Annotated in this window: 111 protein-coding genes and 2 pseudogenes (2 of these 113 only partly in view); 65 read left to right on the forward strand and 48 right to left on the reverse strand. The window is 68.2% G+C overall.

What is annotated here, in order from left to right; all coding sequences use genetic code 11:
* The 3 genes from AB0F51_RS17620 to AB0F51_RS17630 all read left to right on the forward strand — a co-directional run.
* Positions 1–256: the end of an ANTAR domain-containing protein gene (locus AB0F51_RS17620; protein WP_360280977.1), read on the forward strand. The gene continues 440 nt to the left of window position 1, outside the view; only the last 256 of its 696 coding nucleotides appear in the window; its start codon lies beyond the left edge, outside the window; it ends in the stop codon at positions 254–256.
* A complete protein-coding gene (locus AB0F51_RS17625; protein ID WP_360280979.1) occupies positions 256–984 on the forward strand; it encodes a GAF and ANTAR domain-containing protein in 729 nt (242 codons plus the stop codon). Before AB0F51_RS17620 ends, AB0F51_RS17625 begins: the two co-directional genes overlap by 1 nt.
* Before the next feature lie 105 nt (positions 985–1,089).
* The gene (locus tag AB0F51_RS17630; protein WP_360280981.1) at positions 1,090–1,917 is read left to right on the forward strand and encodes an EamA family transporter; all 828 of its coding nucleotides are present in this window, start codon (positions 1,090–1,092) and stop codon (positions 1,915–1,917) included.
* On the opposite strand, the gene AB0F51_RS17635 is transcribed toward AB0F51_RS17630, so the two are convergent.
* Positions 1,914–2,474, reverse strand: coding sequence for an ABATE domain-containing protein (locus tag AB0F51_RS17635; RefSeq protein WP_360280983.1), 561 nt, complete (start codon positions 2,472–2,474; stop codon positions 1,914–1,916). The genes AB0F51_RS17630 and AB0F51_RS17635 overlap by 4 nt on opposite strands.
* A 66-nt stretch (positions 2,475–2,540) precedes the next feature.
* Between AB0F51_RS17635 and AB0F51_RS17640 the strand changes: the two genes are divergently transcribed.
* The 7 genes from AB0F51_RS17640 to AB0F51_RS17670 all read left to right on the forward strand — a co-directional run bounded on the left by AB0F51_RS17640 (position 2,541) and on the right by AB0F51_RS17670 (position 6,924).
* Positions 2,541–3,899 carry an MFS transporter gene (locus AB0F51_RS17640; protein WP_360280985.1) on the forward strand — a complete coding sequence of 453 codons (1,359 nt, stop codon included), beginning with the start codon at positions 2,541–2,543 and terminating at the stop codon, positions 3,897–3,899.
* 83 nt (positions 3,900–3,982) lie between these two features.
* Positions 3,983–4,195: a hypothetical protein gene (locus AB0F51_RS17645; RefSeq protein WP_360280987.1), complete on the forward strand. Its 213-nt coding sequence runs from the start codon at positions 3,983–3,985 to the stop codon at positions 4,193–4,195.
* Positions 4,192–4,599, forward strand: coding sequence for an ester cyclase (locus tag AB0F51_RS17650; RefSeq protein WP_360280989.1), 408 nt, complete (start codon positions 4,192–4,194; stop codon positions 4,597–4,599). The genes AB0F51_RS17645 and AB0F51_RS17650 overlap by 4 nt, the downstream gene beginning before the upstream one ends.
* A gap of 19 nt (positions 4,600–4,618) precedes the next feature.
* A complete protein-coding gene (locus AB0F51_RS17655) occupies positions 4,619–4,999 on the forward strand; it encodes a VOC family protein (RefSeq protein WP_360280991.1) in 381 nt (126 codons plus the stop codon).
* A gap of 103 nt (positions 5,000–5,102) precedes the next feature.
* Complete coding sequence (locus AB0F51_RS17660; RefSeq protein ID WP_360280993.1) at positions 5,103–5,570, forward strand: SRPBCC family protein; 468 nt, start codon at positions 5,103–5,105, stop codon at positions 5,568–5,570.
* Positions 5,567–6,409, forward strand: coding sequence for an SDR family oxidoreductase (locus tag AB0F51_RS17665; RefSeq protein WP_360280995.1), 843 nt, complete (start codon positions 5,567–5,569; stop codon positions 6,407–6,409). The genes AB0F51_RS17660 and AB0F51_RS17665 overlap by 4 nt, the downstream gene beginning before the upstream one ends.
* A gap of 113 nt (positions 6,410–6,522) precedes the next feature.
* Positions 6,523–6,924, forward strand: a complete 402-nt coding sequence (locus AB0F51_RS17670; RefSeq protein WP_360280997.1) for a hypothetical protein — start codon at positions 6,523–6,525, stop codon at positions 6,922–6,924.
* A gap of 45 nt (positions 6,925–6,969) precedes the next feature.
* On the opposite strand, the gene AB0F51_RS17675 is transcribed toward AB0F51_RS17670, so the two are convergent.
* The 4 genes from AB0F51_RS17675 to AB0F51_RS17690 are packed head-to-tail and all read right to left on the reverse strand — an operon-like array spanning position 6,970 to position 9,051.
* Entirely contained in the window at positions 6,970–7,836 is an 867-nt protein-coding gene (locus tag AB0F51_RS17675; protein WP_360280999.1) for an alpha/beta hydrolase, read from the reverse strand.
* Between the two features lie 18 nt (positions 7,837–7,854).
* Complete coding sequence (locus AB0F51_RS17680) at positions 7,855–8,208, reverse strand: hypothetical protein (RefSeq protein WP_360281001.1); 354 nt, start codon at positions 8,206–8,208, stop codon at positions 7,855–7,857.
* Between the two features lie 28 nt (positions 8,209–8,236).
* Complete coding sequence (locus AB0F51_RS17685; RefSeq protein ID WP_360281003.1) at positions 8,237–8,488, reverse strand: hypothetical protein; 252 nt, start codon at positions 8,486–8,488, stop codon at positions 8,237–8,239.
* A 5-nt stretch (positions 8,489–8,493) separates the two neighbouring features.
* On the reverse strand, positions 8,494–9,051 hold the full coding sequence (locus AB0F51_RS17690; RefSeq protein WP_360281005.1) for a hemerythrin domain-containing protein: 558 nt from the start codon (positions 9,049–9,051) through the stop codon (positions 8,494–8,496).
* Between the two features lie 364 nt (positions 9,052–9,415).
* Here AB0F51_RS17690 and AB0F51_RS17695 point away from each other — a divergent pair, with 364 nt between their 5' ends.
* The 3 genes from AB0F51_RS17695 to AB0F51_RS17705 all read left to right on the forward strand — a co-directional run bounded on the left by AB0F51_RS17695 (position 9,416) and on the right by AB0F51_RS17705 (position 11,420).
* Entirely contained in the window at positions 9,416–10,306 is an 891-nt protein-coding gene (locus AB0F51_RS17695; RefSeq protein WP_360281007.1) for a serine/threonine-protein kinase, read from the forward strand.
* Positions 10,307–10,329: 23 nt separating this feature from the next.
* Positions 10,330–10,740 (forward strand): YkvA family protein, encoded by a 411-nt coding sequence (locus AB0F51_RS17700; RefSeq protein ID WP_360281009.1) that lies wholly within the window; start codon positions 10,330–10,332, stop codon positions 10,738–10,740.
* Between the two features lie 197 nt (positions 10,741–10,937).
* Positions 10,938–11,420, forward strand: a complete 483-nt coding sequence (locus AB0F51_RS17705; RefSeq protein WP_360281011.1) for an SRPBCC family protein — start codon at positions 10,938–10,940, stop codon at positions 11,418–11,420.
* Positions 11,421–11,433: 13 nt separating this feature from the next.
* Here AB0F51_RS17705 and AB0F51_RS17710 read toward each other — a convergent pair whose 3' ends face one another.
* From AB0F51_RS17710 to AB0F51_RS17725, 4 genes are all read right to left on the reverse strand, one after another.
* The gene (locus tag AB0F51_RS17710; protein WP_360281013.1) at positions 11,434–13,440 is read right to left on the reverse strand and encodes a beta-galactosidase; all 2,007 of its coding nucleotides are present in this window, start codon (positions 13,438–13,440) and stop codon (positions 11,434–11,436) included.
* 108 nt (positions 13,441–13,548) lie between these two features.
* Positions 13,549–14,700: a xylose isomerase gene (xylA, locus tag AB0F51_RS17715; protein WP_360281015.1), complete on the reverse strand. Its 1,152-nt coding sequence runs from the start codon at positions 14,698–14,700 to the stop codon at positions 13,549–13,551.
* Positions 14,697–17,561: a glycoside hydrolase family 3 C-terminal domain-containing protein gene (locus tag AB0F51_RS17720; protein WP_360281017.1), complete on the reverse strand. Its 2,865-nt coding sequence runs from the start codon at positions 17,559–17,561 to the stop codon at positions 14,697–14,699. Before AB0F51_RS17720 ends, xylA begins: the two co-directional genes overlap by 4 nt.
* 199 nt (positions 17,562–17,760) lie before the next feature.
* Positions 17,761–18,960 (reverse strand): ROK family transcriptional regulator, encoded by a 1,200-nt coding sequence (locus AB0F51_RS17725; protein ID WP_360281019.1) that lies wholly within the window; start codon positions 18,958–18,960, stop codon positions 17,761–17,763.
* A 154-nt stretch (positions 18,961–19,114) separates the two neighbouring features.
* Between AB0F51_RS17725 and AB0F51_RS17730 the strand changes: the two genes are divergently transcribed.
* From AB0F51_RS17730 to AB0F51_RS17745, 4 genes are read left to right on the forward strand one after another with little or no spacing between them, the layout of a single operon-like run.
* The gene (locus AB0F51_RS17730) at positions 19,115–20,782 is read left to right on the forward strand and encodes an extracellular solute-binding protein (protein WP_360281021.1); all 1,668 of its coding nucleotides are present in this window, start codon (positions 19,115–19,117) and stop codon (positions 20,780–20,782) included.
* Positions 20,766–21,764, forward strand: coding sequence for an ABC transporter permease subunit (locus AB0F51_RS17735; protein ID WP_360281023.1), 999 nt, complete (start codon positions 20,766–20,768; stop codon positions 21,762–21,764). The genes AB0F51_RS17730 and AB0F51_RS17735 overlap by 17 nt, the downstream gene beginning before the upstream one ends.
* Entirely contained in the window at positions 21,761–22,723 is a 963-nt protein-coding gene (locus AB0F51_RS17740) for a carbohydrate ABC transporter permease (protein WP_360281025.1), read from the forward strand. Before AB0F51_RS17735 ends, AB0F51_RS17740 begins: the two co-directional genes overlap by 4 nt.
* A 24-nt stretch (positions 22,724–22,747) precedes the next feature.
* Complete coding sequence (locus AB0F51_RS17745) at positions 22,748–24,955, forward strand: carbohydrate-binding protein (RefSeq protein WP_360281027.1); 2,208 nt, start codon at positions 22,748–22,750, stop codon at positions 24,953–24,955.
* Here AB0F51_RS17745 and AB0F51_RS17750 read toward each other — a convergent pair.
* Positions 24,937–25,971 (reverse strand): LacI family DNA-binding transcriptional regulator, encoded by a 1,035-nt coding sequence (locus AB0F51_RS17750; RefSeq protein ID WP_360281029.1) that lies wholly within the window; start codon positions 25,969–25,971, stop codon positions 24,937–24,939. The genes AB0F51_RS17745 and AB0F51_RS17750 overlap by 19 nt on opposite strands.
* A 224-nt stretch (positions 25,972–26,195) precedes the next feature.
* Here AB0F51_RS17750 and AB0F51_RS17755 point away from each other — a divergent pair, with 224 nt between their 5' ends.
* The 5 genes from AB0F51_RS17755 to AB0F51_RS17775 are packed head-to-tail and all read left to right on the forward strand — an operon-like array spanning position 26,196 to position 31,615.
* Positions 26,196–27,890: an ABC transporter substrate-binding protein gene (locus AB0F51_RS17755; protein WP_360281031.1), complete on the forward strand. Its 1,695-nt coding sequence runs from the start codon at positions 26,196–26,198 to the stop codon at positions 27,888–27,890.
* Between the two features lie 13 nt (positions 27,891–27,903).
* On the forward strand, positions 27,904–28,893 hold the full coding sequence (locus tag AB0F51_RS17760) for an ABC transporter permease (protein WP_360281033.1): 990 nt from the start codon (positions 27,904–27,906) through the stop codon (positions 28,891–28,893).
* A gap of 15 nt (positions 28,894–28,908) precedes the next feature.
* On the forward strand, positions 28,909–29,853 hold the full coding sequence (locus AB0F51_RS17765) for an ABC transporter permease (protein WP_360281035.1): 945 nt from the start codon (positions 28,909–28,911) through the stop codon (positions 29,851–29,853).
* Positions 29,850–30,809 (forward strand): ABC transporter ATP-binding protein, encoded by a 960-nt coding sequence (locus AB0F51_RS17770; RefSeq protein WP_360281037.1) that lies wholly within the window; start codon positions 29,850–29,852, stop codon positions 30,807–30,809. The genes AB0F51_RS17765 and AB0F51_RS17770 overlap by 4 nt, the downstream gene beginning before the upstream one ends.
* A complete protein-coding gene (locus AB0F51_RS17775; protein WP_360281039.1) occupies positions 30,806–31,615 on the forward strand; it encodes an ATP-binding cassette domain-containing protein in 810 nt (269 codons plus the stop codon). Before AB0F51_RS17770 ends, AB0F51_RS17775 begins: the two co-directional genes overlap by 4 nt.
* Here the strand turns inward: AB0F51_RS17775 and AB0F51_RS17780 are convergent.
* From AB0F51_RS17780 to AB0F51_RS17850, 15 genes are all read right to left on the reverse strand, one after another.
* Positions 31,602–32,615 (reverse strand): LacI family DNA-binding transcriptional regulator, encoded by a 1,014-nt coding sequence (locus AB0F51_RS17780; RefSeq protein WP_360281041.1) that lies wholly within the window; start codon positions 32,613–32,615, stop codon positions 31,602–31,604. The two genes, AB0F51_RS17775 and AB0F51_RS17780, sit on opposite strands and share 14 nt — an antisense overlap.
* Positions 32,616–32,872: 257 nt before the next feature.
* Positions 32,873–33,565 carry a hypothetical protein gene (locus AB0F51_RS17785; RefSeq protein WP_360281043.1) on the reverse strand — a complete coding sequence of 231 codons (693 nt, stop codon included), beginning with the start codon at positions 33,563–33,565 and terminating at the stop codon, positions 32,873–32,875.
* Positions 33,566–33,721: 156 nt separating this feature from the next.
* Positions 33,722–35,665, reverse strand: a complete 1,944-nt coding sequence (locus tag AB0F51_RS17790) for a beta-galactosidase (protein WP_360281045.1) — start codon at positions 35,663–35,665, stop codon at positions 33,722–33,724.
* Positions 35,658–37,889, reverse strand: coding sequence for an alpha-xylosidase (yicI, locus tag AB0F51_RS17795; RefSeq protein WP_360281047.1), 2,232 nt, complete (start codon positions 37,887–37,889; stop codon positions 35,658–35,660). Before yicI ends, AB0F51_RS17790 begins: the two co-directional genes overlap by 8 nt.
* 11 nt (positions 37,890–37,900) lie before the next feature.
* Positions 37,901–38,779, reverse strand: coding sequence for a carbohydrate ABC transporter permease (locus AB0F51_RS17800; RefSeq protein WP_360281049.1), 879 nt, complete (start codon positions 38,777–38,779; stop codon positions 37,901–37,903).
* Entirely contained in the window at positions 38,776–39,651 is an 876-nt protein-coding gene (locus AB0F51_RS17805; RefSeq protein ID WP_360281051.1) for a sugar ABC transporter permease, read from the reverse strand. The genes AB0F51_RS17800 and AB0F51_RS17805 overlap by 4 nt, the downstream gene beginning before the upstream one ends.
* Positions 39,648–40,970 (reverse strand): extracellular solute-binding protein, encoded by a 1,323-nt coding sequence (locus AB0F51_RS17810; protein WP_360281053.1) that lies wholly within the window; start codon positions 40,968–40,970, stop codon positions 39,648–39,650. Before AB0F51_RS17810 ends, AB0F51_RS17805 begins: the two co-directional genes overlap by 4 nt.
* A 79-nt stretch (positions 40,971–41,049) precedes the next feature.
* On the reverse strand, positions 41,050–42,060 hold the full coding sequence (locus AB0F51_RS17815; protein ID WP_360281564.1) for a LacI family DNA-binding transcriptional regulator: 1,011 nt from the start codon (positions 42,058–42,060) through the stop codon (positions 41,050–41,052).
* Between the two features lie 136 nt (positions 42,061–42,196).
* A complete protein-coding gene (locus AB0F51_RS17820; protein ID WP_360281055.1) occupies positions 42,197–42,730 on the reverse strand; it encodes a PH domain-containing protein in 534 nt (177 codons plus the stop codon).
* Positions 42,731–42,756: 26 nt separating this feature from the next.
* On the reverse strand, positions 42,757–43,563 hold the full coding sequence (locus AB0F51_RS17825) for an HAD-IIB family hydrolase (RefSeq protein ID WP_360281057.1): 807 nt from the start codon (positions 43,561–43,563) through the stop codon (positions 42,757–42,759).
* Complete coding sequence (locus tag AB0F51_RS17830; RefSeq protein WP_360281059.1) at positions 43,560–44,408, reverse strand: inositol monophosphatase family protein; 849 nt, start codon at positions 44,406–44,408, stop codon at positions 43,560–43,562. Before AB0F51_RS17830 ends, AB0F51_RS17825 begins: the two co-directional genes overlap by 4 nt.
* A 22-nt stretch (positions 44,409–44,430) precedes the next feature.
* Positions 44,431–45,192, reverse strand: coding sequence for an HAD-IA family hydrolase (locus tag AB0F51_RS17835; protein ID WP_360281061.1), 762 nt, complete (start codon positions 45,190–45,192; stop codon positions 44,431–44,433).
* Complete coding sequence (locus AB0F51_RS17840) at positions 45,180–46,325, reverse strand: ABC transporter ATP-binding protein (protein ID WP_360281063.1); 1,146 nt, start codon at positions 46,323–46,325, stop codon at positions 45,180–45,182. Before AB0F51_RS17840 ends, AB0F51_RS17835 begins: the two co-directional genes overlap by 13 nt.
* A gap of 3 nt (positions 46,326–46,328) precedes the next feature.
* On the reverse strand, positions 46,329–48,176 hold the full coding sequence (locus AB0F51_RS17845; protein ID WP_360281065.1) for an iron ABC transporter permease: 1,848 nt from the start codon (positions 48,174–48,176) through the stop codon (positions 46,329–46,331).
* Positions 48,177–48,218: 42 nt separating this feature from the next.
* A complete protein-coding gene (locus AB0F51_RS17850) occupies positions 48,219–49,400 on the reverse strand; it encodes an ABC transporter substrate-binding protein (protein WP_360281067.1) in 1,182 nt (393 codons plus the stop codon).
* Between the two features lie 164 nt (positions 49,401–49,564).
* Here AB0F51_RS17850 and AB0F51_RS17855 point away from each other — a divergent pair, with 164 nt between their 5' ends.
* Genes AB0F51_RS17855 through AB0F51_RS17865 form a run of 3 tightly spaced genes read left to right on the forward strand, consistent with a single transcriptional unit; the run spans position 49,565 to position 52,551 of the window.
* Positions 49,565–50,881, forward strand: coding sequence for a phytase (locus tag AB0F51_RS17855; RefSeq protein ID WP_360281069.1), 1,317 nt, complete (start codon positions 49,565–49,567; stop codon positions 50,879–50,881).
* Between the two features lie 21 nt (positions 50,882–50,902).
* Entirely contained in the window at positions 50,903–51,919 is a 1,017-nt protein-coding gene (locus tag AB0F51_RS17860; protein WP_360281071.1) for an inorganic phosphate transporter, read from the forward strand.
* On the forward strand, positions 51,916–52,551 hold the full coding sequence (locus tag AB0F51_RS17865; protein ID WP_360281073.1) for a DUF47 family protein: 636 nt from the start codon (positions 51,916–51,918) through the stop codon (positions 52,549–52,551). The genes AB0F51_RS17860 and AB0F51_RS17865 overlap by 4 nt, the downstream gene beginning before the upstream one ends.
* 4 nt (positions 52,552–52,555) lie before the next feature.
* Here AB0F51_RS17865 and AB0F51_RS17870 read toward each other — a convergent pair whose 3' ends face one another.
* Entirely contained in the window at positions 52,556–53,296 is a 741-nt protein-coding gene (locus AB0F51_RS17870) for a GntR family transcriptional regulator (RefSeq protein WP_360281075.1), read from the reverse strand.
* A gap of 179 nt (positions 53,297–53,475) precedes the next feature.
* Here AB0F51_RS17870 and AB0F51_RS17875 point away from each other — a divergent pair, with 179 nt between their 5' ends.
* The gene (locus AB0F51_RS17875; RefSeq protein WP_360281077.1) at positions 53,476–53,958 is read left to right on the forward strand and encodes a CinA family protein; all 483 of its coding nucleotides are present in this window, start codon (positions 53,476–53,478) and stop codon (positions 53,956–53,958) included.
* Between the two features lie 28 nt (positions 53,959–53,986).
* Complete coding sequence (locus AB0F51_RS17880; protein WP_360281079.1) at positions 53,987–55,216, forward strand: cytochrome P450; 1,230 nt, start codon at positions 53,987–53,989, stop codon at positions 55,214–55,216.
* Here AB0F51_RS17880 and AB0F51_RS17885 read toward each other — a convergent pair.
* Entirely contained in the window at positions 55,211–55,405 is a 195-nt protein-coding gene (locus AB0F51_RS17885; protein ID WP_360281081.1) for a hypothetical protein, read from the reverse strand. The two genes, AB0F51_RS17880 and AB0F51_RS17885, sit on opposite strands and share 6 nt — an antisense overlap.
* A gap of 136 nt (positions 55,406–55,541) precedes the next feature.
* Here AB0F51_RS17885 and AB0F51_RS17890 point away from each other — a divergent pair, with 136 nt between their 5' ends.
* Positions 55,542–55,928: a DUF6766 family protein gene (locus AB0F51_RS17890; protein ID WP_360281083.1), complete on the forward strand. Its 387-nt coding sequence runs from the start codon at positions 55,542–55,544 to the stop codon at positions 55,926–55,928.
* A gap of 27 nt (positions 55,929–55,955) precedes the next feature.
* A complete protein-coding gene (locus AB0F51_RS17895; protein ID WP_360281085.1) occupies positions 55,956–56,690 on the forward strand; it encodes an endonuclease/exonuclease/phosphatase family protein in 735 nt (244 codons plus the stop codon).
* Between the two features lie 44 nt (positions 56,691–56,734).
* Here the strand turns inward: AB0F51_RS17895 and AB0F51_RS17900 are convergent, their stop codons facing one another.
* Entirely contained in the window at positions 56,735–56,965 is a 231-nt protein-coding gene (locus AB0F51_RS17900; RefSeq protein WP_360281087.1) for a hypothetical protein, read from the reverse strand.
* Positions 56,966–57,044: 79 nt separating this feature from the next.
* Here AB0F51_RS17900 and pta point away from each other — a divergent pair, with 79 nt between their 5' ends.
* Entirely contained in the window at positions 57,045–59,150 is a 2,106-nt protein-coding gene (gene pta, locus AB0F51_RS17905; RefSeq protein WP_360281089.1) for a phosphate acetyltransferase, read from the forward strand.
* Positions 59,147–60,340, forward strand: a complete 1,194-nt coding sequence (locus tag AB0F51_RS17910; RefSeq protein ID WP_360281091.1) for an acetate kinase — start codon at positions 59,147–59,149, stop codon at positions 60,338–60,340. Before pta ends, AB0F51_RS17910 begins: the two co-directional genes overlap by 4 nt.
* On the opposite strand, the gene AB0F51_RS17915 is transcribed toward AB0F51_RS17910, so the two are convergent.
* Positions 60,337–61,569: an RNA polymerase sigma factor gene (locus AB0F51_RS17915; RefSeq protein ID WP_360281093.1), complete on the reverse strand. Its 1,233-nt coding sequence runs from the start codon at positions 61,567–61,569 to the stop codon at positions 60,337–60,339. The genes AB0F51_RS17910 and AB0F51_RS17915 overlap by 4 nt on opposite strands.
* Positions 61,570–61,752: 183 nt before the next feature.
* Between AB0F51_RS17915 and AB0F51_RS17920 the strand changes: the two genes are divergently transcribed.
* Positions 61,753–61,998, forward strand: coding sequence for a hypothetical protein (locus AB0F51_RS17920; RefSeq protein ID WP_360281095.1), 246 nt, complete (start codon positions 61,753–61,755; stop codon positions 61,996–61,998).
* Between the two features lie 53 nt (positions 61,999–62,051).
* Here AB0F51_RS17920 and AB0F51_RS17925 read toward each other — a convergent pair whose 3' ends face one another.
* A complete protein-coding gene (locus tag AB0F51_RS17925; RefSeq protein ID WP_360281097.1) occupies positions 62,052–63,287 on the reverse strand; it encodes an MFS transporter in 1,236 nt (411 codons plus the stop codon).
* 83 nt (positions 63,288–63,370) lie between these two features.
* On the opposite strand from AB0F51_RS17925, the gene AB0F51_RS17930 reads away from it, so the two are divergent.
* Complete coding sequence (locus tag AB0F51_RS17930; RefSeq protein ID WP_360281099.1) at positions 63,371–64,273, forward strand: LysR family transcriptional regulator; 903 nt, start codon at positions 63,371–63,373, stop codon at positions 64,271–64,273.
* Between the two features lie 9 nt (positions 64,274–64,282).
* Here AB0F51_RS17930 and AB0F51_RS17935 read toward each other — a convergent pair whose 3' ends face one another.
* Entirely contained in the window at positions 64,283–65,236 is a 954-nt protein-coding gene (locus AB0F51_RS17935) for a pyridoxal-phosphate dependent enzyme (protein ID WP_360281101.1), read from the reverse strand.
* 88 nt (positions 65,237–65,324) lie between these two features.
* On the opposite strand from AB0F51_RS17935, the gene AB0F51_RS17940 reads away from it, so the two are divergent.
* Positions 65,325–65,798: a GNAT family N-acetyltransferase gene (locus AB0F51_RS17940; RefSeq protein ID WP_360281103.1), complete on the forward strand. Its 474-nt coding sequence runs from the start codon at positions 65,325–65,327 to the stop codon at positions 65,796–65,798.
* A 75-nt stretch (positions 65,799–65,873) separates the two neighbouring features.
* Here the strand turns inward: AB0F51_RS17940 and AB0F51_RS17945 are convergent, their stop codons facing one another.
* Together AB0F51_RS17945 and AB0F51_RS17950 are read right to left on the reverse strand one after the other, a co-directional pair.
* Positions 65,874–66,614, reverse strand: coding sequence for a lipoate--protein ligase (locus tag AB0F51_RS17945; RefSeq protein WP_360281105.1), 741 nt, complete (start codon positions 66,612–66,614; stop codon positions 65,874–65,876).
* An 83-nt stretch (positions 66,615–66,697) separates the two neighbouring features.
* Positions 66,698–67,735, reverse strand: coding sequence for a hypothetical protein (locus AB0F51_RS17950; RefSeq protein ID WP_360281107.1), 1,038 nt, complete (start codon positions 67,733–67,735; stop codon positions 66,698–66,700).
* Positions 67,736–67,873: 138 nt separating this feature from the next.
* Between AB0F51_RS17950 and AB0F51_RS17955 the strand changes: the two genes are divergently transcribed.
* A complete protein-coding gene (locus AB0F51_RS17955; protein ID WP_360281109.1) occupies positions 67,874–68,410 on the forward strand; it encodes a hypothetical protein in 537 nt (178 codons plus the stop codon).
* Positions 68,411–68,430: 20 nt separating this feature from the next.
* Positions 68,431–68,796: a hypothetical protein gene (locus AB0F51_RS17960; protein WP_360281111.1), complete on the forward strand. Its 366-nt coding sequence runs from the start codon at positions 68,431–68,433 to the stop codon at positions 68,794–68,796.
* Here AB0F51_RS17960 and AB0F51_RS17965 read toward each other — a convergent pair.
* From AB0F51_RS17965 to AB0F51_RS17975, 3 genes are all read right to left on the reverse strand, one after another.
* Positions 68,768–69,415, reverse strand: a complete 648-nt coding sequence (locus AB0F51_RS17965; RefSeq protein ID WP_360281113.1) for a HemK2/MTQ2 family protein methyltransferase — start codon at positions 69,413–69,415, stop codon at positions 68,768–68,770. The genes AB0F51_RS17960 and AB0F51_RS17965 overlap by 29 nt on opposite strands.
* A complete protein-coding gene (locus AB0F51_RS17970) occupies positions 69,412–70,575 on the reverse strand; it encodes a YbdK family carboxylate-amine ligase (protein WP_360281115.1) in 1,164 nt (387 codons plus the stop codon). The genes AB0F51_RS17965 and AB0F51_RS17970 overlap by 4 nt, the downstream gene beginning before the upstream one ends.
* Before the next feature lie 76 nt (positions 70,576–70,651).
* The gene (locus tag AB0F51_RS17975; RefSeq protein WP_360281117.1) at positions 70,652–71,851 is read right to left on the reverse strand and encodes an MFS transporter; all 1,200 of its coding nucleotides are present in this window, start codon (positions 71,849–71,851) and stop codon (positions 70,652–70,654) included.
* Positions 71,852–71,910: 59 nt separating this feature from the next.
* Here AB0F51_RS17975 and AB0F51_RS17980 point away from each other — a divergent pair, with 59 nt between their 5' ends.
* From AB0F51_RS17980 to AB0F51_RS17995, 4 genes are all read left to right on the forward strand, one after another.
* Positions 71,911–72,858: an ArsR family transcriptional regulator gene (locus AB0F51_RS17980; protein ID WP_360281119.1), complete on the forward strand. Its 948-nt coding sequence runs from the start codon at positions 71,911–71,913 to the stop codon at positions 72,856–72,858.
* Positions 72,859–72,963: 105 nt separating this feature from the next.
* A complete protein-coding gene (locus AB0F51_RS17985) occupies positions 72,964–73,269 on the forward strand; it encodes a hypothetical protein (protein WP_360281121.1) in 306 nt (101 codons plus the stop codon).
* Positions 73,270–73,344: 75 nt separating this feature from the next.
* A complete protein-coding gene (locus tag AB0F51_RS17990; RefSeq protein WP_360281123.1) occupies positions 73,345–75,009 on the forward strand; it encodes an ABC transporter ATP-binding protein in 1,665 nt (554 codons plus the stop codon).
* Entirely contained in the window at positions 75,009–76,754 is a 1,746-nt protein-coding gene (locus AB0F51_RS17995; protein ID WP_360281125.1) for an ABC transporter ATP-binding protein, read from the forward strand. Before AB0F51_RS17990 ends, AB0F51_RS17995 begins: the two co-directional genes overlap by 1 nt.
* Positions 76,755–76,773: 19 nt before the next feature.
* Here the strand turns inward: AB0F51_RS17995 and AB0F51_RS18000 are convergent, their stop codons facing one another.
* Positions 76,774–77,445 (reverse strand): response regulator transcription factor, encoded by a 672-nt coding sequence (locus AB0F51_RS18000; protein WP_360281127.1) that lies wholly within the window; start codon positions 77,443–77,445, stop codon positions 76,774–76,776.
* Positions 77,442–78,614: a histidine kinase gene (locus tag AB0F51_RS18005; RefSeq protein WP_360281129.1), complete on the reverse strand. Its 1,173-nt coding sequence runs from the start codon at positions 78,612–78,614 to the stop codon at positions 77,442–77,444. The genes AB0F51_RS18000 and AB0F51_RS18005 overlap by 4 nt, the downstream gene beginning before the upstream one ends.
* 128 nt (positions 78,615–78,742) lie before the next feature.
* On the opposite strand from AB0F51_RS18005, the gene AB0F51_RS18010 reads away from it, so the two are divergent.
* The 3 genes from AB0F51_RS18010 to AB0F51_RS18020 are packed head-to-tail and all read left to right on the forward strand — an operon-like array spanning position 78,743 to position 80,965.
* On the forward strand, positions 78,743–79,642 hold the full coding sequence (locus AB0F51_RS18010) for an ABC transporter ATP-binding protein (RefSeq protein ID WP_360281131.1): 900 nt from the start codon (positions 78,743–78,745) through the stop codon (positions 79,640–79,642).
* Positions 79,639–80,442, forward strand: coding sequence for an ABC transporter permease (locus AB0F51_RS18015; protein WP_360281133.1), 804 nt, complete (start codon positions 79,639–79,641; stop codon positions 80,440–80,442). Before AB0F51_RS18010 ends, AB0F51_RS18015 begins: the two co-directional genes overlap by 4 nt.
* Before the next feature lie 37 nt (positions 80,443–80,479).
* On the forward strand, positions 80,480–80,965 hold the full coding sequence (locus AB0F51_RS18020) for a DinB family protein (RefSeq protein WP_360281135.1): 486 nt from the start codon (positions 80,480–80,482) through the stop codon (positions 80,963–80,965).
* On the opposite strand, the gene AB0F51_RS18025 is transcribed toward AB0F51_RS18020, so the two are convergent.
* Entirely contained in the window at positions 80,966–82,177 is a 1,212-nt protein-coding gene (locus AB0F51_RS18025; protein WP_360281137.1) for a DUF6596 domain-containing protein, read from the reverse strand. It abuts the gene before it with no gap.
* Positions 82,174–82,515 carry a YciI family protein gene (locus tag AB0F51_RS18030; protein WP_360281139.1) on the reverse strand — a complete coding sequence of 114 codons (342 nt, stop codon included), beginning with the start codon at positions 82,513–82,515 and terminating at the stop codon, positions 82,174–82,176. Before AB0F51_RS18030 ends, AB0F51_RS18025 begins: the two co-directional genes overlap by 4 nt.
* Before the next feature lie 190 nt (positions 82,516–82,705).
* Here AB0F51_RS18030 and AB0F51_RS18035 point away from each other — a divergent pair.
* Positions 82,706–82,978 (forward strand): annotated as a pseudogene (locus tag AB0F51_RS18035) (pyridoxamine 5'-phosphate oxidase family protein); the annotation flags it as partial.
* Between the two features lie 183 nt (positions 82,979–83,161).
* Here the strand turns inward: AB0F51_RS18035 and AB0F51_RS18040 are convergent.
* Both AB0F51_RS18040 and AB0F51_RS18045 read right to left on the reverse strand, forming a co-directional pair.
* Complete coding sequence (locus tag AB0F51_RS18040) at positions 83,162–84,142, reverse strand: serine hydrolase domain-containing protein (protein ID WP_360281141.1); 981 nt, start codon at positions 84,140–84,142, stop codon at positions 83,162–83,164.
* A gap of 54 nt (positions 84,143–84,196) precedes the next feature.
* Positions 84,197–85,531 carry a hypothetical protein gene (locus AB0F51_RS18045; RefSeq protein WP_360281143.1) on the reverse strand — a complete coding sequence of 445 codons (1,335 nt, stop codon included), beginning with the start codon at positions 85,529–85,531 and terminating at the stop codon, positions 84,197–84,199.
* Between the two features lie 257 nt (positions 85,532–85,788).
* Between AB0F51_RS18045 and AB0F51_RS18050 the strand changes: the two genes are divergently transcribed.
* Entirely contained in the window at positions 85,789–86,016 is a 228-nt protein-coding gene (locus tag AB0F51_RS18050) for a hypothetical protein (RefSeq protein WP_360281145.1), read from the forward strand.
* A 113-nt stretch (positions 86,017–86,129) separates the two neighbouring features.
* Here AB0F51_RS18050 and AB0F51_RS18055 read toward each other — a convergent pair whose 3' ends face one another.
* The 3 genes from AB0F51_RS18055 to AB0F51_RS18065 form a co-directional block, all read right to left on the reverse strand.
* The gene (locus AB0F51_RS18055) at positions 86,130–86,510 is read right to left on the reverse strand and encodes a hypothetical protein (RefSeq protein ID WP_360281147.1); all 381 of its coding nucleotides are present in this window, start codon (positions 86,508–86,510) and stop codon (positions 86,130–86,132) included.
* Between the two features lie 134 nt (positions 86,511–86,644).
* Positions 86,645–87,778 (reverse strand): FAD-dependent monooxygenase, encoded by a 1,134-nt coding sequence (locus AB0F51_RS18060; RefSeq protein WP_360281149.1) that lies wholly within the window; start codon positions 87,776–87,778, stop codon positions 86,645–86,647.
* On the reverse strand, positions 87,775–90,504 hold the full coding sequence (locus AB0F51_RS18065; RefSeq protein WP_360281151.1) for a LuxR C-terminal-related transcriptional regulator: 2,730 nt from the start codon (positions 90,502–90,504) through the stop codon (positions 87,775–87,777). Before AB0F51_RS18065 ends, AB0F51_RS18060 begins: the two co-directional genes overlap by 4 nt.
* 245 nt (positions 90,505–90,749) lie before the next feature.
* Between AB0F51_RS18065 and AB0F51_RS18070 the strand changes: the two genes are divergently transcribed.
* The 18 genes from AB0F51_RS18070 to AB0F51_RS18155 all read left to right on the forward strand — a co-directional run bounded on the left by AB0F51_RS18070 (position 90,750) and on the right by AB0F51_RS18155 (position 104,756).
* On the forward strand, positions 90,750–92,285 hold the full coding sequence (locus AB0F51_RS18070; RefSeq protein WP_360281153.1) for a hypothetical protein: 1,536 nt from the start codon (positions 90,750–90,752) through the stop codon (positions 92,283–92,285).
* Between the two features lie 72 nt (positions 92,286–92,357).
* Positions 92,358–93,599: an MFS transporter gene (locus tag AB0F51_RS18075; RefSeq protein WP_360281155.1), complete on the forward strand. Its 1,242-nt coding sequence runs from the start codon at positions 92,358–92,360 to the stop codon at positions 93,597–93,599.
* Positions 93,600–93,746: 147 nt separating this feature from the next.
* Positions 93,747–95,060 carry a GGDEF domain-containing protein gene (locus AB0F51_RS18080; protein WP_360281157.1) on the forward strand — a complete coding sequence of 438 codons (1,314 nt, stop codon included), beginning with the start codon at positions 93,747–93,749 and terminating at the stop codon, positions 95,058–95,060.
* A gap of 64 nt (positions 95,061–95,124) precedes the next feature.
* The gene (locus tag AB0F51_RS18085) at positions 95,125–96,636 is read left to right on the forward strand and encodes a serine/threonine-protein kinase (RefSeq protein ID WP_360281159.1); all 1,512 of its coding nucleotides are present in this window, start codon (positions 95,125–95,127) and stop codon (positions 96,634–96,636) included.
* Positions 96,637–96,964: 328 nt separating this feature from the next.
* Positions 96,965–97,192: a hypothetical protein gene (locus tag AB0F51_RS18090; protein ID WP_360281161.1), complete on the forward strand. Its 228-nt coding sequence runs from the start codon at positions 96,965–96,967 to the stop codon at positions 97,190–97,192.
* Between the two features lie 90 nt (positions 97,193–97,282).
* Positions 97,283–98,335: a hypothetical protein gene (locus AB0F51_RS18095; protein WP_360281163.1), complete on the forward strand. Its 1,053-nt coding sequence runs from the start codon at positions 97,283–97,285 to the stop codon at positions 98,333–98,335.
* A gap of 5 nt (positions 98,336–98,340) precedes the next feature.
* A complete protein-coding gene (locus AB0F51_RS18100; protein ID WP_360281165.1) occupies positions 98,341–99,996 on the forward strand; it encodes an SRPBCC family protein in 1,656 nt (551 codons plus the stop codon).
* A 29-nt stretch (positions 99,997–100,025) separates the two neighbouring features.
* Complete coding sequence (gene gvpJ, locus AB0F51_RS18105) at positions 100,026–100,496, forward strand: gas vesicle protein GvpJ (protein ID WP_360281167.1); 471 nt, start codon at positions 100,026–100,028, stop codon at positions 100,494–100,496.
* Between the two features lie 2 nt (positions 100,497–100,498).
* Positions 100,499–101,254: a GvpL/GvpF family gas vesicle protein gene (locus tag AB0F51_RS18110; protein WP_360281169.1), complete on the forward strand. Its 756-nt coding sequence runs from the start codon at positions 100,499–100,501 to the stop codon at positions 101,252–101,254.
* 1 nt (position 101,255) lies between these two features.
* A complete protein-coding gene (locus AB0F51_RS18115; protein ID WP_360281171.1) occupies positions 101,256–101,504 on the forward strand; it encodes a gas vesicle protein GvpG in 249 nt (82 codons plus the stop codon).
* 6 nt (positions 101,505–101,510) lie between these two features.
* Positions 101,511–101,900: a gas vesicle protein gene (locus AB0F51_RS18120; protein WP_360281173.1), complete on the forward strand. Its 390-nt coding sequence runs from the start codon at positions 101,511–101,513 to the stop codon at positions 101,898–101,900.
* A 10-nt stretch (positions 101,901–101,910) separates the two neighbouring features.
* Positions 101,911–102,243, forward strand: coding sequence for a gas vesicle protein GvpJ (gene gvpJ, locus AB0F51_RS18125; protein WP_360281175.1), 333 nt, complete (start codon positions 101,911–101,913; stop codon positions 102,241–102,243).
* Positions 102,236–103,003 (forward strand): GvpL/GvpF family gas vesicle protein, encoded by a 768-nt coding sequence (locus AB0F51_RS18130; protein WP_360281177.1) that lies wholly within the window; start codon positions 102,236–102,238, stop codon positions 103,001–103,003. Before gvpJ (AB0F51_RS18125) ends, AB0F51_RS18130 begins: the two co-directional genes overlap by 8 nt.
* Positions 103,000–103,194 (forward strand): gas vesicle protein, encoded by a 195-nt coding sequence (locus AB0F51_RS18135; protein WP_360281179.1) that lies wholly within the window; start codon positions 103,000–103,002, stop codon positions 103,192–103,194. The genes AB0F51_RS18130 and AB0F51_RS18135 overlap by 4 nt, the downstream gene beginning before the upstream one ends.
* Positions 103,191–103,502 carry a gas vesicle protein K gene (locus AB0F51_RS18140; RefSeq protein WP_360281181.1) on the forward strand — a complete coding sequence of 104 codons (312 nt, stop codon included), beginning with the start codon at positions 103,191–103,193 and terminating at the stop codon, positions 103,500–103,502. Before AB0F51_RS18135 ends, AB0F51_RS18140 begins: the two co-directional genes overlap by 4 nt.
* 102 nt (positions 103,503–103,604) lie before the next feature.
* Positions 103,605–104,054: a hypothetical protein gene (locus tag AB0F51_RS18145; protein ID WP_360281183.1), complete on the forward strand. Its 450-nt coding sequence runs from the start codon at positions 103,605–103,607 to the stop codon at positions 104,052–104,054.
* 14 nt (positions 104,055–104,068) lie between these two features.
* Positions 104,069–104,452: a phage holin family protein gene (locus AB0F51_RS18150; protein ID WP_360281185.1), complete on the forward strand. Its 384-nt coding sequence runs from the start codon at positions 104,069–104,071 to the stop codon at positions 104,450–104,452.
* 10 nt (positions 104,453–104,462) lie between these two features.
* A complete protein-coding gene (locus AB0F51_RS18155) occupies positions 104,463–104,756 on the forward strand; it encodes a plasmid stabilization protein (protein WP_360281187.1) in 294 nt (97 codons plus the stop codon).
* A gap of 68 nt (positions 104,757–104,824) precedes the next feature.
* On the opposite strand, the gene AB0F51_RS18160 is transcribed toward AB0F51_RS18155, so the two are convergent.
* Positions 104,825–105,760: an alpha/beta hydrolase gene (locus AB0F51_RS18160; protein ID WP_360281189.1), complete on the reverse strand. Its 936-nt coding sequence runs from the start codon at positions 105,758–105,760 to the stop codon at positions 104,825–104,827.
* A 519-nt stretch (positions 105,761–106,279) separates the two neighbouring features.
* Between AB0F51_RS18160 and AB0F51_RS18165 the strand changes: the two are divergent.
* Positions 106,280–106,809 (forward strand): annotated as a pseudogene (locus AB0F51_RS18165) (hypothetical protein).
* 80 nt (positions 106,810–106,889) lie between these two features.
* Complete coding sequence (locus tag AB0F51_RS18170; protein ID WP_360281191.1) at positions 106,890–107,249, forward strand: cupin domain-containing protein; 360 nt, start codon at positions 106,890–106,892, stop codon at positions 107,247–107,249.
* A gap of 247 nt (positions 107,250–107,496) precedes the next feature.
* On the opposite strand, the gene ligA is transcribed toward AB0F51_RS18170, so the two are convergent.
* The gene (ligA, locus tag AB0F51_RS18175; RefSeq protein ID WP_360281193.1) at positions 107,497–109,494 is read right to left on the reverse strand and encodes an NAD-dependent DNA ligase LigA; all 1,998 of its coding nucleotides are present in this window, start codon (positions 109,492–109,494) and stop codon (positions 107,497–107,499) included.
* Positions 109,495–109,503: 9 nt separating this feature from the next.
* Positions 109,504–110,912, reverse strand: partial view of a LuxR C-terminal-related transcriptional regulator gene (locus tag AB0F51_RS18180; protein ID WP_360281195.1) — the 3' portion only. It continues 1,369 nt past the right edge of the window; the window shows 1,409 of its 2,778 coding nt (coding positions 1,370–2,778); its start codon lies beyond the right edge, outside the window; it ends in the stop codon at positions 109,504–109,506.

Consider the following 110,912-nt stretch of genomic DNA (forward strand, 5'->3'; position numbering starts at 1 on the left):
CCAGTTCCTGGCCGACGCGATCGGTGCCGCGCTGCTGCGCGACCCGTCGGTCGACGCCGGCCTCACCGAGAGCGGGGCCTGGTCCTCGCGGGCGGCGATCCACCAGGCGACCGGGATGGTCATCGCGCAGCTACGGCTCAGCCCGGACGACGCGCTGGCGATCCTGCGGGCGCACGCCTACGCGCACGACACCACGCTGGCCGAGATCGCCGACCTGGTTATCACCCGTCGGCTCGACTTCTCGCAGGGAGACTGATGTCCACACACGATGACTCCGCCGCGCGCCGTACGGCCGGTGCGCTGCACGAACTGGCGCTCGCCAGCGCCGGCCTGCTCGGTGCGGGGGACGTCATCGGCATGACCACCTCGCTGCTGGCCGGTTGCACCCGCGCGACCGGAGCCTCGGCAGCCGGCATGGTGGTGGTCAGACCGGACGACGGACGGCTCGAGCTGCTCGCCTCGACCAGCCACCGCGCCCACGAGCTGGAGCTTTACCTGCTGCAGGTCGACGAAGGCCCGTGGGTCGACGCAGTACGGGCCCGTACTGCGGTGGCCGTGTCCGGTAGCCAGCAGATCGCGTCCCGCTGGCCGTCGGTGACTCATGCACTGCAGCGAGCCGGATATCAGGCGGTGTACGCGGCGCCGATGATGTGGCGAGGTGAAGCGCTCGGCGCCCTGAACCTGTTCTTCCGCGACGAAGGCTCCGCCGACGAGATCGGGGAGGTCGCCCAGATGTTCGCCGACCTGGTGACGCTCGCCATCGTCCACTCCGGTGGGGTGACCGGAGCAGACCTCGCGGACCGGTTCAGGGCGGCGCTGGACGAGCGGATCGTGATCGAACGCGCCAAGGGCGTGCTCGCGTACGTCGAGAACGTGCCGTTCGACGAAGCCTTCGAACTCCTGCTCGCGCTGGCCGGCGACACCGGCGAACCACTCGGCGAGGTGGCCGCCCGCATCATCGACAACGCTGTCGCCGCCGACTGACAGCCGGTCGCCGAGGCGTAGCCCTGAGTGGCCGAGCCTGGTTTGCCTGATCCCCGATCGGGCACTACACCTGCGTCGATCGGTTGATCAGGGTTGGGGTGACCGATGGGAACCGGGCTGGCGCTGGCGTCCGCGCTCTGCTTCGGCCTGTCGGACTTCGCGGCCGGACTGGCCGCGCGCCGGCTGCACAGCAGTGTGGTCGTGTTCGTCGGCCAGATCTGCGGGGTGCTGCTGACCGTGTGCTTCGCGCTGGTCGCGGGCGCGTCGGCGGTCTCCGGTGGTTCACTCGCGTGGGGAGCTCTGTCGGGTATCGGCACCGGGCTGGGCGCGGCCTTCCTGTTCCAGGCGATGAGCGTCGGGCGCCTCAGCGTCGTAGTACCGCTGAGTGATGTTGCCGGTGTCGCCATCCCGGTCGTGATCGGGGTTGCGCTGTTGAACGACCAGATCGGCCTCGCCGCGTGGTGCGGGTTCGCGATCTCCATCCCGGCGCTGTGGCTGATGACCAGTCGCGCCGGGCCACGCGGTGGTTCGGCGGCAGGCGCTCGCTGGGCACTGCTATCCGGAGCCGCTTTCGCCTTGCAGTACGTCGCACTGGCGCGGGCGGACGAGTCGGCAGGGTTCTGGCCGTTGGTGCTCAACCGCGTCGTCGCCGTACTGTCCGTCGCGCCTCTGGCTCTGCGGCGCGACAGGCTACGGATGAAACCCGGTACGGCGGGCCTGGCGGTGCTGTCCGGAGTACTGGGAACCCTGGCTATGGGCGCCTTTCTGGTGGCGACCCGTCACGAGGCACTGTCGATCGCAGTCGTCCTCACGTCGCTCTACCCGGCTGTGCCTGTCCTGCTTGGACTCACTGTGTTGCGTGAGCGCCTGACCCGCGGCCAGGTGGTTGGCCTGGTCTGCGCCACTGGGTCAGTCGTCTTGATCTCTCTCTAGTGGTCATTGGCGCTGTGGTGCCGGGCCACGCGGGCTCGGTTGCCGCAGGGTGGGCCGCACCATGCCTGGTTTGTCCGGCGCCGGAAGAAGAGCCCACCACAGCCAGGTGCGTCGCAGAGGGCGAGGTCCGGCCGTGGTCCAGCCAGTACGTCGCGTACTTCGCCGGCCAGCTTTGCCAGCAGGAGCGTGAAGGGCGCTGGTGAACCGACCGGCCGGGCGACGGGCGAGCCGGTGGACTCGTCCAGCACCACCACCTCCGGACAACTCAGCAGGGCCTCGTTGAGGGTCCGGACATCGCCAGCTTGCCGCTTGCCGTGACCCGCGGCGGCCCGCAGCAGGCGGAGGGACGCGTCGCGGAGGTGTAGGAACGCCTCGACGTCGTCGTCGGTGACAGTCGCCGGACGAGGAGCCGGAAGCGCCGCCGCGTCCAGCCAGGAACTCAGAGCATCGGGCGACGTCACCAGTTCGTGCTCGGTCCAGCCGCGCCGCAGGACGGTGTTCGCGAAGTCGAGCGCGGGGCTGCCGTCCAGCCACTCCCAGGTCAGCTCGATGCCCATACTGGTCAGCCTAGAGCAACACGCTAACGGTTTGAAGGTACAAAAGCATTACTTTAGCGTCGAGGGATGGACAACTCTCGCGGCCGGCTGGTGGCTCTGTGCACAGTTCAGTTCGTCGACGTGATGGGCGTGACGGTGGTCGTGTCCGCCCTGCCGCGGATGCTGGCCGAGCTGGACGGGTCCGCGGCCCAGGCGGGCCTGCTGGTGCCCGTCTACGCGGTCGGCTTCAGCAGTCTGCTGCTCCTGGCCGCCCGGCTCGGTGATCGCTACGGGCATCGCCGCCTGCTGATTGCGGGGCTCGTGGTCTTCGCTGCCGGGTCTGTAGTCGCTGCTGTCGCTCCGACGATGGCGGTGCTGGTAGCTGGGCGCGCGATCCAGGGCGCGGCCGCAGCGGTGTCGATACCGAACGCGCTGGTCTTGCTGACCCGAGCTGCCGAGACGCAGACCGCGCGCGATCGTGCACTCGGCGCCTGGAACGCATGCGGCGGGCTGGCCGGTGCGGCCGGGTTGCTGGTCGGTGGTCTGACGACCTCGGCGGTGAGCTGGCGGGCGATCTTCTGGGGGAATCTGGTGGTCACCGCGGTCCTCATCGCAGTACTGGTGCGGGTGATCGAGCGGGATCGGTCGGAGCGGCAGGCGTCTCCGGGGTTCGATCCGCGCTCGGTGCTGTTGCAGGTGGTCGCCGTTGCGGCGGTCGTTGCCGCTGCCAACGCCACCGCGAAGCCCTGGCCTGTCCCGTTCGCGCTCGGCCTAGTCGGCGTACTGGCAGTGGTCCTGCTGGTGATTCGCGAGCGCAGTACGACGTCACCGCTGGTGCCGCCGAGTCTGTGGCGGCGGACCTTCGTAGGTGGGCTGGCCGGGTCGTACGGCATCACTGCCACGACCAGCGCGCTCGTGGTCGTCGGCACTCTCTATCTGCAGGAAACGCAGGGCTTCAGTCCCGCAGCGGCCGGTCTGATGATCCTGCCGTTCAGCGTGGCCGTGGTTTTGGCAGCAGCGCTGGCGGGACGGTTGATGCCTCGCGTGGGTGCCCGGATCTTACTGACTCTCGGGCTGCTGCTGATCCTCGCAGGCGCCGCCGCAATGGTGTTCTGGTCCGCGACGACCACACTGCTCATCGGGCTCGCACTGGCCGGGTTGGGCAACGGGATAGGAGCCGTGGCGGCGTACGGACTCGGTACTGCGGTACCGGCCGACCAGCAAGGTAGCGCGGCCGGCCTGCTCAACACAGCGGCCCAGGTCGGTACGGCGACGATGGTCGCGATCACCATCGCGGTGGCCGGCCGGGAGTACGGGCTGGACTACACGGCCGGGTGGCTGACTGTCGCCGGTACGGCGTTGGTGGTGATGGCCGGCGTGGCCGCTGCGACCCGGCCCCGCGTTCGCCGTCGCACGTTTCGCCGGCCCCGACCTAGCCAGCACTGACTTAGCCGGTCCTGACTTCCGAAGGTGGCTTTTCGAATTCGCGCGGGCGGGAACCGGGGGAGACGAGAAGACAACGAGGAGATGTGAGATCGATGGTGATGGCCCAGTCCATCCGCAACGCGAGCGAACCGTGGACGGAGGATGACCTTGCCGAACTGGCGGAGCTGGCGGTCGGCAACATCCCGCCGTGCGTGATCGGCCTGCGACTCGGACGACCTGAGGCAGCTGTCCGCGCGAAGGCAGCCGAGGTCGGCATCACGCTGCAGCCCGATTACCGGCCGCCGTACGGGACGTGACCGGGGTGCCCGAGCGCGCCGAGCGGATCGACTTCTACCGCCGGTACATCGACTGCTGCAACCAGCATCGGTTCGAAGAGCTAGGTGAGTTCGTTGCCGAGGATGTCCGGGGTGGCGACGGCAACGACGGTCTGGAGAGCTACATCGCGGGGTGCCAAGCAGTGGTCGACGCCTTTCCGGACTATCACTGGGATCTGCAGCACCTGCTGGTCGACGGCGACTGGCTGGCCGCTCGCCTGGTCGACACGGGCACCCACTCCGGGACCTTCCGTGGTGTGCCCGCGACCGGGCGGAGGATCAGGGTCCAGGAGCTGGCCGTCTACCGGCTGGAGAACGGACGCATCGCCGAAGTCTGGGGCGACCTCGGCTCCGCAGTACGGGACCTCCTCACCAACGGCGACTAGACAGTGAGAGATTTGGGGAATGCACAGGAGCCGGGTCAGTACGTTCTTGATCGATGTGCCGAAGGATCGCGCCGGGGAGTCCGAGGCGTTCTGGGCGGAAGCGCTAGGGGTGAGTACCGAGCCGGAGCCGGGGCAGCCGCAGTACGTCGTACTGAAGGACGCCTTGCCCGGGTTCGTGACGGCGATCCAGGCGGTCGATGACGAGCCGCGGTACCACTTCGACATCGAGACCGACGACGTCCCGGCCGAGGTCGCGCGGCTGGTCGGTCTCGGTGCGGTGGAAGTGTCCAGTTGGGAGGGTTGTCACACGCTGCGGGCTCCCGGTGGGCACCTGCTCTGTGTCATCCCGCTCCACAGCAGCCCCGAGGAGTTCGCGGTCGCTGCCAGAACCTGGCCGTGACGCGCGCAACTTCGGGGTTTCGCGGGCGCGTGGGGGGTACAGGGGTGCGGACAGTCCAGAAGCGACTCGCCTCCCCGGTCGGGAGGCGCGAGAGGAGCAAGCGATGAGCGACACCATCGAGTCGGTCGACGTCGAGGCGCCGATCACCGCCGTCTACAACCAGTGGACCCAGTTCGAGACCTTCCCGCAGTTCATGGAAGGCGTCGAAGAGGTCAGGCAGCTCGACCCGACTCACACGCACTGGAAGACCAACATCGCCGGTGTGACCCGGGAGTTCGACGCCACCATCACCGAGCAGCACCCCGAAGAGCGGGTGGCCTGGAAGTCGGACACGGAGCCGCGACACGCCGGTGTGGTTACCTTCCACCGCCTGGACGACACCAAGACGCGGGTCACCGCGCAGATGGACTTCGAGCCGGAGGGTCTGGCCGAAAAGGTCGGGGACAAGGCCGGGCTGGTCAGTCGCCGGGTCAAGGGCGACCTCGAGCGCTTCAAGGAGTTCATCGAGGAACGCGGTACGTCGACCGGCGCCTGGCGTGGCGACGTCGAGCGTCCGGACGCAAGCCGATGACTTCTGTCCTGCTCACCGGCGCCGGCAGTGGCATCGGCGCCGCTACGGCCCTGCGCCTGGACCGGGCCGGGATCCGCGTGTTCGCCGCAGTCCACGACGCGGCGGACGGCGAGATCCTGGCCCGCGGGGCCTCGGCCAGTCTGTCGGTGCACACCGTCGACGTGACGAATCGCGCTTCGGTCGAAGCGCTGGCGGAAGAGGTGTCGTCGCAGCTCGGCTCGGAGCCGTTGACCGCCGTGGTCAATGTGGCGGGGGAGGGGATCGCCGGTCCGCTGGAGCTACTGCCGGTGGAGAGCCTCCGGCATCAGCTGGACGTCAACGTGGTCGGGCCGGTCTCGGTCACCCAGTGTGTGCTGCCGCTGCTCCGGCGTGGCCGGGGCGGCCGGGTCATCTTCGTCGGATCGATGGGCGGCTTGGTCGCGGTGCAGTTGGCCGGCGCGTACCACGCGTCGAAGTACGCGATCGAGGCGATCGGTGACGCGTGGCGCCAGGAGCTGGCACCGGACGGGATCGCGGTGTCGATCGTCGAACCGGGTCCGGTCGCGACGCCGCTGTGGGCGAAGGCCGTCGAGACCCTGGACAAGCTGCCGGACAGCAAGCGGTACGCCGAACGGATCGATGCTGTGCGTGAGACGCTGCGCAAGGCCTCGAAGAACAGCCCGAACGCGGACAAGGTCGCTGCTGTGATCCAGCAGGCGATCCTCGCCGAGAAGCCCCGGACCCGGTATCCGGTCGGGGTGGCGGCGATGGTTGTCCCGAAGATTCGCCGGCTGGTGCCCGACCGGCTTTTCGACAAGGCTGCGCAACAGGCGACGACGAAGGGTGCCAAGGACGAGTGACCGCGGAGCGTGAGCCCCGGCCGCCATCCGGGTCTCAGGATCGGCGCAGCGTGGTGCGGGGTTGCTGGCACCTGGCATGGTGGAGCTCTTGGGACCGACGTCGGAGGGGGCGGGTGGACGAAATCGACAACGAGACCTCCGAACCACAGAAAACGAGTGAGGCGACCAGCGTGGAGCGGCTTGGCGGTGACGTGCCTGCGTTGCCGCCCGGGGAGATCGTGTTGTCTACCGCCGGGGAGACCGTCACGGTGACCGTTGCGGGGACCATCGATGTGCGGCTGGTGGTCGCGCTGCGCAAGGTGCTGCTGGAGGCCGGCAATCTGGCGCCGGCCACGTTGCGCCTGCATCTGCTCATCTCGGTGGACGGCGCCGAGCTGGTCGCGCGGATCGTCCGCGAGACCCAGGCCCGCTTCCGCTCCCGTCCGCGCTTCCTGGTCGCCACCCACGACCCGGCCGTGCTCAGACTGCTCCGCGGCGCCCGGATCAGCGCCGAACTCCAGCCCGCCCCAGGCTGACCTGACTCAGAGGATCAGCGCCCCAGGCTGACCTGACTCAGAGGATCAGAGGAAGGCGCGGAGGCTGCGGACCAGGTCGGCCGGGTTGCGCTCAGCCACGTGGTGGGTCGAGTCGATCCCGTGCCCGACCACCGAAGGGGCCCACGGACGCCAGACCTCGCACGGATCGCCGTACAGCTGCTCGATATCGTCTTTGGTCGACCACAGCACCAGCGTCGGACAGGTGATCTGCCGCCCGGCCGCGCGATCCTCCTCGTCGGCCCGCCGGTCCGGCCCGAGCCCGGCGCGATAGTCCTCGAGCATCGCGTGCACCGTGGCCGGGTCGCGGATCGCCGCCAGGAAGTCGGCGTGGTTCTCGGGTCCGAGCTGGCTGGGGGAGTTCTCGGTCCAGGCGCGGTACCAGGTCTCCGGATCCGCGCAGATGATCCGCTCGGCCGGGTTCTCGGCCTGGGCGAAGAAGAACCAGTGCCACCACTCGGTCGCGAACCGGGTGTCGCACCGTTCGAGATGCTCGACGATCGGGATGCCGTCCAGCACGACCAGCTTGCTGACCCGGTCGGGGTGATCGAACGCGGTCCGGTAGGCGACGAGCGAGCCGCGGTCGTGGCCGGCGACCGCGAACTCGTCGTGACCGAGCGTCGTCATCAGCTGAGCGACATCGGCTGCCATCGCGCGCTTCGAGTACGGCGTGTGCTCCTCGTCCGTCACCGGTTTGCTCGACTGGCCGTAGCCGCGGAGATCCGGGCAGACGACCGTGAACGTGTCCGCCAACGCGGGGGCCACCTGGTACCAGGTGGTATGGGTCCGCGGATGGCCGTGCAAGAGAACCAATGGCGGACCCGAACCGCCGTGCCGCACGCGCAGTACTGCGTCGCCGACATCGATCCGGTCGAGCTGGAAACCTTCGAACATCAGTGCCCCGGGCGGCCGTCAGGCGTGATCGCCGTCGAGGAGCTCGTGGAGCTCCGCGACTGCCTTGGCGATGTCGTCATAGTCGTTCTGGGCGGCCCGGGACTCGGCGCTGATCACACCGCAGCGGTGCACCTTGCGGAAGTCGCCGTACGGGAACTTGTAGTGGCCCTTGGTCTCCTCGCCCATCTCGGTGTCGATGCCGAGGTACCACTGGCCGTACTCCTTCCAGCCGTGCTTGTCGAGGTAGGAGTTCTCGTCGTCCGCGCTCGGTGCGTGCTCGCTCCAGTCGTCCCGGTCGTCCATCACCACCTTCTTCTTGCGCGCGAGGCTCTTCGCGTGGTCGAAAGCGGTCCGGTTCAACTTCACGGTCATCGTGCTCGAACTCCTCGTCGTACGGGTGTCAGTGCGGCTCGTCCGGCCGGTCCTCCTGGCCGGAGCGAGCTTCGGCACCGGTCGTTCCGGTGTCGGCCTCGTCGCCGGCGACCCGGCCGACGAACTCGTCGTTCGCGCCGGTACCGGTGGTGGCCGGCGTGTCGCCGGCCGGGTCGCCGCCTTCGGCTCTGGTCATCGCGGTGGACGTGTCCGCCGGCGCGTCCGACTCGTTCAGCTGGTGCGACAGCCGCCAGCGCCGAAGGCGTTCCAGGATGGACATGACGACTACTTCTCGGCCTTCTCCTGCAGCTTCTCCTTCAGCTCGTCCTTGCTGAGCGAGGAGGTGCCGGACAGGCCGGCGTTGCGGGCCTGCTGCAACAGGTCCTGGCGGGTCTCGTCCCCCGGCTGGTCGCCCAAGTGCTGCTTGCGGCTGGCGGCGAACGCCTCGCCGAGCTGCTGGCGGCGCTCGTCGCTCAGGTTGGCGCGCATCCCCGGCAGGACCTTGGTCTCCTCCTCCTCGACGTGGTGGCTGACCGCGTCGATGAGGTTCTGCAGCACCTTGTCGAACTGTGCCGACGTGGGGTCGGTGGCAGCGAGCTTCTCGAGCAACTGGTCCGCCTCGGCGTGCTCTTCCTGGCTGTGCGCCACCTCGTCCGCCTCGTCGGCCTCGGATGCGGCCACCGGGTACACCTCGGACTCCTCGGCGCGGCTGTGCGCGAACAAGAGCGTGGTCAGCACCGGTACGAGGCCCTCGCGCTTCTCCGGGTTGTCCTTCAGCTCGTCGAACAGCCGCTCGACCTCCCGGTGGTCCTGCATGATCAGATCGACGACATCGGCAGCCATGCCACTATCCCTTTCTCTGCGGTCCGCCCGGTCCAGGGCGGTTCTGCGCGGCCTGTACCCGCTCCGAAACCGTGCGAAGCGGCCGGCGGCGGGCTCCGTGTTTGTGCTGAGATGCTTCGGGAACCAGGCCCGGGAGGGATGAGATCGGCTCGCAGGTGGCGCGGTGGGAAGACCCGGCCCGTGGTCCTCGCCGCACTTCGCCGACGCGCGCCACCAGGAGCAAGCCGAACGACCTGTTCCCAGGTCTAAACCTGCTGAAACCATTGCGATTCGCCTTCGTCCGCATGACAGCTTCGTCCGCCTTGTTGCGGGACCGCGAACACGGGTACCAGAAGAACATTGAGCCGTCAGGAGGTGGTGGGCCATGCGGGTCGCGGACCGGTACCAACTCGAAGCTGTCATCGGGCAGGGCGGGATGGGCGAGGTCTGGCGCGCCACCGACGAGGTGCTCACCCGGCCGGTCGCGGTCAAACTGCTCAAGCAGGGCAGTACGGACCCCGAGTCCGCTGAACGGTTCCACCGCGAGGCCCAGGCGGCCGCGGTGGTCAACAATCCGCATGTCGTCGACGTGCACGACTTCGGACCGCATGATCAGAGCTTCTACCTGGTGATGGAACTGGTTGTCGGCCAGACCCTGGCGGCGACACTCCGGCAGCACGGTCCGATGACCCCGCGGACCGCCGCCGAGGTCATCGCGCAAGCGGCGGAAGGACTGTCGGCGGCGCACCGCGAAGGCGTGATTCACCGCGACATCAAGCCCAGCAACCTGCTGGTGGCCGCCGACGGCACCATCAAGATCGCCGACTTCGGCATCGCGTGCTTCGTGAGTGACCGATCCAGCCACGACACCGAGATCGACACCGAGGACGGCCGGGTCCTCGGCACCAGTTACTACGTCGCCCCCGAGCGCGCCCGAGCCGAACCGGTGGGCCCCGCGTCCGACATCTACTCACTCGGCTGCGTCCTGTACCAGTTGCTGACCGGCGACCCACCCTTCGTCGCCGACACCCCCACCGGCGTACTACGCCAGCACCTCGCCGCGGTACCGGTCCGGCCGACCTGCGTCGACAGCGGCTTCCGCCACTACCTGATGCGCATGCTCGCCAAAAGCCCGGAGGACCGGCCCGACGCGGAAGAGGTCGCCGCTTGGTGCCAGGACGTCTACCTGACCACGCCTGAGACTCACCTCGACGTCCCTCACCCGCTTGATTCCGCGGAGCTCGCAGTGACCGAAGCCCTGGCTGGGCTGGCGTAACACCGACGGTCCACAATGGCCCGATGAGTGAGGCGTGGCAGGTGCTGGTCGGCGTTGCCGCCGGTGTGCTGTTGCTGTGGGTGGGCCTGATGGTCGCGCTGTGGTTGGTGCGGCCCGACCAACTGCGGATCCAGGATGCCTTGCGGCTACTGCCCGACCTGCTGCGGTTGATCCGCCGGCTCGCCGCGGATCGGACCTTGCCTCGTGGGGTGCGGATCAGGTTGTGGCTGCTGGTGGCCTACCTCGCATTGCCGTTCGACCTGGTACCCGACTTCATCCCGGTGATCGGGTACGCCGATGACGCGGTGATCGTCGCGTTCGCGCTCAGGTCGGTCACCCGCCGGGCCGGCCCGGCAGCGCTGGACCGGCACTGGCCCGGTTCGCCGGACGGACTCGCCGCCGTACGCCGTCTGGCCGGCCTACCGGATTCCTGAGCCGCCGTGCGGCTCCGAGCCAGAACGCTGGGGTTAGCGGCGGCCAGGGGGCTTGGGCCCTTCCGGAGGCGACCTGCCCGACCCTGACCGCCACGCGTGGGGGTACCCGGTCGGAAAGCTGGTCAAACGCGTGGTTTCTGCGCCCCGGACCGGGGGCACCGAGAGCAGAAGGCATCCGCAGAAACCAGGGAGTTCGCATGGCTGATCACGAAGCGTCGACGACGGTGGATGTTGCCCCGAACATCCTCTTCGACTACCTTGCGGACATCGAGAACATGCCCGCGTACCTGCCCCGGATGACCGGGGTCCACCGGACCGGCCCGCGACCCGACGAAGCGCAGGGGATGGAAGCACGGCAGCCCGGGGAGCCCGTGCACGAGGACGTCGAGGTGACGGCCGTCGTACCGAGTGACTCGGGAGAGCAGGAGCGGCACACCGAGGCGACGATCGACGTCATCGAGGAGAACCGCAAACTCCGCTGGGCGGGGCCGGGCGACTCCGACTACCACGGCGAGCTGGACGTCGACTTCGTCTCCGACGGCACCTCGAAGCTCACCGTCCGGATCCACACCGGCCACGACGCCGACCCGGCCGTCGACGAACAAGTGCGCCGCTCCCTCGAAGGCATCAAGACCGCCCTCGAGCAACGCACCACCACCGGCGACGCCCCCGACGCCTGATCCCGCCGCGTGACTAGACCTCGGGGTCGGCCAGCCGCACGATGCGTACGCTGCCTGAGTCGACCTTGAGCGATTCGCCCTGGTCGCCGGTGAGCAGGTCCGTGCCGGCGACCGCGAGCTCGGCCGGCTTCGTGCCGTGGTTGATCGCGATCAGGTAGTCGGCGGTCGCGCCGTGCCGGCGTACCAGCTCCAGTTCCTCCGGGCCTTCGCCGCGCTTCAACCCGGCATCGGCATAGGCACCGTCCAGTACTACGGACAGCTGGTCGGCATCCAGTCGCGTCGAGACGTACCAGGCCGACCCGTCGCCCAGCTCGTTGCGGGTGATCGCGGGTTTCCCGGCGGCGGGCCCGTCCTCGAACGCGGCGACCACCTCCGCGCCCGCCAGCGCGATGTCATCTGTCCACACATCCCCGCTGATGCCGTCGAGCGTCAGCGACACCGTCTCGCCCGCGCGCAGCGGCAGGAACTCCTCGACAGTCAGCCCGAGCACGTCGCGCAGCGGAGCGACGAACCCACCGGCATGGACGGCGTCGTGCTCGTTCACGATCGCCGAGAAGTAGGAGACGACCAGCGTGCCACCGCCCTCCACGAACCGGCGCAGGTTCTCGGCGGCCTTGAGCGTGAGGAGATAGGAGGCCGGGGCAACGACCAGCTTGTACGCCGACAGGTCGGCCTCGGGATGGGCGAAGTCGACCGTCAGCTGGTCACGCCAGAGCCGGTCGTAGTACGCGTTGACCCGCTCGCGGTGCGACAGGTCCTCACTCGGCCGCCACTCGAGATCCTGAGCCCAGAACGACTCCCAGTCCCACAGGATCGCCACCTCGGCCCGTACTACGGAACCCAGCAGCTCGTCGAGTCCGCGCAGCCGTTGCCCGAGCGAGCAGACCTCCGACCAGACCCGGCTGGCGGTCCCGGCGTGCGGCACCATCGCGGAGTGGAACTTCTCCGCGCCCGACCGGGACGCCCGCCACTGGAAGAACATCACCGCCTCCGCGCCCCGGCCGAGGTGGCTGAGCGCGTTGCGAGCCAGTTCACCGGAACGCTTGGCCAGGTTGCGCGGCTGCCAGTTGACGCCCGAGGTCGAGTGCTCCATCAGCATCCAGGGCTTGCCCTGGGCAATCGATCGGGTCAGGTCCGCCGACAGCGCCAGACCGACCTGGTTGCGCGGGTCCTCGGCGACCAGATAGTGGTCGTTGGCAACGATGTCGACCGCGTCGACCCACTTCCACAGGTCGACCGACGGGCAGGTCCCGGCCATGAAGTTCGTGGTGATCGGGACGTTCGGGCACTCGGCCCGGATCGCGTCCCGCTCGGCGATGAAGCACTGCAGCAACGCGTCCGAGGTGTAGCGGGCGAAGTCCAGCCGCTGCGCCGGGTTGACCACACTGGCCGAGACCGCCGGTGCCGAGATGTGCTGCCACTCGTGGTAGCGCTGTCCCCAGAACGCCGTGCCCCAAGCGCTGTTGAGTTCGTCGAGCGATCCGTACCGCTCTTGCAGCCAACCGCGAAACGCCTCACTGCTGGCAGGGGAGTAGCACTCCGACACGGGAGCGCCGTACTCGTTGTGGACATGCCAGACGGCCAACGCCGGGTGACTGCCGTAGCGCTTCGCCAGCACCCGAGCGATCGACGTACTGGCTTCCCGGTACGCCGCTGAGCTCGGGCTGGCCATTCCGCGTGAGCCGAACCCCAGCGTGGTGCCGTCCCGCGAGACGACGCGGGCCTCGGGGTGCTCGTGGAAGAACCACGCCGGCGGGGACGCGGTCGGCGTACCGAGGCTGATCCGGATCCCCGCGGAGTGCAGCAGCTCGAACAGGCGGTCCATCCAGCCGAAGTCGTACTCGCCGCGGCGCGGCTCGATCAGCGCCCAGGAGAAGATCCCGATGCTGACCAGGTTCACCCCGGCCTGACGCATCAGCTCGACGTCCTCGGCCCAGGTCTCCTCCGGCCACTGCTCGGGGTTGTAGTCACCGCCGTAGCTGATCGCGGACACCCCGGGAAGCCACCCTGTCGAACCCACACTTGCTCCCTTGCTCTGTGCACGATCCCAGCGTCTGCTGCGCCGCACGGCAAGTGTAGGCGAGCCGCAGGACTGTGAACGTGCACAGTCCTGCGGTTCAGCTGACCGCTATCGGACACCCAGCAGGTGCTCCATCGCCAGTTGGTCGAGCCGCTCGAACCCGAGACCACGCTGGGCCAGCGCATCCGCGTCATAGGTCGCCTTGCGCAGGTCCTCCAGCGACTCGCCTTCAGCCAGCGTCGGCTGAGCAAGCTCGGCAACCCGAGCCGCGGCCACCGCTTCGGCGACCTCGGGGTCGGCCCGGAAGGCCTGGACCTTCTCCCGCAGGATCAGGTAGTTGCGCATACAAGCGCGCGCGGTCTCCCAGGCCCCTTCGACGTCTTCGGTGCGCGGCGGCTTGTAGTCGAAGTGCACAAACCCGTCATAACCCGGAGTGCCCTGCAGGACATCGACAGTCCAGAACGCCTCGCGCAAGTTGCCCGCGCCGAAGCGCAGGTCCTGGTCGAAGCGAGGCCCGTGCTGACCGTTCAGGTCGATGTGGAACAGCTTGCCGTGCCAGATCGCTTGCGCGATCCCGTGGGCGTAGTTGAGCCCGGCCATCTGCTCGTGCCCGATCTCCGGGTTGATGCCGACCAGGTCAGGGTGCTCGAGATCGTTGATGAACGCGATTGCATGCCCGATCGTCGGCAACAAGATGTCACCGCGCGGCTCATTGGGCTTCGGCTCCAGCGCGAACCGGATGTCATAGCCCTGCTCGCGCACATAGCTGCAGAGCAGGTCCATCGACTCCTTATAGCGGTCCAGCGCCGCATGCACGTCCTTGGAGCCACCCGACTCAGCACCTTCGCGGCCGCCCCACAACACGTAGGTCTTCGCGCCCAGCTCGGCGGCGAGATCGACGTTGCGCAGGATCTTGGCCAGCGCGTACCGGCGTACCTCACGGTCGTTGGCCGTCAGGCCACCGTCCTTGAAGACCGGGTGGCTGAACAGGTTCGTGGTCGCCATTTCCACGACCATGTCGTTGTCGGCCAAGGCCTTGGAGAAGCGGGTCAGCGTCTGCTGACGGGTCGCGTCGTCAGGGACGAGGTCGTCGTCGTGGAACGACACCGCCGCGGCTCCGAGTTCGGCCAGCTTCTCGACGGTGTGCACCGGGTCGAGCGGTGCGCGGACCGCAGTACCGAAAACGTCCACACCCTCCCACCCCACGGTCCACAGCCCGAAGGAGAACTTGTCGCTCTTGGCCGGCGTATAGGAGGTCATTCAGGCAACTCCAGGTTTGAGGAGATCGGATCGAAAGTGAGGGTCTCCAGGCCGAGACCGCCGGCCGAGAAGACCACGTACAAGGTGCCCGAGACACGCGACGCCGCGAGCTCGGACCGAACCTCGAGCCAGCTGTACCGCGCTCCGGTCGGTGCGACGTCGAAGCGGGCGAGCAACTCGCCGTGCAGCGGATCGTCGAGCCGCAGTTCGACGGAGCCGGTCGCGGAGCCGTCGTTCGAAGCCCTGGCCGTGCAGGCGAACTGCCCGGCTTCGAGCTCGATGTCGTCGAAGGCGAGCCAAGCACCGGGATCGAGGGAGCGAGCGGCTTCGCCCTGGTCGGCGGTGACCGGCATCAGGGTGATCGCGCAGTACTGGTCGAAGTTGATGGCCCGCAGGGGAGTGGCGGCGAGTTGGCGGGCGGGGATCCGCTCACCGGTCACGTCGACGGTTGCCGTCAGGCGCGCATCGGTGCAGGAACGGCCGATCAGGATGCTGTGCCGCGCGGTCTCGACGCACGGGCGATCCCGGGTGACGTCCCAGAAGGCCAGGTCGGCCGCGGCCAGGGTCAGCTCGACCTGCTTGCTCTCGCCCGGTTCCAGTGAGAGTCGCTGGAACCCGCGCAGCTGCCGGAGCGGCTGCTTTACCCGCGACCGCTGCTGATGCGTGTAGAGCTGCACGATCTCCTGTCCCGCGCGGCTGCCCGTGTTGGTGACGGTGCAGCTGATCCGCAGCTCACCGTCGGCCGGCATCGACGTGGCGCTCAGGCTGAGGTCGGAGTAGCTGAAGTTCGTGTAGCTGAGGCCGTGGCCGAACGGATACAGCGGAGTGCCGCGGTAGTAGAGGTAGGTCGCGTCGGTGGCGACGATGTCGTAGTCGAGGAGGTCGGGTAGGTCCGCGGCCGAGCGGTACCAGGTCTGGGGCAATCGCCCAGCAGGGTCGCAGTCGCCGAACAGGACGTCTGCCAGCGCGTGCCCGTACTCCTGGCCGCCGTGAGCGGACCACAGCAAGGCCGGGAGGTTCTGGTGCGCCCAGCAGACCGAGAACGGATAGCTGCTGCTCATCACGAGCACGGTGCGGGAGTTGGCGCCGTGAACCGCGCGCACCAACCGTTCCTGCGCCGGGGGCAGGTCGAGCTCGGCCCGGTCCTCGGTCTCCCGGCCGTTCACGAGCGGGTGGTTGCCGACTACAACGATCACCGCATCGGCCCGGGCTGCTGCCGCGGCACCGCTGGCGGCACCGTCGACGACGACCTCCACGTCAAAGGCGGTGGCCTGCGCGCGATCGGCCAGCGTCACGGCACCATCCACCTGGAGGAAGAGGCCGGTACTGAGCTGCCGGATCAGGGTGGTTCCCTCGGGGGTCCTGATCAGCTGGAAGGTCTGCTTGACCTCCCAGCCGTTCGGGCCAGGCTGGTTGGCGACGAGCGTTCCATCGTCCATGGCAGTCAGGTGCTGGCCGTTGCCCACCGAGCGCAGGGCGCAAGCATCGCCGCCCCAGTCGAAGACGTCGAACCAGGCATCCTCGTCGGCACCGCCCGCCGAGGCATGCAGCTGACCGTCAACGCCGACGGTCAGCCGCACACCGGTCCCGGCTACTCGGACAGCAATCCGGTCAACGCCTTCGCAGTACTCCACCCGCTCCGCGCCGAGCCGCTCGACGATGCCGTCGAGCGCGGTCACGCGGTAGGGCAGCGTCCCGGAGTACCAGTCCTCGAACAAGGTGTTCGCGAGCGGGCCGATCACGGCGACCAGGCCGGTCGACTCGGCATCCAGCGGCAGTACCTGGCACTCGTTCTTCAGCAGTACTACGGACTGCCGGGCGGCCTCGAGCGCGAGCTCCTGATGCGCGGGGCAGTTCACCAGATCCGGGGCGAGGGATCGGTACGGATCGATTTCCGGCGGGTCGAGTTCGCCCAGCCGGCAGCGGATCGCGATCGCCCGCCGGGCGGCCGTGTCGATGTCGGCCTCGGTGAGCAGGCCCAGCTCGAGGGCGGCTTCGAGGTGACGGGTCGACGGACCGGCGTCAGCATCGTCCTGGGTGAAACTGTCGACCCCGGCCCGCACTGCCGCGGCGTACGAGGACGGCCCGTCCGGGTAGTAGTGCTGCGGCTTCACCAGGTTCGCCGGGGCGCCCGCGTCGCTGACCACCAGGATCTCGTCCGTCGTCCAGCCGCGGACCACGTCGTTGATGAGCGGGCTGAGGTGCGCCGGGCGGCCGTTCACCAGGTTGTACGACGGCATCATCGCGACCGCCGCACCGGCCTGGAACGGGGCCCGGAACGCTGGCAGCTCGTACTCGTGCAGGACCCGTGGCGGCATGTTGCTCGACGTCTCGCACCGGTCGGTCTCGTTGTTGTAGGCGAGGAAGTGCTTGAGCGTCGGCGCGGTCTTCAGGTAGCCAGGCTGGTCACCGATCAGGCCGCGGCCGTAGGCGATGGCGATCACGCCGGTCAGCCACGGGTCCTCGGAGTAGCCCTCCTCGTTCCGGCCCCAGCGCGGGTCGCGGAGCGGGTTCACCACCGGTGCCCAGACGTTCAGGCCGGCGCCCGCCGGATCCTTCTGGTGGAACACCCGGACCTCGTCGCTGACCGCTTCGGCGACGGCCTGGACCAGCTCGGGATTCCAGGTGGTGGCCAGGCCGACCGCCTGCGGGAAGACCGTGGCGGGCCCGAGCCAGGCGAGGCCGTGCAGGGCTTCGGTGCCGGTCCGGAAGGAGGCCAGCCCGAGCCGCGGTACCGCTGCCTGGTGCTGGTGCAGCAGGCCCAGCTTCTCCGGCAGGGTCAGCCGGCCGAGCAGGTCGTCGATCCGCTCGTCGAGGACGCGGGCCGGGTCGCGGAACGGGGGAGTGGCGGGGGTGTTCATCGAATCGGACTCCGCTACTGGCTCGACGGGGAGGGCTCGAAGCGCTTCGATCAAGTACCGGGAAGAGCCGGACGATAGTCAATCGAAGCGCTTCGACAACAGGGGCAGAAAAATCCGTCTCGGCTCATGACGACCGTGTTACGACGGAGTGACTCAGAGGTTCGCATCCTCTGTGCGACTGGTCAAGACCTGAGCGCGATCACCGGGCGGAGGGCAGCCGCCCGGCGTCGAGGCGATCGAGGGAGCGCGCGACGGCGCCGATCGGGGTGCCGTCGTGACCGAAGGTAGAGGCAAGGATGGCGCAACCGCCCGCGTCCGGGGCCAGCGCGCGCTCGCGCAGCTCGTTCTGGGCCGAAGGGATCAGCCACTCGGCGAGCAACGCGTAGGAGCCGCCCAGCAGGACCGCGCTCGGGTTCAGCACGTTCGCCAGCACGGAGATGCCCTGCCCGAGGTGGCGACCGACATCGGTGAGGATCTTGATCACCTCGGCGTCGTTGGCCTCGGCACGGCGGATCACCTGCTCCAACCGGACCTGGGGATCGGGGTCGCCCGGGCCGTCCGGGTCGATCCTGGCCAGGATCGCCGGAATGCCGGCCAGCGCCTCGAGACAGCCGCGCCGGCCACACCCGCAGCGGGGTCCGTCCGGTACGACCTGGAGATGCCCGACCTCGCCGACGTACCCGAGATTGCCGCGCAGAGGGCGTCCGTCGCAGATGATCCCGGCTCCGATGCCGGTGTCGCCGCTGAGGTGGATGAGGTTGGGACTGCCGGCGTGCGGTCCGTACCGGTGCTCGGCCAGCACGCCGAGGTTGGCATCGTTGTCGACCATCACCGGCAGGTCCGGCCGGCCGAGTGCCTGGACCAGGTCGGCGCGCAAGGGGACGTCGCGCCAACCGAGACCAGCGGCCAGCACGACAGCGCCCTCCCGGTTCACCAGACCGGGCACACCCACGGTCAGCCCGAGAGCCTGCCGGCCTGAGGAATCGACGGTCGCGAGTGCGCGCCGGGCCAAGGCGGCCAAGGCGGCGACCGTCTTGGCCGGCCCGGCGTCGACGCCCGGTCCCGCCCGGTGCCAGCGCAGCAGCTGACCACCGGCCGAGTCGTAGGCAAAGGCGCTCAAACCGCGGGCGCTGACCTCCAGGCCGATCGCGGCGTACGCCGAGCCGTCGAGGACCAGCAAGGTGGCGGGCCGGCCGACATGGTTCTGCGTCTGCTGCGTCTCCCGGACCAGGTGCCGGTCGATCAGATCGGCGACGATGCTGGTGACAGTGGCCTTGTTCAAGCCGGTCCCGGCCGCGATCGCGGCGCGCGAACAGGGTGCCTCGCGCCGGAGGTAGCCCAGCACGGCAGCCAAGTTGGTGGCGCGGACGTCGGTGTGGTCCGCGGTCTGTGTGATCAAGGTCCGTCCTGTCGACTCGTTCGCCGGTCGCCATCTGGCTGCTTCAGTTCTACACCTTGTGGAGCAATCCGGCGTGAGCTAATTTGTTTGGCTACTAGCCCAACTAATACTACCCGGAACGGGCGTCCGTTCCCAGTGCGAGAGGGATCTCATCGTGACCGGACCAGTAGGCGGCTCCACCAGCCGCCGGACTTTCATCTCCTTACTCGGTGCCGGCGCGGCGGTGACGGCCGGCGGCGCCACGCTTGCCGGGTGCTCCGACGGGAAGGGGAAGCCGTCCACCGGCGGCACGGCCGAGACCGAGGACAAGCTGGCCGGCCTGCTGCCGAAGTACATCGCTTACGAGGGCGTCAAGCCGGATTTGCCCGGCGAGAACGGTGCGTCGCCGGGCTTCACCAAGTACCCGGCCGAGCTGAAGCGCGCGGTGCCGGAGAAGGCCGTCCGCAGCGGCAAGGAGGTCACCGCGATGACCCCGCTGTGGGCCCCGCTGCCGCCCGGCCTGGGCAACAACTCGTACTTCGACGCCAACAACGAGCGGATCGGCGCACCGGTCCGGTTCAACATCCTGAGCGGGATCGACTACGGCGACAAGCTCGGCCCGTTGCTTGCCTCCGGCAACGTCCCGGAGCTGCTCTGCGTGCCGGGCTGGAACATCTCCGGCCTGACCCGGTTCGGCCAGGCGGTCGAGAAGCTCTTCGAGGACCTGACCCCGCACCTGGCCGGCGACAAGTCCACGGCGTACCCGATGCTGGCGAACGTGCCGACCCGGGCGTGGGCGTACGGCGTGTGGAACTCGCAGCTCAAGGCGGTGCCGTTCCCCTCCGACGGTTTCCCCTGGGCGCTGTTCTACCGCAAGGACATCTTCGACCAGGTCGGCGCCGCACCGCCGAAGACCACCGAGGAGCTTTTCGCCCTGGGCAAGCAGCTGACCGACGCGAAGCGGAACCGCTGGGCCTTCGGCGGGATCACCGACGAGGTGCAGCGCGCCTTCGGGGCGCCGTCGGCGTGGCGCAAGGAGTCCGACGGCAAGCTGGTCAACAAGATCGAGACGCCCGAGTTCGAGGAGGCGGTCGCCTTCGTCCGCCGGGTCTTCCAGTCCGGCTACGTGCACCCGACCATCGTCGGCAACAAGAGCACCGACGAGAAGCCGCTGTTCGAAGGCGGCCAGATCGTGGTCCGGCAGGACGGCCTCGGCGCCTGGGCCGAGACGCTGCAGCGCCAGCTGTCGATCAACCCCAAGTTCAACATGCAGGCGATCACGCCGTTCGCCCATGACGGCGGGAAGGCGGTCACCTGGGGCGGCGACCCGGCGGGCCTGTTCACGTTCATCAAGAAGGGCCTGGGCAACGACCGGATCGCCGAGCTGCTGGGCGTGCTCAACTACACGTCCGCACCGTTCGGCACCGAGGAGAACCAGCTCTACAACTACGGTGTCGAGGGCAAGCACTACACCAAGGAGAGCTCGGGTGCGCCCAAGCTGACCGCACTGGGTCAGAAGGAGGTGGCCGCCACGTACATCTTCCTCGGTGGCCGTCCCGGCGCGATCTCGCAGAGCGAGTACCCGGGCTACGTCGAGGCGATGTCGAAGTGGCAGAACGACGCCGCCAAGCTGCGGGAGAAGAACCTGTTCGAGGGCATCCGGGTGGAGCAGCCGAGCAAGATGGCGGCCCTGGCCCAGCCGTTCGACGACAAGCTCCAGGACATCTACCGGGGCCGTCGCCCGATGAGCGACCTGAAGGTCGCTATCAAGGAGTGGCAGACCAACGGGGGGAACGAGGGCCGCGACTTCTACGCCAAGGTGCTCAGTGACAACGGTCGTTAGCGGACGCCGGAGCAAGGCGCCGCAGGCCCCGAAGGGCGGCGGCGCCAAGCGCGGCAGCGCCAAGGCCGGAGGTGCCAACTGGCGCCACCGGCTGCGGCGGGACTGGCCGCTGCTGGTGATGACCCTGCCGGTGATCGTCCTGCTCCTGGCGTTCCACTACATTCCGACCCTCGGCAACGTGATCGCGTTCCAGGACTACTCCCCGTACACCGGGATCCGGGACAGCGAGTTCATCGGCTTCGCCAACTTCAGCCGGATGTTCTCCGAGCCGGCGTTCTGGAAGGCGTTGTTCAACACCCTGTCGATCACGCTCTTCCAGCTGGTCTTCTACTTCCCGATCCCGATCGGGCTGGCGCTGCTGATGAACAGCGTGCTGTCCACCCGGCTGCGCACCCTCTTCCAGGGGGTCGTCTACCTGCCGCACTTCTTCTCCTGGGTGCTGGTCGTCTCGCTGTTCCAGCAGATGATCGGTGGCGCCGGGCTGCTCGCGCAGACCCTGCGGAACCACGGGTACGAGGCGGTGGACCTGATGACCAAACCCGACTCGTTCATCGTGCTGGTGACGGCGCAGTCGATCTGGAAGGACGCCGGCTGGGGAATGATCGTGTTCCTCGCCGCGCTCAGCACCATCAACCCCGCCTTGTACGAGGCGGCCGCGGCCGACGGCGCGAACCGCTGGCGGCGGCTGTGGCACATCACCCTGCCCGGCCTGCGCCCGGTCATCGTGCTGCTGCTGATCCTGCGCCTGGGCGATGCGCTGACCGTCGGCTTCGAGCAGTTCATCCTGCAGCGCAGCGCCGTCGGCGGTGGCGCGGCCGAGGTGCTCGACACCTACGTCTACTACCAGGGCCTGCTGGTCGGTGACTTCGGCTACGGCGCGGCGGCCGGACTCTTCAAGGGTGTGGTCGGACTCGTTCTCGTCCTGGTGGCCAACCGATTCGCCCATATGGTGGGCGAGCAAGGGGTGTACTCCCGATCATGAGCTCACAAACGTTGACCAGCGCGCGGCAGCTCGCGCGGCGCCGGTCGGGCATCGAGGCCGGTCGCCCGGTCTGGGAAGAGCCGCCGTCGTTCTTCGGCCGGCTCAGCAAGCCCATCGTACTGGCACTCGTCGCGCTGCTGGTGACCTTCCCCCTGTACGTCGTCGTGGTCACCAGCTTGTCCAGCACGGAAGCCGTCACCCGGGCCGGCGGGCTGGTCGTCGTACCGCGCGAGCTGACCATCGCCGCCTACGTGCAGCTGCTGTCCGGTGGCGTGGTCACCCGGGCGCTGCTGATCAGTACCGTGATCACCTTCGTCGGTACCGCGTTCAGCTTGGGGCTCACCGTGCTCGCGGCGTACGGGTTGTCGCGGCCCGGGTCGTTGTTCCACCGGCCGCTGTTGTTCGTGGTGCTGCTGACCTTCCTGTTCGGGCCGGGCATCATCCCGAGCTATCTGGTGGTGAACGCACTGGGCCTGATCGACAGCTACGCCTCGCTGATCCTGCCGACCGCGATCTCGGCGTTCAACCTGATCGTGATGCGGTCCTTCTTCATGGGGATCCCGGGTGAGCTGATCGACAGTGCCCGGATCGACGGCGCCGGGGAGTTCGCGGTGCTGAGCCGGATCGTGCTGCCGCTGTCCAAGGCGGTGGTCGCGGTGGTCGGGCTGTTCTACGCCGTCGGCTACTGGAACGCCTTCTTCAACGCGATGCTCTACCTGAACGACAACAACAAGTGGCCGCTGCAGATGGTGCTGCGGACCTACATCGTGCAGGCGCAGGTCCTGCCGACCGGTGCCGGCGGAGTCACCAGCGGCAGCGGGATGGGTCTGTCACCCGCGCCGAGTCTGGCGATCAAGATGGCGATCGTCGTGATCGCCGTCGTACCGGTCCTGCTGGTCTACCCGTTCATCCAGCGGCACTTCACCAAGGGCGTCATCATCGGCGCGGTCAAGGGCTGAACTGTCCCGTTCTGAGGAGAAGCTGTGTCCGTTCCACGTAGGCACTTCCTTGCCCTGAGCACCGGAGCGGTGGTTGCCGCAGGCACCATGACCGCTCCGGCCGCCGCCACCGGGCAGGCCGTCGACCAGCTGGCTGCCGGCCGTTATCGCTGGCGCAACGTCGAGATCGTCGGCGGCGGCTTTGTCACCGGCATCATCCATCACCCGAAGCAGCGCGGCCTGGTCTATGTCCGCACGGACATCGGCGGCGCCGCGCGGCTGGACCTGCGGACCCAGCGGTGGGTCCAGCTGCTGGAGTGGGTCGGCTGGGACGAGTGGAGTTTGACGGGGGTGGAGAGCCTCGCGCTCGACCCCTGCGATCCCGCCCGGCTCTACCTCGCGGTCGGCACCTACACCAACGAGTGGTCGCCGATCAACGGCGCGATCCTGCGTTCGACCGACCAGGGCCGGACGTTCCGCCGGACCGACCTGCCCTTCAAGCTCGGCGGCAACGAGCCGGGCCGGTCGATGGGGGAGCGCCTGGTGGTCGACCCGCTCGACGGCCGGGTGCTCTACTTCGGCACCCGCAACCAAGGGTTGTGGCGTAGTAACGATCGGGGCGAGAGCTGGAGCCGGGTGGGCAGCTTCCCGTCGGTCGGGATGGCGGGGATCGGGATCGGGTTCGTCTTCTTCGATCCGCGCGGTGGGCGCAAGGGGCGTCCGACGCAGACCATCTACGCGGGTGTAACTGATTCGGCCAGCCCGCTGTTCCGCAGTACCGACGGTGGCCGGACCTGGGCTGCCGTGCCCGGCCAGCCGACCGGGTTGTTGCCGCACCACGGCGAATTGGGTGCCGACGGCAACATCTACCTGACCTACGGCGACCGGCCCGGGCCGTACGAGATGTACGACGGCGCGGTCCACAAGGTCGACACGGCCACCGGCGTGTGGACCGACATCACCCCCCTGCGCCCGAACACCGGCGGCGAGGCCGGTTTCGGGTACGCCGGTCTGGCCACCGATCCGCGCAAGCCAGGCACGGTGATGGTCTCCACGATGAGCCGGTGGGGACCGGTCGACGACGTGTTCCGTTCCGTCGACGGTGGCCGGACCTGGCACTCGATCGCGCAGAAGGCGGAGATCGACGTCTCCGGTGCGCCGTACCTCAACTTCCACACCGAGGGGCCCAAGCTGGGCTGGATGATCGGCGACATCTCGATCGATCCGTTCAACTCCGACAAGGTCATGTACGTGACCGGGGCGACGATCTTCGGCACGGACGACGTGACGCTGGCCGAGGCGGGTCGTAGTACCCACTGGTCGGTCCGGGCCCAAGGGCTGGAAGAGACGGCCGTGATGGACTTGATCAGTCCGCCGTGGGGTCCGCCGCTGATCAGCGCACTGGGTGACATCGGCGTCTACCGGCACGACCGGCTGGACGTCGTACCGCCGGACGGGCAGGCGGCCAACCCGGTGTCGGGTACTTCGCCGAGCCTGGACTACGCGGCCAAGGCGGAGGGATTCGTCGTACGGGTTGCTTACGGCGGCTCCAAGGAGCGCGGGGCCTACTCGACGGATGCTGGAGTGAGTTGGCAGCCGTTCGCGGGCGAGCCGGCTGGATCGACGCAGCCCGGCAAGATCGTGGCCAGCACAGATGCGCGGACCATCGTGTGGGTCCCGGGCGATGTCGTGCCCCACTACTCACGCGATCGCGGTACTACGTGGACGCCGGTGACCGGGCTGCCCCAGCAGGTCGCTGTGGTCGGCGACAGGGTTGATCCGAAGGCCTTCTACGCGTTCGACCCGGCTACCGGGATGGCGTACACCAGCACGAACGGCGGGGCGGACTTCTTGCCATCGGCAACGGGGTTGCCGACGGGGTACGGCAAGCTGGAGACCGTGCTCGATCGAGCCGGGCACTGCTGGCTCGCGGCCGGGGCGGGCGGTCTCTTCCGGTCGACCGATGGTGGCGTGACCTACCAGAAGGTGACCACGATCGAGGAGGCCTTCACGGTCGGCTTCGGCAAGGCTGCTCGCGGCCGGACCGAGATGGCCGTCTACAGCTCGGGCAAGGTCGCCGGAGTCCGGGGCATCTACCGGTCCGTCGACAGTGGCCGGCGCTGGGTCAGGATCAACGACGACAAGCACCAGTTCGCGTCCACCGGCGACGCGATCGCCGGTGATCCGCGGGTGTTCGGCCGGGTCTACATCTCCACCAACGGCCTCGGCATCCCTTACGGCGAACCCGTCTGAGCAGTCGAGTGAGGTGGGCCGGAGCTCTCGCGGATCTGGAGCTCCGGCGTGGAGTAGAGGTGGGGGGTCGGCTCGGCGCCTTCCAGGAGTTCGAAGAGCCGCTCAGCCACTCGTTCGCCGTACCCGACGATGTCGTGGCTCATCGCCGTCAGGCGGGGCTGCGTGATCCGGCACAACGCCGAGTCGTCCCACGCGAGCAGCGTGACGTCGTCGGGTGAGCGCAGCCCGAGGCCGTTGACGGCCGAGAGACCGGCCACCGCCATCAGGTCGTTGTCGTACAGGATGGCGGTCGGCCGGGCGCCGGCGGTGAGCACGCGCCGGGTAGCGGCGGCCCCTTCGTCGCCGGAGAAGTCGGTGTGCACGATCTCGGCGGCCAGGCCGAGCCGTTCGGTGTCCCGCGCGAACGCCTGGTCGCGGATCCAGACGTGGCCGTGCTCGGGTGGGCCGGCGACCCGCGCGATCCTGGTGTGCCCGAGCGAAGCCAGATGCTCGACGGCGACGCCCATCGCCGCCGTGCTGTTGGTCCAGACACAGGCCAGCCCGTCGGCCAGACTCGGGTCGCCGACCACGATGGCGGGCATTTCGAGTGCCCGGAGCAACGGGATGCGCGGGTCGTCCACCCGCAGGTCGACCAGGATGACTCCGTCGACGCGCTTTTCCGCGGCCCATTTGCGATAGGTCGCCAATTCCTCGTCGATGGTCGGGACGACCTTCAGCGCCAGCGCGTACGACCGCCGGCTCAGCACCGTCTCGAGCCCGCCGACGAATCCCATGTAGAAGGGTTCCTCGCTGAGCGTCCGGGCCGAGCGTGCCAGGACCAGGCCGAACGTCTCCGACCGGGCGACCGACAGCATCCGGGCGGCGCGGTTGGGCACCCAGTGGAGTTCTTCCGCGACCTTCAGGACCCTGGCCCGGGTGGCTTCCGAGACACCGGGCTGCCCGTTCAGCGCGTACGAGACCGCGCCTTTGGAGACGCCGGCCCGCTGGGCGATCTCCTTGATGGTGACTCGGCCCACGAGGGACTCCTTCCCAACAGGTTGAATTCTGCACGGAATTCTCCGGGCGTCATGGTCTTTACAGTACTGAACCGGTCCAGTACCGTCCACTCACACGTACTGAACCGGTCCAGTTAGTCGGTCGGAATACCGACGTGGCAGGCGCAGCGGACGTCTTGTTCCGCGCTGCTCGGATTTCCGCCTTCGGCCCCCCGCCAGATGTTTGCCGATCGAAGGATTGCGAAATGTACCTGCACGATGTGCTGCGGAGATCCCGGACCCTCGCACTGCTGACCGCTGTGCTGGCCGGTGCCGGCACGCTGGCCGCCTGTGGTGACACCGGCGGCGCGGCGAAGCCGAAGGGAGGCGCCGGCGAGAGCCGGATCACCGTCTTCAACGGCGCGACCGGTGACGCCGCCGAGAACTTCAACCCCTTCTCGCCGACTGCGCTGCAGCCTGCCCGCGGGATCATCTACGAGACGCTCTTCTACTACAACCTGATGTCCTCGGGTGAGCCCAAGCCGATGCTCGCGACCGCCTACAAGTGGAACGCGGCCGGTACCGAGCTGACCGTCACCACCCGGGAGGGGGTGAAGTGGTCGGACGGCACGCCGTTCAGCGCGGCGGACGTCGCGTTCACCTTCAACCTGATCGCGAAGACGCCGAGTATCAACACCAACGGCCTGGCCGCGACCGCCAAGGCCACCGGCCCGAACACCGCGGTGCTGACCTTCAAGCAGACGAGTTTCGTGTCCGGCCCCAATGTCCTGGGCAACACCGCGATCGTTCCCGAGCACCTGTGGAAGTCCAAGGACCCGGCTACCGACATCAACCGCAACCCGGTCGGCACCGGTCCGTACACCGTCGCGAGCTTCACCCCGCAGAGCTTCGAGATGAAGCGGAACGCCACCTACTGGCAGCAGGGCAAGCCGCAGATCGAGAAGGTCCGGTTCATCACCCTGGCCTCGGCCGACGCCGCGAGCGGCGCGCTGCTGAAGGGCGAGGTGGACTGGATGAGCTCCTTCTTCCCCGGCTTCGAGCAACTGCTGAAGGGTAAGAAGGACCTGTCCTGGGTGAACACGCCCGCGCTGACCACCAGCCTGTTCGCCTGCTCGAACGCCGCGCTCGGCTGCAAGGGCCCGCAGACCGACGTCGCCGTCCGGCAGGCGATCTACCACGCCCTGGACCGCGAACAGCTCAACAAGCTTGCCTTCAGCAACGTTGCGGGCGTTGCGTCGCCGACGCTGCTGGTGCCGAACCGCGACGAGAAGTGGATGTCGCCGAAGGTCGAGAAGCTGGTCCCGCAGCAGCCCGACACGGCGAAGTCCGAGTCGATCCTGACCGCGGCCGGCTGGGCGAAGGGTGCCGACGGCATCTACGCCAAGAACGGCCAGCGGCTGAGCATGACGATCCAGGTGGTGTCCGGCTGGAGCGACTACATCTCCGCGATCGACGCGATGACCCAGCAGCTGCGCAAGGCCGGGATGGAGATCAAGTCCACCCAGATCTCCTCCAACGAGTGGAACAACCGGGAGTCCAAGGGCACCTACCAGCTGTCGCTGAACTCGCTCGGCCTCGGCCCGTCCACCGACCCGTACTTCACCTACGAGGGCAAGTACTGGTCGAAGAACACCGCCGAGGTCGGCAAGTCCGCCAGCGCCAACCAGGCCCGGTACGCGAACCCCGCCGTCGACGCGGCCATCGCAGCCGCCTCGAAGACCAACGACGACGCGGAGAAGAAGAAGCAGTACGAGATCATCCAGGAGCACATCGCCCGGGACCTGCCCTACATCCCGGTCGTGCTCAACTCGACCCTGACCCAGTTCAACAGCTCGCGCGTCACCGGCTGGCCGACCAAGGACAACCTGTACTCGTTCCCGGCCACCTGGAAGGCGTGGGACAACGGGATCGTGCTGCAGAACCTGACCCCGGTCAAGTAGATCGGGCGAGTGGATGCAGTACTACCTCCGCAAGACCGGTTTCTACCTGGTCGCCTTGTGGGCGGCGCTCACGCTGAACTTCGCGCTGCCCAGGATGATGCCCGGCAATCCGGTCGACCTGATGATCGCCAAGCTCGCGGCCAAAGGGCCGGTCTCCGCCGAGACCCGGCGCAGCCTCGAACTGCTGCTGGGCACGAAGTCGGACCAGCCCCTCATTTCGCAGTACCTCGACTATCTGCGCAACCTCACCCACGGTGACTTCGGAATCTCCGTGACGTACTTCCCGCAGACCGTCTCGACCACGATCGGGCAGACCCTGCCGTGGACGATCGCGCTGATGGGGATCGCGACCATCATCTCGTTCGCGGTCGGCATCCTGCTCGGTCAGCTGGCCGGCTGGAAGCGCGGTTCCTGGCTGGACAACCTGATCCCGGTGACCACGATGTTCCAGGCGGTGCCGTACTTCTGGCTCGCGCTGGTCCTGCTGTACCTGTTGTCCAGCGTCACCGAGGTCTTCCCGGCCAGCGGCGGCTACGACGTCTACAACGTGACCCCGGGATTCAACCTGCCGTTCCTGCGCAGTGCCGCGTACTACGGAACGTTGCCGGCCCTCACCATCGTCATCTCGTCCATCGCCGGCTGGATGCTCGGCATGCGCAACATGATGGTCTCGACCCTGTCCGAGGACTACATCGTCACGGCCGAGGCCAAGGGGCTCAAACCCCGCCGGATCATGACCACGTACGCCGCCCGGAACGCGGTGCTCCCGTCGCTGGCCGGGTTCGCCACCACACTCGGCTTCGTGGTCTCCGGCTCGATCATCACCGAGCAGGTGTTCTCCTACCCCGGCATCGGCATGACGCTGATGGCGGCGGTCCAGAACAACGACTACGCGCTGATGCAAGGCGTCTTCCTGGTGATCACGCTGTCGGTGCTCGGCGCCAACCTGCTCGTCGACCTGCTGTACGCCCTCATCGACCCGCGCACCCGTGCGCGGGCCTGACCGGAAGGAGTCCGGATGACCACGCTGACGGATCCCGTGGTGGCGGTCAGGCCCGCGGCCGCCCGCCGCCGCCGACGCCGGCCGGGCCCGAAACTGCTGGTGGGCCTGATCCTGTGCGGAAGCATCACGTTGTTCGGGATCATCGGCCCGTTCCTGGTCGGTGACCCGCACCTGGTCGACAACGTCGGGCTGCAACCGCCAGGCAACGGACACCTGCTCGGCACCACCCAGACCGGCCAGGATGTCTTCGCCCAACTGGCCTACGCGACCCGCGGTTCGTTGGTGATCGGGCTGGTGGTCGGTCTGCTGGCAGTGGCCCTCGCGGCCGGCTTCGGCATCCTGGGCGCCTACATCGGCGGCTGGGTCGACGAAGGGTTCTCGCTGTTCAGCAACGTGATGCTCGTCCTGCCAGGCCTGCCGCTGATGATCGTCATCTCCAGCTACGTGGAGAGCAAGGGGATCTGGCTGGTGGCAGGGGTGCTGGCGCTGACCAGCTGGGCCGGTGGCGCGCGCGTACTGCGGGCGGTGACGCTCAGTCTGCGCAGCCGGGACTACATCTCGGCCGCGCGGGTGGCGGGGGAGAAGACCTGGCGGATCCTGCTCGTCGAGCTGCTGCCGAACCTGATCCCGTTGCTGGCGGCAATGTTCATCTTCGCGGTCATCGGCGCGATTCTCGGTGAAGCCGGGCTGGCCTTCATCGGGCTGGGCGCCGGTGGCTCCTGGACCTGGGGAACGATGCTGTTCTGGGCCGGCAACGGCCTGGCGCTCAGGCTCGGTGCCCTGTGGTGGTTCGTTCCGCCCGGGCTGATGATCACCTTGTTCGGTGCGGGGCTGGCGATGATCAACTTCGCGATCGACGAGCTGGTCAACCCGAAGCTGCGCGACCAGACCCGGGCGGTCCGGCGGCGCTGGGCGGCGTCGAAGGACCAGATCGCAACGACCGAGGAGGCGGCCCGGTGAGCGCCGGTCCCCTCGCCGCCGGCCCGGTTGCCAAAAGCCCCGTTGCCAGGGGCTCGGTTGCCGTGGGCACGGTACTGACGCTGGAGGACTTCAGCGTCGACTATCTCGGAGAGACGGTCGTGCACGCCGTCCGGCACGTCGACCTCACCCTCGGCCGGGGCGAGATCCTCGGCCTGGCGGGGGAGAGCGGCTGCGGCAAGAGCACGCTCGCCTACGGCATCACCCGGCTGCTCAAACCGCCGGCCGTCATCACCTCGGGCCGCGCCTTGTTCCACTGCCGGGAGGGGTACGACGTCGACCTGCGCGCCCTGCACGGTGAGGACCTGCGCGCCTTCCGCTGGGACAAGATCTCGATGGTGTTCCAGGGCGCGATGAACTCGCTGAACCCGGTCATCTCGATCCGGGCGCAACTGGAGGACATCTTCACCACCCATCGGCCGGAGTTGAGCAAGGCCGAGCGGCGGCAGCGCTGCGGGGACCTGCTGGAGCGGGTCGGCGTCGACCGGGACCGGCTGCGCTCGTATCCGCACGAACTGTCCGGCGGCATGCGGCAGCGGGTGATGATCGCGATGGCGATGGCGCTCGAACCGCAGGTGATGATCATGGACGAGCCGACCACCGCGCTCGACGTGGTGGTCCAGCGCGAGATCCTGCTCGAACTCACCCGGCTGCGCGACGAGCTCGGCTTCGCGGTCGTCTTCATCACCCACGACCTGCCGCTGCTGCTGGAGATCAGCGACCGGATCGCGGTGATGCGGGCCGGCGAGATCGTTGAGCTCGGACCGGCGGCGCAGGTCTACAGCAATCCCCAGCACTCCTACACCGAACAACTGCTCGCCTCCTTCCCGAGCCTGACCGGGCAGCGCGGCGACTTCATCCGCGCCGGGCTGGACGAGCGGTTGCTGGACCTGGACGCCGTCCAGGTCACCGATGTCGACGGGGGAGCGAGCCGATGAGCACACTCGAGGTCAAGGGACTGGTCAAGAACTACCGTTTGCGCGACGGCTGGCGCGGCCGGCAACTCACGGCCGTGAAAGAGGTCAGCTTTTCGCTGGAGCCCGGCCGGACGGTCGCCCTGGTCGGTCAGAGCGGCAGCGGCAAGTCCACGGTGGCGAAGCTGCTGCTGCAACTGGAGCAACCCAGCGCCGGACAGATCCTGCTCGACGGTGAGCCGATCGAGCGTCGCGGCCGGGGCCTGGCGCAGTACCGGCGGACTGTGCAGATGGTCTTCCAGGATCCGTTCGCGTCACTCAACCCGCATCACACGATCGCCCACCACCTGGCCCGTCCGTTGCGGTTGCACGGGCACGGCAAGACCGCGGCGGAGCTCGAGCAGGGCGTCCACCGGCTGCTCGAGCGGGTCCGGCTCACCCCGGCCGATGTCGTCGCACAGCGGCGGCCACACGAGCTGTCTGGTGGCCAACGGCAACGAGTCGCGATCGCCCGGGCGCTGGCCCCCGGTCCGGGTATCCTGATCGCCGACGAGCCGGTGTCGATGCTGGACGTCTCGATCCGGCTCGGCGTGCTCAACCTGCTGGCCGAGTTGCAGCGCGAGGAGAACCTCGGCGTTCTGTACATCACCCACGACCTGGCCACCGCCCGGCACTTCTCCGACGAGATCCTGGTGATGTACCGCGGCGAGATCGTCGAGCGTGGCCCGTCGGACCAGGTCATCCTCGACCCCCAGCACGACTACACGAAGTTGCTGCTGCAGGCCGCACCCAATCCGGAACTCCGACTGGCGAAACTCAGTTCTGGTTAGGCGCCTGGCAGGTGCTCGCGCGAGGCGTCAGCTGCGGTGGCAGCAGCGTGATCGCGGGCACCTGCCCGCCCTCGAGCTTGGTGATCAGCGACTCCACCGCCTGGTGGCCGATCTCCTCGGCCGGGATCGCGACCGACGAGAGCTGGGGTACGTGGCGTTCGGCGACGTCGTCGGCGCAGATGGCCATCAGCGACATGTCCTCCGGCACCCGGCGGCCGAGCCGGCGCAGTACGTCGAGGAGCGGGCCGATGATCGGCTCGTTCTGGACCACCAGACCGGTGATGTCGGGGTGCTCCCGCAGCAGTTCCTCGACGGTGCCGAGGACGGCGTCGAAGCTGTGCTCGCAAGGGGTCTCGACGCCGATGATTCCGCGACGTTCGGCGGCGGCGGAGAAGCCGGCCAGGGTGCGCTGGGCGAACGAGGTCTGCCGTTCGTAGACGGCGGACGGCGTACCGAGCAGGGCGATACAGCGGTGGCCGAGGTCGGCGAGGTGGTCCACGCAGCGCTCGCCGGCACCGACGAAGTCCAGGTCGATACAGGTCAGGTCGTCGGTGTCGGCCGGTACGCCGATCAGGATCGACGGCATCGAGAGTTCGCGCAGTACCGGGACGCGTTCGTCGTGCAGCTCGATGTCCATCACCACCAGCGCGTCGACCAGCGAACTCTGCGCGACCCGTTCGAGTCCGTCGCGGCCCTCGTCGGCGGTGAGCAGCAGGACGTCATGGTCGAACCGCCGGGCGGTGGTGACGACGGCGGTCGCGAACTGCATGATCACCGGGACGTGCATCCCGGTGCGCAACGGGATCACCAGCGCGAGCACGTTCGATCGCTGGCTGGCCAGGGCCCGCGCGCTGGCATTGGGCCGGTAGCCGAGAACGCGTACGCTTTCCTGGACCCGGTCCCGCGTGTCCGGGGAGATCGACCGCTTGCCGCTGAGGACGTACGACACCGTGCTGGCCGCCACGCCCGCATGACGGGCTACATCGGCGATGGTCACCATCGGTGTCTCCTCACTGGGTCGAAGCGCTTCGACCGGTTGTTCAGAGAACAGCGTCGAGTGAGTGGCCCCGCCTGTCAAGAGCCCACCGCCACCGAGTGTGGCCGCGGCGGGGCGGACCGGCCGCCCAGCCGCGGTTCGCAGGGGTCGAATTCTCCGATCCGTGGTGAATTGACGGGTAATTCATTCAGTACAGAAGAATGCTTTCCCCGGTGCGGCTGTGGGATTCACCAGGGTCCACAGCCGCACGGGGGGAGGGGTCAGGAAGAGGTGACCGAGTAGCTGTTGCTGGTGAAGTTCATCCCACCGTTCGACGAGGTGATCTCGAAGCCGAACTGCACCTCGTTCATGGTGGCGTCACCGATCCAGCCGCGGGACCGGATCCAGTTCATCACGGCCTTGATGTCGACCGTGCCGGAGTTGGTGCCCGAGGTCCGCAGGAACGAGAACACCTGGTTGGAGCCGTTGCTGCCCTTGTAGACGTTCCAGGTGTGCCCGCCGACGGAGGCGCTGGCCTGCCAGGAGCCGATCGGCCCGACGGCGCCCTGCTGGTTCATCCAGAGCATGATCTCGTAGGCGTGGCCGTCGGCCCAGATGTCGTAGGCGGTGGCGTAGGCGCCACCACCGGGCCGGCTGACGTTGAAGCTGCTCCTCAGCGTCCCGAGGGCGCTGATCCGCTTGCCGATGTACTTGGCGGAGTGCGGGTAGGACTTCACGCCGCCGGTGTTCGGGTGGTTGGCCCAGACACCCCAGTTGCTGTAGGAGTTGGCCCAGATGCTCTGCGGGCCGGCGCCGCTGCCCCAGACATCGTTGCGGACGGTGTACCCACCGTTGGACCACGACCCCCACTTGTCGGACGACGACCAGGTCGCGGCGTTCGCCGGCAGCACCAGCGCGACGCTGCTGACCAAGGCCGTCATCACGGCGGTGACCAGTTTCCAGGATCTCGACATGCTTCTTTCTCCCTTTGAGGCGGTACCACGGGGCGGCGGCGGGGCGGTTGCCCGCCGGTGGCAGGGGAAATCTGCAGAGCTTTTGTCGAAGCGCTTCGAAAACTCTAGGAGAACTATTGCAGGCGCTTTAATATTGAGTCAACGGTTGACCGTCCGTTACCGGAGACTTTCCCGCAGGACGGCCCAGCCACCCGGCGCGACGGTGACCTTGTCGCCGGTCTGCTCGCCGCTGACCAGGTCCAGCCCACCGTAAGGAAGGCCCACCTCCTCACCGGTGTGGTTCAGAACGAACCGGTACTGCGTATCGCCCGCCGCCCGGGTGACCACCTCGACGCCGCGAGGCAGCCCGGATGGCTCGATCCCGGCAGCCCGGACGACCTGCTCGACCAGCGACTCGTACGCCGGGTCCTGAAGCCAGGTCGACGAGTACCAGGCGTTCTGGTGCCGGGTGATCGCCGGCAGCCCGTCGAGAGTCCCACCCTGGTACCGCGCGACCGCCTCGGCTCCTTCGAGCCGGACCCGCTCGCTCCATCCCTCGCCGACCGCGCCGTTGTCCAGCTCGATCGTGCCGCCCACCGGGAGAAACTCCTCCACCCGGATCCCGAGCAGCGCGCGGAACGCGCCCGGATAGCCGCCCAGCCGGATCTGCGCGTTCGCGTCGGCGATCCCGCTCAGCGAGGTGATGAGCAACTGGCCGCCACCCTCGGCGTACCGGTTGATGGCCTCGGCCGCCTCGTCGCTGACCAGGTACAGCGACGGCACGATCACCACCTTGTACGCCGTCAGGCCGGCGGACGGACGGGCGAAGTCGGTGCCGATGCCAAGGTTCCACAGCTGCCGATGGGCGGCCCGAACCGCTGCCAGGTAGTCGATCTCGGACGACGGGAGGCCAGGCCCGTCGGTGGCCCACCAGGATTCGGCGTCCCACAGGATCGCCACCTCGGCCTCGACCTTGGCCGCATCGGCCTCGGCCAGCTTCGGCAGCAGTTCGCCGAACTCGACGATCTCCTCGAACGCCCTGCTGTCCGCACCGGCGTGCGGGACCATCCCACTGTGGAAGCGCTCGGCGCCGCCACGAGAGGCCCGCCACTGGAAGAACAGCGCGCCACTGGATCCCCGGGCGACGTGGGACAGGCTGTGGCGAGTCATCCGCCCGGGTTCCTTGGCGTGCAACCGACCGCCGTCGTGCAGCGCACTGGCCGCCTGTTCCATCAGCAGCCAGCGACCGTCACCCCAGGACCGCGCCAGGTCCGCACCGAAGGCGGTCTGCTGCTCCGCCTCGATCCCGCCGCCGTCGGGATAGTGGTCGATGGCAACCAAGTCGACCTCACCCGACCAGCGCCAGTGATCGACCGGAACCCAGCCCCCGAAGACGAAGTTCGTCGTGATCGGGACACCCGGGCTCAGCTCCCGCAGTACGGTGCGTTGCTCCTTGTAGGCGTCGAGCAGTTCGTCCGACAGGAAGCGCCGGAAGTCCAGCGTCTGCGAGGGATTCGGCAGGTACTGCGTCCGGCGCGGCGGGAACACCTGCTCCCACGCGGAGTACCCCTGACTCCAGAAGGCGGTCAGCCAGGCCGCGTTCAGCGCGGCCAGGTCGCCGTACTTGCGCTGCAGCCACGTCCGGAAGGAAGCAGCGACGTGGTCGCAGTAGCAGGTCGACCCGTACTCGTTGTGCACGTGCCACATCGCCAGCGCCGGGTGGTTGCCATAACGCTCACCCAGTGCCCTCGCGATCCCGACGGCCGCCTCCCGGTACGCCGGTGCGCACACGCAGTACGTGTCCCGACTGCCGTGCAGCAACCGTACGCCGTCCGCCGTGACCGGTAGCGCGTCGGGATGAGCCAGGCTGAACCACGGTGGTGGTGAGGCCGTCGGCGTCGCCAGGTTCACCCGGATGCCGTTGCCGTGCAGGAGATCCAGCACCTGGTCGAGCCAGTCAAACTCGTAGCGACCGGGCTCGGGCTCGAGGCTCGACCAGGAGAATACTCCGACCGTCGCCAGGTTGACCCCGGCGCGACGCATCAGAGCCATGTCCTCGGCCCAGACCTCGGGTGACCACTGCTCCGGGTTGTAGTCGCCGCCGTAGTACAGCTCAGGCATCGGCCACCACCGCGACCGTGTACTGACCGCAAGTGCCTTCCACCACACGCGATTCGGCCTGACCATTGGTCAAGGTCAGCTCGATGACCGCGGCCGTCTCCCCGTTCGGCCCGGGGAGACGGACACGGGCCGTGTCACCCTCGGCCGGCGCGTACCAGCGCAGCTCGACGCCGTCGGTCCAGTCGTACTCCGGCCGGTCGTTCACCGCGCCGAAGGGGATGACCGCGCCCTGCCGGGCCAGCAAGGGCAGGCCGTCGAAGCCGTACGTGCGGGTGATCCAGCGGCTGCCGGCCACCTGCTCGCCGGTGAGCACGTGCGTCCAGGTCCCTTCGGGAAGGTAGAACCGGACCTCGCCGTCCTTGCTCATCACCGGCGCGACCAGCAGGTCCGGGCCGAGCATGTACTGCCGGTCGAGATACGCGACGCCCGGATCGTTGGGGAACTCCAGGATCATCGGCCGCATCATCGGCGTACCGTCGGTGTGCGCTTCCTCGGCCGCGACCGCCAGGTAGGGCATCAGCGACATCTTGAGCTGGGTGAAGCTGCGGAGTACGTCGACTGCCTCCTCGTCGAAGGCCCACGGCACCCGGTAGGAGCCCGATCCGTGCAGCCTGGAGTGCGACGACAGTAGGCCGAACGGGACCCAGCGCTTGAAGACCGCCGCGTCCGGAGTTCCCTCGAAACCGCCGATGTCGTGGCTCCAGTAGCCGAAGCCGGACGATGCCAGCGACAGCCCACCACGCAGTGACTCGGCCATCGCCTCGAAGGTCGATTCGCAGTCGCCACCCCAGTGCACGGGGAACTGCTGGCCGCCGACCGTCGCGGAGCGTGCGAACAGTACGGCGTCGCCGTCACCGCGGTTCTCTCGCAGCAGGTCGAAGACGGCCTTGTTGTACAGGTGTGGGTAGTAGTTGTGCATGCGTTGCGGGTCGGACCCGTCGAACCAGACCACGTCCTCGGTCGGGATCCGCTCGCCGAAGTCGGTCTTGAAGCAGTCCACGCCCAGGTCGAGCAGCGCCTGCAGCTTGGACCGGAACCAGGCCGTCGCGTCCGGGTTGGTGAAGTCGACGATCGCCATCCCGGCCTGCCACAGGTCCCACTGCCAGACCGAGCCGTCGGTCCGCTTCAGCAGGTAGCCGAGTTCACGGCCCTCCTCGAACAGCGCGGACCGCTGGGCGATGTAGGGGTTGATCCACAGGCTGATCCGCAGGCCGCGCTCCTTCAGCCGGCTCAGCATGCCGGCCGGGTCCGGGAACGCCTCCGGGTCCCAGAGGAAGTCGCACCAGTGGAACTGCCGCATCCAGAAGCAGTCGAAGTGGAAGACGCTGAGCGGCAGGTTGCGGCTGGCCATCCCGTCGACGAAGCCGGTCACGGTCGGTTCGTTGTAGTCGGTGGTGAACGACGTGGACAGCCACAGCCCCATCGACCAGGCCGGTACCCGGGCGGGCCGCCCGGTGAGGGCGGTGTACCGGCGCAGCACGTCCTTCGGCGTCGGGCCGCCGATGACGTAGTACGAGAGTTCCTGGCCCTCCACGCTGAACTGGTTGCGGGAGACAACTTCGGAGCCGACCTCGAAGGAGACCTTCGCGGGGGTGTCCACCAGCACGCCGTAGCCGGCGCTGGTCAGGTAGAACGGGACGTTCTTGTAGGCCTGCTCGCTGGAGGTGCCACCGTCGGCGTTCCAGATGTCGACCACCTGGCCGTTCTTCACCAGCGGACCGAACCGCTCGCCGAGACCGTAGACGGTCTCGCCGACGCCGAGGGCGAGCTGTTCGTGCACGTACTGCCGGCCGTCGGCGTCGGTGATCAGGCCGATACTGCGGGCCGAGGAGTCGGTCAGGACCCGTCCGTCCCGCTCGAAGCGCAGATCCCACGGACCGTCGAGCTTGACCACCGCGGTGAGGTCGCCACTGGTCAGCCGGGCCGTCTCGTCGTCGATCTCGACCTTGACCGGATGGTCGTCCTCACCGGACAGCGCGAACGCCGGCCGCGGCGGCACCCCACCGCTGTGGTGCTGGATCCGTACGCCGATCACGCCGGCCGCCGGTGAGGTCAGCGTGACCGTGAACAGAGGTTGGTTGAGGGTGTCGCCGCGACCGACGATCAGCTTGGCCGGCGCGTAGACGACCAAGGAGCGCTCGGTGCTCTCGACGCTTTCGACCGCGGCCGGGCGCAACCGGGTCAGGCCCGGACGCAACTGCCAGTAGCCGTCTGTGAACTTCATCGACTGCCTCTCTACTTGACCGCGCCGACGGTGACGCCGCGAGTCAAGGTGCGCTGGAAGATCAGGAAGAACACGACCGTCGGGAGCAGGCTGATCAGCGCCCCGGCGTTCGTGGTGGTGGCGTCCATCAGCCGATCGCCCTGCAACGAGGCGAGCGCGAGCGGCACGGTCTGGGTGCTGTTGTCGATCAGCATCACCAGCGGGATGAAGAACTCGTTCCAGGTCCAGATGAAGAAGAAGATCAGCAGCACCGACAGGGTCGGCCGGACCGTCGGCACGACCACCCGCCACAGCGTCGTCCAGCGGCTCGCGCCGTCCAGCGCCGCCGCCTCGAGCAGTGCCTTCGGGAAGGTGCCGAGCACGGAGGCGAGCAGGTACGTCCCGAACGCGCTCTGGATGACGGTGAAGATGATGATCACGCTGAGCCTGCTGTTGTAGAGGCCGAGCGACTTCGCCATCGAGTACAGCGGGTAGACCAGCGCTTCCTGCGGGATCATGTTCGCCATCAGGAACAGCGCCACGATCCACATCCGGCCGCGGACCCGGCCGATGCCGAGCGCGTACGCGTTCAGCAGCGACAGGACGACGCCGAGCACCGCGACGGACCCGGAGATGATGATCGAGTTGAGCAGCTTGCCCTCGAAGTGGACCTGCTGCCAGTAGGTCTTCAACCCGTCCAGCTGGAACGACTCCGGCCAGGCCAGGGGACCGTTGCTCGAGTAGTCGGTGGGGGACTTGAACGCGTTCATCAGCATGATCGCGAACGGCACCAGGACCAGCAGCGCGGTCACGCCGACCAGGAGCAGGACGATCCAGCGCGCCACGCCTTGCTTGTAGCGGTCGGGGTCCTTGCGGGTCACCCGGCTTCGCGTGAGGGTCAGTGTGGTCATGACTCGGTCCTGCCTTGCACCTTGAGGAAGCCGATGCTGACGACAACGATCACCAGCGTCAGCGCGGTCGCCACGGCCGCGCCGTACCCGACCTGGAGCTTGTTGAAGAACGCGTTGTAGGCGAAGTACGACGGCACGGTGGTGGCGTTGTTCGGGCCGCCGCGGGTCAGCGCCCAGATCGGCCCGAACACCTTCAGCGCGGCGATCGTGCAAGTCAGCGTGACCACGAACGTCTCCGGCCGGATCTGCGGCAGGGTGATCGCCTGGAACCGGCGGAACCAGCCGGCCCCGTCGATCTCCGCGGCCTCGTACAGGTCCGGATCGACCCGCTGCAGGGCGGCCATGAAGATCACCACCGGGTAGCCGATCTGGACCCAGATCATCACCAGCATCACCATCGGCAGCGCGGTGGACGGATCACCGAGCCAGTCGTGCTCGCCGATCCCGATCGCCTTGCCGATCGCGTTGACCGCGCCGTCCGGCCGCAGCAGCCAGCCCCACAGGATGCCGGCCACGACGACCGGCAGCACCTGCGGGAGATAGAAGGTGGCCCGCAGGAAGGAGGCGGTCTTCGGCCCGAACCGGCGGCCGATCACGTCGAACAAGGTGGCCGACAGCACCAGCCCGATCAGGGTCGGCACCACCACCATCGCGATCACCATCGCCGCCGTGTTGCGGAACGACGTCCAGAAGACGTCGTCGTGCAGCAGCCGGGTGTAGTTGTCCAGGCCGATCCAGCGCGGCTCCCCGATCCCCGACCACTTGGTCAGGGACAGGTAGAGGTTGGTGCCGAACGGGATCGCGACGACGGCGGTGAAGGCGAGCGCACCGGGCAGCAGGTACCACCAGTAGCCTGCCTTGCCCCGGGTCATCCGTTCTTGATTTCTTGGACACCCTGGTCGTAGGCCTTGCCGAGGTCGGCGAGCACCTGGTCAGGGGTTTTCGACCCGTTGATCAGCGACTGACCGCCGGCCACCAGGACGTCGTAGTACCCGGCCACCGGCCAGTCGGGGTAGAAGGCCAGGCCGTCGTCCTTGGTGATCGCGTCGAAGTTGGCGATCAGTTCCTTGTTCTTCGGGTCCGTCACCTTGGCCAGGTCGGCCTTGACCGGGACGCCGCCGTTGTTGGCCATGATGGTCTGGATCTCGGGCCGCATGGTGATGTCGATGAAGTCGTAGGCGAGCTTCTTGTTCTTCGACTGCTCGGGAACCACCCACAGGTTGCCCGACGAGCCCGCGTTCAGCTTGTTGCCGGGGAACAGGAAGGTGCCCCACTCGAACTTCTTGATCTCGGTGGCGAACCGGCCGTACCACCACGAGCCGCTGACGATCATCGGCGTCTTGCCGGCGATGAACGCGGTGCCCATGTCCTCGGCCTTCAGACTGGCCGACTGCTTGGAGATGTAGCCCTTGTCGACCCACTGGCGGAAGGTGTCGGCGCCGTACTTGAGCGGGTCGGCCTTGAAGTCGACGGCGCCCTTGTAGAGCTGGTAGTTGTCGACGAAGGTCCGGTCGGCCTTCGACAGCGCCAGCTGGTAGTAGAGCTGACCGGCCGGGTACTCCGCGCCGGCCATGCCCAGCGGGGTGACCTTCTTGGCCACGAAGGTGTCCATCGCCTTGGTCATCTCGTCGAGCGTCTTGGGCACGGCGACGCCGTACTGCTTGAAGAGGGCCTTGTTGTAGTAGACCGTCACGTACTCGCCGTAGTTCGGTACGCCGAACCACTTGCCCGAGCCCATCACGCCCTTGTCGTCGTACCGGGCGGTGGTCTGCAGGCTCGGGCTGAGGGCCTTGTCCCAGCCGCGGCTGCTGACCTCGTCGCTGATATCGGTCAGCAGGCCCTTGGAGCTGAGCAAGCCGGCGGTGGCGTTGCCCTTGTTGTACTCCATCAGGTCCGGCGCCTGGTCGGAGGCGAGGATCATCGACGCGTTCTGCTGGATCTGCTCGAACGCCTTGCGCTCGAACTCCACGGTGACGCCGGGGTGCTCGGTCTTGAACACCTCGATGGCCTTGTCCCAGGCCTTGCCCATCGCGCCGTTCGCGCTTTCGTAGTGCCACAGCTTGAGCGTGCCGGTCCCGGTGCCCCCGCTGCTGCTGTCGCTGTCATCGCCGCTGCCGCCGCAGCCGGCCAGCACGAGGGCGAGCGAGACGAATGCCGCTCCCGCTGAGATCATGGTGCGGGGAATCCGCATGGGTGTGCTCCTTCGAATGGGTGTGAATCCGGTGGTTCCTCGGTCCGTCGTCGCGTTGCAGCGCGGCGACGGACCCTGACTACTTCGTGCGGGCTCTGGCGCTGGTTCCCCGGACTTCCAGCAAGCAGGGCAACAACTCCTGGTACGTCGTACTGGCGCCTTCGCCGAGCCTGCCGAGCAGGACCCGGGTCGCGGCGGCGCCGAGTGCGGCACCTGGCGAGGTCATCGCGGTGAGCGGGGGACTGGCGAGGTCGGCGATGACCTCCGACGTCACCATGGACACCACCGAGATGTCCTGAGGTACGTCGAGTCCGGTCTCCCGCAGTTCGGTGAGAATTCCCAGCGCGGCGTTCTCGTTCATCACCAGGACACCGGTCAACTCCGGGCAGCGTTGCAGCGCTGCCCGGATCGCCTGCCGGCCACCGCTGGCCGTGTCCTCGCTGGGCACCATCACGCCGGTGATCCCGTGCCGCTCGAGTGCACCGGCGAAGGCTTCGGCAGTACGTTGCGCCGGGCCGTAGCCGCTGGACAGGCTGTCTTCCGAGTGGTTGACGTAGGCGATCGCCCGGTGGCCGAGCCCGACCAGATGGGCGACCGCGTCGTCGACCGTCTGCTCGAAGTCGATGTCCACACAGGCCAGTCCGCTGGTGTCCTCGGTCCGGCCGATCAGCACGAACGGCGACTTCAGCTTGCGGAGCAGTTCGACCCGGCGATCGGTCAGCTTGACCTCCATCACCAGGAAGCCGTCCAGCAGCCGCTGGGTCGCGAGGGTCTGCAGTTCGTCGCTGTCGCCGGTGCCGACCGGGCACAGCATCAGGTGGTAACCGGCTTCCCTGGCAGCTTCGGTGGCGCCGGTGACGAAGGCGGTCTCGGTGGCGCCCAGCCCGCGGCCGCTGAGCGGGAGGAGCAGGCCGACGATGTTGCTCCGCCGGCTGGCCAGCCCACGCGCCATCGCGTTCGGCTGGTAGTCGAGCTCGGCCATCGCCGCGAGCACCCGGTCCCGGGTCGCCTCGGAGATCGGCCGGGCTCCGGTGAGCACGTAGGAGACGGTGCTGACCGACACCCCGGCGCGCCGGGCGACGTCCGTCATGGTCGCCACGCCCACCTCCTGTCGAAACGCTTCGACGAAGCGTTTCGACAAAAGCTAGGGCACCAGCCAGAGACCGTCAAGAGCCGAAAATCCCGGACGGTGGTGCGATGGCGGAGGGTGTTCTGGCGGCCGCGGGTCAGAGCCGGGCGAGGAGCTCGGCCTTCTTCGCCGTGAACTCGGCATCGGTGAGCACCCCGGCCTGGTGGAGTTCGCCGAGCTTCGCCAAGAGCTCGAGCAACTCCGGCGTGGCAGCCGGCCGGACGACGTCCTGCGGTCGCGCCGGCTCGGCCAGGTGCGCCCGGACGGCCTCGCAGATCGCCAGGCCGTCCGGCTTCTCGACGTTGTCGATCACCGCCCGGTTGCCCGAGGCGAAGATGGTGATCTTGCCGAACATCGGGCCCGAGGACCACTGCACCGACGTGATGCGGCCGAGCGGGAAGTCCTCGGAGCGTTTGAACAGAACGCCGTCCTTCAGGAACAACAGGCGCTGATTGGTCAGCACCACGATTCCAGTGGCGAGCCCGTCCTCGTGGGTGCCGGTGGCGATCAGGTCGACACGTTCACCGTGGTGGAGATGGTCGGGCAACCTCCGCAGCTCGCGCCCGCCCCCGATCGTCTCGGTCATCTTCGCGACGGCGGCCCGGATGTCTTCCCTGAGGTCGATGCCCATGCCGGAAAGCCTAACCAGGGTCCAGCTCACCGCTGGGCGAGCAGGTGGTGGTCGATCAGGTCGGCGACGGCGGCGTCGGTGCAGGCGGCGACGATGAGGTCGGCGATGCGGAGGAGGTCGGGATGGCCGTCGGCGACCGCGGCGCCGAGGCCGGCGGCGTGGATCAGTTCGAGGTCGTTCGGGTTGTCGCCGACCGAGGCGACCCGGTCGAGGTGCACGCCTTCGAGCCCGGCGAGGGTCCGCAAGGCACTGCCCTTGTCGGCATTCGCCGGCAGTACTTCGAGATACGTCTTCTCCGATCTGACCAGCCGGACGTCACCGGTGACGGCGGTGATCAGGTCGGCGACCTCGACGAGATCACCGGGGGAGTCGGCGATCAGCATCAGCTTGGTCGGCGAGCCGGCCGGGCTCGACGTCTTCAACTCGATCTGGTCGCGGCCGGCGTACTCGGTCAGAGCCGGTGCCGGCTTGACGACGTACGCGTCGAGGTCCTGGAAGGCGACCGCTCCCACCGTCGCCGGGAGCAGCGGCAGGCTCCGGTCGCGGATCACCGGCCAGGCGTCGCCGAGCGTCAGGTCGAGCAGTCGGTTGCCGGTGGCAAGGTTCGTGATGCGCGCGCCGTTGTAGAGGATGAGTGGGGTGTCGAGGCCGAGTTGCGCGTGGTACCGCGCGGCGGAGTGCTCGTTCCGCCCCGTGGCGATGACCACCGTCCCTCCGGCCGCGCGGTAGCGCTCGATCGCTTCGACATTGCGCAAAGGGATCTCCAGATCCCGGTCCACCAGAGTGCCGTCGAGATCGGTGACCAGCCACGAATACTTCAGTCGCGCGCTCACCCGTCCGCCTGACCGGCTCGGTAGGTGCTGACGAAATGCCGGAGTACGGCGGGATCGAGATCGGCCGTGTGCGCGGCGTACCGGGGCTGGTTCCAGCCGGTGCCGCCGAATCCGACGTACTGTCCACCGGCCTGCGTGACGATGAGTTGCGCGGCGCAGATGTCCCAGGCGCTGACCGAGGTGCCCATCGCCGCATCGGCCCAGCCCGCGGCGACATGGCAGAGACTGAGAGCGGCACTGCCGGTACGACGTACCGTCCCGTAGCCGGCGATGAGTTCGCCGTACAACGCAAGGCCTTCCGCTCCGTCCGCGGCGAGAGCCCGGGCGTTGGGGTAGCTGGTGATGAGCAGGGCTCGTGCCTCGGCAGAGACTCCGCGCGAGTTCAGTGGCTCACCGTTGAGCCAGGCGCCGGTGAGGTCGGCGGTGAAGAGGTGTCCGGCGATCGGGTCGAGGATGGCGCCGGCCACGATCTGGTCGTCGACCACCGCCCCGATCGAGGTGCAGAAGAAGGCCAGGCCGTGCGCGAAGTTCGCCGTACCGTCGATGGGGTCGACGTACCAGGTGACCCCGCCGCTGCCGGTCCGGACACCGTCCTCCTCGCCGACGACGCTGCTGCCGGGGACTTCGCCGGTGAGGAACTCGGCGATCGCCTTCTCCGCCTGCCGGTCGTACTCCGTGACCGGGTCGTGCTGGTCGCGTTTGTAGTCGATGTCCATGAAGCCGCGGAACGCTTGCGCGAGGCCGGGCGCGACGAGCTGGACGGCCTCGGCGGCGACCGATCGGAGCCGTTGGGAGGCTGCGCGCTCCGGTCCGGGACGTGCGGCAGTGCCTGGTGTGGCGGTCATGAGTCTCCCTTGTGGGGGTCGGTCAGAGGGTTGCGAGCAGCAGGGAGCGGAGTTCGCCGGCCCCCGGCACCACCGCGTCGGGGACGGCGCGGACGACGTACGGGCGGTCGTAGGTGCCCGGCGCCTCCATCAGGATCACGCCGCCCACTCCGGCGCGGCGGCCGCAGACGACGTCCCGGTCGAAGTTGTCGCCGACGTACCAGGTCTGTCCGGCCGGTACGCCGAGAGCGCGGGTGGCGAGCAGGATCATCTCGGGGTTCGGCTTCCGCAGGCCGACCTCGTCGCTGTAGACCTGCAGAGCGAGTTGCTTCACCAGCCCGGTGCGATCGAGGTAGTCGCGGTGGACGGCACCACTCAGCGCGTTGCTCACCACCGCGACCGGAATGCCGGCGGCCGCGGCGGTGTCGAGCAGTTCGGGGATGCCGTCCCGATGGGCGCGGTCCTGGCGTACTTCGCCCAACCGCTTGCACAGCGCGGTCGCGTGCGCGATCACCCAGGCCCGCGGCGCGGCCGGCCAGTCGGCGGCGACGAAATCGGCCCAGTACTCGTGATGGGTCAGTTCGCGCGGAGCGGCCGGCCGGGACATCGCGTTCTTCCACGCGGAGTCCGCAGCGGCCCCCGCTTCGAGGTCGCTGCGGATCTCCTCGACGCTCAGCTCGCCGGACCCGATCTGTTCGTGCAACTCCGCCGCGAGCTCGGCCGACCAGTCTGCTCGCTTGGTGGTTGATACCAGTACGCCGCCGAAGTCGAGCAGCAGGGCCGCGGGTCTGGTCAGCTGATCCATTGGGCTGCCTCGTTCCGTACCGACTCCCGGTCCGTGCCCAGTTCCAGACGGTTGCCCTCGGCATCGAACAGATGGACCGCCTTGCGCTTCACCGCACAGCGCAGTACGTCGCCGGTGGTGGCGGCCACCTCGTCGGTGGAGACCAGGTAGAGATCGGTCGAGCCGACGGTGACCGAGACGGTCCAGGCGGCCCCGGTCGGGAGGACCGCTCGGACTCGCGCCTCGAACACCCACTCCTTCTCGCTGCCGAGGTGACCGGGCTCGACCACCCGGACGGCCTCGGGGCGAACGCCGATCGTGGCGACGGCGTCGAGCGCCCTGGTCTGGGTCAGCATCAGGTACCGGCGGGCCAGGCCGCCCAGCGAGCCGTCGTCGGCGTCGCACGGCGCGAGGTTCATCGGCGGGCTGCCGACGAACGCGGCGACGAAGGTGTTCGCGGGACGGTGATAGACGTCCATCGGTGGGGCGAGCTGCTGGAGGACGCCGTCCTTCATCACCGCGACCTGGGTCGCCATCGTCATCGCCTCGAGCTGGTCGTGCGTGACGAACACGATCGTGTGGCCGGTCTCCTCGTGCAGTTTCTTCAGCTCGGCCCGCATCTCCAGCCGGAGGGTGGCGTCGAGATTCGACAGCGGCTCGTCGAGCAGCAGGACCGAGGGGTTGACCGCGAGCATCCGGGCCAGCGACACCCGCTGCTGCTGACCGCCGGACAGCTGCGAGGGATAGCGGTCGGCGGCCTGGCTGATCTGCATCATCTCCAGCGCGGCGTCGACCCTCGTCCTGCGCTCGGCCGCCGGGACCTTCTGGACCCGGAGCCCGAACTCGACGTTGCGGCGGATGGTCAGGTGCGGCCAGAGCGCGTAGTTCTGGAACACCAGTCCCATCCCGCGCCGCTCGGTCGGTACGAAGGTGCCCTGGGCAACCGAATCCAGGACCCGGTCGCCGACCGTGATGGACCCCTCGGTCGGGTGCTCGAGGCCGGCGATCATCCGCAGCGTGGTGGTCTTGCCGCAGCCCGACGGGCCGAGCAGGCAGGTGAAGGAGGCGTCCGGAATGGTGAGGTCGAGGTTGTCGACGGCCAGCGGCCCGACGCCGTACGACTTGCTCACTGCTTGCAGGGTGATAGTGGGCACGGGCTAGCCTCCGAGTCCGGACGCGAGACTCGTCCGCGTCAGTCGTTGGGTGAGATAGGTGGCCAGGAACGCGACGAGCGCGATCACCAGGACGACCGCGTTGGCCATCTGGTCGTAGGCGAAGTCGATCAGGTTGATGGACAGCGTGGTGAGCAGCTGGGTCCCGGTGGTGGTCAGCATGATCACGATGCTCAGCTCCTTGATCCCGGAGATGAACGGCAGCACGATGCCGGTGACGAGTGAGCCGCGCTGGATCGGGACGACCACGGTCCGGACCCGGGTGAGCCAGCCGGCGCCGGTGATCTGCGCCGCCTCCTCGGGTTCCCGGCCGAGTTGCGTCATCGCGCTGATCCCGGATCTGGACGCGTAGGGCAGATGTGTCACCGCCAAGACGATGACCAGCAACGTGATCGACCCGTACAGCGCCGGGATCGGACCCCGCCGTACGGCGAACAGCGACAGGAACGCGGCGGCGAACGCGATGCCCGGCACCAGGTAGGGCAGGAAGCTCACCTGTCGCAGGACGGTCGCGATGCGAGAGCCGTCGGAGCGGACCACGACGTACCCGATCAGCAACCCGACCAGTCCGCAGATGATCGCGGCCAGACCGACGATCCGCAGGCTGTTCCAGGCCGCATCGAGCAGTTCGGTGCCGCGCAGCAGGCCGTGCGGGAAGCCGGGCGCGTCCGGCAGATCCTTGGCCAGCCAGTACTTCAGCGTGAAGTTGTCGGCCTTGAACACTCCTGGTGTGGTCGTCACCGTCGACAGAGCCAGGGTGAGGACGGGCACCACGACGCTGAAGAAGAAGATGCTCAGGGCAACACCACCGGCCACCCAGCGCCAGCGTCCCAGCTCGATGATCCGGTCCATCGCGCCCTTGCCGCCGACCGTGACGAAGCGGCGCTGTTCCCTCAGAAGCCGCGCGTCGGCCACTACGACGGCGACTCCGATCACGACGATCACCGTGGCGATCACTGCCGTGATGCCGGGCTCATGGTTGCGCACCGAGGCGAACAACGAGGTCGACAGCAGGTTGAAGTCGACGGGCAGGCCGAGGATGTACGGCGTACCGAAGGTGCCCAGGATGCGGCCGAAGACCAGCAGAGTGGATGACGAGAGGGAGGGCAGCATCAAGGGGAGGGTGATGCGGCCGAGCACGGTACGGCGGCCGGCGCCGAGAATGCGGGCCGAGTCCTCCAGTTGCGAGTCGAGCCGGCGCAACGCGTTGCCGAACAGCAGGAGGACGAACGGGAAGTAGTGCAAGCCCAGACAGATGATGATCGGTACGGCGCCGTAGGCCAGCCAGTCCGGCGTACTGATCCCGCGGGCTTCGAGGATGCCGACCTGGCCGCCGGAGCGCTCGTTCTTGAACAAGGCGAGCCATGCCAGCGCGAAGGTCCACGACGGCAGCATGTAGGGGACGACCAGGGCGGTCGCCAGCCACTTGCGGCCGGCGATGTTCGTCCGGGTGAGAAGGAAGGCGCTGATCCCACCCAGCAGCAGCGCCAGCACGGTCACCCCGACCGCGACGATCAGCGTGTTCACCAGGGGATGCCAGAACACGATCGAGCTGACCTGCGAACGGAACACCCGCCACAGGTAGTAGCCGCTGAGCTCGCCCGCGCTCTGGCCCGTCTTGGGTTCATCGCCGAACTGGACCCGGAACGCATCGGACAGTACTGCGACCAGCGGCGCGATCACCAGGTAGAGCAGGATGAGCGTGAGCACGATGCCGATCAACAGGGTCGGCTCGTGCAGCGCGACGCTCAGACGGTAGCGCCAGCGCTTGGTACGACGGGGTGCGGGTTCAGGCGGTGGAGCGGTCGGGGGCCGGGTTTCGGTGATGGCCATGCGCGAAGTCCTCCGGGATCAGGCAGCAGCGGGCTGGGCGGGTCAGCGGTGGTTGAGACGCCAGTGGTCCTGCATCGACTGCGCTTCGCGGAAGTCCGAGAGCAGCTTGCTGGAGTCGAACTTCATCAACTGCTTGCTCCAGTCGGTCAGCCCAGGCGGGTTGTTGCTGCTCGGCGGAACCGCCTTGCTGCCCGAGATGCCGCCCGACCCCATCTCCGGGGTGATGCCCTCCGCGGTCAGGACGAAGTGCATAAAGAGCTTTGCCGCGTTGGGATGCTTGCTGCCGGTCGCGATCGCGCCGAACTTCGGGTACTGGTAGCCGACGTACGGCTTGAGGGTGTCGCAGACCTTCATCTTGTAGCCCTTGCCGGCCACGTCGCGGAACTTCGCGATCGACACCAGGCCGATCCGCGGCTCGGTCTGGTTGGGCGCGGCGACCGCTGCCGAGACGTCGTCGTCGGCCGAGGTCAGGACCGGCTTGTTCTTCGCCAGTTGCTTGACCCACTCGCGGGCCGCCGAGGGCTCCGACGTGGCCAGCTCCTGACCGGTGTTCGCCTTGTACGCCGCCCGCAGGTCCGCGTCGTAGGTCGAGCCCATCTGGTTGAACCACTCGACGATGTTGGGTTTGCCGAGCGGATCCTGCAGCGCGACCTTGCCCTTCCACTCTGCGGCGGTCAGGTCCCACAGGTTGTCGACCGGGCAGCCCTTCGGGAACACGTTCGGGTTGTAGATCCACACGTTCGCCTTGGACAGCACCATCAGCGGGTTGCGGTTCTCCGCCGGGATCTGGTCGGCCAGATCGGCCGGGATCCACGTGTACACGGTCTTCTGCGGCAGCAGCTGGCCGACCAGCGTCGGGCCGTTCTCGTACAGGGTGAGGTCGATCGTCACGTTCTTGGCCTGCGCCTCGCGGGTCATCTTCTCCAGCGTGTCACCGACGTCCGACTTCACCCCGGTGGTCTTGATCCCGTACTTCGCCTCGAAGGCCTCGGCCACCTTCTTGATGTCACCCGTGCTGTCGTAGACGGTGACGGAGCCTTCCTTCTTCGCGGCCGCGGTCAGCGCCGTCAGGTTGAAGTCCTGGTCGATCACCGGCCGGCCGGCCTCGGTACTGGTGCCGCCCGCGCCGTTCGCGCCGGTGGTGGACGTCGACGGTGCGCAACCGACGGCTGCCAGGGTGGCGAGAACCCCGGTCGCGAGCAGGCGGTGGGTACGGCTGGTCATTGAGCTACCTCCTGGATCTGACCGGGCGGAAGGCCACGGCGTGGGGAAAGGTTCACGCGGTTACGTCAATATGTCAAGACATAAGGATCAATCGTTGTTAGTAAGGACATACTGATGTATGGTCCAGCACCATTCAGCTGTTCCGCCCGAATCTGGAGGTAACGGTGCTCATCCCTCGACGCTCACTCCGACTACCGGTGGCGCTCGGCGCCGGTCTGGCCCTGCTGGCCACCGGACTCCCTGCCGGCGCCACCTCGACCGCCACGACGACGATCGCCTCGATCGAGGCCGTCACCGAGACACCGGCGCAGTTCGACGACGACGCCGGCGGGAACGCCGACGCCGACGACCCGGCGATCTGGCGGAACAACGCCAACCCGTCCAAGAGCCTGGTCATCACGACCGCCAAGGAAGGCGGCCTGAAGGTCTACAACCTGTCCGGCGCCCAGGTCCAGGCGTTGCCGGTGCCTGCTGCGCCCGCGCCCGGGCTGGAGACCGGCCGCTTCAACAACGTCGATCTGCTGACCGGTGTGCAGTTCGCCGACGGCAAGGCCGATGTCGCGGTGGTCTCCGACCGCGGCCGGGACAGGATCCGGACCTACCGGATCAACCCGAACAACTCGACCGCCCCGCTGACCGACATCACGGCAGCCTCGGTACCCCGGGTCTTCTCGGCTACCGAGGAAGAGGTGGAGGACCAGAACACGGCGTACGGGCTGGCCGCCTACACCGACCGCGCGACGGGCAAGCACTACGCGATCGCGAGCCGGCGCAACAACAGCACCATCAAGCTCGTCGAGCTGAAGGTGGTCGGTGCCTCGATCAACTACACGGCAGTGCGCAGCTACACCCTGCCCTCCACCTTCACCCTGCCCAACGGCGCCACGTGGTCGCCCTGCGACGAGCCCGGTACGACGCCGCAGGTCGAGGGCATGGTCGTCGACACCGCCACCGGCAAGCTGTACGCCGGCCAGGAGGACGTCGGCATCTGGAAGCTGAACGCCAACCTGATCGGCTCACCCACGCTGGTCGACAAGGTGCGCGAGTTCGGCATCCCCGGGACCTACGACCCGGTGGAGGACGAGTGCACGGCCGGCGCGGACCCGGGGTACGGCGGGAAGCACGTGTCCGCCGACGTCGAAGGCCTGACCATCTTCGACGACGGGGACGGCGAGGGCTACCTGCTCGCTTCGAGCCAGGGCGACAACACCTTCGTGGCCTACGACCGGGAGGGTGCGAACCCGTACCTGACCAACTTCCGGATCGCGGCCGGCAGCACGGTCGACGGCTCCGAGGAGTGCGACGGCGCGATGGTCTCGAGCGCCTCGTTCGGCAGCAGCTATCCGGACGGGTTGCTGGTCGTCCAGGACGGCTTCAACGCGCCGGACGTGATCGGTGACGACGGCGAACCGCGGGCGAACACCAACTTCAAGTTCGTCAGCTGGGACGACGTGGCCGACGAAACGGATCTCGAGGACTGACCCCCTGACGTGGCGTGGTGTGTGCCCGAACCCACACACCACGCCACCCCACTCGAGAAGGGATTGTTCGTGCTGGCTGTGCTGGTCTTGGTGGTGGCGGTCGCTTTTGTGTTCATCTGTGGGGCGAACGATGGGGCCGCCCTGCTGTCGTTGGGAATCCGGCATCGCGGCGCTTCCGGCATCCTGGTGCTGGGGGTGCTGACGCTCTCGGTTGCCGGTGGGCCGGCGGTGTTCGGGCTGGGAGTTGCCGAGACCTTCATGAGCAAGCTGGTCGCGGTCGGTGGGGCCGCCGGGCAGTTGATCTTTCTGGTCGGCACGGTGGTGGCGATCGGGTTGGTGCTCGCGTTCACCTGGCGCGGGATACCGACCAGCATCACGTTGGCTCTGCTCGGCGCGATCGCCGGCGCGGCCGTGGGATTGGGCTCGTCGCCTGACTGGGGGCGGCTCGGGTTCGTGCTGGCTCTGGGGGCGGCCGCTCCTTTCGTCGGCATGGGGCTGGCCTTCGTGCTGGGGCGCGCGGTACGGCGGTTGCCGATCAATCGGGTGGCTCGGTGGACGAGCGCAGTACAACTGCTGGCGTTTGTCGGTCAGAGCCTGGCCTATGCGGCCAACGATGGTCAGAAGATGTTTGCCGTCGTTGCCATCTCGGCCGCCGTTGCGGAGTACCCGTTGTCGCTCGGGCAGGAAGTTCTGCCGGTGCTGGCGATTGCCGGGGTTTTCGCTCTCGGGGCGGCGTTCAGCTTGCGTCGAGTCGGGCGCGGCGCGACGGCGACTTTGTTACGGATGCGACCCGGTCACGTCATCTCGGCAGAGGTGGCGGCATCGGTCGCGGTGTTCGGTACTGCGGGTCTCGGCGTACCGGTCAGCATGACTCAGGCCACCACCGGTGGGTTGGTCGGCGCGGCGCTGAACGACGGGCCGCGCTCGATCCGCTGGCAGTACACCGCTCCGCTGGCGGTCGCGTGGGCGGTGACGCTGCCGGCCGGCTTGGCCGGTGGCCTTCTGATCGGACTGGTTGTGAACGGACTGACGCCATGAGAATTCGCCGACTGTACGACGATCTGACCGGCCGCACGCATCATCGGGCCCTGGATGCGCTGCACAGCCAGCTCGGCATGGCGATCGACGGGGTGAGCCTGACCGCGCGGATGACCAGGGGAGAGCTGAGTCCCGCGGAGGCGCGGGCGGAGATGGTCGACGTCGAGCACGCCGGCGACTCCTTGCGGGCCGTGCTGGTGGGGGAGTTGTCGACGGCGCTGACCACCCCGATCGACCGGGAGGATCTCTATCGGCTGTCGAGGTCGGTGGACGACGTACTGGACAACCTGCGCGATCTCGTGCGGGAGACCGATCTCTATCGCGCTGATCCTGCGGTTGGTGATCTGGAGATTCTCGCGGCGGTGGCGGAGGGGTTGGCGTTGCTGCAGACGGCTGTCGCGAGCCTTCCGCGGCGGCCGGCGGAGGTGACCGTGACGACCCTTGCCGTGCGCAAGTGTGCTGGGCGGGTGCGTCAGCTATATCAGTCGGCGGTGGCGAATCTCTTCGAGCAAGAGGTGTCAACCGATCTGTTGAAGCGGCGGGAGTTGCTGCGCCGGCTCGATGTCGTCGGGCTGCGGCTGGGGGAGTGTGCCGATGCGTTGTCCGACGCGATGCTGAAGCGCAGCCACTGACCCTTCAGTCGAAGCCGAAGGAGATGTCGATCGAGTAGAGCGACGCGCGGTACAGGTCGCGGCCGAACTCGATCGGCCGCCCGCCGGCGTCGTACGCGACCCGATGCACCTTGAGCAGGGTCGCACCGCGCGGCTCGTTGAGCAGACTGGCTTCCGCAGCGGTCGCCTTCCGTGCGCTGACGGACTGCTCGGCCGCCTTCACCTCGTTGCCGTTGGCACGGAGCAGTTGGTAGAGCCCGCGATCGGCCAGCCCTTCGGCCGTCACGCCGAGGTCGGGGAGCACGTGGTTGCGCAGGATCGCGAGCGGCTCGTCATCGGCGAAGCGGAGCCTCTCCAGCGCGAGCACCTCGGCACCGGCCGGAAGGCCGAGCGCGGTGGCTACGTTCTCCGGCGCTTCGACCAGCTCGCAGGACAGTACCTCGGTGCGTGGACGCCGCCCGGCCCGGAGGAGGTCCTCGAACAGGCTCGTCCGCTCCACCTTGCGGCGTACCCGGTTGTTGACCACCGACGTACCGACACCGCGCTTGCGGCTCAGCAGGCCCTTCTCCACCAGGTACTGCAGGGCCTGGCGGACCGTGGGCCGGGACAGCCCGAGCTGCTCGGCGACCACGATCTCGTTGTCGAGCTTGGTCCCCGAGGGGATCTCGCCGGACTCGATCAGCTCCTGCAGCCGCTGCGCCACCTGGAAGTACAGCGGCACCGGACTCGACCTGTCGATCTCGACCAGCCGGTCCAGACTCCCCATCCGTTCCTCCACGCCGAGCACTCCTCACCACCTCGATCCAGCGCAACCGTCCTCGCTTTGTCATTATGTCAGCATCTACAGACCAATCGCCTCCCGATCCCCGCGCCGCGTCGAATGAGCGGCTGCCGACCGGGTACCGGGCGGTCTCTTCAGCGGATGGAAAGGGCACAGGCAGATCGATGGGTGGACCGACGCAGGACGCGGCAGAGCTCGCTGAGGCCGTCGCCCGGCTCCTTCGGGAGAACAAGCAGACGGTCGCGGTGGCCGAGTCGCTGACCAGTGGGAAGCTGGCGAGCCGGCTGGGCGCGGCACCGGAGGCCAGCAACTGGTTCGCCGGGGGAGTCGTGGCGTACGCCGCGCACGTGAAGTTCGAAGTGCTCGGAGTCGAGCCCGGGCCGGTGGTCACGGCGCAGTGTGCCCGGCAGATGGCTCGCGGGGTCCTCCGGTTGCTGCGTTCGGACTTCGGGCTTGCGGTGACCGGGGTGGGTGGTCCCGATCCAGATGAGGGCAAGCCGGCTGGGACGGTGTTCGTCTCAGTGGCGACGGCCGGCAGGGAGGAAGTGGCGGAGTACCACTTCGACGGCGATCCTGCCGCGGTGCTGGAGCAGTCCGCCGAGGCCGCGCTTTCGATGCTGTTGGCAACCATCGAGCCGCGCCGATAGCTTTCGGCCGGGTGGGTACCTGAGGGCGGTGAAGACACCTCGCCTGCCTCGTTTGGACGACACCGCCCGGCTGCTGGCGGAGGGCTATCGCTGGTTGCCGCGCCGTAGTACGGGTGGGGTCGCGCGGGCCCGGATCATGGGTCAGCCGGCGGTCGGGCTGCGAGGACCGGAGGCGGTGCGGTTCTTCTACGACGAACGGCACGTCCGTCGTGGCGGGGCTCTTCCCGAGCCGGTCCGCGGGACGTTGTTCGGCAAGGGCGGTGTACACGGTCTGGACGGCGAGATGCATCGGGTCCGCAAGTCCATGTTCGTGACGTTGCTGACCGACCCGAAAGCAGTTGCCGCGCTGGTCGAGCAGGTCGCCGACGCGTGGGGCGAGGCTGTTCCGCGGTGGACGGGCGAGACGGTTCTCTTCGACGAGACGAGCCGGATTCTCACCCGTGGGGTCTGCCGGTGGGCAGGGGTTCCGGTGACGGACGACATGGTGGGTCCGCTGGCGTCGGACCTGGTGTCGCTGGTGGACGGGTTCGGCTCGCTCGGACGACGTCACTGGCAGGCTCGGCGGGCGCGGGGGCGCTGCGAGGACTGGCTTGCCGGCCTCGTGGAGCAGGTGCGCGCCGGGGAACACCTCCCCGCAGCGGGCTCACCGCTCGAGGTAGTGGCATCGCATCGGGACGCAGGCGGCGACTTACTGTCGCCACGCGTCGCGGCTGTCGAGCTGCTGAACATCATCCGGCCCACGGTGGCCATCGCGTGGTTCACGGCGTACGCGGCTCATGCGTTGCACCGCTGGCCGGAGCATCGGGACCGCCTGGCCGGCGACGACCCGCAGTACCTGGCAGCCTTTGTCCACGAGGTACGCCGGTACTACCCGTTCGCACCGTTCGTCGGTGGCGTCGCGGTCACCGACCTGACCTGGCGCGGCGAAGCGATCCGGACAGACTCGCTGGTCCTGCTCGACCTGTACGGCCAGAACCACGACCCCGCACTGTGGGGCGATCCCGACACCTTCCGGCCGGAACGGTTCCTCGAACACCCGGTGGAACGCGACGAGCTGGTCCCGCAAGGCGGCGGCGACCCGAGCACAGGCCATCGATGCCCCGGCGAGATGATCACCATCACGCTCCTCGAGGCCCTCTGCCACCGCCTCGCCCGCCTGAACTACGAAGTACCGGACCAGGACCTCTCCATCTCCCTCCGCCGCTTCCCAGCCCACCTGTCCAGCGGCTTCGTCCTCAAGCTGCCGGGTCGGCTATGAGTCAGGGGAGTCGGGGGTGGGGTCGTCGTGGTTCTGGTCGGACGGGGCGTGGTTGCCGCGGGTTTCCGACTGGGGTTGGGGTGGGAGGGGGCAGGCCGGGCCCTTGCGGACCGGGCCGCCGCCGAGTCGCCGGCTGCGCCACTGTCTCTCGTTGTAGTCGTAGTAGGTGTCAACGCCACCGAAGGTCATCTGACCTCGCCTTTCACAGCGATTCGCGCTTCGCCTACTGCAAGACGAAGACGCGCCACCGGTACCCCGGGTTCAAACACCCTCTGTGACCGGATCAGTGGTTGATTGCGGCAACGCAAGTGGGTACCGGTTCGGCATGAACCCGAATGACGAGTTGGAGCCGGATCCCCGGCCGAACAAGAAACCTGAAAGCCACGCCCGCCGTTGGGGCGCCGTCTACGTGCTGGCCGTCTTGTTCCTCGGTTCGTGGCTGGGACAGTTCTTCACCCAGCTCAGCGAGTTCCGCAGCGACCAGGAGGAGCACCAGCAGGCGTTCCAGTGGGCCGACTACCTGACCAACTTCTTCGCCAGCACGTTCGAGAACTGGCAGAGCGAGTGGCTGCAGCTGGTCTTCCAGGCGATCCTGCTGCTCGGCGCCAAGCACCTCATCTTCCGGGTCGACGCCGAGGACATGGAGCGGCTGGAAGCCAAGGTCGACAAGCTGAACCGCCAGCTCGAACGACAGCACAGCAGCACAGATTGATCGCCGCGTCGTGGGTACCGGAATCTCATGCGATTCATGACGTGGAACGTCTGGGGGCGGTTCGGCGGAAACTGGCAGTGGCGGCAACGGAGGATCGCCAGGACCATCCGCACGAACCGCCCGGACCTCGTGGCCCTGCAGGAGAGCTGGGTCGCGGGTGGCTTGCGTCAGTCGGACGTGCTCGGCGCCGAGTTGGGCATGTCGTCGATCTACGCGCCGTCCCGGATGCCTCAGGATCCCGACCCCTCGGTCCAGCTCGGTCTGGCGATCCTCAGCCGGTACCCGTTCGCGGCGTACGAGCGGCACCACCTCACCGACGAGACGATCGCGTTGCGCGCGGAGATCCGGCTCGGTGAGCGCGGGCTGCACTTCCTGAACACGTGCCTGGACTGGGAGGAAGATCGCGAACGTGAGCGCCTGGCCGAGGCGGAAGCCCTGGTCGAGCTCGTGCGCGAGCTGTCGAGGTCCGGCGACCCGGTGGTCCTGGCGGGTGACCTGAACGCTCCGCCGGACCGGCCGGAGATCAAGCGACTGCTCTCGGTACTGCACGACTGCCGGCCCGATCCCGGCATCACCTACAGCTCCCAGAACCCGTACCTGGGCAAGGGCGAGTGGATCGAGGACGAACGCATCGACTACGTCCTGGCCACCCTGGACGCGGACCGCGAACCCCGCTGCCGCGCCCGGATCGTCGGCACGGAACCGGACCCGCCACCCTCAGACCACTACGCCGTGGTCACCGACATCCCGGTCCTCAACTAACCACCCGGTACGCCGATGCGCGGCCCGGCGTACCGGAGTACAGGTCAGTCCGGGGGTTCTATCGGCTTGCCCTCGTCGCCGGAGGTGACGTCTTGCTCGCGGGGTGGGCGGCGGCCCTCGTTCGGGACGGGGCCGGGGGAGCGTTCTCCGTCGTCGTGCTCGATGCGGTCGGCGTCCAGCAGGGTCTGGTCGACCTGGTCGTTCTCGAGCGCTTCGTTCAGCTCGGTGTCAGTGACGGTCTTGTGCGTGTCCGGGTCGGGACGTTCGAAACTCATCGCACACCACCTCCAGATTGCCGCCCCGGTGCCCAGCCGGTAAACCTGCCCGCTCCGCCGTCCGACTAGGGTTCATCGCATGGGAAGCAGCGTGTACATCGCGTCGGTGGAGGGTTACACCGGCAAGTCCACCGTGGCGCTGGGGGTGCTCCAGCAGCTGTCCAGGCGGGTCGAGCGGGTCTCGGTGTTCCGCCCGATCGTGCGTCCCGACGCCGCGCTGCACGGTGGGCGCGACTACGTCCTCGACCTCCTCACCTCGCACGACGCCGTGACGCTGTCGTACGACGACTGTGTCGGCGTCACCTACGACGAGGTGCACAAGGACCCCGACGCGGCGCTCGACCGGATCGTCCAGCGGTACCGCGACATCGCCGAGCGGGGCGACCCGGTCCTGATCCTCGGTAGCGACTACACCGACGTGGGTACGCCGACCGAGTTCTCCTACAACGCCCGGATCGCGGCCAACCTGGGTGCACCCGTCCTGCTCGTCCTCAACGGCTCCGGCCAGGACCCGGTCAACCTGCGCACGTTGGCCGACCTGGCCGGCACCGAGTTGGCCGCCAATCACGGGTCGCTGTTCGCCGTCATCGCGAACCGGGTCCAGAAGGACCAGCTCGCCCAGGCGGTCACCGCGCTCGATGGGGTCGGCGTACCGGCGTACGCGATCCCGGAGGAGCCGTTGCTCAGTGCGCCGTCGGTGGCGGACCTGATGACGGCCGTCGACGGGCAGTTGCTGAGCGGCGACCCCGGGTTGCTGTCGCGCGAGGTCAGCGGGCTCGTGATCGCCGGGATGACGATGCCGAACGTGCTGGACCGGCTGTTCGAAGGCGCCCTCGTCGTCACGGCGGCCGATCGCCCGGAGGTGGTCGTCGGCGTCCTGATGGCGCACGCGTCGCAGAACTTCCCGCAGATCTCGGCGATCGTGCTCAACGGCGGGTTCGCGTTGCCGGCGCAGATCCTGCGGCTGATCGAGGGGATCGGCAGCACCACGCCGATCATCGAGACCGGTCTCGGCACGTACGCGGCCTCGACCGCGCTGACCGCCGTCCGCGGCCGGCTGACCAAGAACACTCCCCGCAAGATCGACACCGCGCTCGCGCTCTTCGACCAGTACGTCGACGGGCCGGCGCTGCTGGACCGGCTCGCCGTCGCCCGCAGTACGGCGGTGACGCCACTGATGTTCGAGCACCAGCTGATCGACGAGGCGGTTGCCCATCGCAAGCACATCGTGCTGCCCGAGGGTGACGAAGAGCGGATCCTGCGGGCGGCCGACGTACTGCTCCGTCGGGGCGTGGCGCAACTGACGCTGCTCGGCGACCCGGTCGCGATCAGCGCGAAGGCGGCGAGCCTCGGCGTGGACATTTCGGCGGCCCGGGTGCTCAGCACCGACGACGAGGAGCTGGGCGAGCGCTTCGCGGCGGAGTACCACCGGCTGCGCAGCCATCGCGGGGTCGACCTGGAGCGGGCCCGCGAGATGGTCAAGGACGTCTCGTACTTCGGCACGATGATGGTGCAGCTCGGCCTGGCCGACGGGATGGTGTCCGGCGCGGTGCACACCACCGCGCACACGATCCGGCCGGCCCTCGAGGTGGTCAAGACGCTGCCCGGCGTATCGGTCGTCTCCTCGGTGTTCTTCATGTGCCTGCAGAACCAGGTGCTGGTGTACGGCGACTGCGCGGTCAACCCCGACCCGACCGCCGAGCAGCTCGCGGACATCGCGATCTCCTCGGCGGCGACCGCGGCGGCGTTCGGCGTCGAGCCACGGGTCGCGATGCTGTCGTACTCGACCGGGACCTCCGGCACCGGTTCGGATGTGGAGAAGGTGTCGAAGGCAACGACGATCGTCCGCGGGCGCGCGCCCGAACTGCTGGTGGAAGGGCCGATCCAGTACGACGCCGCGATCGACGCGGCGGTGGCCAGGACGAAGTTGCCGGACTCACCAGTGGCCGGCCGGGCGACCGTGTTCATCTTCCCGGACCTCAACACGGGCAACAACACCTACAAGGCGGTGCAGCGATCGGCGAACGCCGTTGCCGTCGGCCCCGTTCTGCAGGGGCTGAAGAAGCCGGTCAACGACCTGTCCCGCGGCGCGACCGTGCGGGACATCGTCAACACCGTCGCGATCACCGCCATCCAGGCCCACATCCAGACCCACGTCCAGGCCCAGCAGGGGAGTGGCCGATGAACGATCATGTCCTGGTCATCAACGCAGGGTCGTCCTCGCTGAAGTACAGCCTGATCGACGCGGCCTCCGGCAAGGCGGCCGCGTCCGGCGTGGTCGAGCGGATCGGCGAACAAGAAAGCATCCACCGCCACCACGGCCCGCAGGGCGAGGCCCGTACAACGCAGCCGATCGCCTCGCACGAGGACGCGTTGCGCGCGGCGATCGATGCCTTTAGCAAGCACGGTCCGTCGCTCGACGACCTGGAGATCGCGGCCGTCGGCCATCGGGTCGTGCACGGTGGAGCGCGGTTTTCTGATCCCGTCCTGATCGACGACGACCTGATCGCGGCGGTCAACGAACTCGTGCCGCTGGCTCCCTTGCACAATCCGGCCAATGTCGAGGGCATGCAGGTGGCTCGCCGGCTGTTCCCGGAGTTGCCGCAGGTGGCGGTCTTCGACACGGCGTTCCATCAGACGTTGCCTGAAGAGGCTTATACGTATGCGGTTCCGCGGGAGTGGCTCGCCGAGCACGGCGTTCGCCGGTACGGGTTCCACGGCACCTCGCACGCCTTTGTGTCGGCCGAGGCGGCGCGGTTGCTCGATCGCGATCCGGCCGAGGTGAACCTCATCGTGTTGCACCTGGGCAATGGGTGCTCCGTGACCGCAGTACGGGGTGGCGAGTCGGTGGACACGTCGATGGGTCTCACTCCGCTCGAGGGTCTGGTGATGGGCACGCGGTCGGGTGATCTGGATCCGGCGATCCATGCCTATCTGGCCCGCGAGACCGGCCGGTCCCTGGACGAGATCGATCACCAGCTCAACTTCGAGTCGGGGCTGAAGGGTTTGGCTGGGGAGAACGACTTCCGCGAGCTGACCCGTCGGCAGGCGGCAGGCGACGAGCGGGCGCAACTTGCCTTCGCCGTCTACTGCTACCGGCTCAAGAAGTACGTCGGCGCGTACTACGCCGTACTGGGCAAGGTCGACGCGATCGTCTTCACCGCGGGGGTCGGCCAGCACTCGCCGGCCGTTCGGGCCGCCTCGCTGGCCGGACTGGAAGCGCTCGGCATCACGGTCGATGCCGAACGCAACAACGCTTCCTCCGATGAAGCTCGCACCGTTTCCGCCGACGACAGCCCGGTCTCCGTCCTGGTGATCCCGACCAACGAGGAGTGGCAGATCGCCCGCGAAGCCGTCGCCCTCACGCGCCGCTAAGCCAGTTGATCGCGGCGGTGGGTGAGGTAGGCGGTCTCGGCGGTGTTGCCGGCTAGTTCGATGGCTTGGTCGTACGCCGCGCGCGACTCCTGGCTGCGGCCCAGCCTGCGGAGGAAGTCAGCGCGGGTCGCGTGGTAGGCGTGGTAGCCGGCCAGCTTCTCCTCCAGCCGGTCGACGGTGGCCAGCGCCACGTCCGGGCCGTCGAGTTCGGCAACCGCGATCGCCCGGTTGAGGACGACGATCGCCGACGGGTCCAGCCGGACGAGTTGGTCGTACAGGGCAACGATCTGCGACCAGTCGGTGTCGCGGACGTCGCGCGCGGAGGTGTGGACGGCGTTGATCGCCGCGAGGATCTGGTAGCGCCCCGGACGCATCCCGGTGGCCAGCCGCTCGCGGACCAACTGATGGCCCTCGGCAATCAGTTCGGGGTCCCAGGCGCCGCGGTCCTGCTCGCCGAGGGGGACCAGTTTGCCGTCGGCCGAGATCCGCGCCGTACGGCGGGCTTCGGTGAGCAGCATCAGCGCCAGAAGCCCGGCGACCTCGCCGTCCTGCGGCATCAGGCCGCGGATCAGGCGAGTGAGCCGGATCGCCTCGGCGGTCAGCTCATGACGGACCGGATCGGAGTCAGGGCCGGTGGCCAGGTAGCCCTCGTTGAAGACGAGGAACAGCACGGCGAGTACGCCGGAGACGCGGGCCGGGAGGTCCGCCGTCGCCGGCACCCGGTAGGGGATGCGGGCCGCCTTGATCTTGGCCTTCGCGCGGGTGATCCGCTGGCCCATCGCCGTCTCCTGCACCAGGAAGGCACGGGCGATCTCGGCCACGGTCAGACCACCGACCATCCGCAGGGTCAGCGCCACGCGGGTCTCCAGCGCCAGTGCCGGGTGGCAGCAGGTGAAGACGAGGCGGAGCCGATCGTCGTCGATGGCACCGAGCGGCTCGGGCGGATCGTCGTCGTACACCATCTGAGCCTCCCTGTGCTTGTCGTCGCGTTTGCTCTCGCGCCGGATCCGGTCGATGGCCTTGTGGTTGGCGGTGGTGGTCAGCCAGGCGCCGGGGTTGGGCGGTACGCCGTCGGCAGGCCACCGCTCGACAGCCGTCGCGAACGCCTCGGCAGCGGCGTCCTCGGCGATGTCGAGGTCGCCGAAACGCCTGGTGAGAGAAGCGACCACCCGCGCCCACTCCTCGTGGTGAACCCGGACGAGCGCCTGCTCTGTGTCGATACGAATCACTCCTGTGGTCCGGTTGCTTTACTCCTGCTACGAACACCGCTGCCCCGATCCGACACCACCGCATCGACATCTTTCAACTGTTTCGAGGGCGATTAGCAGTTGTTGCAGAGGGTACTGGGCGAAACACAAGGCGTAACAAGGTTGCGCAGGGCAAAGTTGAGAGTGAAAGGGCGGAATCACCTCATGAAACCCATTACGCGAACGGTTGCGGCACTGGCCATGGTGGCAGCGGTGGTCGCCGGCGGTGCGACGACGGCGAACGCACAGTCCACCGCAGGCACCGGGACCCAGGCGGAGGGCCAGGTCTCGTGTGGCTACGACTTCGACAAGTGCCACCTGCAGTGGTTCGAGTACGGCTTCGTCAAGAACTACATCGTCAGCAAGATCTACTACCGAGGCGGCGGCTACCACTTCTACTGGTGGAACTGACCGCCGAACCCCCCACCCAGCCGCTGCCAGCCCGCCCACGCGCAGCGGCTGGGTCAGTGGGAGGCACTCAGTTCGGCGGTGCGGCGGCGTAGGGCTGGGGCGACGGCGAGTTGGGTGGCGAACAGGGCTACCCCGATTGCCAAGCAGGTTGCCCAGAGGACGGTGCGTCCGGCGTGGTCGAGCAGCGCAGTACCGAGCAGTGGGCCCAGTACTGCGCCGAGGCTCCAGGTGGTGGACGCGATGCCCATGTACCGGCCGCGGAGGTCGGCCGGCGCGATCCCGGCGAAGGTGGCGCCGAACATGACGGAGACACCGATCTGGCCGAGCGTCCACACGAGAACGGAAGCGACATAGCCGACGTTGCTGTGGACAACAGCACCGAATCCGCCGCCGACGCCGGCCAGCAGCATGGAAACCGCCAGGATGCGCGCGGTGTCGCGGCCGTCGAGCAGCCGTACGGCGACCGGCTGGAAGAGGACGATCACGATGCCGTTGAGGGCGAGCACCGCACCGAAGGTTCCGGGACCGTGTCCGTCGCCGGTCATCACCAGCGGAAGCGTCGAGAACGCCTGCAGGAACAACGTGAAGTAGACGATGTGGATCGCGGCCATCGCGAGCATGACGGGATCGCGCAGGAGGACCGGCAGCAACGCGCGGCGGGTTGTCTTCTGCACCGGCGGACGGGTCTCGGGGACGCGCCGCCACACGATCAGCGCCGCGAGGAGCGCGGCCCCGGCGTTGAACCAGAACAAGATGCCGTACCCCTGCCGGACCAAGACTCCAGCGGCCACCGTCGAGATCGTGAAGCCGAGATTGGCCGCCCAGAAGAGCAAACCGAACGCTGGGAGCCGCTCCTTTTCCGGCAGGTCCGCCACGGCCGCCGATCCCACCGGGCGGAACAGTTCGGCCATCAGCCCGACGCCGACAGCCGCAGCGGAGATCGCCACGATAGATTCCGCCGAGCCGAGCGCGATCAGCGCGACGGCCGTGCCCAGGAACCCGAGCAGCATCGTGGTACGCCGGCCGATCCGGTCGCCGAGCCAGCCGCCCAGCAGTTGGGAGCCGATGTCTCCGACGCCCACCGCCGCGATCACCGCACCGGCCGTCGTCGCCGACAGTCCACGCTCCTGGGTCAGGTAGAGCACGAGGAACACCCGTGCCACCCCGCCGGCCCGGCTCACGAAGTGAGTGGCGGTGAGTGCCCAGACGAGACTCGAAGGCCTCGACTGCGTCGCCGGCCGGGACTCGATCGCCGGCCGAACAGCTGCCGCGGTGCCGTGGGTTGTCATGTCTTCGACGCTATGGGCGCGGGCGCATCGTGAAAAGCGATTGTTTTCGATGAAAGCAATCGGTCAGGGCTATGCTTGGCCTCATGGTCGAGGTGGAGCTACGGCATTTGGCGACGATGGAGGCCATCGTCGAAGAGGGCACGTTCGGGCGGGCCGCCGGACGGCTCGGCTACACACAGTCGACGATCAGCCAGCAGGTCGCCGCGTTGGAGAAGGCGGTCGGCGGCCCGGTGTTCGAGCGCCCGGGCGGACCCCGGCCGGTGCGGATCACCCCGCTCGGCGCGGTTGTCCTCGAACACGGACGCGAGCTGCTGGAGAGGGCCCAGGCGCTGGTCGAGGCCGTCGACCGGTTCCAGGCCGGTGACGGCCGGATCGACATCGGCACCTTCCAGAGCGTCTCCAACGTGATCCTGCCGTCGCTCGTCAGCCGGCTGCGCGACGAGCATCCCGGGTGCGAGATCAGACTGTGCGAAACGCCTCCTGATCCAGAGATCGGCAAGCTGGACCTGCTCTTCCACGACCGGCCTATCGAGGGTGAGGTCGAGCACCTCAAGCTGGTCGACGACCCCTACCTGCTGGTGACCCGGCCGGGCGACCTTCCCGACGGCCCGGTCGGACTGGAGTTGCTCGACGACAAGCCGATGGTGGGCTGCCATGTGAGCTGTGACAAGCCGTGGATGGACCGGGCACTCGCCGACGGCGGGGCACGCCCGCGCATCGTCTTCCGGTCTCCGGGCAACGAGGCGATCCTGGCGATGGTGCGAGCCGGGCTCGGCTGGGCGGTGCTGCCGTGGCTCGCCCTGCACGGCTCCGAGGTCAGCTCCGACGGGCGGCTCGCGATCCACGAACTGCGCCCCGCCCCCACCCGCGGGATCTACCTCCATTGGCCGGCCAGAACCACCCGTTCCCCACTGGCCGACCGAGCGATCGAGATCGCCACCGATATCGCTGCCGAAGTCTCAGCCGCTCAACCCCACCAGGCCTAACCCTGCAGTTCAGCGGATCCAGTGGGCGAAGTCTGTTGGCGTCACATTGCTGCCGCAGAGGATTGTGACGACGGTCTTGCCACTGAAGCGGCCATTGCTTTCCAGGATCGAAGCAACCCCCAACGCCGCGGCCGGTTCGACGACGAGACCGGCGTGCAGGTAGAGCAGACGCATCGCCTCGACGATGCCGGCTTCGGTCACCAGCACAGCGTCGTCCGTCACCGCCAACAGATCGTCGAGTACTTCGGGGATGACGTACCGCCCCGCGACGCCATCGGCGATGGTGGCAGGCGCCCCGACCTCGACCGGCCGGCCCGCTCGCCATGCCAGGGTCATCGCCGGTGCCTGCTCAGGCTGGACGCAGATGACCTCGGTGCCCTTGCGCAGATTCTTCAGTGCAAAGCCAACCCCGGAAGCCATCGCACCGGCACCGAGCGAGACCAGTACTGCGTCCAGCGCACCCGGCAACTCCGAGAGCTCGACCCCGATCGTTGCCGCGCCCTCGCAAGTACCGATGTCCTTGCTGTCCTCAACCAAGAACGCGCCGGTGTCAGCGGCGATCCGCTCCGCCGTTGCGAGGGCCGCCTCGATCTCACCGTCGACCAGCACCACGTCGGCCCCGAACGTCTTCATGCGCTCGATCTTCAAGGGATTCGCCGCCGCCGAGGCAACAACCGTGACACCGATCCCACGCGCCCGCCCGCCGAAGGCCACCGCCTGACCAAGGTTCCCCGCACTCGCGCAGACGACAGCGTCCGCAGTACGACGCTCTTGCAGCCGAGCGAGAACCGTGTCGGTGCCCCGCCCCTTGAACGAGCGAACGGGATTGAGCGTCTCCACCTTGAGCACCACCCGGCACCCGAGCACTTCCCCCAACGCCTCGCACTCGTACTGCGGCGTCTCTACGAACTCCCGACTGATCTGCCCCCGCGCCGCCAACACCCTCGCCAGATCCAGCCTCATCCCAACCCACCCTCACCTCGCCGGAGCCCGCGCACCGAAGTGTAGATATTCCCCCAGGCCAAGGCCTCTCGCCGGGTAGCGTGGGGCCGTGACCGTGATCATTCGTGCGTACGAACCGGCCGACGCGCAGGCGACCTGGGAGGCCTACTTCCGGGCGATTCGCGATACAGCGGTGAAGGACTATTCGGCGGAGCAGGTCGCCGCGTGGGCGCCGGAGTCGGTCGATCTGGTGGAGTGGAACAAACGGCGGCTGGCAGCTCACACGTTCGTGGCCACGATCGATAGCCGAGTTGTCGGGTTCAGCGATGTAACGGCCGATGGCCTGCTCGACATGCTGTTCGTGCACTCCGAGGCGGGCGGCCGCGGTGTGGGCCGCGCGCTGGTCGAAGCGGTCATCACCAAGGCACGTCAACTCGGGTTGTCGCGCCTGCACACGCACGCCAGCCGCACCGCACTTCCAGCCTTCCAGCGCTACGGTTTCAAGGTCGAGCGATCCAACCCCGACAACTGGATCCGCGGCCAAAACCTCCCCAACTACGACCTGTACTACGAACTCGGCTAACGCAGGTCTACTTCTTGCGGTCTCTCGGACCGTAACGCAGCGCAGTCGCCCGGCGCCACCGGAAGGGCCGCGGTGTCAGATCTGGTGGTCGGTGGCGAAGGACGCGGCAAGGTTGAGGGTTGGCTGGTCGAGGGGAGATGGCGGGATTCCGGCGGCGTACGCGGTGTGGAAGTGTGCTTCCACGGCGGAGGCGGTCAGGTCGGGGCGTTCGGTCGAGAGGGAGCCGACGGTGGCTGGATCGAAGGGGAGTTCGAGGTGGGCATACACCTCGGTCAGCAGCGACCTGATCCGCTCGTCGTCGCCGATCACCGTCAGCGAGCTGAACAGCCAGGCTTCACGGACCACCCGCTGACCGGTGCCGACGAGCTTGACCGCGCCGCGCGCGTTGATGCTCTGCGCACCGGGGCAGTACTCACCGGGCACCTCGCCGACCCTGGCGTCGATGCCGAGCGAATGGAGTTCGTCGGCGATCACCTGCCCGAACGCCTTGAACCGCCGCTCCTGCTCCTCCGCCGCGCGCGGGTCATGCCGAACGTGGTCGATCACGAGCGCCTCGGACGTATAGGCGACCGGCCGCCCACCAACCGCCCGGACGAGTGGCACAAAGCCGGCTTCACGACCAGCCCGTACTGCGGCCTCGAAGCCCCGGTGACGCGTGTCGCGCCGACCGAAGACGAGCACCGGCTCGGCCGGCCGGTAGAGCCGCACCGCCTCGGTCAACTCACCGGCGGAAGCACGCCGTACCAGCGCGTTCGCCACCGCCAACTCCATCGCGGGCTCACCCACCGGCCCCGAGAACACCTGCACGACACCCATCGTCCCACCCGCAGCCGAAACACCTCGACCCGGCAGCAGCCGAACCCGTACGTCGCGGGTGCGGCTGCTGCCGGAGATCAGGGTCAGTCGGTGCAGGCGTAGACCACCGGTTCAGGCAGACCCGACTCGGTGATGTGGTAGCCGGCGGCCGTCAGCTTGTTGGTGCGTTCGAAGATGTGCGAGAGCAAGGTGCCCTCCGGGAACTCGATCCTCGTGCCGTCGCTGCGGATCACCAACGAGGTATAGGTGTTCGGCACACCCAAGGTCCCCGCGGTGACTGCATCGCGGGAACTGTTCAGGTCGACCACACCCTCCTCGACCTGGACGATCCGCGGACTCCGCGTGTTCCAGATCAGACCGGTCGCATCCGCTCCGCCGATCTCCTCACCGGCGATCCACTGGCCCTCGATGTCACGCGCCCACACCGTCTTCGTGTGAACGCCGCGCAGCCGGACCGGCTGCGCGCCATAGGACTTCCACAGGTAGCTCGTCGCAATCCCACCACCGGGCGGCGTGAACCTCCCGACGATCAGCCCTTCGTCGGAGATGTCATCGAGATACAAAACCTCGTGACCAGCCGGTACTGCGAGCAGCCGCGGCTGCCCACCGGCCGGCCAGACGAAGGGCACCTGGCGTCCGAGACCTTCGTCCCAGGCCAGCCCGGCGATGTCCTGCCGCTTGTTCATCCCGGTGAGCTGAGAGATCTGCAGGCCCGGCGGCGGCTTGAGCAGCCGGTACGAGTCGGTCGTCGCGGAGTAGATCCAGTGGTCCGTGCCGTCCAGAGCGTAGGTGCTGCCGACGACGAGCCCGCCCTCGACCACGGAGTACGCGAACGACTCGCCGTCTTCCTGCCGGGACGAGAGCCAGCGGGGGACACCGTCCACCCAGAGGACGGGCTGGCCGTGCTGACGCCCCTCCCGATTCGCCTCGCCGAGCAGATAGCGGCCGGACGGATCCGCAGTACGGGCCGCGCTCGAGCCGGGCAAAGAGTCGGCCGGAAGCGCGAGAACCGATCTGGCGCAAGTCGCCTCGACCGTCGCCCTCGCCGCCTGCGCAACGGCCGGGACAGTGGTGACAAGAAGAGTCGTGCCGGCCGCGAGCGCGGCCCATTTCCGAATCATGCGAATTTCCCCCCAGGCACAATGACAACGAATCCGGAAAGCGTGGCAGCTTGCGGCGAGTGGCAAAAGCTCTTCGAGGAAAGGCGAAAAGGTTGACTTCACCGTCTATCGTGGGCAAGTAGGCGAACAGGGGCCGCGATGAGGGTGAAGACCGTAGTGGTCGTCGCGATGATGCTGTTCTCCACCGGGTGTGGTGGTGACGGCCCCACGGACGATCTCAACACTCCGACAGTCCGCCCACGTCCGACGCCGACCGCCACCTCGACCGCCACGTTCACGCCCGTACCGACCACTCCGCGGCCGCGGCCGACGTCGGCCGCGTTGAGCGCCAAGCAGGCTGCCAACGTCTTCGTCACCGCGGTCCGGCCGCGCAACCTGGCGTTGGCCAAGTTCGACGCGGACCTGAAGGCCTCGGCGCCGGTCGACGTCCTGCGCCAGGACGCGATCGAACTGCTCGCGGCCGAACGGCAGTTCCTGGCGGTCCTGGACCGGACCGCCTGGCCGGAGTCGATCCTGGAGAACGTGGAGAGTCTGGCGAACTGCATCGCCACGAGCATTCTCTGGTACGACGTGAGCACGCGCATCAAGCAACCCAGTGACGTCCGCCTCCCACCGACCTGCGGCGGGAGCGACGCGCAGCTCATCAGACTCCGCCTCGAAGTCCCCAGCTACTGAACCGCTTGTACTGTGCGTCCGTGGCTCGCGCGCGTGTACGGAAACTGACCGTTGACGACGTCAACTACCAATGGGTGGTCCGTCATCTCGATCCCGGCCACGTGGTGGTGCGGATCTGGCGGCGGGGGTCCGTGCGCTATCGGCAGCTGGAAGTCCGGGTCGCCTTCGACGATCCGTGGCTCAACTTCGGACCCATCATCACCACCCCGGACGACCGTCGAGCCGAGGTGTTCGACCTGACGCCCGTCACCTCGGCGCTGGTCGCCCGCCTGGTCCGGCTCGGCCTTGCCGCCGGATGGGAGTCGGAGAGTCGCGGTGAGCCGATGCGCTTCGACCTCGACGGAACCCGCGAACGGCTCACGCCGATGGAGCGCACGCTCGGATGATCACCACATCCTCCTCGTCGATGCCGGCCGGGATCATCCCGGCCGCTTGTTGCGCTCGCATCAGCGGGCCCAGCGGTCCCCGCACCCGCTCTCGTACTTCGACGTCGACCAGGCCGCCGCGACGCAGCCGATCCAGGGTGGCGTCCGTGCCGATGAGAGAGGAGTGCACGAGCAGAAGCGCGCCACCAGGAAGAAGATGGGCGGGAGCCTTGTCGCAGAGTGCATCGAGGATGAGCCGGCCGTCGTGACCCGCCTCCCACGCCCGGCTCGGTCCACGGCGAGGGAGATCCGCTCTGGGTGACGGCACGTACGGCGGATTGCTCACGATCAGGTCGAACCGCTCACCGGCCACGGGTTCGAAGGTCCGTCCCCGGCGGGTCCGGACGCGGACACCGTGCCGGGCCGCGTTGAGTCGCACGGTGAGCAAGGCCCGCCGCGAGACGTCGATCGCCGTACTGGCCGCGCCGCAGGTTGCCGCGGTGATCGCGAGCAGCCCGCTGCCGGTGCAGACGTCGAGCGCGCGCGAGCCCGGGCCGAGGTTCTCCTGGCGGATCGCGTCGGCGAGCATCCACGAGTCGGAGATGGGCGCGAAGACGCCCGGAAGGGTCAGCAGTTTCATGCGGTGAACACCTCCGCGAGCCAGGGGACAACAGAGTCAGGGCCGAGCGCTCGAAGCTGCTCCACCGGTGGGTGATCGACCAACTCCCGTACGTCGTCCAGGCTGCCGTCCGCGTACGGCTCGGCGGCGTCGATGAGGTCGTGGAGACAGCGGCGGGCCGGTCGCGCTTCGCCGGTCCGGAGGTCCAGCAGTTCACCCCGTACGCCGTCGCGCAGCGCAACCCATCGGTTCTCGGCGATTCTCCACGTCGGCGCGGGTGGTTGGAGTCGGCCGAGGTGATGGTGCTCTGCGAGCATCGCGGCGAGCGCGTAGACGAAGTGGGCGATCGCGCTGGTGCGATCCGTGGTCGCCTGGACGTCGAGGACGCGCAGCTCCAACGTGCCGTAGCGGAGGTGTGGCCGGAGTTCCCACCACCATTCCGAGGAATCGGCGCCGCCTCGGGCGATCCAGGCGAGGTCGTCTGCGAACTGCTCCCACGAGTCGATGATCGGAGGCACGCCTTGGCGGGGGAGTCCGGAGGCGATCACCGGCCGCACCGAGCAGAGGCCGGTGTCTCGACCGCCGATGAACGGCGAGGCCCCGGCGAGCGCGGCCAACTCGGGGAGCAGGTTCCGCAGTGCGTGGTAGACGCCCAGCGTGCAGTCGGCGTCGCCGAAGGCCAGGTGGAGTTGCAGGGACGAGACGAGCTGCCGGTGGATGACGTCGCCGTAGCGAGCCGCGAGTCCTTCGGTGCGCTCGCTGGTTGAGAGGGGGACGGGCCCGTCGAGGAGAGGATGGACAGGCGCGGCGATGACAGCCAGCTCGGGCCCGCAGGCGGCGGCGACGAGCGCCCGGCACCCCCGCAACTCCTCAACGGCGTCAGCCACGTCCTTGTGGACAGAGGTAGCGATCTCAACCTGACAAGCCGGCAACTCCCGCTTCACCCGCAGATCCCCAAGCCCAGCCACCAAACCACCCGCATCCGCAGGCAACCACGTTGCCCGCTGCACCAAAAGCAGCTCCTCCTCGAACCCGACCGTCCCTGCCACAGTCCCCGAGAACAACTCCCGCAGCTGCTCGGCATCGAAAGCCCGCCCGCCCGGCGCCCCACCCCGTATGCCGGCGGCGGGTTCGCGCGAGCGTAGTACCGGTGGGAGGTGGGTGGGGTTGGCGTCGGTCACGGGAGCCTCTTGTACTGGCCGGGCGCACACCGGGTGGCGCCGATCCTGGGGCTCCTCTCTGAACCTTGGTTCTCCGTTACCCTCCCGGCTGTGAAACCAATCGCCGTCCGGCTCCCGCGGCGACGCGACTCAGCGGACGGGTGAGGGCCAGCGAGACCATCAGCGACAGTGCGGCGAAGACAGTGATGATCGCAGCGGAGCCCGCCAGATCAGCGGCAGCACCAGCCAGTACTGCGCACACCCCGAACGTGGTCATCCGGAGCGCGGATTCCAGCCCCAGCACCTGGCCGCGCAACTCGAAGGGCGTGGCCTCGACGAGGAGCTCTTGCTGCGACAGCGACGCGGAGTACCCGATGCTGCCGAGAGCAACCAGTGCCGCCAGGACGCCGATCGGGAGGTCGATGGCGAAGGCAAGGAACGGGACGGCGAGCAGGATCCTGAGATAGATGCTGACCTTCAGTCGCCGGGCCGGGGTGAGGAAGCGGCCGATCACCAGGTCGCCCGACATCATCCCGGCCGCGCCGGCCGCCAGCAGGAGTCCGGCGGCCGAACCGGCGTACGGGACGAAGAGTGCTTCGCAGCCGACGATCAGGCCGTTCGGGATGCACAGGGCGAGCAGAAGCGGCCGGGTGGTCGGCTGGGCGAGCAGGATCCGGTTGCCACGCCACGTCTCGCGCGGGCTGGTCGCGGTGAGCCTGCGCGGTGCCCGGTCGGCGAGACCGAAGCGCAGTACGGGGATGGTCAGGGCGGAGCAGGCTGCCGCCAGCCAGAAGACCTCGGCCGGCTCGAACGTCTGCAGCAACAGCCCGGCCGCACCGAACCCCGCGATCTGCATCGCGCCGACCGAGAGGTTCATCGCCGAGCGGCCCAGCACGAACTGGTCGCGATCCACCACCTCGTTCAGCAGTCCCCACCGGACACCGGAGGCGATCGAGAGGCCGTACGCGACGCCCAAGGTCAGCAGCAGCCGGGCCGCCGAGTTGAGGTCGAAGGCTGCCTGGGCGACCACGGCAGCGGTGGAAACGGTGGCGAGCACGACCAGGATCCGCCGCGGCCGGGCGGTGTCGGCCGCCGACATCAGGGTGGACGCGCCGAGTACGTGGGCCAGCGACGGGCCGAACATGATCAGCGCCGAGAGCAGGGCCGAGCCGGTCTCGGCGTTCACCACGATGGCCAGCGTGAGGCTGGTCATGGTGGCCGAGGCGTTGCCCAGGGCACTACTGATCCACAGCCCGCGGAACTCGCGGAGCCGGAAGATTTCGCGATAGGTGCTCATGGCAGAACAGACTCGCCCGGGTTGGGCCGGACGCCTACAGTTTCGGATGGAGGCGAAACATGGCGGAGTTCATCGTCGACGCGGACGTGCTGGCGAACGCCCGGTTCGGCACGTCGCAGCTGACCGAGACGGTCTCGGCGCTGAAGATGCTGCGCGAGCCGTCGAAGCCGTGGTACCGGACCTGGCGGGACACCCACCGGCCGGCGTACGAGGCGCAACTGGCCGCGCATCCGGTCTGGCACGCCCTGGTGGAAGGGGCCTTCGGCAAGCGATGGACCGCCGACTTCCTCACCGTCCCGCCGCTGGCGCCGAACCTCGAGCTCGAGGACGAGCTGCGGCCGTTCAGCGAGGTTCCGGACGAGCAGATCCGCGCCGACCTGGCCGTCGTCCGGTCGCCGCTCCCCGCAGTACTTGCCGAGGGCACCGGACTCGCCCGGCAGGCGGCCGAGCTGCTGCGCTGGATCTGGTCGGAGACGGTCGAGGCGGACTGGCCGCGACGGCACCGGGTGCTCCAGGCAGACATCGTCTCCCGGACCTCACGGCTCAGCGAACAAGGCTGGTCCGGCGTACTGCGGGGGCTCGGGCCGGACGTGCGCTGGCTCGGTGACGGTCGTCTGCAGGTGAACCGCTCCGACTTCCCGCCGACCGACATCCGGGGCCGGGACCTGATCTTCATCGCGACCCACAGCCGCGGCGTCAACGTCAGCTGGCGCCTGCCGGACCGCTTCGCGCTCAGCTATCCGGTCGCGGGCATCTTCGCCGCCGTGAAGCCCCTGGCCGAACCACTGGTCCGGCTGCTCGGACGAAACCGCGCCCGCATCCTGGTGGAGGCCGCAGCACCGATCAGTACGACGGCACTGGTGGCCGCCACGGGCCTCTCCCTGGCAACGGTCGCCGACCATCTCCGCGTGCTGTCCGACGCAGGCCTTCTGCAACGCCGTCGCTCCGGCCGCCAGGTCCTCTACTGGCAAACCACAACCGGCCAGGCAGTCGCCGCGGGCAGTTGAGCAACCAGGCGGTCACTTAGAGCAGCATTGCAGTGTTGGCGTCCTGCGTGTGCGGGTGTGTTTGATCGATGGACCCAAGCACCGACACGAAAGGTCAGGGCTTCGATGAGATCACTCAGCCGCGCGGCCACCGCGATCACCATCGCCGGTTTCGCCGCCGCTTTCACTGTTCTTCCCGCCAGTGCCGCCAACGAGAGTCCGGATGCTCCGAACTTCCACACCCATGAACGCTTCTGTACCAACCCGTCCTACTGGTACCCCGGCTACGTCCTCACCGGAGGCAGCAACGACGGCCGGCTGGGCAGTTGGCGGATCAACAACGTGACCAACGAGCCGGGACGGGCGCGGTTCGACACCACCTTCTACACCCAGCAGACCGTCTCGTTCGTGAGCTGGCACTGCGCCCGCTGAGTTTCCGCCTGGCGGCACGCGCCGGCGGTACCCGCCCTGCGGTGCAGGGAGAGGCCTCCGGGTAGGTTTCGGCGTGTGCCGCTGACGATCCCGCACCAGACCGTCGGAGTTCCCGATACCCGGAGTCCTGTGCGGTACCTGCTCTGGCTGGTCAAGTGTCAACCAGGGCGGGTGTCTCTGGGCGCACTGCTCGGGACGGCCTGGACGGTCGGGCTGATCTTGCCGCCGTACCTGATCTCGCGGGCCATCGACGACGGCCTGCGACACGACGATCTCGGTGCTCTGGCCGCCTGGGTGCTGGCGATCGCCGCGGCGGGTGCGCTCAACGCGACGCTGGGGATCCTGCGCCATCGCACCATGACCTTCATCCGTGCGGACGCTTCCTTCCGCACGGTGGAAGTGCTCAGCCGGCACATCGCTCGGCTGGGCGCGACCTTGGCGCGGAAGTTCGCTTCCGGTGAGGTGGTCAGCGCCGGAACCACTGACATCGGGCAGGTTGCGATGGTGCTCACCATCACCGGACCGGGCGTCGGCGCGGTCATCGCGTACGTCGTGGTGGCGGTGCTCTTGTGGACGACCTCGCCCTTGCTGGCAGCCGTCGTGCTGCTCGGCGTACCGGCCATCACCTTGCTGATCGGGCCGTTGCTGACTCGCCTGGAGAGGGCCGAGTCGTCTTATCGCACGCAGCAGGGGATGCTCACCACCCGCTCGAACGACATCGCGGCGGGACTGCGGATCCTGGCAGGCGTCGGCGGCCGGGAGATCTTCGCCCGGCGCTATCAGGAGCGCTCCCGCGCGCTGGTGACCGAGGGGTATCGGGTGGGGGCCGTGACAAGCCGGATCCAGGCCCTGGCGGTCGGTCTGCCGGCTGTGTTCCTGGCCGTGGTGATCTGGTTGTCGGCCCGGATGGCCGCGTCCGGCGACATCACGGTCGGCGAGATGGTCGCGGTCTACGGATACGTCGCGATGCTCGTCGTTCCGGTGTCGTTCTTCATCGAGGGTGCCTACGACCTGACCCGCGGCCGGGTCGCCGCCCGGCGGATCATCGACGTGCTCAACCTGAACCCGGATGCTTCGCTTCCGTCGGACCCTGCCGCAACGACCGATCTGATCGACCAGGTTTCAGGGCTGCGGGCACCCGGCGGACGGCTGCTCGGCCTTGCCGCCGCCGATCCCTCCGACGCCATCGCCATCACCGAGCGGCTGGCCGGCAATCAGCGACGCCTGCTGTCGACGAACGACTCGTATTTGTTCGCCGGCACGGTCCGCGACGTTCTGCAGGCCGGTCGGTCGCGGACCGATGCCGAGCTCTGGGCGGCGCTGGAGGCCGCTTCAGCGGACGACGTCGTGATGAGCCTCGGCGAGGGAGAGTTGGACGCGGTCGTGGATGCTCAGGGCCGCAATCTGTCCGGAGGCCAGCGCCAGCGACTGCGGCTGGCTCGCGCGATTGCCGTCGACCCGGACATCCTGATCCTGGTCGAGCCGACCTCCGCGGTCGATGCCGACACCGAAACCCGGATCGTACGCCGAGTGGCGCGGCAGCGAGCCGGACGGACCACCATCATCGCCAGCACCTCGCCGATCGTGCTGCACCACGTGGACACCGTCGCCTTCGTCGCCGCCGGCAAAGTAGTTGCCATCGGCACCCACCACGACCTGCTGACCACCCACCCCGACTACCGCGCGATGGTCTCCCGCTCCCTCGCCGACGAAGACGAACTCGACCGGGCGGAGGGCTGATGAGCACGGAGACCGCCGGCAAGCTGCCGATCGCGTCGTCGGCGCAGGTACGGCGAGTGACGCTCGGCTTGTTGCGGCAGGACAAGTGGGCGCTGGTCGTTGTCGTCGCCCTCTACCTGTTGGCCACACTCGCAGGCCTGGCCGCGCCCTACCTGATGGGCCGCATCGTCGACGGCGTCCGCACCGGCATCTCGGTCTCGACCATCGACAAGTACGCGCTGATCATCGGCGGCTTCGTCCTGCTGCAAATGCTGTTGACCACCCTGGCCCGTTACGCCGGGCACCGCTTCGGCGATCGCATCCTGGCCCGGTTGCGGGAGGACTTCGTCGAGTCCACCTTGCGCCTTCCGGTCTCCTTGGTCGAGCGGGCGGGCACCGGTGAGCTGATGACCCGCAGCGCGGTGGATGTCCCCAACATCGGTGCCGCCGCCCGCGACGCAGTACCCGAGATCTTCATCTCCGGACTGCAGGTCCTGGTGATCCTCGGCGCCATCTTCTTCCTCGATCCGGTCCTGGGCGCGTGCGGGCTGGTCGGCGTACCGGTACTCGTCGGGATCACCCGGTGGTACCTGCGGCGGGCACGGTCGGCGTACCTGGCCGAGGGCGAGGCGATGTCGGTGATGACGCAGGAGCTGGCGTCCACCACGCAAGGGGCGCGGACCGTGGAGGCGCTGGACCTGGCCGAGCAGCGCATCGCGGCGGCAGACTCCAGCGTGGGCGCGGCGTTCGCCCGGCGACGCGCTTCCTTGCGGCTGCGTACGGTCTTCTTCCCGGTGGTCGACTTCTCGCACACTCTTCCGGTCGTCCTGGTGTTGCTGATCGGTGGTCTGCTCCATGGCAAGGGATGGGTCACTCTCGGCACGGTCATCGCCGCAACGCTGTACCTCTGGCAGATGGTTGATCCGCTGGACAAGGTGTTGCAGTGGGCCGAGCAGCTGCAGAGCGGCTGGGCTTCTCTGGCCCGGTTGACCGGCGTGGCGGAGGTTCGGGCCGCGGCCAGTGTTACGAGCCAGACCCCGCAAGGGGAGACGATTCGCGTGGAGCGCGTCCGGTACGCGTACCGGAATCGAGATGTCCTACACGACATTGATCTGACCGTGCGGCCGGGGGAGCGGCTAGCGCTAGTGGGTCCGTCCGGCGCGGGCAAGTCGACTCTCGGGCGGCTCATCGCGGGGATCGATCCACCCCGCTCCGGGCGGGTCACCGTCGGCGGCGTACCGGTGAGCGAGCTGGAGCCGATCGAGCGTCACAAGCGGGTGGCTCTGGTGACTCAAGAACACCATGTGTTCGTGGGCACTCTGCGGGAGAACCTCATCCTCGCCGCGCCGCACGCGACCGATGCCGAGGTGCTGTCCGCCTTGCAGACCGTAAATGCCGAGTGGCTGAACACGTTGCCCGACGGCCTGGACACCGAGCTGGGTGACGGCGCACTAGAACTCGATCCGGGCCAAGCGCAACAACTCGCGCTCGCCCGGATCGTGCTGGCCGACCCGCAGGTACTCATCCTCGACGAGGCGACCGCGATGCTCGACCCCACCACCGCACGGCACGCCGAGCGCTCGCTGGCCTCGGTGCTGAGCGGACGCACGGTCATCGCCATCGCCCACCGACTCAACACCGCCCACGACGCCGACCGCGTGGCGGTTCTCGAGGATGGCCGGATCGTCGAACTCGGCTCGCACGACGAGCTGGTCGCAGCAGGCGGCACGTACGCCGACCTCTGGCGCACCTGGCACGACGGCTGACCCGCGAAGTGACACCCGGTCAGAGCAGGCCGGCGTCGTGGACCCGGTTGGCGAGCTGGACGCGGTTGGTGACGGCGAGCTTGACCATGATGCGGGAGACGTGGGCCTTGACGGTGGCCATGCTGAGGTAGAGCTGTTCCGCGATCTGGGCGTTGACCTTGCCTTCGCCGACCGCGATGGCGACGTCGCGTTCCCGCTCGGTCAGGGTCATCGCCAGTGACCGCGCCTCGAGCATTCGCCGGGGTTCGGGTTCGGCCTCGCGCAGTTGGGTGATGAGTTGCGCGGTCACGCTCGGGGAGAGCATGGGGTCCCCGGCCGCGACCCGGTGGACGGCTTCGACGATCTGCGCGGGTGGCGTGTGCTTGAGCAGGAATCCACTGGCTCCGTCGCGCAGCGCCCGCAGTACGTGGTCGTCGGCGTCGAACGTCGTCAGCATGATCACCCGGCACGGGGCCGGCCGGTTCATCAGCCTGCCGAGCGTTTCGAGGCCGTCCATCCGGGGCATCCGGATGTCCATCAGTACGACGTCCGGCGCAACCTGGTCGATGAGGTCGAGGCCGCTATCGCCGTCGTCGGCTTCACCGACCACCTCGAGGGTGGCGTCGTTGCGCAGGATCATCGCCAGCGCGGTCCGGACCAGCGCGTCGTCGTCGACGATCACGATCCGGATCGGTGCGTCGGCCGAACTCACGCCGGCCACGGCAGCCAGGCGCGGATCAGGAAGTTCCCGTCGGTACTACGGTGCTCGAGCCGGCCACCCATCAGCTCGGCCCGTTCGGTCAGTCCGAGCAGGCCGAGGCCGGATCCCGGGGTGGTCCCGGCCGGAGCGCCGACCCGGAGCGGGTTGCGGATCTCGAGCTCCAGCCGACTTCCGGGCCGGCCGGTCAGGGTGACGTCGACGGTGGTGTCGGGAGCGTGTTTGCGGGCATTGGTCAGGCCTTCCTGGATCATCCGGTACGCGCTGCGCCCGATCGCGTCGGGTGCGCCGGCCAGATCGCCGATCCGGTTGTCCAACCGCACTTTGGTGCCGGCGCCCAAGGCCTCCCGAACGAGTGAGGGGAGGTCGAGCAACGTGGGCTGCGGCCGCTCCGGCGGAGTACCCGGTTCGAGCGTTCGCAGTACTCCGAGTATTTCGTGCAGGTCCTGCAACGCCTGGTGGGCGCTTTGCCGGGTGATGGCGGCCGCGGTGGCCACCTCGTCGTCGGTCAGTTCGCGGCAGTACTCCAACGCGCCGGCGTGGAGTGCGACCAACGACAACCGGTGTGCGAGCGCATCGTGCATCTCGCGAGCGATCCGGGTTCGCTCGGTGGACTGGGCCTGTTCGACCCGCCGGCCTTGCTCGCGTTCCGCGCGGTCGGCCCGTTCCTGCAACGTGGCCAGGAGGTCCCGGCGTGCGCCGATGTACATGCCGGTGGCGATGATCGCGCTGTTGAACACGATCGTGAACAGCACGGAGATCACCACGGCGGCCTGCCCGGGCTGCGTTGCGAAGTACACGACCGAGGCGACGACACCCACGACGGCGAGCGGGACGATCTCTCGCCACTTGCGCCGGGTTGCCAGGGAGATGGCGGTGACGACCACAGCGCCCGAGGCGGCGGCCGACACACCTCCGATCGCGGCGGCCAGGAGGGCGACGGCCAGCGGGTGACTGCGTCGCCAGCGCATCGCTACGACGCTGATCGTGCCGAGGAGGAGATCGAAGGCCAAGTAGGGCCGGAAAGTCCAGTCGTAGGCGTTGGCGAGGGTCGCCGTCCAGAAGACGAGGCCGCAGCTCGAGGCGAAGAGGTAGCGCCACGTCGACTGCCAGCGACTCAGCGGAAGTGGTGGCGCGATCTGGTAGGCGTCCACTTTGCTCACCGTACGGGACCGCCGCGCTGAAAGGCAGAGATCCCCTACCACGGTATGGGCAGGTCTAGCCCGTGGTTCGCGGCTCTTAGCACTGCGGCTGATGTGCGGAGGTGGTGCCCGGGCCCAGGCTCGATCTCATGATCACAGTCGAAGAACTCAGCAAGCGGTACGGCGCACACCAATCCGTCGACCGGGTGTCGTTCCGGGCCCGGCCCGGATCGGTCACCGGCTTCCTCGGACCCAACGGAGCGGGCAAGTCGACCACGATGCGGATGATGACGGGGTTGACGCCACCGTCGTCGGGCCGGAGCACGATTCTCGGCGTACCGTACGCCGACCTCCCCAACCCGGGCCGCCACGTCGGGGTGCTGCTGGACGCCTCCGCCCAGCACAACGGCCGGACCGGCCGGGAGATCCTGCGTCTCGGTGCGACCCTGATGGGGCTTCGCAAGCAACGGGTCGACGAGCTGCTCGACGTCGTCGGGCTGTCGTCCGGCGAGGGCGACCGCCGGGTCGGCAACTACTCCCTCGGCATGCGGCAACGGCTCGGGATCGCGCACGCCCTGCTCGGCGATCCCCAGGTGCTGATCCTGGACGAGCCGGCCAACGGCCTCGACCCGGCCGGGATCCACTGGATGCGCGGCCTGCTGAAGAACTTCGCCGACCGGGGCGGAACGGTGCTGCTGTCCTCGCACCTGCTGCACGAGATCGAGATCATCGCCGACCACCTGGTCGTCATCGGCCGCGGCGTGATCGTTGCCGACGGCAGCAAAGCTGACCTGCTGAACGCGGCCGGCACGCTGGTCCGCGGTCTCGAACCGGTTGCCCTCGGCCACTGTTTCGACGCGGCCGGCTTCAGCTACCGGACCACCCCGGACGGCGCGTACGTCGTGGAGGCCAGCCGCGAGCAGGTCGCCACGGTCACAGCGCAGTACGGCGTCGTGGTCACCGAACTGCGCGGCGCGGACAGCGCCGGGCTCGAGCACATGTTCCTGCAGCTCACCGCCGACGACGCACGAGAGAAGGCCACCTCATGACCACCACAACGCACGCACCGTTCGACTTCACCGTCTCCCCGGATCCAGGGGTGACCGCCGTACCCTTCGGCCGGCTGCTGCGGGTCGAACTGCGCAAGCTCGTCGACACCAGGGCAGGCTTCTGGCTGTTGACCGCCATCGGCCTCATCACGGTCGCCGTCATCGCCGTGTTCCTGTTCGTCGCCGATCCTGACCAGTTGACGTTCATCAACTTCGTCGGCGCGACGGCGACCCCGCAGAGCATCCTGCTTCCGGTGCTCGGCATCCTCGCGGTCACCGCCGAGTGGAGTCAGCGCACCGGCCTGGTCACCTTCACCCTCGAACCGAGCCGGCTCCGTGTCGCCGTCGCCAAGCTGGTCGCGGTGACCCTGGTCGGCCTGCTCGCGGTCGGCGTGGCGCTCGGCGTCGCGGCGATCAGCAACGTGGCCGGCATGGTTTTCCTGGACGGCGCCGGAACGTGGAACGTCGGAGCCGCCAACGTCCGTGACTTCTTCGCGCTGCAGCTGATCGGCATCGTCCAGGGCTTCGCCTTCGGCATGCTGCTGATGAACACCGCCGCCGCGATCGTCTTGTACTACGTGATCCCGATCGCGTGGAACGTGTTGTTCTCGATGGTCGACTCGCTCGGCAAGGTCGCCCCGTGGCTCGATCTCAACACCGCGATGGCGCCGACCTTCGAGCAGCAGACCTTCAAGTCCGGCGACTGGGCCCACATCGCGGTCGCGGGCACGATCTGGGTCCTGGTTCCCCTGGTCCTCGGCTTGCTGCGGCTGCTCCGCCGCGAGGTCAAGTCCGCCTGACCTCGAAATGTCCGACCGACTCCGTACCGTGGTCGGCATGACATCGAGAGCCAAGAAGGACGTCAAGCCTCCGCAGACTGGCGCGGACGAGAGGGCCACGCTGGTGGGGTTTCTCGACTACTTGCGGGACTCGATCGCCGCCAAGGCAGAAGGCGCACCCGAGCCACAGGTCCGTACTGCGGGGGTGCCGTCGGGGACCAGTGTTCTGGGCCTGATCAAACACCTGACGTGCGTGGAGGGCTTCTACTTCCTGGGGGAGCCGGTCAAGAACTGGGCGGCCACCATGCGCCCCGGCCCGGAGGAAACCGTCGAGGACCTGGTCGCTGCCTACCGCGAAACTGTCCGCCGCGCGAACAAGGTCATCGAGTCCTACACCGACCTGACGCTCCCGGCACCGACGCCGCCAGGAAAGCAGCCGTCCTCGATGCGCTGGCTGCTGGTCCACCTGATCGAGGAAACCGGCCGCCACGCCGGCCACGCCGACATCCTCCGCGAACAGATCGACGGCGCCACGGGCCGCTAGTCAGATCAGTTCGGCCCGGGCCAGTCGCTCTTTCAGTACTTCGGCTTGCGCGGGGTTGGCGGTGAGGTCGAGAGCACGCCGGTCGGCCTTGATGGCGCTTTCGGGGTCGCCGACCGCTCGGAGTAGTTCCGCCTGGGTTGCGTGGTAGAGCGGGTAGCTGTCGAGTTCGTGGTGCAAGTCGTGGAGTTCGGCGAGAGCCGCATCGGCGCTGACGGCGTACCGGACGGCCACAGTGCGGTGCAGACGCGTGACGGGGTTGGGTTGCAGTCGGAGCAGCAGGTCGTAGAGGACGAGGATCTGTTCCCAGTCAGTGTCGTCCCAATTGGCCGCTTCGCTGTGGCAGGCGGCGATGGCGGCCTGCAGTTGGTACGGGCCGGGGGAGCGGTGGCGGCGCGCAGTACGGGTGAGCAGCTCGGTCGCGGCGGCAATCGCGACGTGGTCCCAGGTACTGCGATCTTGGTCCTGTAGGAGGACCAGGCGGCCGTCGGAGTCGAATCTCGCGGCGGTGCGGGCGCGATGGAGCCGGATCAGCACCAGGAGTCCGGTGACTTCGGGTTCCTCGGGGAGGAGGCCGGCCAGAAGCGCGGTCAGCCATTCGGCGTCGTCCACCAGGTCACGTGAATGGGCCCGGTCGCCGCTGCTCGACAGGTAGCCCTCGTTGAAGAGCAGGTAGATGACGGTCAGCACCTCGGCCAGGCGGTCGGGGAGTTCGTCGTCGCGGGGGACCTGGTAGGGGATACCGGCCTGGGCGATCTTGCGTTTGGCACGGGTGATGCGCTGGGCGAGGGTGGTTTCGGGGACGAGGAACGCGGCGGCGATCTGGGCGGTGGTGAGGCCGCAGACGACCCGGAGGGTCAGTGCGACTTGCGCCTCCCGGGCCAACGCCGGGTGGCAGCAGGTGAAGATCAGGCGCAGCCGGTCATCAGGTGCCGGCTGAACCGGCCACTGCAGCAGAGCGAGCTTGGAGCGGTAGTTCTGCTGGCGACGCAGTACGTCGAGGCCGCGCCGCCGGGCGACGGTGAACAGCCAGGCGTCGGGCCGGTCGGGAATGCCTTCGACAGGCCAGCGTCGCAGGGCGATCTCGACGGCGTCCTGGACGAGATCTTCGGCCGTGGAGAAATCACCGAGCAGCGACACCAGCGACGCCGCGAGCCGGCCCGCGTGGTCCCGGACCACCCGAGCCAGCTCGTCGGCGGCCGGAGTCGCGGTCATGACTGCACAGGACGGATCTCCACGACCGGGCAGCCCGGCCAGCTCTTGGTGATGCGCAGCGCCTCGTCGAGGTCGGCGACTTCGATCTCGGTGTAGCCGCTGATCACCTCTTTGCCTTCGATGAACGGCCCGTCGGTGGTGACCGGCGTCGGCCCGTCGAGGCGCAGGGTGGTGGCAGTGTGCGGTTCCTGGAGCTTGTGGCCACCCCGGATCTTGTCGGCGTGGTCGTCGAACCACTGATAGACCCGCTGATAGGCCTGCTCGCGCTCAGCGTCACTCATCGCCGCGAACTCCTTGGCGAACTGCTCGGTCTCGACGAACATCAGCACGTACTTCATGACCATGACCTCCTGGATGTCAGTGTGCCGGATCGGCCGGCGGTCTCTCACCAAAGAGACGATCGGCACTGCAGCGCATACGACAACCAGCGCGCGTTCAGCGGGACGAGGTCGTCTGGTCGGTGTCGTGCTGGGCCACTTCCCATTCGTCAGAGGTGTGTCAGACGACTTCTTCCGAAGGGACTCACCGATGGCTCAGCAGACCGTGCCGGCCGCGCCCCGCACCACGACGCAGCGCCGGGAGCATGCCCTGGCTCAGCTGCAGAACCAGCACGAGTTGTGGCTGGCGACCGGTAGTGCGGCCGGGCCGCATTTGATCCCGGTCAACTACGTGTGGGACGGCGAGCACCTCACCATGGCCACCTTCGAGGAGAGCCCCACCGCGGCGAACCTCCGGTCCAACCGGAGGGCCCGGGTCGCGATCGGCAACCACGCGGACGTGACGATGATCGACGGGACGGCCGCCTTCGTGGCGGTCGCCGACATCGATTCCGCTCTTGCCGAAGCCTTCGCTCGGGTCTCGCATGACCCGAGGGTGATGCCTGGGCTGGTGTATATCCGCTTCACGCCGCGGCGGGCGCAGTGCTGGAACGGCTTTCACGAGTTTGCCGACCGGACCGTGATGCGCGACGGCGCCTGGTTGTCCTCAAGCGGTGAGGGCCCGAGCGATGGGCCAGGCGCCGGGGGAAGTGTTGGAGAGGACGGTGCGGGTGGTGCCGGTGTGGGGGTCGTGGGTGGACTTGAACGACGCGCCGGCGTCGTACCCGATCAGGATCGCGGTGTCTGAGGTCTCGTGCAGCCAGAAGCCGAGGCCGTAGCGCATGGATTCCTCGGGTACGTCGCGGCGCGGCCGGAGTACCTCTTCGACAGAGTCCACGATGTCGCCGGCGAACAGCGCGCGCCAGAAGGTGGAGATGTCAGCGGCGGTCGTGTGGATGCCGCCGTCGCCGGTGGCCAGTACCGGTAGATGGAATACGTTCGAGCGGTCCACTCCGTCCAACGGCAGGTAGCCCACGGCCACGTCGGCGGGTAGCTCGTCGGAGCGGTAGAAGTCGGTTCTGGTCATACCGGCCGGGCGGAGCACCCGTTCGCGGACCAGGTCGTGGTAGCCGACGCCGCTGGCCCGCTCCGCCAGCAAGGCGAGAACCACGAACCCGCCGTTGCAGTAGGCGAAACGCTCACCGGCCGGGAACTTCGTCGGATGCCCGTCCAGCAGCGGCAGAAAAGCCTCGGTAGTGGTGAGCTCGTGGGCAGCGCCGACGAAGTAGTCGGTGATCTCGGTGTCGGCGTCCTCGTCCAGGTAGTCACCGATGCCGGACGTGTGGGTGAGGAGATGTTCGACCGTCACGTCGTCCGCGATCAGCGGGAGGTCCTTGCCGAGCAGGGATCGCGCGGTGGTGCTCAACTCCAGTACGCCGTCCTGCACCAGCGAGATCACGGACAACGCGGTGAACCCCTTGCTGCCGCTGGCGATGCCGAACCTGGTGTCCACGGTGTTGGGCACGCCGTACGTGCGGTTGGCCGCCCCGTAGGCCTTCGCGAACTCGAGCTCGCCGGCATGATCGACCCAGACCACGCCGGAGAACCCGGTCTCCTCAGCAACCTTGTCAATCTCCCCCTGTGCCATTTCCGCAGGGTAACGTCTGCGAGGCCAAGCCCGAACCCATTTACGGGCCGGCCATCAGGAGTCCCAGATCGGGCCGAGGGCTGGGATGCCGAGGCGTTCCAGGCCGTGCACCACCGACCAGGTCACCTTCTTGTTCGATACGCAGATCACGGCTTCCGCCCCGGAGGACTCGTACGCCGAATAGGCCAGCTTCACCATGTCGGGCTTGCCGTGGGCATCCGTGTCCCAGATCAGGGAGTCGGGTTGCGCGGTGAGGATCTCGTCGACGAGTTCCTGCCCGTAGGTTTTCACCGGGTCGCGCGTCACCCAGACCAACTTGTGCGGCACCCGGCCCGCCAGCACGTGGGCGAGCACCGGGCCGATCCCGCTTCCGGTGACCACGTAGACCACCCGGCGAAACACCGTGCCGTAGTTCGCCATGCCGGCGGTCGCGATACCCCGCACCCAGATGTGGGTCGGCGGATCGTCGATGAACTCCCCGGTCCAGTCGCCCGCCCGCGACACGGCCATCCGGAACCCTGGTACGCCGGGCGTCGGGATCACCGCGAAGCTGTGCCACTGGCGCAATGGGTGCCGCGCGATGGACCGCGTCGACCCGGCCATCGGGGTACCGCGACCGGCCCGGACCAGCGCGACATGCGATGAAGGCCTGCTGACCTCGATGGGGATTCGTCGCAACAACATCCATGGCACCAAGGAGCTCACCGTTGTCAGGACGAGTACCCAGACGGTCGGCGTACCGGCGAGTGCTGCCGGCAACGAATCGGCGCCGCGTCGTTCGTCGACCAGCAGCACTGCGCCGATCCAGAACAGCGTCGACAGCCCCCACCCGCCGAAACGGTGAACCCGCTCGAACAGGTCATGCCGCTTCGCTCGCAGCCTCGGCCGAGCTGTCATGACGATCGCGAGCAGGAGGAGCGCTTGGACGTAGTACACGAGTAGTAGCCCTCGGCTCACCTGTCCGGTGGCGACGACGGTCAGGCCCAGGAACCAGAGGGTCCCGCACACCGCGCCGCCAACGTGGAGTCCGCCGAGGTGATAGCCCTTCGCCAGCGCCCACCGCAACCGCAGCGGCAAGGACTTGGGCACCTTCATCACCAACCGGGAAAGCACATTCACGAAGAACTGCTGGCGAACCAGCACCCCCAGCGCGAAGTTGCCCTGAGCCACTAGCGCGACCGTCGCGACTTCGCTCCACCAATGACGTTGCAGTCCCCATCCGAACACCGCCAGATTGACCAGCAATACCAGCAACACCAGCCGATTGCTCTGCATGAACCGCGGATGCTTCAACACCCGCCGCCACCGAGGCAGAACCTCCGGCAACACCACCTCCGGCAGCAGTTCCACCCCACCGGGCACACCTGTGGACACCCGCAGCAAACCCATGAAAATTCCCCCAGAATTTCCAGATTCCCCGAGCCCCCATCAACCCGGTGATGCCTTCTGAGACGACCGGCCCCGGCCCAGAAGTTGATGCCCACCCACCCCTTGCAACACAACCTTCACAATTGCCGGCCGGGGCGCCGGCGGCGTACCGGTGGGTATCCGCTGAGCGGACGGGGGCGGTGCGGTCGCGCCTGAAGTTGGGGGTTCGTCAGGGGGTGGGGTGCGCTGGGGCGGAGTTGGGCGCATACTTGGGGGTGATGGAGCCTTCCCGCGCGACGACGCGTCGTCACCTGTCCACGAGTCCCTTCAAGCCCCGGGTGCCCAACCCGATCAAGACGTTCGAGGAGGGCGACCGCGTGTCCCACGACAAAGAGGGCATGGGCCGCATCCACGCCGTCGAGGGCCCGCATGCCGTGGTGGTCGACCTGGGCGGCGGCAAGCTGCTGCGCGTCCTGTCACCGTTCGACAAGCTACACACACTCTGACCCGCTGATCAGACCGCACGCGCCGACAAAACCGGCGCGTGCCACAGCCGCCTGCTTGGGCTGACTCGGTGTTCCAGCCCAACCTGCGCCTGCCTCCGCCCAGGTCGGCTGGTTCAGCAGTGTGGGATGTAGTTGGGCATGAAGAGTCCGCCCGCCCAGGCCCAGCGCCAGACGCCGTTGTACTCGACGTACACCCAGCGATTGCTGCTTCTGTTCCACTGCGTGATCGTTGCCCCCTCCCGCCAGCAGTTTGCCCAGAGCGGACCGCCGGGCATCACAGAGCCGACGATCGTGCCAGGTGCGCCACCCTGCGTGCCAGGACTCGACCGGATGGCGAGGCTGGGTTGCGCGTGCTGCCCGACGTAGACCCAGTCGTTCAGGACTGTCGCCGGGCCGGCTTCGGAAGCCGGTGCCGCAGAGGACGGCAGAGCGGTGAGAACTGGAGCTGTCAGTGCGAGCGCCAGGGTGATGAGCGCCGTTCGGACGCGTGCCATGCAGTTTCTCCTTCGAAAGATCGAGTTGCTCGGCACCTCGACTCAATCAGCGTCCTGGCGGGCTGTACAGGGTTTCCATGAGGCTCGAAAGTGTCGTAAAACAACGAGAATCGGCGAAATGTTGCTCTAGGCATCTAGTTGGGTGAGGTGGGTTGCCAGGTCAGGAGTGGGGCGGTTGCTTGGAGGAAGAGGGGTTGGGGGAGCAGGCGGGTGGTGAGGTTGCGGAGGGGGGCTGTCAGGCGGCCGGAGGCTTGGGCGTAGGTGCCGAAGGTGGCTGATTGGCGGGCGATGGTTTGGGTTCGGGGGCGCCGGCGGCGGTCGTAGGTTCCGAGGCCTTCGGTGATGTCTCCGCGGAGGGCGTCGGCCAGTTCGACGGCGTCTTCCAGGGCGGTGGCGCCGCCTTGGCCGAGGTCGGGGGTCATGGCGTGGGCGGCGTCTCCGATCAGGACTGCCCGGCCGTTGACGTAGCTGCGCAACGCGGGGAGCCGGTAGATGTCGTGGCGCAGGATCTCGGTGCCGTCGAGGCTGTCGAGCAACTGGGGGATCGGGTCGTGCCAACGGCCGAAGCGACGCTGGAGTTCGGCGCGGTCGTCGTACTGGGTGTTCTCGGGACTGTTGGCAATGAAATAGGCGTAGACGGCGCCGTCGGCGAGGCGGAACAGGCCGACGCGTTCGCCGCGGCCCCAGCTTTCACTGACGTCGGAGTCGAGGTCGAGCGGTGGCGCGATGAGTCGCCACGTGGTGTAGCCGGCGTACACAGGTGGTCTCGCCTCCGGCCACAAAGACGCCCGGACGGTACTACGCAGTCCGTCGGCCCCCACCAGCAGTTCGACGGGCCGCCGTACGCCGTCGTACGCGATCGTCACCTGGTCGCCAGCGCGTTCGACGCCACTCACGGTCGCGTTGAGAGTGATCGCCTCGGCGGGCAGCGCGGAGCGCAGGATGTCGAGCAGGACCGGGCGGCGGAGCATCAGCGTCTCGCCGTACCGGGTGCGCAGGTCTGAGCGGAACAGCCAGCGTCCGCGATGATCGCGAAAGCCACCCGCCCCGTCGACCGTGCTGAACTCGCGAACCTGGTCGCCGACGCCGAGATGGTCGAGTGCGCGGATCGCGTTCGGCCACAGCGAGATGCCCGCGCCCACCTCCCGCACGGCGTCCGCGCGCTCGAGGACGGAGACTTCCCAGCCACGCCGGCGCATCGCGATCGCGGCAGCCAGCCCACCGATCCCCGCTCCGACGATGACGGCGTTCCGGTCGGCAGGACTCATGCCGGCTTGGTCGGTGAGTTTGCGGCCAGGGTGGCGAGTTCGGTGCGGTTGCTGATCGAGAGCTTCGTGAAGATGTGCGCGAGATGGGTCTTCACCGTGCCGAGGCTCATGAACAGGCGGGCGCCGATCTGCGGGTTCGTCAGCCCCTCGGCGACGAGAACGGCGACCTGGTGTTCGGTCGGCGTGAGGCTCGCCCAGCCGGTCGACGGGCGAACCCGCTGTCCGCGACTCCGCCTCGCCAGCGCCACCGCCTCGCCGAGCGTCATCCGCTGCCCCTCGACCCACGCGTCGGCAAACTCATCCGCACCCAGGCCGGCCTCCAGCACCTCGCGGACCTCGATCGCTGCGTTGTGCTGCGCTCCCCGCGGCAGCTCCAGCGACAACCTCGCTGCATCAGCGGCTCCAAGCAGCCGCACCTGCTCAACCGACGGCCGGATCCGCGCCCCCGTCACCGCAACCCACTCCAACGACCCGGGAACTGACCCCCACAACCCGTACTCCGCCCGCTCGGCCAGCGCCCGCTGATACAGCTCGAGCGCTTTCCCGGCGTCTCCCGCCAAGGCAGCCTGGGCGTCGAGGGTTTCTGCTGTGGGGGACGGCATGGCGAAGTGGTGGGCAGTGGTTCGGGCGGCATCGAGGATCGCGGCGGCTTCGGTGGGGGTTCCGCTGGCGATCAGGGCACTGGCCAGACCGGGGAGGGAACGGGCGGCGAGCCAGGTTCGGGTCGTGCGGTCGGTGGAGTGGGCCTCGCGCGCGAACCAGGTGACCGCGGCGGCCGCGTCACCTCGGTGGAGGCAAAGGATGCCCATGGTTCTGGCGAGGCCGGGCGCCCAGGGAGCTTCGGCCGTGTCGTCGATCAGCTGGAGGTCTGGCTCGAGCAGCGCGATTGCTCCGTCGAGGTCGCCGGTCAGACCTTGGATCAAGGCTGTGGTGGAGCGCGCGGCACCGACGCGGAGGTAGTCGCCCAGGGGCGCGGCGATCCGGGTCGCCTCCTGGGCTGTTGCTCGCGCACCCGGCACGTCGCCGACAGCGAGCAGACCTTCGGCCCGGAAGGCGAGCAAGGTCGCCGCCACGCCGCGGTGGCGTCGAAGCAGGACCGGTAAGGCCTCCTCGGCCGCCTTGGCCGCGGCCTCGTGCTGGTCCCGCAGTTGCAGGATGATCGCCTGCAGTGCTCGGGCCCCCGCGCGGGCGAAGCCGTGATCCGACGCCTCGGCCGCCACGATCGCGGCATCGCACAGTGTCCAGGCCTCGTCGAAGTCGGTGTAGAACGCGCCGACCGCCTTGAGCGCCAGACACAAGGCGCGCAACCCCTCGTCGTCCAGCTCCGTCGCCAGGGCCAGCGCCCGATCCGCGGCGTCGTACTCGCGATCCAGGGGATCGGCGCTGTCGGTCACCAACGCGATGCCCGTCAGCAAGCGCGCCTGCGTCACCGACCGATCGTCGGGTGCGCGGGCCACGGCCGCCCGGAGTGCCGCGAGTCCCTCCCGGCCACGACGATCCAGGTGCCAGGTCCAGGCCAGCGATGCAGCCAGCCGCCGACCGGGCTCCGGATCGGAGGCCTGCAGACCCCACTCGAGTGCTGCCCGGAGATTCGCGTGCTCGGGCTCGATCAGCGCTCGCCAGGTGTCGAGGTCGCGTTCCAGTTCGGCCTCCGCGTTCTCGGCGAAGGCCAGGCACCACGCCAGATGCCGATCCCGGATCGCCACCGACTCCTGCGCCTCGGTCAGCCGCGCGGCGGCGTACCCGCGGATGGTTTCGAGCAACCTGTACCGCGTGGTGCCGCCGTGCGCGTCGGCCATCACGAGCGACTTGTCGACGAGCCGCCCGAGCGCCGCCAGTACTTCGCCGGCCGGCACCGGATCGCCGGCCCCCATCGTGAGAGCCGCGTCCAGCCCGAACGTTCCGCCGAACACCGCCAGCCGCCGGAACACCGCGCGATCGATCGGATCGAGCAGCGCATGGCTCCAGCCGATCGACCCGGCCAGCGTCTGCTGTCGCCGTTGCGCGCCACGCGGGCCACGGACGAGCAGGCGGAATCGATCGTCGAGACCGGCCAGGATCTGCTGGGGACTCAGGGTGCTCAGCCAGCCGGCCGCCAGTTCGAGAGCGAGCGGGATGCCGTCGAGGTGGACCGCGATCGATCGGACCGCGGCTTCGCTCGGTGGATCCAGCGCGAACGACGGCCGGATGGCTCGGGCCCGCTCGACGAACAGTCGCACGGCGTCCTCGTCGTCGAGGGGCGGCACCCGCCACACGATCTCGCCGGGAACGCCGAGGGGCTCGCGGCTCGTGACGAGTAGCTTCGGCGTGAGGCCGGTTCGTAGTACGGCGTCGGTGAGAGTGGCTACCGAGTCGACCAGATGCTCGGCGTTGTCCAGGCAGACGAGAGCCTGGAGTCCGGCGAGTTGGGTGGTCAGCGAGCGGAGGGCGTCGGGGGCTGGGGCGAGTGCGATCCCAAGGGTGGTTGCGAGTGCTTCTACTACGTCTGCCTCGTTGGTGATCTCGGACAGTTCGACCCACCAGACCCCGTCCGGGAACGTGTCGGCCCGGGCGCGGGCGACCTGGTCGGCCAGCCGGGTCTTGCCCGCGCCGCCCGGGCCCGTCAGCGTGACCAGCCGCGCTTCGTCGAGCAGCGACGTGACGGCGGCGACGTCGGCGGAGCGGCCGATGAACGAGGTCAGCTGGATCGGCAGCGACGGCACGGGAGTTTCGGGCCTGCGGCGCATAAGCCCCCAGTGTGCCAGCGCCCAGGACCGCCCACCCGGCCCGCGCCGCCGCCTACCCGGCCCGCGCCGCCGCCTACCCGGCCCGCGCCGCCGGCCACCCACCCGGGCCCTCGGCCACGCGGCACACGGGATCGGCCGCGCATGGCGCGGAGTCGGCCGCGCGGCTCGCGGGATCGGCCGGTTGGCTGATGTTTTGCGGTCGGCGCGCGGCGAGGCTGAGGGACACATCCCCTGAGGAGACCGAGATGACAACCCAGACCCAGCCGCCTTCCCAGCCCCTGAGCCAAGTCCCGAACGCCGGCCCGTTGGTCGTGTCGGCGCGCAACCCGCGCTACTTCACCCATCGCGACGACCCGGCCGGGCGAGCGGTCTATCTGACCGGCTCGCACATCTGGAACAACCTGCAGGACGGCATGGGTCCCGGTGCCGAGGCGCCGGCCGAGGCCGAGCCGTCCGACTTCGAGGGGTACCTGCGGTTTCTCACCGAGCGTGGCCACAACTTCATCCGGCTGTGGCGGTGGGAGCAGTTCCGGTCGCAGGCGGCCGGTGGCAACTACCACCTCGACATGTCGCCGCAGCCCTGGGCGCGGACCGGCCCGGGCGAGGCCAAGGACGGTAAGCCGAAGTTCGATCTGGAGCGGTTCGACGACGAGTTCTTCACCCGCCTGCGCGAGCGCGTCGAACAGGCGTGCGCGGCCGGCATCTACGTCGACGTGCTGTTCTTCGACGGCTGGGCGCTGCACCTGAGCCCGCCGCCCGACCACATCGAAGGTCACCCGTTCCACGCCCGGAACAACGTCAACGGCATCGACGCCAAGTCCATCGACGACCTCCAGGTCCTGCCGCTCACCCCGCAGGTCGAGGCGATCCAGCGGGCCTTCGTCGAGAAGGTCATCGACACGCTGCACGACCTGCCCAACGTCTTGTGGGAGGTCTCGAACGAGTCGACCGGTGACGGCCAGCTCACCGACGAGTTCGCCGGCTTCCTCGGCATGGACAAGGCGCCCGTGCACGGCGACTCGACCCAGTGGCAGTACTGGGTCATCGACCTGGTGAAGCAGTACGAGGCCGAGCGTGGTTACGACCCGCACCCGATCGGGATGACGATGCAGTTCCCGGTCCGCGACCAGACGCGGGTCAACGAGCCACTCCTGCACAGCCGCGCCGACTGGATCAGCCCCGGCTTCGACGACGAGCGCTTCGCGAACGGCGGCCACCCGATGGCACCGGGCGCCGAGCCCTCGCACTGGTACGCCGACCCGCCGCCGGCCGACGGCCGCAAGGTGATCATCAGCGACACCGACCACTACGCACCCGGCCAGGGCGACGCGCTCTGGGCCTGGAAGTCGTTCCTCCGCGGGCACCATCCGATCCTGATGGACTTCGGTCTGATCGCCGGGTTCGAGCCGACCGGCATCGCGAACCCCGAGGCCGGCGTACCGCCGTTCGAGGTCTACGAGGCCGGCCGCTACGCGATGGGCGACACCCGCCGGTACGCCGAGAGGGTCGCGCTGATCGACCTGGAGCCGCGACCCGACCTCGCGTCCACGGGCTACACGCTGGCCGCGCCGGACCGCGAAGTACTGGTGCTGGAGCCGACTGGCGACGGGTCGCCGTTCACGGTCACGCTGGAGCCGGGCCGGTACGCCGCGGAGTGGTTCGACGTGACTCGCCGGGAGGCGAGGATCGCCGATCCGGTCGAGGTGACGACGGCCGGCCTGACGTCGTTCACGGCACCTTTCGCGGACGGCCCGGCTGTACTTCTGCTGGCTCGCGAGTGATCCAGCTTCGAAGCGATAACGGCGCACCGGGCCGGTAGGCGGCCGGGCCCGGAGCCTGGGTAGCTTGAGGGGATGGCCCGCCGCCCCGCTGACCCTGTGCCGACCGATCCTGCTGATCGGTCGGCCACCTATGGCGAGGTCTTCGCTGTCCCCGAGTTCCGCTGGCTCTGGTCGGCGCAGCTCTCGTCGGTGATCGGGGACCAGTTGGCCAGGGTCGCCCTTGCCGTGCTGGTCTTCGATCGCACCGGTTCCGCGGGCCTGTCCGCCCTGACCTATGCGCTGACATTCCTGCCCGATGTCGTCGGTGGGCCGCTGCTGTCCGGGCTGGCCGACCGATTCCCGCGCCGGCGGATCATGGTCAGCTGCGATGTCGGCCGCGCAGTACTGGTCGCGTTGATGGCGATCCCAGGGGCTCCGTTGTGGATCCTGTGCGTGCTGCTCATCGCGGTGCAGTTGCTCGCCTCGCCCTTCCAGGCTGCCCGGGCGGCCTTGCTGCCTTCGATCCTGACCGGCGACAGGTATGTGCTGGCCAGTTCGGTGTCGAACATCACCGCGCAGGCCGCGCAACTGGCCGGGTTCGTGACCGGCGGCACCTTGGTGGCGGCCTTTGGTGCTAGCAACGCCTTGCTGGCCGACGCGGCCACCTTCGCGTTGTCCGCCTTCTTCCTGAGGTACGGCGTACGCGAGCGGCCGCTGCCCGAGACGATCGATGCCCGGCCCGGTTGGTGGGACTCGCTGTCCGCGGGCGCCCGGCTGGTCTGGAGCGACCGGCAACTGCGGTACCTGATCGCGCTGGCCTGCGTCGCGGGCTTCTACGTGAGCATCGAGGGACTGGCCGCCCCGTACGCCGCCTCCGTCGGTGGCGGACCGGCTGCGGTCGGGATCCTGCTCGCGGCCAATCCGGCCGGTCAGATGGTCGGGATGCTGCTCCTCACCCGGGTCGCACCGGCCCGGCGGCTCATGCTGATGGGCCCGCTGGCGATCGGGTCGTGCGCGCCGTTGATCGGCTGCGCCGTCCAGCCCGGACTCTGGGTGACGGTCGCGTTGTGGATGCTGTCCGGACTCTGCGCGTCGTACCAGCTGGCGGCGAGTGCCGCGTTCGTGATGAGCGTTCCTGACGCGCAGCGCGGTCAGGCGTTCGGCCTGGCCCGCACTGCGCTGATCGTTTCTCAGGGGATCGGGGTGCTGGCCGCCGGGGCGGCGGCGGACCGTTGGTCGCCGGCCCTGGTGGTGTCGGCGGCGGGCATCCTGGGCGTCGTCGTCGCGACAGGTGCGGCCTCCGGGTACGCCGGGGCCACTCGACGACACGCCTGAGCGACTTACCAGTCGTTGTTGGCCATGGCAGTGGCCTCCTCTCGCGGATCTTGCGCCCGGTCGACCTCAGCGCAGCGAGGCAATGACATTGCGTGAACCGAACGGCTACTCTGTGACAGAGACCGACTGTGAGGCGGGGGTCTTAGCATGAGTATCAGGCATCGGCTGACGCAACGTCGCCTGCGACGGCGTGACGACGCGGCGTGGAGACCTGCCCGGTGGACTTTGTGGACCCTGCCGAAGAGCGTGCTCGGCTATGTCCTGACCATTGACGTCCTCACCGTGGCCGTGGTCGCGACCACGTTCAACCTGATGGCAGTCAGGTCGGACGACTGGATCAGGCTGCTGGTGCTGGCCGCCGGGTCGGCGATCCATCTCGAGGCCGCCCGCGACATCGAGCGGCTGCGCAAGGTCGGCTCCGACGGTATTCCGTACGTCAATCTCAAGGGGATGTGGACCTTCGCGGCCGTTCTCATTCTTCCGCCACCCCTGGCGGTGCTGCTGATCGTCACCACCTACGTCCACTCCTGGCTCCGGGTGCGGCGCGTCCCGCCGTACCGGTCGATCTTCACGGCGTCGACACTCGTGCTGGCCGGGGCTGCGGGAGTTGTCGCGCTGGCCGCGATCCGGCCCGGTGTCTATCCCGGTTATCCGGCGGGTCCACTGGGGCTGGTGGCGATTGTCGCGGCCGGGCTGGCGTACTGGTTCGTCAACTACGCCCTCGTCGCGGGCGCGATCGTGCTGTCGAGCCCCGAGTCTCCGGGCCGCAACGCCCTCGGGCGGCTGTCGGACCAGCTGATCGTCGCCGGCTCGCTCGGACTGGGCGTCGCCACCGCTGCCCTGTTGCTCAGCCAGCCCTGGGCAGTTGCGGTGCTGCTGCTGACGATCCTCGGTCTGCATCGGGCCCTGCTGGTCGACCAGTTCCAGACCGAGTCGCGGACGGATCCCAAGACCAGCCTGGCGAACGGCGCGTTCTGGCACGAGATCGCCCGCCGCGAGTTCGCCGCCGCCGAGCGCACCGGCTCGCCGCTCGGCGTGCTCTACCTCGATCTCGACCACTTCAAGGCGGTCAACGACACGTACGGGCATCTCGCGGGCGACCAGGCACTCCAGGCGATCGCCGACGAGTTGCGCCACGAGATCCGCGGCGACGACCTGGTCGGAAGGCTCGGCGGGGAGGAGTTCGCGGTCCTGCTGCCGCAGACCTCCGCGGCCGACACCGTCCTGGCGGCCGAACGGATCAGACGCCGCGTCGCGGCCTTGGCGGTCACCGTCACGACCGCGGACGGTCCGGTGCTGTGCGACACGATCACCTGCTCGATCGGTGTCGCGACCTACCCCGAGTCTGGTTCGACGCTGGACCAGTTGCAGATGTCCGCCGACCTGGCCATGTACAAGGCCAAGGATGCCGGGCGTAACCGGGTGATGACAGCGCCGACCGGACGCGACCCCGCACTCTGAACCTCGACCGGCCGGTACTTCGCTGTCGTTGGTTGGGGCCGGGGCAGTCGGGTACCCAGACCTGGTGCTGGTTGCGAATCGCTACAGGCTGGGTCCGTCCATTGCGCGAGGCGGCATGGGGGAGGTGTTCCGTGCCACCGACGAGCAGTTGGGCCGGGAGGTCGCGGTCAAATTGCTGTTGCCGTCCGTCGATGAGCATGCCGGCGAACGGTTCCATCGGGAAGCGCAAGCCGCCGCGAGACTGAGCGATCCACATGTGGTGTCCGTGTACGACTTCGGGCCGCACGGCGACGGCTTCTTCCTGGTGATGGAGCTGGTCGAGGGCGGGACGGTAGCCACGGAACTCGTGCAGCACGGGCCGCTGCCGAAGGATCGTGCGATCCGCATCGTCGAACAAGCCGCCGCCGGGCTGACCGCGGCGCACCGCGAGAATGTCGTTCACCGGGACGTCAAACCGGGCAATCTGCTGCTGGCAGCAGACGGGACGGTCAAGGTCGCGGACTTCGGCATCGCCCATCTGCCGGCCGATGGGGCGAACACGCTGACGGCGACCGGTCAGATCATCGGCAGCGCGCTCTACCTCGCACCCGAGCGAGCCAGCGGCGGACCGGCCGTGATGGCGTCGGACGTGTACTCGCTGGGGTGTGTGCTCTACCAGCTGGTGACCGGTCATCCGCCATTCATGGCGGAGCACCCGGCGGCGATTCTCTACCAGCACGTGGACGCCGCTCCGGAACCTCCGAGCCTGCACCGGCCCGAACTCGCCGGAGCCTTCGAAAGTGTCCTGCTCCGGATGCTCGCCAAGAACCCGGCTGACCGCCCGTCTGCCGCCGAGATCGCGGCCGGCTCGCTACGCGCCGAGTCGCCCGGCGTCGTACCGGTCGTACCTCCGGGCATTGCTCCGGCAGTCGCTCCGGCCGGCGCTGCAGCGGTACTGGCTGGCGAGGGGGCTACCAGTGCACTGGAGCCTGTCGCCGCTGTGCCGGTCGACCGGACAGCGGGCGACCGTGCGCGAAACAAGGCGCTTGCTGCTGGCGTGGTCGCCCTTCTCGCGACGGCAGCCGCCGTGCTCGCCGTAGTCCTGCTCAACGGCAGAGAGCCAAACCTGCCGCCGACAACCGAGATAGATCCACCAGCAGGCGCCACTTCCAGTACGCCGAATCGGGGCGCGACGACTACTGCACCCAGTACCGACCCCACTCAGCCCACTACGGGTCGGAGCAACTCGACCACCTCGGCTCCGCCGTCCCGGAGCGCCTCATCGCAACCGACAACGCCTAGCACCACTCCCAGCCCCACCTCGCCCAGCACCACAGCTCCCAGCTCCGCGCCGACGACGCCTTCCAGCCGCCCCACTCAGAGCAGCAGCACACCGAGCGGCCCGACATCAGCGCCGTCCTCCACGGCACGCCCGCCCTCCAGTACCCCATCCCAAAGCGCAGGACCAACCACGCCGGCGACAGGCACCCCAGCGACCGGTGCTCCAGTGAGCGGTGCCCCAGTGACAGGTACGCCGTTGACTGGCGGCACGACGTCGGCAACTGGCTCGCCGACGACCTCCGCAGCCATCGACTAGGCAGCCATCGACCAGGCAGCCGTCGACCAGGCAGCCGTCGAGCAGAAGGTCGCTGCCAAAGGCGTCTGCCCGACGGTTTTTGAATGCCTCAGGCAATTGAAATTCGAATGCCTTTGGCAACGTTCAAATGAGCGTTTACTTGAACCGGTGCGTAATGTGTCCGGCCGCTCGCGGAAAGTATGCGGACCGAATTGCCGTTTTGCCCGAGAAGGCCATGGGTACCCGGCTGCATAACGCATTTCGGAACGGGGGAGGTTCGTAGGGAGGTTTTCCGCAATGGGAATCGGTGATCGGTGTTTCTGCCCGCCATGGGCCTGGGGTGAGAACCATGGCTGACGCCAACAGGCCACGCGATGCTCGCGAAGTACTGCTCGACGCGTTGCTCGAGAAGGTGGCCGACGAGCAATTTCCGTCCGCCACGATGCTCAACCAGATCGAAGAGTTGCTGGAACCCGACGAGGTCCAGATCTACGCCCGGGTACTGGTGAAGAAGATCCGCGAGGACACCTTCCCCAGCATCCCGATGATCCGGCGGGTCGCCGCCTTGGTCCAGTGATCCCGGATCACTGCGAACCGTAGCTATTTGTTGCCGAAGGCCACTTGGAAAATGCTCCGAGCTGGCACCACCACTGTGTAGGGAGAGTCCATGAATACCAGCGCCAAGGTGGCGGCTGCCGTCGCGAGCGGTTATCTGCTCGGCCGCACCAAAAAGCTGAGGCTGGCGATCACCGTCGGCGGCCTGCTGGCCGGCAAGCGGATCGCTACCGATCCGCGGGCCATCGCCCAGCAACTGACCACGGTCATCGAGCAGAACCCCGAGCTGTCGAAGCTGTCCGACCAGGTTCGTGGCCGACTGGTCGCGGCCGGCCGCGAGGCCGCGGTCGCAGCGGCCAGCAACCGGCTCAACCGCGTCAGCGACTCGATCAAGGACCGCACGGACCGGATGCTTGCCTCCGGCTCCGGCTCCGGCTCGGAATCGGACGATTCGGAGGAGTCGGAGTCCGAGGAGCGCGAGGAGCGCCCGCGGCGTCGCAAGCGGCCGCGGCTGAGTAGCGTCGGCGGCCGGAGAAGCCGCGGTGACGAAAGCGACGACGGCGGCGACAGCGGTGAGAGCGGCGACTCGGCCGAGGGTGACGAGCGTCCCAGCCGGGGCCGGCGGTCCAGCCGTGCATCGTCGGATGACGACGGTGGCAGCGGCGGCCGGTCGCGCGAGCGGTCCGGGCGAGGCTCCCGAGGTACGAGTAGCAGCAGCAGTGGTGGTAACGGCAGCAGCAGCGGCCGTAGTTCCGGCGGCCGGAGTAGTAGCAGCAGTAGCGACAGCGGGAGCGGCCGCGGTCGTAGTACCGGCAGCCGGAGTGGCGGTAGCGACAGCGGAAGTAGCAGCGGCTCGGCCACGAAGAAGACCGCAGCGAAGAGGTCCAGCAGCAGCTCGGATTCCTCCTCGTCCGGCTCGGGTGCGCGCAAGACCACCGCCGCGTCCTCCAGCCCGCGCAAGGCCACCGCCAAGAAGACGTCGAGCTCGCCGGCCAAGAAGGCCTCCGCGCCGGCGAAGAAGGCTCCGGCCAAGAAGGCCGCCGCCGCCAAGAAGTCGGCGCCGCCGCGCAAGGCGGCCGCCAAGAAGACCGCCGCGAAGAAGACCACGGCGAAGAAGACCGCTAGTAAGTCGACGAGTGGATCCTCGGCGCGGAAGCGCGGGTGACCGAGATGGCCGAACGATCGCGCACCAAGGACGAACCGCGCAGCACAGACGAATCGCCCGCCGAGGACCAGAACGGTTTCAAGTCGATCCTCGACGAACTGCCGGTCGACCGGCTGAAGAGCGAACTGCAAGGAGCCCTCTCGGCGGCAGCCGAACGCACGGCCGTGATGGCCGCCGACAAGATCTCCGACCTGACCGACAGGCTGACTGATGTCGCCTCGAACAGTGGCATCGCGGGCAGTGCGCTGGCCGGCGGAGGCAAGGCCGCGATGAGCGGTGGATCGCCGCTGATGGGCGCGTTGAAGGGTGGACTGACCGGGGTGAAGGACAAGGTCATGGACGCGATGAGCGGCGGGGGGTCCGGTGACTCCAGTGGGTCCGGCGGCAAGAACCCGACCAAGGCCACCACGATCATCGAGTCGATCGACGTCGGTGTTCCGATCGAGCTCGCCTACAACCAATGGACCCAGTTCCAGGACTTCTCCGGCTTCATGAAGAAGGTGGAACTGGTCGAGCAGAAGTCGGACGAGAAGCTCGACTTCAAGGCCAAGATCCTGTGGTCGCACCGGACCTGGCAGGCGACCATCCTCGAGCAGGTCCCCGAGGACAAGATCGTCTGGCGGTCCAAGGGCGAGAAGGGCCACGTCGACGGCGCCGTCACGTTCCACGAGCTCGCGCCGAACCTGACCCGCGTGGTGGTCGTGCTCGAGTACTACCCGCAGGGGTTGTTCGAGCGCGTCGGCAACATCTGGCGCGCGCAGGGCCGTCGGGCCCGGGTCGAGCTGAAGCACTTCCAGCGGCACGTGATGACGCATGTCGTCCTCGACCCGGACAAGGTCGAGGGATGGCGTGGCGAGATCCATCGCGGCAAGGTGCAGAGCACCGGTGACGAGGAAGGCGCCGAGGCCGGCAACGGCGACGAGGACGAGTACGGCGAGGACGAGTACGACGACGAGTACGCCGACGACGAAGAAGACGAAGGCGAAGAGGACGAAGGCGACGAGGACGAGTCCGGCGAGGGTGAGCCCGAGGACGAGTACGCCGACGAAGAGGACGAGGGCGAAGAGGACGAGGCCGACGAGGAAGAGCCGGCCGAGGACGAGGGCGCCTACGACGAGGACGTAGCCGACGAGTCCGACGAGTCCGACGAGGACGAGGCTGACGAGGACGAGTACGCCGACGAGGACGAGGACCTGGCGGACGAGGACGAGGATCTCGCCGATGAGGACGAGGATCTCGCCGACGAGGACGCCGAGGAAGACGAAGACGAGTACGCCGACGAGGACGTCGCCGACGAGGACGAAGATCTCGCCGACGAGGACGAGGACGAGGACCTGGCCGATGAGGACGAGGACCTCGCCGATGAGGACGAGGACCTGGCCGACGAGGACGAGGACCTCGCCGATGAGGACGAAGATCTCGCCGACGAGGAAGACGAAGCCGACGAGGACGAGTACGACGAGGACGACGAGTTGGCCGACGAGGAAGACGAAGACGAGGCCGACGAGGACGTAGCCGACGAGGACGAGCTCGAGGACGAGTACGACGACGAGGACGTCGCCGACGAGGACGAGCCGGCCGACGAGTACGAGGACGACTACGAGGACGAAGAGTACGAGGAAGAAGAACCCGACGAGCGGCCTCGGCGCCGAGCCAGCTGAGCCCTCGACACCGACTGGAAGGTAGACCCATGACCGTCGCCACCACAGGTCAACGCCGCTCCGGTGGCTACCTGGAAAGGCCGGCCCCGAGCAGTCTCGGGGATGTCATCGACAGCATCCTGGACAAGGGCCTCGTGATCGATGCCTACATCCGGGTGTCGCTGGTCGGCATCGAACTACTGACGATCGACGCCCGCATCGTGATCGCAAGCGTGGACACCTATCTGCGTTTCGCCGAGGCCACGAACCGTCTCGACCTGTACGAGAAGGGCGGCAAGGACCTCCCCGAGATGATCGGGGAGCTCACCGAGAAGGGCGCGTCGGGCAAGACGCGCGGCCTGCTCTCGGGTGCCAAGGAGGCCCTGCTCGGTCGGGACGACGACGAGGACAACAGGGACGGGCGCCGAGGCCAGGAAGACGAGGACGAGCTGGAGGAAGCCCGCCCGCGCCGGCGGCCGGCCAAGAAGGCCGCGGCTCGTCGCCGGAGGACTGAGGAGTGACGGTGACGACGCCGAACGATGTCGGCCTTGCCCTGTACCTGTACGGCATCGTCGCCGCGGATCTCGTCGTACCGGCGGATCTCCGCGGCGTCGACGGCCAGCCCATCGAGCTGGTGCCGTACGGCGAGGTCGCCGCGGTCACGAGTCCGCTGGACACCGACCGCGCGCTGGCCGGCCGGGAGGACCTCCTGGCGCACGGCCGTGTCCTGGACACGGTCGCGGCGCTGGGGCCCGTCATCCCGGTCCGGTTCGGCTCGCTGCTGGAGAATCGCGAAGCCGTCGAGGCGAACCTGCTCGCACCGGGTCATGACGATTTCCAGTCGATGCTGGCGGAGCTGGCCGGTCATTCGCAGTTCACGGTCAGAGCGCGGTACGACGAGCAGCAGGTGCTGAGCGAGGTCGTGGCTGAGGATCCCGAGATCGCGAGGCTCAGGGCCGCGACGCGGGGCCAGCCGGAGGAGTCGTCGTACGGCGATCGCGTTCGGCTGGGGGAGTTGGTCGCGCGAGCCGTCGAGGCCAAGAGCGCGCACGACGGGCAGGCCCTGCTCGAGGAGCTCGAGCAGTACGCGTCGGCGGTCAACGTCCGGGAGAGTGCCGGACTGGATCGCTTGCTCGATGTCGCGCTGCTGATCGAAGACAGCCGGCGTACGGAGTTCGAGGAGGGCATGGAGGAGTTGGCACGTGCCTACGCCGGCCGGGCGATCCTCAAGCTGGTCGGCCCGACGGCGCCGTACGACTTCGTGTCGGCCGAGGAGTGAGATGGGCCTGTTCACCAACCTGCTGACTCTGCCACTGGCGCCCGTCCGGATGACGGTCGCCGTGGCAGAGCAGATCCGCAAGCAGGCCGAGCGCGAGTACTACGATCCGGCCCGGATCCGTCGGCAACTGGACGAGATCGGGGCACTCAGGGACAGCGGAGAGATCGATCCGCAGGACGCCGATGCGTTGGAGAACGACCTGATCGCACGCTTGCTGGTCGCCAACGATCGACCGCAGAGGGAGAGCTGATCGTCAATGCCCACACCCCGGAAGTCCGCCGAGCGGAGTACCCCGGCCAAGCGAAGTCCCGCGAAGAAGACCTCGGCGCGTGCGTCGAGCAACGGGCAGAGCGAGTCCGCCGGTACGTCGCGCCCACGGGCGTCGGCGCCGCGGAAGTCGCTGCGCGCGATCGCGGTCGGCGCCGCCGCGGAACTGTCCGAGCTGATCGGTCAGATCCCGGAAGGGATCGTGGGGGTCGAGAAGACCGACGACGGCTGGCGGGTCCAGCTGGAGGTGGTCGAGTCGCGCCGGATTCCGGAGACGACCGACATCATGGCCATCTACGAGGTCGACGTCGATCCCGACGGTGCGGTGACCGGCTACCGGCGGTTGCAGCGGTATGTCCGTGGCCGGACCGAGGAGTGAGGGACACCCGATGACAGAACCGACGATCTCGCCGCGCCGGCCCGCCATGGACCGGTACGGCATCGCTTCGGCGGCTCCGCGGCCCGAAGGCCTGGCGGACATCCTCGAGCGGGTGCTCGACAAGGGCATCATCATCGCCGGCGACATCCGGGTGAACCTGCTGGACATCGAGCTGCTGACGGTCAAGATCCGCCTGCTGGTCGTCTCGGTCGACAAGGCGATGGAGATGGGCATCGACTGGTGGACCCGCGACCCGATGCTGTCCGGTGACGCCCAGGAACTGGCGGACGAGAACCGGCAACTCCGCCAGCGGTTGGAGGAGTTGGAGAGCGACCGTGGCTGAGACGGGAACCTATGTCTACGCGGTCGGCCGGGAGCTGGACGCCGAGGTGCTGTCCAGTCTCGCGGGGGTTGGCGACGCGGCCGTCAGGACGTTGGCGCATCGCGATCTGATGGCCGTGGTCAGCACGGTCGACCTGGCCGAGTTCGGTGAGACCGCGCTGCGCCAGAACCTCGAAGATCTCGGCTGGGTGGAACGGACCGCCCGCCGGCACGACGAGGTGGTCCGGCGAGCAGCGGCGATCACGACCGCGCTGGCCCCGTTCCGGCTGGTCACGATCTACCAATCGGACGAGGCCGCCCGCGACCGGATCGAGGAGCTGTACGACGATCTGTCCGCGGCGCTCGACCGGATCGACGGACGCAGCGAGTGGAGCGTGAAGATCTACGCGCGCGGCCAGGCGATGCCGACGGCACCGGTCATGACGGAGGGCGTGGGGACGGGCGTCGCCTACCTGGAACGCCGCCGCGCCGAGATCCGCGGAAGGCAAGCAGCTGTTGCCGACCAGCAGGCCCTTGCGGACCAACTGTTCTGGGACCTCGTGCCGGCAGCCGCCGCAACGCGCCGCCTCGCACCGCAGGACCAACGGCTCAGTGGGCGGCGTCAGCCAATGGTGCTCAATGCAACCTTCCTGGTGGACGACGACCGCAGTACCGAGTTCTTCGAGCTGATCGACGCGCTGCGGGAGCGGTACTCGACGTTCGACATCGAGGTGAACGGCCCCTGGCCGCCGTACTCGTTCGCCGTGCTGGACAAGCCGTGACGGCCGGGCCGATCGAGCAGCGGGTCACGATCGCCGAGGAACCGTCGCTGGTCGATCTGCTGGACCGGCTGCTGGGCAAGGGAGTGGTGATCACCGGTGACGTGGTCATCTCGCTCGCGGACGTCGAACTGGTGCGGATCCAGTTGTCGGCCGTGATCCAGTCGGTGCGCAAGGAGATGAAACCGCTATGACCGAACCGGTACTGCCGCTGGCCGAGAAGATCGAGGCGAACGCCGACACGGTGGAGCGTGAACTGCTGAAGCTGGTGCTGACGATCGTGGAGCTCGTCCGCCAGCTGATGGAACGGCAGGCGATCCGCCGGATGGACGAAGGCGACCTGCGCCCGCAGCAGGTCGAGGAACTCGGGCTCGGGCTGATGCGGCTCGAGGAAACCATGACCACCCTGCGTGAGCAGTTCGGTCTGCAACCGGAGGACCTGAATATCGATCTCGGCCCGCTCGGCTCATTACTGCCCGGAGACGATATCAGCGGACGGTAATTGCTGAACTGCGATGGATTGAAAATACCGCCGACGGGCACTTGGTATTCGAGAGATATTCCTCTCATTCATTCATCCGTGCATCGGCTGGACGTGGTCAGAATGAAGGTACTTCGCGGGATCGGCGCAGCGCTGGTGTGGCTGCTGGCCACGGTCATCATGATCGTGGCGGGCATTTTGTGCATCACGCTGATTCTGCTCCCCCTGGGACTGCCCTTGATGGGTCTCGGGCTCCGGCTGTACGCGTACGGCGTACAACTGATGATGCCGCGGGCTCCCGAGGTGAAGCGCGGTATGCGCAAACGCCTCGGCCTGCGGGCGCGCGGCTCGGTCGCCGGTGATGTGAAGCGGGCCGGCAAGAAGTCCAGCCGCAAACTGCGGAAGAACGCCGACAAGGCCGGCCAGAAGGTCGGCGGCGTGGCGGACAAGGCGGGCAAGAAGGCCGGCGGGGTTGCGGACAAGGCAGGGAAGAAGGCCGGCGACGTGGCCGGCAAGGCGGGTAAGAAGACCGGCCGCGGACGGAAGAGGCTGGCCGGCCTCCTGCACAGCTGACCGGAGGATGATTCATGAAGCTCTTGATGCGACTGGTCGTCAACGCGATCGCCGTCGCCGCTGCCGCTTGGCTGCTGAAGGACATCTCCATCAGCGGATCCAGCACCACCAACAAGGTCATCACCCTGGTCGTCGTGGCCGCGATCTTCGGTCTCGTCAACGCCGTGGTCAAACCGCTGGCCACGCTGCTGTCGCTGCCGTTCATCGTGCTGACGCTGGGCCTGCTGATCTTCGTGATCAACGCCCTGATGCTGTTGCTCACCTCGTGGATCAGCGACGGCCTCGACATCCCGTTCGAGGTCGAAGGCTTCGGCACCGCACTGCTCGGCGCCCTGATCATCACGGTCGTCAGCTGGCTGATGAACGTCCTGCTGCCGGACAAACTCGAAACCGATTGAAGGAACGATCATGCCGGAAGAACGGTTGGGCGAGAAGGTAGGCAACAAGCTCGAAGAAGGCATCGAGCAGGTGACAGCCAACGTCAAGGACCTGGCGGCGAAGGCTGGAGTGGGGTCCGGGAGTCACCCGGTGAAGTCCGGGCGTGAGAAGAGTTCGCGGACAGTCGGTATGGCCGGTGTCCGTGCCCGCGCCGCGACGGAGCGAACCAAGGACGAGCTGTACGCCGACGCGGCCCGCCTCAACATCAAAGGCCGCTCCAAGATGACCAAGGCAGAACTGGAGAAGGCACTCCGCCGAAGCTGACCACCGCTGACCGGCTCGCAGCGAAGGGGCCGCTGCGAGCCGGTTCTCTGCCTGCGACCACCGTGCTGTCAGGCCGGCGGGGGTGATTTGCTGAGGTTGTGGTCGAAGAAGGTAGCTAGACGGTCGACTGTTTGGGCGACGTAGGGCTGCTTGTCGTACAGGTCGACGTGGCTCGCGTTCTCGACCCAGAACAGGTCCTTGGGGCCGGTGGCCTGCTGGAACGCTTCGATGGTCATCCAGGCGGTGACAGCTCGCGATCCGGCGACCATCAGCAGTGGGCGTTGCCCGATCAGCGGGATGTGGGTGAACGCGTCGAAGGTGGCCAGCTTGTCGACGCTGGTCCAGTGGAAGGACTTGGCGGCGCGTTCGTGCTCGGCGCGTGGGGTGCAGTAGTACTCGAAACCCTCGGCCGCGTGTTCTCCGCCGAGCGCGCGGGCCTGCTCGATCGTCTCCGGGAAGAGCGGCAACGTGCCCGGGTCCTCGCCGTGCGCCGCCGCAGTACGGGCTGATGCTGCCGCATCGAGCATGCCCTGGAAGACCGCCGGGTCCTGTGTGCCGTCAGCGCCGTACCGGAACTGGCGGGCAACGTCGGCAGCGCTCACCGTGGCAACCGCCTTGATCCGGTGATCACCGGCCGTCGCCGGCAACGAGTAGCCGCCCGAGGCGCAGATCCCCAGTACGCCGATCAGGTTGGCGTCCACCTCGGGGCGTGTAGTCAGGAACGAGACCGCAGCCTTGAAGTCCTCGACCCTCTGCGCGGGATCTTCCAGCCCACGCGGCAGACCCCCGCTCGCCCCCTGGTACGCCGCGTCGAACGCGAGGGTGACGAACCCCCGTTCGGCCAAGCTCGCTGCATAGCTGCCGGCGGTCTGCTCCTTCACCCCAGTGCCGGGGTGCCCGACAACGATGCCTGGCAGTAGGTGCCCTGCCGGGAAATCAGGAAGGTAGAGGTTGGCCGCGATCTCGATCCCCGCGCTGTCAAAGGTGACGTCCAGCTTTGTCATGGTCTGCTCCGCTTGTACTCCGAGCCGGAACCTGGTCCTGGCTCGTGGCCGGGCACTCGCCTCGGCCTGAGACCAAGGTCCATCCGCTCGCGGTGACGCAAAAGAGCCGAGTTTTTGCCTGGGAAGGATTTGGTCCTCCCTGACGACAGGGCCCAGGCTCGACAATGGTGCCTATGACAACGGCAGATCAGTCACGCGCGCTCGGTGACTTTCTCAAGGCTTGCCGCGCCCAGCTCGATCCCGGCCGGCTCGGGCTGCCGGTTCATGATGGGCACCGCCGAGTGGCGGGGCTGCGCAGGGAAAAGGTCGCCTCCCTGGCTTACGACCGGCCGGACGATCAGCGTCGACTACTACACCCGGCTCGAGCAGGGGCGGGTGAAGGCGTCCGCCGCTGTGCTGGCGACGCTGGCCAGTGCGCTCCGGCTGGACGACGACCAGCGGCAGTACCTCTACGAGATCGCCGAAAAGGCCGACGGGCTGCCGCGCCGGCGGCGTACCGGTCAGAAGCCACGGCCGGCGATGCGCCGCTTGCTGGATCAACTGGTCAACACCCCCGCCATCGTGCTCGGCAGGCGGTTGCACATCCTGGACTGGAATCGTGCCGCGGCCGCGTTGTTCGTCGACTTCTCGGTGATCCCCGAATCGGACCGGAACTACGTGCGGTTGCTGTTCACCGATCCCCGGGTTCGCGGTCTGCACGCCGAGTGGGAGCATGACGCCCGCGACGCCGTCGCCGCGCTGCGGATGGAGGCGGCGAAGGACCAGGACGACCCCGAGCTGGCTCGGCTGGTCGGGGAGCTCTCCGTGCGCGACGACGACTTCCGGCGCTGGTGGGCCGAACATCGCGTCAACACGGCCAGCTACGGAGCCAGCACTACCACCACCCGCTGGTCGGCGAACTGGTCCTCGACTGCGACACCTGGGCCAGCCCGGACGGCAGCGGACAGCGGCTGATGGTGCTGACGGCAACTGTCGGTAGTCGCTCGGACGACGCGTTGCGAATTCTGGCGTCCTGGCAGGGCGGCGATGATCCCGTAAGAGCGCGATAAGACCTGGTGTCTGGGCAAAGTGGGCGAGGTGGGGTCATTGTCAGGAGAGAGACACCACCAACCCGGGGAGGGCCGGAAACATGGCTGTGCACACTAAGTCGTTCGACGAACCCGATGAGCAACGGACGCCTGACAAGACCACGGTCGACGTGGTGAAGTTGCCGGGGGCAAATGTTGCCCGGGTGACCTTCCAGCCGGGCTGGCGCTGGTCGGACTGCATCCGTCCCGTCGTCGGCGGCGACTCCTGCCAGGTCCGGCACGTGGGTGCGCTGATCTCCGGTGAGATGGAGGTCGTGCACAACGACGGCAGCAAGGGCCGGCTCTCCGCCGGCAGCGCGTACATCATCGAGCCCGGCCACGACGCCTGGGTCGTCGGCGACGAACCAGCCGTCAGCCTCGAGTTCGAGTCCCAAACCGCCGAAATCTACGCCAAGCCGTAACCACGAAGACCCCACCGCCTGCACCCCTCGCCCACCGACGAGCGATGCAGGCGGCGGCCTGTCAGCCGTCGGCCGTCTGGAGCCCGAGGCGTTGAGCGCACGGCGTCACGGTTGCCGCCTGCTCGCCGTCCGTTGCTGCAGGCAACGCAGCGGTTGCTGACGGCACCGGTACAGCTGTGGACGACCGGGCTATTTCAACCACAGATGGCCTGTCGAGCTGCGACTTGCTGCAATCCGGGTGCGGCGGTCAGCGGGGGAGGAGGTCGGCGGATTGGAGTTGTTGCCAGATTTCGGATTGGTCGACGACGGTGACGCCGAGTTTTTCGGCTTTGGTGAGTTTGCTGGCGCCTACATCGGCTCCGGTGATCAGGAGGTCGGTGCTGGCCGAGACCGAGGAGGCGATGGTTGCGCCTGCCTTTTCGCAGAGGCGTTGGAAGGCTGGGCGGGTGACCTTCTCGCCGGACCGGGGGTCGCTGATCGAGCCGGTCACGACAACCGTCTTGCCTGCCAGTGGGGCCCCGGCGACGACGACTGGTGGGAGGTCTTCTTCACGGACGTCGAGCGATACGCCGGCCGCGCGAAGACGCTCGAGCTCCGGCCGGAGCCGGTTGAGGTGCTCGATGAGGGAGGCGGCGACCTTCGGGCCGATGTCCTCGACGGCGACGAGTCCTTCGACACCGGCGTCGGCGACCTCTTCCAGGGAGCCGAAGCCCGCGCGGCACACCCTGGTCGCGGTGCCTTCGGAGGCCATCGGGATCGCGAGTCCGATCAGTGCCCGGCGGAGACCGACCTGCCGGCTGGCGTCGATCGATTCGATCATCCGGGCGGCCGAGATCTCGCCGATGCGGTCGAACTCCAGCAGCTTCTCCTTGGTCAGCTGGTAGAAGTCCGACGGGTTCTCGAGGATGCCCGCCTCGGCGAGCCGCTCGATCCAGACCCCACCGATCGCGTCGATGTCGGCGGCAGCCCGGGACGCCCAGTGGATCAGGCGCCGGACGGTCTGGGCGGGACAGGCGACGTTGGTACAGAACAGTTCACGGCTGTTGCCCTGCTCGGTCAGCGGTTGCTGACACGACGGGCACACGGTCGGCGGCACGATGTCGCGCTCCGCACCGGTCCGTTTGGACGCATCCAGGACGCCCGCGACAAAAGGGATCACGTCGCCGGCGCGGCGTACCAGGACTGTGTCGCCGATCTTGATGCCCCGGGCCCGGATCACTTCCTGGTTGGCCAGGGTCGCGCGGGTGACCGTCGTCCCGCCGACGAAGACCGGCTCCAGCCAGGCGACCGGCGCGATCTTGCCGGTTTTGCCGACGTCCCAGACCACGTCGGCCAGGACGGTCGTCTTCTCCTCGGCGGCGAACTTGAACGCCAGCGCTCCCCGCGGCGAGCTCGACCGGGTGCCGGCGGCGGCGAAGGCGTCGCGATCGGCGAGCCGCAGTACGGCGCCGTCCAGGTCGTAGTCGAGATCGTTGCGCTGCTTCTCGATCGTGGTGATCACGGCCTGCGCCGCGCCCGCGTCATCGCAGTGCTGCATCTCGGCGACGGTGAACCCGAGCTCCCGCAGCGCCTGCTCGAGATCGGAGTCGGTGTTGTCGGACTCGCTGAGCAGGTCGAAGGCCAGGAACTGCAGCCGCCGCTCGGCCACAGTGGCCGGGTCCTTGGCACGCAGCGTCCCAGCGGCGGCGTTCCGCGGGTTGATCAGCGGCTTGTCCGGATGCGCCGCGTTGTAGGCGGCGAAGGTGGAGCGCAACATGACCGCCTCACCGCGGACCTCGACCCGCCCCGGTACGCCGAGCCGGTCCGGTACTCCGTCGGCGAGTGCCCGCACCAGTGGGGTCACGTCGTCGCCGGTCGTCCCGTCGCCGCGGGTGACCGCGCGGGCCAGCCGGCCTTTCTCGTAGACCAGCGCCAGGGACAGGCCGTCAAGCTTCGGCATGACCACCACCGACTGGCCGGGAAAGCGGTTGAAGAACGCCTCGACCTGCTCGGGACGGGTCGCCTTCTCCAGCGACAGCATCGGTCGCGAGTGCCGGACCGGCGCGTGCAGGATCGCGGGCGCGCCCACCTGCTCCAGCGGGTTCGGATCGGGCGCCAGCTCCGGACTGGCCTCGATCAGCGACCGCAGCTCGTCCTCGATCGCGTCGTACTCCGCGTCTGCCACCACCGGTGAACCCCGGTAGTAGGCGTCGCGCATCACCACGATCTGGTCGGCAAGTTCCTGAATACGCTCCCCAACGTCCACGGCCCGACCCTACCCGCGCCCACCGACAATCCGGGCGAATTCAGAGCCACCGGCCAGCAGTGTTGTGCGCGCGGACTGATAGGGACACCCGGCGGCCTTAAACGCTGCGCCAGTTGCCAGCAACGCCTCCTGATTGCCATCGAGCAGCGCCGCGGCTCGCTCGACCATGGCAGTGGCGACCGGGTTACCGGCGACGATGCCCTGAGCCTCGGCCACGCGGTCGCGCGCATCAGGGCTCCCACCAAGTACGGCGGCCTCGGCGCGCAGCGCGACGTACCAGTGGTGCCAGATCCAGGTGACCCATTTCCACACCTGACTGGGTTCGACGGCCGTCCGCTCCATTGCCTCTGGCAACTGTCCGTGGTGGAGCAGGAGCATCGCGTCGAAAACCGCTCCATAGCCGTAGGTCCGCTCCGGTGAGCTCCCGAGCTGGTCCAGGACCTGCAGCCATTCGCGCCTGGCGTCCTGGTCGTCGCGGAGGCCGTGAACCATCGCCACGGCGGCCATCGCGGGACCGAGGAACGACCGGGCCGGTTCGCCTGCACGCCGCCACGCATCGAGGAAGCGGATGCTGCCGGTGAGGACCTCGTCGACATTGCCCGCCAACGCGTCAGTGACCAGCAACCAGCTCACCGCGCGATGACCGACCTCGGCCAGCAGCGGATGGTCGGCGAGCTGCCCCGCCCATCGCCGAGCGGCCAGCAAGTCGCCGGTACCGAGGCTGGCTTCGGCGGCCTCACCCAGCGCCTCGATCAGCTCGTGGGTAGCAGCCGGCGTACTCGGAACAGAGGACAACAGCGCGATCCGCCGCTTGGCAGTATTCGCCGCGCCGAACGTGTCGCCGGCCCAGCTGAAAGCGCCGGTCAGTACGTCGAGCGCGGCCGACTCGGCGAGCGGATCGACCGTACTGCGGGTCATTTCGACAGCACGCTCCGCCCGCGCGATCGTCTCGGCCACGGACGTGCCAGGCTGGCCCTGGGCCGCAGTGATCGCGACAAAGAGCGCCTGGCCGGCCTCGGCCAGAGCCACGTGAGCCTGTGCCACTGTGTCGTCCCCGGCCAGCTCCCGAGCCTCATCGATCAGCGCAGCCGACTCCTCAGGTGGCAGCGGCCGCACGAACTTGCTCGAGAACCGGTACGACGTGGTTGCGATCGCCGCCAGGTCGCGGGCAGCGCCAGAGGTGTCCCCAGCACTGAGGGCTGCTTCGGCCGCCGCGCGGTACAGGCGGTACATGTCGTCCCCGTGCATCCGGCAACCCGCCACGGCTGCGGCCTGCCGCAGCGCCGAGGCAGCCGCTTCAGGGCCCGGGGCAAGCTGGGCCGCTTGCTCATACCGCTGCTGGGATTCGCCGATCAGGTTGCGGGTGAAGGTCAGCTCGGCCAGGGAGTGGGCCAGCCGGTACGCCGCTGCGCGCTGCT

It is taken from the genome of Kribbella sp. NPDC023855, from assembly GCF_040639475.1.
GTDB lineage: Bacteria > Actinomycetota > Actinomycetes > Propionibacteriales > Kribbellaceae > Kribbella.

What these genes read in the sequence shown, in the direction of transcription:
- AB0F51_RS17720 (WP_360281017.1), bottom strand. Translation starts at nt 17,561, where the DNA reads ATGAACACCCCCGCCACTCCCCCGTTCCGCGACCCGGCCCGCGTCCTC.
- AB0F51_RS17910 (WP_360281091.1), top strand. Translation starts at nt 59,147, where the DNA reads ATGAACGATCATGTCCTGGTCATCAACGCAGGGTCGTCCTCGCTGAAG.
- AB0F51_RS17945 (WP_360281105.1), bottom strand. Translation starts at nt 66,614, where the DNA reads ATGGGTGTCGTGCAGGTGTTCTCGGGGCCGGTGGGTGAGCCCGCGATG.
- AB0F51_RS18145 (WP_360281183.1), top strand. Translation starts at nt 103,605, where the DNA reads ATGAAGGTACTTCGCGGGATCGGCGCAGCGCTGGTGTGGCTGCTGGCC.
- AB0F51_RS18055 (WP_360281147.1), bottom strand. Translation starts at nt 86,510, where the DNA reads ATGGCACGCGTCCGAACGGCGCTCATCACCCTGGCGCTCGCACTGACA.
- AB0F51_RS17775 (WP_360281039.1), top strand. Translation starts at nt 30,806, where the DNA reads ATGAGCACACTCGAGGTCAAGGGACTGGTCAAGAACTACCGTTTGCGC.
- AB0F51_RS17975 (WP_360281117.1), bottom strand. Translation starts at nt 71,851, where the DNA reads ATGAGCACCTATCGCGAAATCTTCCGGCTCCGCGAGTTCCGCGGGCTG.
- AB0F51_RS18115 (WP_360281171.1), top strand. Translation starts at nt 101,256, where the DNA reads ATGGGCCTGTTCACCAACCTGCTGACTCTGCCACTGGCGCCCGTCCGG.
- AB0F51_RS18040 (WP_360281141.1), bottom strand. Translation starts at nt 84,142, where the DNA reads ATGGCACAGGGGGAGATTGACAAGGTTGCTGAGGAGACCGGGTTCTCC.
- AB0F51_RS18045 (WP_360281143.1), bottom strand. Translation starts at nt 85,531, where the DNA reads ATGGGTTTGCTGCGGGTGTCCACAGGTGTGCCCGGTGGGGTGGAACTG.
- AB0F51_RS17760 (WP_360281033.1), top strand. Translation starts at nt 27,904, where the DNA reads ATGCAGTACTACCTCCGCAAGACCGGTTTCTACCTGGTCGCCTTGTGG.
- AB0F51_RS17930 (WP_360281099.1), top strand. Translation starts at nt 63,371, where the DNA reads ATGGTCGAGGTGGAGCTACGGCATTTGGCGACGATGGAGGCCATCGTC.
- AB0F51_RS17705 (WP_360281011.1), top strand. Translation starts at nt 10,938, where the DNA reads ATGGCTGATCACGAAGCGTCGACGACGGTGGATGTTGCCCCGAACATC.
- AB0F51_RS17950 (WP_360281107.1), bottom strand. Translation starts at nt 67,735, where the DNA reads ATGATTCGGAAATGGGCCGCGCTCGCGGCCGGCACGACTCTTCTTGTC.
- AB0F51_RS17755 (WP_360281031.1), top strand. Translation starts at nt 26,196, where the DNA reads ATGTACCTGCACGATGTGCTGCGGAGATCCCGGACCCTCGCACTGCTG.
- AB0F51_RS18010 (WP_360281131.1), top strand. Translation starts at nt 78,743, where the DNA reads ATGATCACAGTCGAAGAACTCAGCAAGCGGTACGGCGCACACCAATCC.
- AB0F51_RS17885 (WP_360281081.1), bottom strand. Translation starts at nt 55,405, where the DNA reads ATGACCTTCGGTGGCGTTGACACCTACTACGACTACAACGAGAGACAG.
- AB0F51_RS17865 (WP_360281073.1), top strand. Translation starts at nt 51,916, where the DNA reads ATGAGAATTCGCCGACTGTACGACGATCTGACCGGCCGCACGCATCAT.
- AB0F51_RS17820 (WP_360281055.1), bottom strand. Translation starts at nt 42,730, where the DNA reads ATGGGCATCGACCTCAGGGAAGACATCCGGGCCGCCGTCGCGAAGATG.
- AB0F51_RS17785 (WP_360281043.1), bottom strand. Translation starts at nt 33,565, where the DNA reads ATGTCGAGATCCTGGAAACTGGTCACCGCCGTGATGACGGCCTTGGTC.
- AB0F51_RS17800 (WP_360281049.1), bottom strand. Translation starts at nt 38,779, where the DNA reads ATGACCACACTGACCCTCACGCGAAGCCGGGTGACCCGCAAGGACCCC.
- AB0F51_RS18070 (WP_360281153.1), top strand. Translation starts at nt 90,750, where the DNA reads ATGACAACCCAGACCCAGCCGCCTTCCCAGCCCCTGAGCCAAGTCCCG.
- AB0F51_RS17835 (WP_360281061.1), bottom strand. Translation starts at nt 45,192, where the DNA reads ATGGATCAGCTGACCAGACCCGCGGCCCTGCTGCTCGACTTCGGCGGC.
- AB0F51_RS17625 (WP_360280979.1), top strand. Translation starts at nt 256, where the DNA reads ATGTCCACACACGATGACTCCGCCGCGCGCCGTACGGCCGGTGCGCTG.
- AB0F51_RS18155 (WP_360281187.1), top strand. Translation starts at nt 104,463, where the DNA reads ATGCCGGAAGAACGGTTGGGCGAGAAGGTAGGCAACAAGCTCGAAGAA.
- AB0F51_RS18020 (WP_360281135.1), top strand. Translation starts at nt 80,480, where the DNA reads ATGACATCGAGAGCCAAGAAGGACGTCAAGCCTCCGCAGACTGGCGCG.
- AB0F51_RS17980 (WP_360281119.1), top strand. Translation starts at nt 71,911, where the DNA reads ATGGCGGAGTTCATCGTCGACGCGGACGTGCTGGCGAACGCCCGGTTC.
- AB0F51_RS17635 (WP_360280983.1), bottom strand. Translation starts at nt 2,474, where the DNA reads ATGGGCATCGAGCTGACCTGGGAGTGGCTGGACGGCAGCCCCGCGCTC.
- yicI (WP_360281047.1), bottom strand. Translation starts at nt 37,889, where the DNA reads ATGAAGTTCACAGACGGCTACTGGCAGTTGCGTCCGGGCCTGACCCGG.
- AB0F51_RS18120 (WP_360281173.1), top strand. Translation starts at nt 101,511, where the DNA reads ATGCCCACACCCCGGAAGTCCGCCGAGCGGAGTACCCCGGCCAAGCGA.
- AB0F51_RS18025 (WP_360281137.1), bottom strand. Translation starts at nt 82,177, where the DNA reads ATGACCGCGACTCCGGCCGCCGACGAGCTGGCTCGGGTGGTCCGGGAC.
- AB0F51_RS17870 (WP_360281075.1), bottom strand. Translation starts at nt 53,296, where the DNA reads ATGGGGAGTCTGGACCGGCTGGTCGAGATCGACAGGTCGAGTCCGGTG.
- AB0F51_RS17815 (WP_360281564.1), bottom strand. Translation starts at nt 42,060, where the DNA reads ATGACGGACGTCGCCCGGCGCGCCGGGGTGTCGGTCAGCACCGTCTCC.
- AB0F51_RS17890 (WP_360281083.1), top strand. Translation starts at nt 55,542, where the DNA reads ATGAACCCGAATGACGAGTTGGAGCCGGATCCCCGGCCGAACAAGAAA.
- AB0F51_RS17925 (WP_360281097.1), bottom strand. Translation starts at nt 63,287, where the DNA reads ATGACAACCCACGGCACCGCGGCAGCTGTTCGGCCGGCGATCGAGTCC.
- AB0F51_RS17700 (WP_360281009.1), top strand. Translation starts at nt 10,330, where the DNA reads ATGAGTGAGGCGTGGCAGGTGCTGGTCGGCGTTGCCGCCGGTGTGCTG.
- AB0F51_RS17655 (WP_360280991.1), top strand. Translation starts at nt 4,619, where the DNA reads ATGCACAGGAGCCGGGTCAGTACGTTCTTGATCGATGTGCCGAAGGAT.
- AB0F51_RS17985 (WP_360281121.1), top strand. Translation starts at nt 72,964, where the DNA reads ATGAGATCACTCAGCCGCGCGGCCACCGCGATCACCATCGCCGGTTTC.
- AB0F51_RS18050 (WP_360281145.1), top strand. Translation starts at nt 85,789, where the DNA reads ATGGAGCCTTCCCGCGCGACGACGCGTCGTCACCTGTCCACGAGTCCC.
- AB0F51_RS17830 (WP_360281059.1), bottom strand. Translation starts at nt 44,408, where the DNA reads ATGACCGCCACACCAGGCACTGCCGCACGTCCCGGACCGGAGCGCGCA.
- AB0F51_RS17900 (WP_360281087.1), bottom strand. Translation starts at nt 56,965, where the DNA reads ATGAGTTTCGAACGTCCCGACCCGGACACGCACAAGACCGTCACTGAC.
- AB0F51_RS17790 (WP_360281045.1), bottom strand. Translation starts at nt 35,665, where the DNA reads ATGCCTGAGCTGTACTACGGCGGCGACTACAACCCGGAGCAGTGGTCA.
- gvpJ (WP_360281175.1), top strand. Translation starts at nt 101,911, where the DNA reads ATGACAGAACCGACGATCTCGCCGCGCCGGCCCGCCATGGACCGGTAC.
- gvpJ (WP_360281167.1), top strand. Translation starts at nt 100,026, where the DNA reads ATGACCGTCGCCACCACAGGTCAACGCCGCTCCGGTGGCTACCTGGAA.
- AB0F51_RS17875 (WP_360281077.1), top strand. Translation starts at nt 53,476, where the DNA reads ATGGGTGGACCGACGCAGGACGCGGCAGAGCTCGCTGAGGCCGTCGCC.
- AB0F51_RS17630 (WP_360280981.1), top strand. Translation starts at nt 1,090, where the DNA reads ATGGGAACCGGGCTGGCGCTGGCGTCCGCGCTCTGCTTCGGCCTGTCG.
- AB0F51_RS18030 (WP_360281139.1), bottom strand. Translation starts at nt 82,515, where the DNA reads ATGAAGTACGTGCTGATGTTCGTCGAGACCGAGCAGTTCGCCAAGGAG.
- AB0F51_RS18170 (WP_360281191.1), top strand. Translation starts at nt 106,890, where the DNA reads ATGGCTGTGCACACTAAGTCGTTCGACGAACCCGATGAGCAACGGACG.
- AB0F51_RS17920 (WP_360281095.1), top strand. Translation starts at nt 61,753, where the DNA reads ATGAAACCCATTACGCGAACGGTTGCGGCACTGGCCATGGTGGCAGCG.
- AB0F51_RS17685 (WP_360281003.1), bottom strand. Translation starts at nt 8,488, where the DNA reads ATGTCCATCCTGGAACGCCTTCGGCGCTGGCGGCTGTCGCACCAGCTG.
- AB0F51_RS17740 (WP_360281025.1), top strand. Translation starts at nt 21,761, where the DNA reads ATGAGCTCACAAACGTTGACCAGCGCGCGGCAGCTCGCGCGGCGCCGG.
- AB0F51_RS18065 (WP_360281151.1), bottom strand. Translation starts at nt 90,504, where the DNA reads ATGCGCCGCAGGCCCGAAACTCCCGTGCCGTCGCTGCCGATCCAGCTG.
- AB0F51_RS18080 (WP_360281157.1), top strand. Translation starts at nt 93,747, where the DNA reads ATGAGTATCAGGCATCGGCTGACGCAACGTCGCCTGCGACGGCGTGAC.
- AB0F51_RS18060 (WP_360281149.1), bottom strand. Translation starts at nt 87,778, where the DNA reads ATGAGTCCTGCCGACCGGAACGCCGTCATCGTCGGAGCGGGGATCGGT.
- AB0F51_RS18095 (WP_360281163.1), top strand. Translation starts at nt 97,283, where the DNA reads ATGAATACCAGCGCCAAGGTGGCGGCTGCCGTCGCGAGCGGTTATCTG.
- AB0F51_RS17955 (WP_360281109.1), top strand. Translation starts at nt 67,874, where the DNA reads ATGAGGGTGAAGACCGTAGTGGTCGTCGCGATGATGCTGTTCTCCACC.
- AB0F51_RS18075 (WP_360281155.1), top strand. Translation starts at nt 92,358, where the DNA reads ATGGCCCGCCGCCCCGCTGACCCTGTGCCGACCGATCCTGCTGATCGG.
- AB0F51_RS18090 (WP_360281161.1), top strand. Translation starts at nt 96,965, where the DNA reads ATGGCTGACGCCAACAGGCCACGCGATGCTCGCGAAGTACTGCTCGAC.
- AB0F51_RS17935 (WP_360281101.1), bottom strand. Translation starts at nt 65,236, where the DNA reads ATGAGGCTGGATCTGGCGAGGGTGTTGGCGGCGCGGGGGCAGATCAGT.
- AB0F51_RS17640 (WP_360280985.1), top strand. Translation starts at nt 2,541, where the DNA reads ATGGACAACTCTCGCGGCCGGCTGGTGGCTCTGTGCACAGTTCAGTTC.
- xylA (WP_360281015.1), bottom strand. Translation starts at nt 14,700, where the DNA reads ATGACCTCCTATACGCCGGCCAAGAGCGACAAGTTCTCCTTCGGGCTG.
- AB0F51_RS17895 (WP_360281085.1), top strand. Translation starts at nt 55,956, where the DNA reads ATGCGATTCATGACGTGGAACGTCTGGGGGCGGTTCGGCGGAAACTGG.
- AB0F51_RS17965 (WP_360281113.1), bottom strand. Translation starts at nt 69,415, where the DNA reads ATGAAACTGCTGACCCTTCCGGGCGTCTTCGCGCCCATCTCCGACTCG.
- AB0F51_RS18100 (WP_360281165.1), top strand. Translation starts at nt 98,341, where the DNA reads ATGGCCGAACGATCGCGCACCAAGGACGAACCGCGCAGCACAGACGAA.
- AB0F51_RS18160 (WP_360281189.1), bottom strand. Translation starts at nt 105,760, where the DNA reads ATGACAAAGCTGGACGTCACCTTTGACAGCGCGGGGATCGAGATCGCG.
- AB0F51_RS17845 (WP_360281065.1), bottom strand. Translation starts at nt 48,176, where the DNA reads ATGGCCATCACCGAAACCCGGCCCCCGACCGCTCCACCGCCTGAACCC.
- AB0F51_RS18015 (WP_360281133.1), top strand. Translation starts at nt 79,639, where the DNA reads ATGACCACCACAACGCACGCACCGTTCGACTTCACCGTCTCCCCGGAT.
- AB0F51_RS17765 (WP_360281035.1), top strand. Translation starts at nt 28,909, where the DNA reads ATGACCACGCTGACGGATCCCGTGGTGGCGGTCAGGCCCGCGGCCGCC.
- AB0F51_RS17780 (WP_360281041.1), bottom strand. Translation starts at nt 32,615, where the DNA reads ATGGTGACCATCGCCGATGTAGCCCGTCATGCGGGCGTGGCGGCCAGC.
- AB0F51_RS17805 (WP_360281051.1), bottom strand. Translation starts at nt 39,651, where the DNA reads ATGACCCGGGGCAAGGCAGGCTACTGGTGGTACCTGCTGCCCGGTGCG.
- AB0F51_RS17660 (WP_360280993.1), top strand. Translation starts at nt 5,103, where the DNA reads ATGAGCGACACCATCGAGTCGGTCGACGTCGAGGCGCCGATCACCGCC.
- AB0F51_RS17995 (WP_360281125.1), top strand. Translation starts at nt 75,009, where the DNA reads ATGAGCACGGAGACCGCCGGCAAGCTGCCGATCGCGTCGTCGGCGCAG.
- AB0F51_RS18150 (WP_360281185.1), top strand. Translation starts at nt 104,069, where the DNA reads ATGAAGCTCTTGATGCGACTGGTCGTCAACGCGATCGCCGTCGCCGCT.
- pta (WP_360281089.1), top strand. Translation starts at nt 57,045, where the DNA reads ATGGGAAGCAGCGTGTACATCGCGTCGGTGGAGGGTTACACCGGCAAG.
- AB0F51_RS17680 (WP_360281001.1), bottom strand. Translation starts at nt 8,208, where the DNA reads ATGACCGTGAAGTTGAACCGGACCGCTTTCGACCACGCGAAGAGCCTC.
- AB0F51_RS17665 (WP_360280995.1), top strand. Translation starts at nt 5,567, where the DNA reads ATGACTTCTGTCCTGCTCACCGGCGCCGGCAGTGGCATCGGCGCCGCT.
- AB0F51_RS17695 (WP_360281007.1), top strand. Translation starts at nt 9,416, where the DNA reads ATGCGGGTCGCGGACCGGTACCAACTCGAAGCTGTCATCGGGCAGGGC.
- AB0F51_RS18140 (WP_360281181.1), top strand. Translation starts at nt 103,191, where the DNA reads ATGACCGAACCGGTACTGCCGCTGGCCGAGAAGATCGAGGCGAACGCC.
- AB0F51_RS17810 (WP_360281053.1), bottom strand. Translation starts at nt 40,970, where the DNA reads ATGCGGATTCCCCGCACCATGATCTCAGCGGGAGCGGCATTCGTCTCG.
- AB0F51_RS17690 (WP_360281005.1), bottom strand. Translation starts at nt 9,051, where the DNA reads ATGGCTGCCGATGTCGTCGATCTGATCATGCAGGACCACCGGGAGGTC.
- AB0F51_RS17850 (WP_360281067.1), bottom strand. Translation starts at nt 49,400, where the DNA reads ATGACCAGCCGTACCCACCGCCTGCTCGCGACCGGGGTTCTCGCCACC.
- AB0F51_RS17675 (WP_360280999.1), bottom strand. Translation starts at nt 7,836, where the DNA reads ATGTTCGAAGGTTTCCAGCTCGACCGGATCGATGTCGGCGACGCAGTA.